General features: G+C 70.3%; 98 protein-coding genes. 53 read left to right on the top strand and 45 right to left on the bottom strand.

What is annotated here, in order from left to right:
* Window positions 1–408: 408 nt before the first annotated feature.
* From MD221_RS03615 to MD221_RS03600, 4 genes are all read right to left on the bottom strand, one after another.
* Window positions 409–1,542, bottom strand: a complete 1,134-nt coding sequence (locus tag MD221_RS03615) for a sterol desaturase family protein (RefSeq protein WP_242107881.1) — start codon at window positions 1,540–1,542, stop codon at window positions 409–411.
* A gap of 76 nt (window positions 1,543–1,618) precedes the next feature.
* Window positions 1,619–2,812 (bottom strand): phospholipase A, encoded by a 1,194-nt coding sequence (locus MD221_RS03610; protein ID WP_242107879.1) that lies wholly within the window; start codon window positions 2,810–2,812, stop codon window positions 1,619–1,621.
* Window positions 2,809–4,098, bottom strand: a complete 1,290-nt coding sequence (locus MD221_RS03605; protein WP_242107877.1) for a mechanosensitive ion channel family protein — start codon at window positions 4,096–4,098, stop codon at window positions 2,809–2,811. The genes MD221_RS03610 and MD221_RS03605 overlap by 4 nt, the downstream gene beginning before the upstream one ends.
* A 71-nt stretch (window positions 4,099–4,169) precedes the next feature.
* Window positions 4,170–4,670, bottom strand: coding sequence for a DUF456 domain-containing protein (locus MD221_RS03600; protein ID WP_242107875.1), 501 nt, complete (start codon window positions 4,668–4,670; stop codon window positions 4,170–4,172).
* Window positions 4,671–5,020: 350 nt separating this feature from the next.
* Here MD221_RS03600 and MD221_RS03595 point away from each other — a divergent pair, with 350 nt between their 5' ends.
* On the top strand, window positions 5,021–5,236 hold the full coding sequence (locus MD221_RS03595; RefSeq protein ID WP_242107873.1) for a cold-shock protein: 216 nt from the start codon (window positions 5,021–5,023) through the stop codon (window positions 5,234–5,236).
* A gap of 89 nt (window positions 5,237–5,325) precedes the next feature.
* Here MD221_RS03595 and MD221_RS03590 read toward each other — a convergent pair whose 3' ends face one another.
* The 3 genes from MD221_RS03590 to MD221_RS03580 form a co-directional block, all read right to left on the bottom strand.
* Window positions 5,326–6,432, bottom strand: coding sequence for a M35 family metalloendopeptidase (locus tag MD221_RS03590; protein ID WP_242107871.1), 1,107 nt, complete (start codon window positions 6,430–6,432; stop codon window positions 5,326–5,328).
* 191 nt (window positions 6,433–6,623) lie between these two features.
* Window positions 6,624–7,094: a glycine zipper 2TM domain-containing protein gene (locus MD221_RS03585; RefSeq protein WP_242107869.1), complete on the bottom strand. Its 471-nt coding sequence runs from the start codon at window positions 7,092–7,094 to the stop codon at window positions 6,624–6,626.
* A 138-nt stretch (window positions 7,095–7,232) separates the two neighbouring features.
* Complete coding sequence (locus tag MD221_RS03580; protein ID WP_242107867.1) at window positions 7,233–7,676, bottom strand: cytochrome c; 444 nt, start codon at window positions 7,674–7,676, stop codon at window positions 7,233–7,235.
* Window positions 7,677–7,734: 58 nt separating this feature from the next.
* Here MD221_RS03580 and MD221_RS03575 point away from each other — a divergent pair, with 58 nt between their 5' ends.
* Both MD221_RS03575 and MD221_RS17615 read left to right on the top strand, forming a co-directional pair.
* Window positions 7,735–8,640 (top strand): tRNA threonylcarbamoyladenosine dehydratase, encoded by a 906-nt coding sequence (locus MD221_RS03575; protein WP_242107865.1) that lies wholly within the window; start codon window positions 7,735–7,737, stop codon window positions 8,638–8,640.
* 56 nt (window positions 8,641–8,696) lie between these two features.
* Window positions 8,697–9,131, top strand: a complete 435-nt coding sequence (locus tag MD221_RS17615) for a TonB C-terminal domain-containing protein (RefSeq protein WP_425602193.1) — start codon at window positions 8,697–8,699, stop codon at window positions 9,129–9,131.
* Between the two features lie 24 nt (window positions 9,132–9,155).
* Here the strand turns inward: MD221_RS17615 and MD221_RS03565 are convergent, their stop codons facing one another.
* Window positions 9,156–9,938 carry a TatD family hydrolase gene (locus MD221_RS03565; protein WP_242108577.1) on the bottom strand — a complete coding sequence of 261 codons (783 nt, stop codon included), beginning with the start codon at window positions 9,936–9,938 and terminating at the stop codon, window positions 9,156–9,158.
* Between the two features lie 7 nt (window positions 9,939–9,945).
* Window positions 9,946–10,176: a DUF6116 family protein gene (locus MD221_RS03560; protein WP_242107864.1), complete on the bottom strand. Its 231-nt coding sequence runs from the start codon at window positions 10,174–10,176 to the stop codon at window positions 9,946–9,948.
* Between the two features lie 197 nt (window positions 10,177–10,373).
* Between MD221_RS03560 and MD221_RS03555 the strand changes: the two genes are divergently transcribed.
* The 7 genes from MD221_RS03555 (at window position 10,374) to MD221_RS03525 (ending at window position 17,409) form a co-directional block, all read left to right on the top strand.
* Entirely contained in the window at window positions 10,374–11,201 is an 828-nt protein-coding gene (locus tag MD221_RS03555; RefSeq protein WP_242107862.1) for a glycine zipper 2TM domain-containing protein, read from the top strand.
* Between the two features lie 167 nt (window positions 11,202–11,368).
* Window positions 11,369–12,532, top strand: a complete 1,164-nt coding sequence (locus MD221_RS03550) for an acyl-CoA dehydrogenase family protein (protein ID WP_242107861.1) — start codon at window positions 11,369–11,371, stop codon at window positions 12,530–12,532.
* A gap of 36 nt (window positions 12,533–12,568) precedes the next feature.
* A complete protein-coding gene (locus MD221_RS03545) occupies window positions 12,569–13,123 on the top strand; it encodes a GNAT family N-acetyltransferase (protein ID WP_242107859.1) in 555 nt (184 codons plus the stop codon).
* 35 nt (window positions 13,124–13,158) lie between these two features.
* Window positions 13,159–13,713 carry a GNAT family N-acetyltransferase gene (locus MD221_RS03540; protein ID WP_242107857.1) on the top strand — a complete coding sequence of 185 codons (555 nt, stop codon included), beginning with the start codon at window positions 13,159–13,161 and terminating at the stop codon, window positions 13,711–13,713.
* Window positions 13,710–14,381 (top strand): glutathione S-transferase family protein, encoded by a 672-nt coding sequence (locus tag MD221_RS03535; RefSeq protein WP_242107856.1) that lies wholly within the window; start codon window positions 13,710–13,712, stop codon window positions 14,379–14,381. Before MD221_RS03540 ends, MD221_RS03535 begins: the two co-directional genes overlap by 4 nt.
* A 55-nt stretch (window positions 14,382–14,436) precedes the next feature.
* Complete coding sequence (locus tag MD221_RS03530) at window positions 14,437–16,737, top strand: thiamine pyrophosphate-dependent enzyme (protein ID WP_242107854.1); 2,301 nt, start codon at window positions 14,437–14,439, stop codon at window positions 16,735–16,737.
* Between the two features lie 114 nt (window positions 16,738–16,851).
* Window positions 16,852–17,409, top strand: a complete 558-nt coding sequence (locus MD221_RS03525; RefSeq protein WP_242107853.1) for an NADPH-dependent FMN reductase — start codon at window positions 16,852–16,854, stop codon at window positions 17,407–17,409.
* 14 nt (window positions 17,410–17,423) lie between these two features.
* Here the strand turns inward: MD221_RS03525 and MD221_RS03520 are convergent, their stop codons facing one another.
* The 6 genes from MD221_RS03520 to MD221_RS03495 all read right to left on the bottom strand — a co-directional run bounded on the left by MD221_RS03520 (window position 17,424) and on the right by MD221_RS03495 (window position 25,336).
* Window positions 17,424–17,675 (bottom strand): formate dehydrogenase subunit delta, encoded by a 252-nt coding sequence (locus MD221_RS03520; protein WP_242107851.1) that lies wholly within the window; start codon window positions 17,673–17,675, stop codon window positions 17,424–17,426.
* 7 nt (window positions 17,676–17,682) lie between these two features.
* A complete protein-coding gene (gene fdhD / locus MD221_RS03515; RefSeq protein WP_242107849.1) occupies window positions 17,683–18,534 on the bottom strand; it encodes a formate dehydrogenase accessory sulfurtransferase FdhD in 852 nt (283 codons plus the stop codon).
* Complete coding sequence (fdhF, locus tag MD221_RS03510) at window positions 18,534–21,512, bottom strand: formate dehydrogenase subunit alpha (RefSeq protein ID WP_242107847.1); 2,979 nt, start codon at window positions 21,510–21,512, stop codon at window positions 18,534–18,536. Before fdhF ends, fdhD begins: the two co-directional genes overlap by 1 nt.
* Window positions 21,513–21,527: 15 nt before the next feature.
* Entirely contained in the window at window positions 21,528–23,081 is a 1,554-nt protein-coding gene (locus MD221_RS03505) for a formate dehydrogenase beta subunit (RefSeq protein WP_242107845.1), read from the bottom strand.
* Complete coding sequence (locus MD221_RS03500; RefSeq protein WP_242107844.1) at window positions 23,078–23,608, bottom strand: formate dehydrogenase subunit gamma; 531 nt, start codon at window positions 23,606–23,608, stop codon at window positions 23,078–23,080. The genes MD221_RS03505 and MD221_RS03500 overlap by 4 nt, the downstream gene beginning before the upstream one ends.
* Window positions 23,609–23,674: 66 nt before the next feature.
* A complete protein-coding gene (locus MD221_RS03495) occupies window positions 23,675–25,336 on the bottom strand; it encodes an OFA family MFS transporter (protein ID WP_242107843.1) in 1,662 nt (553 codons plus the stop codon).
* A 224-nt stretch (window positions 25,337–25,560) separates the two neighbouring features.
* Here MD221_RS03495 and MD221_RS03490 point away from each other — a divergent pair, with 224 nt between their 5' ends.
* Entirely contained in the window at window positions 25,561–26,640 is a 1,080-nt protein-coding gene (locus MD221_RS03490) for a substrate-binding domain-containing protein (protein ID WP_242107842.1), read from the top strand.
* Window positions 26,641–26,692: 52 nt separating this feature from the next.
* Here the strand turns inward: MD221_RS03490 and MD221_RS03485 are convergent, their stop codons facing one another.
* A complete protein-coding gene (locus MD221_RS03485; RefSeq protein ID WP_242107841.1) occupies window positions 26,693–27,211 on the bottom strand; it encodes an OmpA family protein in 519 nt (172 codons plus the stop codon).
* Window positions 27,212–27,421: 210 nt separating this feature from the next.
* A complete protein-coding gene (gene ygfZ, locus MD221_RS03480) occupies window positions 27,422–28,297 on the bottom strand; it encodes a CAF17-like 4Fe-4S cluster assembly/insertion protein YgfZ (RefSeq protein ID WP_242107840.1) in 876 nt (291 codons plus the stop codon).
* Between ygfZ and MD221_RS17490 the strand changes: the two genes are divergently transcribed.
* The 10 genes from MD221_RS17490 to MD221_RS03430 all read left to right on the top strand — a co-directional run bounded on the left by MD221_RS17490 (window position 28,215) and on the right by MD221_RS03430 (window position 35,709).
* Complete coding sequence (locus tag MD221_RS17490; RefSeq protein WP_339328407.1) at window positions 28,215–28,502, top strand: DUF1674 domain-containing protein; 288 nt, start codon at window positions 28,215–28,217, stop codon at window positions 28,500–28,502. The genes ygfZ and MD221_RS17490 overlap by 83 nt on opposite strands.
* 107 nt (window positions 28,503–28,609) lie before the next feature.
* Window positions 28,610–29,002: a succinate dehydrogenase, cytochrome b556 subunit gene (gene sdhC / locus MD221_RS03470; protein ID WP_242107838.1), complete on the top strand. Its 393-nt coding sequence runs from the start codon at window positions 28,610–28,612 to the stop codon at window positions 29,000–29,002.
* Window positions 28,999–29,421 carry a succinate dehydrogenase, hydrophobic membrane anchor protein gene (sdhD, locus tag MD221_RS03465; RefSeq protein WP_242107836.1) on the top strand — a complete coding sequence of 141 codons (423 nt, stop codon included), beginning with the start codon at window positions 28,999–29,001 and terminating at the stop codon, window positions 29,419–29,421. Before sdhC ends, sdhD begins: the two co-directional genes overlap by 4 nt.
* Before the next feature lie 107 nt (window positions 29,422–29,528).
* Complete coding sequence (gene sdhA, locus MD221_RS03460; RefSeq protein ID WP_242107835.1) at window positions 29,529–31,334, top strand: succinate dehydrogenase flavoprotein subunit; 1,806 nt, start codon at window positions 29,529–29,531, stop codon at window positions 31,332–31,334.
* Window positions 31,335–31,401: 67 nt separating this feature from the next.
* On the top strand, window positions 31,402–32,193 hold the full coding sequence (locus tag MD221_RS03455) for a succinate dehydrogenase iron-sulfur subunit (RefSeq protein WP_242107834.1): 792 nt from the start codon (window positions 31,402–31,404) through the stop codon (window positions 32,191–32,193).
* Between the two features lie 45 nt (window positions 32,194–32,238).
* Entirely contained in the window at window positions 32,239–32,490 is a 252-nt protein-coding gene (locus MD221_RS03450; RefSeq protein WP_242107833.1) for an FAD assembly factor SdhE, read from the top strand.
* Between the two features lie 40 nt (window positions 32,491–32,530).
* Window positions 32,531–32,887: a hypothetical protein gene (locus tag MD221_RS03445; protein ID WP_242107832.1), complete on the top strand. Its 357-nt coding sequence runs from the start codon at window positions 32,531–32,533 to the stop codon at window positions 32,885–32,887.
* 220 nt (window positions 32,888–33,107) lie between these two features.
* Complete coding sequence (locus tag MD221_RS03440; RefSeq protein ID WP_242107831.1) at window positions 33,108–34,361, top strand: lipoprotein-releasing ABC transporter permease subunit; 1,254 nt, start codon at window positions 33,108–33,110, stop codon at window positions 34,359–34,361.
* 117 nt (window positions 34,362–34,478) lie between these two features.
* Window positions 34,479–35,174, top strand: coding sequence for a lipoprotein-releasing ABC transporter ATP-binding protein LolD (gene lolD / locus MD221_RS03435; protein WP_425602192.1), 696 nt, complete (start codon window positions 34,479–34,481; stop codon window positions 35,172–35,174).
* A gap of 97 nt (window positions 35,175–35,271) precedes the next feature.
* Window positions 35,272–35,709: a VOC family protein gene (locus tag MD221_RS03430; protein ID WP_242107829.1), complete on the top strand. Its 438-nt coding sequence runs from the start codon at window positions 35,272–35,274 to the stop codon at window positions 35,707–35,709.
* A gap of 67 nt (window positions 35,710–35,776) precedes the next feature.
* Here the strand turns inward: MD221_RS03430 and MD221_RS03425 are convergent, their stop codons facing one another.
* The 11 genes from MD221_RS03425 to MD221_RS03375 all read right to left on the bottom strand — a co-directional run bounded on the left by MD221_RS03425 (window position 35,777) and on the right by MD221_RS03375 (window position 44,074).
* Entirely contained in the window at window positions 35,777–36,796 is a 1,020-nt protein-coding gene (locus tag MD221_RS03425) for a tetratricopeptide repeat protein (protein WP_425602212.1), read from the bottom strand.
* 5 nt (window positions 36,797–36,801) lie between these two features.
* The gene (locus tag MD221_RS03420) at window positions 36,802–37,254 is read right to left on the bottom strand and encodes a cytochrome c-type biogenesis protein (protein WP_425602211.1); all 453 of its coding nucleotides are present in this window, start codon (window positions 37,252–37,254) and stop codon (window positions 36,802–36,804) included.
* Window positions 37,255–37,286: 32 nt separating this feature from the next.
* Entirely contained in the window at window positions 37,287–37,859 is a 573-nt protein-coding gene (locus MD221_RS03415; RefSeq protein ID WP_242107825.1) for a DsbE family thiol:disulfide interchange protein, read from the bottom strand.
* Window positions 37,856–39,862 (bottom strand): heme lyase CcmF/NrfE family subunit, encoded by a 2,007-nt coding sequence (locus MD221_RS03410; RefSeq protein WP_242107823.1) that lies wholly within the window; start codon window positions 39,860–39,862, stop codon window positions 37,856–37,858. The genes MD221_RS03415 and MD221_RS03410 overlap by 4 nt, the downstream gene beginning before the upstream one ends.
* Complete coding sequence (ccmE, locus tag MD221_RS03405) at window positions 39,863–40,351, bottom strand: cytochrome c maturation protein CcmE (protein WP_242107821.1); 489 nt, start codon at window positions 40,349–40,351, stop codon at window positions 39,863–39,865.
* Window positions 40,348–40,524: a heme exporter protein CcmD gene (gene ccmD, locus MD221_RS03400; RefSeq protein ID WP_242107820.1), complete on the bottom strand. Its 177-nt coding sequence runs from the start codon at window positions 40,522–40,524 to the stop codon at window positions 40,348–40,350. Before ccmD ends, ccmE begins: the two co-directional genes overlap by 4 nt.
* Entirely contained in the window at window positions 40,521–41,279 is a 759-nt protein-coding gene (gene ccmC, locus MD221_RS03395) for a heme ABC transporter permease CcmC (protein ID WP_242107818.1), read from the bottom strand. Before ccmC ends, ccmD begins: the two co-directional genes overlap by 4 nt.
* 221 nt (window positions 41,280–41,500) lie before the next feature.
* Window positions 41,501–41,950 (bottom strand): azurin, encoded by a 450-nt coding sequence (gene azu / locus MD221_RS03390; protein WP_242107816.1) that lies wholly within the window; start codon window positions 41,948–41,950, stop codon window positions 41,501–41,503.
* 159 nt (window positions 41,951–42,109) lie between these two features.
* On the bottom strand, window positions 42,110–42,820 hold the full coding sequence (ccmB, locus tag MD221_RS03385) for a heme exporter protein CcmB (protein WP_242108575.1): 711 nt from the start codon (window positions 42,818–42,820) through the stop codon (window positions 42,110–42,112).
* Between the two features lie 11 nt (window positions 42,821–42,831).
* Window positions 42,832–43,551 carry a heme ABC exporter ATP-binding protein CcmA gene (gene ccmA / locus MD221_RS03380; protein WP_242107815.1) on the bottom strand — a complete coding sequence of 240 codons (720 nt, stop codon included), beginning with the start codon at window positions 43,549–43,551 and terminating at the stop codon, window positions 42,832–42,834.
* 37 nt (window positions 43,552–43,588) lie between these two features.
* A complete protein-coding gene (locus MD221_RS03375; protein ID WP_242107814.1) occupies window positions 43,589–44,074 on the bottom strand; it encodes a DUF3293 domain-containing protein in 486 nt (161 codons plus the stop codon).
* A gap of 73 nt (window positions 44,075–44,147) precedes the next feature.
* Between MD221_RS03375 and MD221_RS03370 the strand changes: the two genes are divergently transcribed.
* Window positions 44,148–45,293, top strand: coding sequence for a pyridoxal phosphate-dependent aminotransferase (locus MD221_RS03370; RefSeq protein ID WP_242107813.1), 1,146 nt, complete (start codon window positions 44,148–44,150; stop codon window positions 45,291–45,293).
* A gap of 49 nt (window positions 45,294–45,342) precedes the next feature.
* Window positions 45,343–46,155, top strand: coding sequence for an amidohydrolase (locus MD221_RS03365; RefSeq protein ID WP_242107812.1), 813 nt, complete (start codon window positions 45,343–45,345; stop codon window positions 46,153–46,155).
* A 40-nt stretch (window positions 46,156–46,195) separates the two neighbouring features.
* Here the strand turns inward: MD221_RS03365 and MD221_RS03360 are convergent, their stop codons facing one another.
* Complete coding sequence (locus tag MD221_RS03360) at window positions 46,196–47,314, bottom strand: NAD(P)/FAD-dependent oxidoreductase (RefSeq protein WP_242107811.1); 1,119 nt, start codon at window positions 47,312–47,314, stop codon at window positions 46,196–46,198.
* A 230-nt stretch (window positions 47,315–47,544) separates the two neighbouring features.
* Here MD221_RS03360 and MD221_RS03355 point away from each other — a divergent pair, with 230 nt between their 5' ends.
* Window positions 47,545–47,832: a DUF3247 family protein gene (locus MD221_RS03355; RefSeq protein ID WP_242107810.1), complete on the top strand. Its 288-nt coding sequence runs from the start codon at window positions 47,545–47,547 to the stop codon at window positions 47,830–47,832.
* A 27-nt stretch (window positions 47,833–47,859) separates the two neighbouring features.
* On the opposite strand, the gene MD221_RS03350 is transcribed toward MD221_RS03355, so the two are convergent.
* From MD221_RS03350 to MD221_RS03335, 4 genes are all read right to left on the bottom strand, one after another.
* Window positions 47,860–48,315, bottom strand: a complete 456-nt coding sequence (locus tag MD221_RS03350) for a PaaI family thioesterase (RefSeq protein ID WP_242107809.1) — start codon at window positions 48,313–48,315, stop codon at window positions 47,860–47,862.
* A gap of 52 nt (window positions 48,316–48,367) precedes the next feature.
* Window positions 48,368–49,918: a pseudouridine synthase gene (locus MD221_RS03345; protein ID WP_242107807.1), complete on the bottom strand. Its 1,551-nt coding sequence runs from the start codon at window positions 49,916–49,918 to the stop codon at window positions 48,368–48,370.
* Complete coding sequence (gene scpB, locus MD221_RS03340) at window positions 49,915–50,847, bottom strand: SMC-Scp complex subunit ScpB (RefSeq protein WP_425602191.1); 933 nt, start codon at window positions 50,845–50,847, stop codon at window positions 49,915–49,917. The genes MD221_RS03345 and scpB overlap by 4 nt, the downstream gene beginning before the upstream one ends.
* A 162-nt stretch (window positions 50,848–51,009) precedes the next feature.
* A complete protein-coding gene (locus MD221_RS03335) occupies window positions 51,010–52,008 on the bottom strand; it encodes a segregation and condensation protein A (RefSeq protein WP_242107805.1) in 999 nt (332 codons plus the stop codon).
* Window positions 52,009–52,406: 398 nt separating this feature from the next.
* Between MD221_RS03335 and MD221_RS03330 the strand changes: the two genes are divergently transcribed.
* The 9 genes from MD221_RS03330 (at window position 52,407) to MD221_RS03290 (ending at window position 65,456) form a co-directional block, all read left to right on the top strand.
* The gene (locus MD221_RS03330; RefSeq protein ID WP_242107804.1) at window positions 52,407–52,706 is read left to right on the top strand and encodes a YciI family protein; all 300 of its coding nucleotides are present in this window, start codon (window positions 52,407–52,409) and stop codon (window positions 52,704–52,706) included.
* Window positions 52,707–52,708: 2 nt separating this feature from the next.
* Window positions 52,709–52,972: a BolA family protein gene (locus MD221_RS03325; RefSeq protein ID WP_242108574.1), complete on the top strand. Its 264-nt coding sequence runs from the start codon at window positions 52,709–52,711 to the stop codon at window positions 52,970–52,972.
* A 166-nt stretch (window positions 52,973–53,138) separates the two neighbouring features.
* Complete coding sequence (locus MD221_RS03320; RefSeq protein ID WP_425602190.1) at window positions 53,139–54,176, top strand: LacI family DNA-binding transcriptional regulator; 1,038 nt, start codon at window positions 53,139–53,141, stop codon at window positions 54,174–54,176.
* 93 nt (window positions 54,177–54,269) lie between these two features.
* Entirely contained in the window at window positions 54,270–57,317 is a 3,048-nt protein-coding gene (locus MD221_RS03315) for a TonB-dependent receptor (protein ID WP_242107800.1), read from the top strand.
* 61 nt (window positions 57,318–57,378) lie between these two features.
* Window positions 57,379–59,070, top strand: a complete 1,692-nt coding sequence (locus MD221_RS03310; RefSeq protein ID WP_242107799.1) for a glucoamylase family protein — start codon at window positions 57,379–57,381, stop codon at window positions 59,068–59,070.
* 77 nt (window positions 59,071–59,147) lie between these two features.
* Window positions 59,148–60,407: a sugar ABC transporter substrate-binding protein gene (locus MD221_RS03305; protein ID WP_242107798.1), complete on the top strand. Its 1,260-nt coding sequence runs from the start codon at window positions 59,148–59,150 to the stop codon at window positions 60,405–60,407.
* Window positions 60,404–61,282, top strand: coding sequence for a carbohydrate ABC transporter permease (locus MD221_RS03300; protein WP_242107797.1), 879 nt, complete (start codon window positions 60,404–60,406; stop codon window positions 61,280–61,282). Before MD221_RS03305 ends, MD221_RS03300 begins: the two co-directional genes overlap by 4 nt.
* On the top strand, window positions 61,282–62,103 hold the full coding sequence (locus tag MD221_RS03295) for a carbohydrate ABC transporter permease (RefSeq protein ID WP_242108573.1): 822 nt from the start codon (window positions 61,282–61,284) through the stop codon (window positions 62,101–62,103). Before MD221_RS03300 ends, MD221_RS03295 begins: the two co-directional genes overlap by 1 nt.
* Window positions 62,104–62,324: 221 nt before the next feature.
* Entirely contained in the window at window positions 62,325–65,456 is a 3,132-nt protein-coding gene (locus MD221_RS03290; protein WP_425602189.1) for a discoidin domain-containing protein, read from the top strand.
* Window positions 65,457–65,509: 53 nt separating this feature from the next.
* On the opposite strand, the gene MD221_RS03285 is transcribed toward MD221_RS03290, so the two are convergent.
* The gene (locus MD221_RS03285) at window positions 65,510–66,382 is read right to left on the bottom strand and encodes a helix-turn-helix domain-containing protein (protein WP_242107796.1); all 873 of its coding nucleotides are present in this window, start codon (window positions 66,380–66,382) and stop codon (window positions 65,510–65,512) included.
* A gap of 133 nt (window positions 66,383–66,515) precedes the next feature.
* Between MD221_RS03285 and MD221_RS03280 the strand changes: the two genes are divergently transcribed.
* From MD221_RS03280 to MD221_RS03270, 3 genes are all read left to right on the top strand, one after another.
* Window positions 66,516–67,514 (top strand): alpha/beta fold hydrolase, encoded by a 999-nt coding sequence (locus tag MD221_RS03280; RefSeq protein ID WP_242107795.1) that lies wholly within the window; start codon window positions 66,516–66,518, stop codon window positions 67,512–67,514.
* 177 nt (window positions 67,515–67,691) lie between these two features.
* Window positions 67,692–68,396 (top strand): hypothetical protein, encoded by a 705-nt coding sequence (locus MD221_RS03275; protein WP_242107794.1) that lies wholly within the window; start codon window positions 67,692–67,694, stop codon window positions 68,394–68,396.
* Window positions 68,397–68,550: 154 nt separating this feature from the next.
* Window positions 68,551–68,829 carry a hypothetical protein gene (locus MD221_RS03270; protein ID WP_242107793.1) on the top strand — a complete coding sequence of 93 codons (279 nt, stop codon included), beginning with the start codon at window positions 68,551–68,553 and terminating at the stop codon, window positions 68,827–68,829.
* A 43-nt stretch (window positions 68,830–68,872) separates the two neighbouring features.
* On the opposite strand, the gene MD221_RS03265 is transcribed toward MD221_RS03270, so the two are convergent.
* From MD221_RS03265 to MD221_RS03240, 6 genes are all read right to left on the bottom strand, one after another.
* A complete protein-coding gene (locus MD221_RS03265) occupies window positions 68,873–69,541 on the bottom strand; it encodes a bifunctional 4-hydroxy-2-oxoglutarate aldolase/2-dehydro-3-deoxy-phosphogluconate aldolase (protein ID WP_242107790.1) in 669 nt (222 codons plus the stop codon).
* Between the two features lie 145 nt (window positions 69,542–69,686).
* A complete protein-coding gene (edd, locus tag MD221_RS03260) occupies window positions 69,687–71,603 on the bottom strand; it encodes a phosphogluconate dehydratase (RefSeq protein WP_242107788.1) in 1,917 nt (638 codons plus the stop codon).
* A 132-nt stretch (window positions 71,604–71,735) separates the two neighbouring features.
* Window positions 71,736–72,476, bottom strand: coding sequence for a 6-phosphogluconolactonase (gene pgl, locus MD221_RS03255; protein ID WP_242107786.1), 741 nt, complete (start codon window positions 72,474–72,476; stop codon window positions 71,736–71,738).
* A complete protein-coding gene (gene glk / locus MD221_RS03250) occupies window positions 72,473–73,501 on the bottom strand; it encodes a glucokinase (protein ID WP_242107785.1) in 1,029 nt (342 codons plus the stop codon). The genes pgl and glk overlap by 4 nt, the downstream gene beginning before the upstream one ends.
* On the bottom strand, window positions 73,498–74,928 hold the full coding sequence (gene zwf, locus MD221_RS03245) for a glucose-6-phosphate dehydrogenase (protein WP_242107784.1): 1,431 nt from the start codon (window positions 74,926–74,928) through the stop codon (window positions 73,498–73,500). Before zwf ends, glk begins: the two co-directional genes overlap by 4 nt.
* A gap of 45 nt (window positions 74,929–74,973) precedes the next feature.
* Window positions 74,974–76,395 (bottom strand): GH1 family beta-glucosidase, encoded by a 1,422-nt coding sequence (locus tag MD221_RS03240; protein ID WP_242107783.1) that lies wholly within the window; start codon window positions 76,393–76,395, stop codon window positions 74,974–74,976.
* A gap of 170 nt (window positions 76,396–76,565) precedes the next feature.
* On the opposite strand from MD221_RS03240, the gene MD221_RS03235 reads away from it, so the two are divergent.
* Window positions 76,566–77,672, top strand: a complete 1,107-nt coding sequence (locus MD221_RS03235) for an ABC transporter ATP-binding protein (protein ID WP_242107782.1) — start codon at window positions 76,566–76,568, stop codon at window positions 77,670–77,672.
* A 60-nt stretch (window positions 77,673–77,732) separates the two neighbouring features.
* Here the strand turns inward: MD221_RS03235 and MD221_RS03230 are convergent, their stop codons facing one another.
* From MD221_RS03230 to MD221_RS03215, 4 genes are all read right to left on the bottom strand, one after another.
* Window positions 77,733–80,153, bottom strand: a complete 2,421-nt coding sequence (locus tag MD221_RS03230; protein WP_242107781.1) for a TonB-dependent receptor — start codon at window positions 80,151–80,153, stop codon at window positions 77,733–77,735.
* A 61-nt stretch (window positions 80,154–80,214) separates the two neighbouring features.
* The gene (pgmB, locus tag MD221_RS03225) at window positions 80,215–80,883 is read right to left on the bottom strand and encodes a beta-phosphoglucomutase (protein WP_242107780.1); all 669 of its coding nucleotides are present in this window, start codon (window positions 80,881–80,883) and stop codon (window positions 80,215–80,217) included.
* Complete coding sequence (locus MD221_RS03220; RefSeq protein WP_242107778.1) at window positions 80,880–83,261, bottom strand: glycoside hydrolase family 65 protein; 2,382 nt, start codon at window positions 83,259–83,261, stop codon at window positions 80,880–80,882. The genes pgmB and MD221_RS03220 overlap by 4 nt, the downstream gene beginning before the upstream one ends.
* 133 nt (window positions 83,262–83,394) lie before the next feature.
* Complete coding sequence (locus tag MD221_RS03215) at window positions 83,395–84,354, bottom strand: LacI family DNA-binding transcriptional regulator (RefSeq protein WP_242107776.1); 960 nt, start codon at window positions 84,352–84,354, stop codon at window positions 83,395–83,397.
* Window positions 84,355–84,630: 276 nt separating this feature from the next.
* Between MD221_RS03215 and MD221_RS03210 the strand changes: the two genes are divergently transcribed.
* The 16 genes from MD221_RS03210 to pbpC all read left to right on the top strand — a co-directional run bounded on the left by MD221_RS03210 (window position 84,631) and on the right by pbpC (window position 114,567).
* A complete protein-coding gene (locus MD221_RS03210) occupies window positions 84,631–88,380 on the top strand; it encodes a PAS domain-containing protein (RefSeq protein WP_242107774.1) in 3,750 nt (1,249 codons plus the stop codon).
* A 551-nt stretch (window positions 88,381–88,931) separates the two neighbouring features.
* Window positions 88,932–89,837: a right-handed parallel beta-helix repeat-containing protein gene (locus tag MD221_RS03205; RefSeq protein WP_242107772.1), complete on the top strand. Its 906-nt coding sequence runs from the start codon at window positions 88,932–88,934 to the stop codon at window positions 89,835–89,837.
* 312 nt (window positions 89,838–90,149) lie between these two features.
* The gene (gene smc, locus MD221_RS03200) at window positions 90,150–93,665 is read left to right on the top strand and encodes a chromosome segregation protein SMC (RefSeq protein ID WP_242107771.1); all 3,516 of its coding nucleotides are present in this window, start codon (window positions 90,150–90,152) and stop codon (window positions 93,663–93,665) included.
* 104 nt (window positions 93,666–93,769) lie between these two features.
* Entirely contained in the window at window positions 93,770–94,528 is a 759-nt protein-coding gene (zipA, locus tag MD221_RS03195) for a cell division protein ZipA (protein ID WP_242107769.1), read from the top strand.
* A 322-nt stretch (window positions 94,529–94,850) separates the two neighbouring features.
* Window positions 94,851–95,600, top strand: coding sequence for an SDR family NAD(P)-dependent oxidoreductase (locus MD221_RS03190; protein WP_242107767.1), 750 nt, complete (start codon window positions 94,851–94,853; stop codon window positions 95,598–95,600).
* Window positions 95,601–95,654: 54 nt separating this feature from the next.
* Complete coding sequence (gene ligA, locus MD221_RS03185; protein WP_242107765.1) at window positions 95,655–97,751, top strand: NAD-dependent DNA ligase LigA; 2,097 nt, start codon at window positions 95,655–95,657, stop codon at window positions 97,749–97,751.
* A gap of 28 nt (window positions 97,752–97,779) precedes the next feature.
* Window positions 97,780–98,265: a GNAT family N-acetyltransferase gene (locus MD221_RS03180; protein ID WP_242107764.1), complete on the top strand. Its 486-nt coding sequence runs from the start codon at window positions 97,780–97,782 to the stop codon at window positions 98,263–98,265.
* A 40-nt stretch (window positions 98,266–98,305) separates the two neighbouring features.
* Window positions 98,306–99,295 (top strand): EF-P lysine aminoacylase EpmA, encoded by a 990-nt coding sequence (epmA, locus tag MD221_RS03175; RefSeq protein WP_242107763.1) that lies wholly within the window; start codon window positions 98,306–98,308, stop codon window positions 99,293–99,295.
* A 133-nt stretch (window positions 99,296–99,428) separates the two neighbouring features.
* Window positions 99,429–100,181, top strand: a complete 753-nt coding sequence (locus tag MD221_RS03170; RefSeq protein WP_242107762.1) for a DUF3011 domain-containing protein — start codon at window positions 99,429–99,431, stop codon at window positions 100,179–100,181.
* 75 nt (window positions 100,182–100,256) lie between these two features.
* The gene (gene mtnA, locus MD221_RS03165) at window positions 100,257–101,315 is read left to right on the top strand and encodes an S-methyl-5-thioribose-1-phosphate isomerase (RefSeq protein WP_242107761.1); all 1,059 of its coding nucleotides are present in this window, start codon (window positions 100,257–100,259) and stop codon (window positions 101,313–101,315) included.
* Window positions 101,316–101,692: 377 nt separating this feature from the next.
* Window positions 101,693–104,314, top strand: coding sequence for a DNA gyrase subunit A (gene gyrA / locus MD221_RS03160; protein WP_242107760.1), 2,622 nt, complete (start codon window positions 101,693–101,695; stop codon window positions 104,312–104,314).
* 129 nt (window positions 104,315–104,443) lie between these two features.
* Window positions 104,444–104,896: a hypothetical protein gene (locus tag MD221_RS03155; protein WP_242107759.1), complete on the top strand. Its 453-nt coding sequence runs from the start codon at window positions 104,444–104,446 to the stop codon at window positions 104,894–104,896.
* A 95-nt stretch (window positions 104,897–104,991) separates the two neighbouring features.
* Complete coding sequence (locus tag MD221_RS03150) at window positions 104,992–106,308, top strand: peptidoglycan-binding domain-containing protein (protein ID WP_242107758.1); 1,317 nt, start codon at window positions 104,992–104,994, stop codon at window positions 106,306–106,308.
* 184 nt (window positions 106,309–106,492) lie between these two features.
* Window positions 106,493–111,439, top strand: coding sequence for an alpha-2-macroglobulin family protein (locus MD221_RS03145; protein WP_242107756.1), 4,947 nt, complete (start codon window positions 106,493–106,495; stop codon window positions 111,437–111,439).
* Between the two features lie 12 nt (window positions 111,440–111,451).
* Window positions 111,452–112,159, top strand: coding sequence for an aspartate/glutamate racemase family protein (locus MD221_RS03140; protein ID WP_242107754.1), 708 nt, complete (start codon window positions 111,452–111,454; stop codon window positions 112,157–112,159).
* A gap of 8 nt (window positions 112,160–112,167) precedes the next feature.
* The gene (gene pbpC / locus MD221_RS03135; RefSeq protein WP_242107753.1) at window positions 112,168–114,567 is read left to right on the top strand and encodes a penicillin-binding protein 1C; all 2,400 of its coding nucleotides are present in this window, start codon (window positions 112,168–112,170) and stop codon (window positions 114,565–114,567) included.
* Between the two features lie 12 nt (window positions 114,568–114,579).
* On the opposite strand, the gene MD221_RS03130 is transcribed toward pbpC, so the two are convergent.
* Entirely contained in the window at window positions 114,580–115,296 is a 717-nt protein-coding gene (locus MD221_RS03130; RefSeq protein ID WP_242107752.1) for a DUF2306 domain-containing protein, read from the bottom strand.
* Between the last annotated feature and the right edge of the window lie 47 nt (window positions 115,297–115,343).

Below are 115,343 nucleotides of genomic sequence, written 5' to 3'. Positions count from 1 at the left end.
AGCCCGGTGTCCTGCCGGAACCTGGACGCCGCCGCGTCCAGCCGCATCCATTCCTCGCTCTCCGGCGCGGAGGTGTAGGTGTTCAGCCCGTACAGGAAGGTCCAGAACGGCCCGACGTCGAACACCTTCGGACGCCGCCAGATCGCCTCCTTCACCTCCAGGTGCAGGCCGGGGAATGTGCCGCACACGTGGGCGACGTACTCGGCCGGATAGCGCACGCCGTGGGCCTTGCCGATGGCCTCGAGCTGCGCGGGCGCGGTCGCCGTTTCGGCCAGCGGAAAGACCACGAAGTCGCCGTCCAGGTGTTCGCGCAGGATCGACTCGGTGCGGTCGGCGCCGGGTCCGGGGCCGCCGGCGCGGCCGAACAGCGATTTGAAGAAGGACACGGCGCGTCCCCCGGGCGTGGCGTCAGGCCACGTGGTCCTCGTAGGTCTTGCGTTTGCGGAAGGGCATCAGGTGCTGCTCGACGATGCCGCGCGGCACGGTCTCCAGCTTCATCACGCCGTATTCCTGCGGCCAGGCGCCCTGGTCGCGGGGCAGCTTGAAGGTGCCCATCAGCATGTCCACCAGCGGCAGGTGGATCGCGTAGTTGACGTCGATGTACTCGTACTGGCGGGCGTGGTGCCAGTGGTGGTAGCGCGGCAGCACCAGCAGGTACTCCAGCCAGCCGAACATCCTGCCGAAACGGATGCCGAGGTTGGCGTGCGCGAGCACCGCCTGCAGGCCCACCAGGATCACGTAGGCGTTCACCGCCGAGGTCGAGAAGCCCAGGATCAGCAGCGGCAGCAGTACCGCGCTGCGGGTGAGCACGATCTCCACGAAATGGATGCGCGAGCCGGCCAGCCAGTCCATTTCGCGGCTGGAGTGGTGCACGGCGTGGAAGCGCCAGAGCCAGGGGATGTTGTGGTACGCCCGATGCAGCAGCGCCTGCGCCATGTCGGCGACGAACACCGCGATCAGGAATTGCGCCCAGACCGGCAGCGACTGGATCGCCGCCTTCAGGCCGGGGAAGGCCGCCAGGCCGGCGATGGTCGAGGTGGAGGCGGTGACCAGGATCAGGATGAACTGCACCAGCACGTGGCTCATGAAGAAGTAGGCCACGTCGGTGCGCCAGCCCGGCCGCAGCGGCGAGATCTGCTTCTGGCCGAGATAGCGTTCCAGCGGCACGAACACCAGCGCCGAGAAGAACAGCGAGATCACGAACCAGTCCAGGCCGAGCGAGTAGGGCGTCTGGCCGATGGCGTCGAACTGCACGTTGGTGCCGCCCAGCAGCACCGCCAGCGTGGCGCCGCCGACGCCGATCAGCGCGATGCGCTTGTTGCGGTCGCGCAGGATGGCGAGCGTGCCCAGCACGAACGCCGCCACCAGCCCGACCAGCAGCAGGTGGCGGGCGAAGGTCTCGTTGTAGACGGCGCGGAACTCCTTGCTGGTCAGCAGTTCCGGGAAGTGGAAGCACAGCACCGCCAGCAGGCTGAGCGATCCCAGCATGGCGGAGGCGTAGGCGAAGAAGGAGCGGTGCTGCCGCGGCTGTGCGGAGGGCATGGGTCGATATCCGTTCGATGTTGCCGTTCGGCGACAGCATAGCCGATCGCGGCGGCCGGGCGCCGGGTCCGGGAGGTCAGTACCACTCCATGAGCGATACGCCCAGGCCGATGTAGGTCGCCCGGTGGTTGTAGTCGATCAGGCTCTCGCCGTAGCCGTCGAAGACCTGCAGGTGGCCGCGCAGCTGGTTGTGGATCGGGAAGCCCCAGTCGAACTGCAGCGCGCCATGCGAGCGGTCGCCGCCGCGCAGCGAATGGCGCGCCATCAGCGAGAACTGGTGCTGGCCCATGGTGTGGACGACGGTCATGTCGCCGCGTCCCATGTAGTCGGAGATGTCCGGGTTGTCGTCGTCCTTGCCGCTCTCCGAGACGCGGATCCACGGCCGCAGCATCACCGCCCAGTTCTCGCGGTCGAAGCCGAAGTTGAACATCACCCGGTTCCAGCTGCGCGAGAGAGGGTCGGCGCGGCCGTTGGACTGGTGGTTGATGCCGATCGCGCTCATTCGCCCCTTCCAGCCGCCGATGCTGTAGTTGTTGCGGAACACCAGCAGCACTTCCGGCTCGTAGTTGGTCTCGCGGAACGGCCGCGACGCCTCGGCGTTGTAGACCTGCCAGCGCGAGCTCTGCGTGTAGCCCATCCACAGGTCGCCGTTGTCGCCGAACAGGTTCTCCAGCGCCTTGGTCTTGAAGCTGATCTGGAACTTGGCCTCGAAATCGTCCAGGTCCTGCGGCGTGGTGACGGTGTTGAGCGGGTTGGGCGAGGTCGGCGTGGTGTTCTGCTTGCTGCTCCAGAACACCGGGAACAGGTAGACCGGCTTGTAGGCGCGGAAATTGAAGGTGCCGAGCTTGGAGTCCTTGGCCAGCTCCCAGCGGCTGTCGAGCAGCGAGCCCTTGCCGGCGTTGGCCAGGGCGTCCTCGCCGGGCTCGGAGCGGTACAGGTCGCTGAAGGCGCGCTTGGCGCGTTCCTTCTGCGACAGCGCGGTGCGCTCGGCGTCGCTCGCCGCCGCGCGCTCCTCCTTCGCGGTCTGCGCGGCGGCGTCGGCCTGCGCCGGGCTCAGGCTCTTGCGGCCGGCCGCGGCGTCGTAGCAGGCCAGGCGCGTGGCGTCGTTCTCCACCGCGGTGCAGGCCTCGATGCCGGCCGCCGGCGGGGATTGCGCGAACGCGCAGCCGCAGGCGAGGAACAGGCCGGACAGGGCCAGGCCGGAGAAGGCCAGGGCGGCGAGGTAAGGTCCGGTCGAGGGCGGGGCGGCGTTGCGCCGGGCGTGGGTCATGGCGGGGGAACTCCGGGCTCGAGCATGTTGCGGCCTTCGTCGGCGCGTTGCGCGGCGGCGAGCTGGTCGTCGATGTCGGTGTTGACCGAGGTGTCGATGTCCTTGTCGTGCAGCGGCTCGACCGGCGCGGACGCATCCTCGGCCTGACCGCGTTCGCGCGAGGTGACGACGTGATAGACCGTGCGCGGCGATTCGATGCCGGCGCGCGCGTAGGCGGCCTTCACCGCGCGGATCGCCTCGCTGCGCACCTTGCCGAGGTCGTTGACGCGCTGGTCGACCCAGCCGTAGTAGCGCAGGCCGGTGCCGTTGGGCGTGTAGTCGACCACCACCCAGGACGGCGCCGGGTCGACGAGCACGCCCTCGACCCTGGCCATCGCCGCGGTGCCGAGCGTCTGCGCCTCGCGAATCGACTGCGCGCCGTCGATGGTGATCACGAATTCGAAGCGTCGGTTCGGATTCTGCGAATAGTTCAGCAGCACCGACTTGAAGACCAGGGCGTTGGGCAGGCGCAGCTGGTTGCCGTCGAGCGTGAGCAGCAGCGTCGCGCGCGAGGTCAGCGCCACGATCTTGCCCTCGTAGGCGTCGATCTTGACGTGCTCGCCGGGCGAGAACGGCCGCTGCATGCTCAGCAGGATGCCGGCGATGTAGTTCTCGGCGATGTCCTTGAAGGCGAAGCCCAGCGCCAGTCCCACCAGGCCCGCCGAACCGAGCAGGGCGCCGACCAGCGAGGTGGCGCCGAGCAGGTCCAGGGCGAGCAGGATGCCGACCAGCACCGTCACCGTCTGGATGGTGCGGCGCACCAGATTGTTCATGTACGGGTTGTCGCTGCGCAGGCGCAGCCAATGCAGCCGGCGCGCCAGGAAGCGGCCCAGCCACACCGCGGCCAGCACGATCAGCGCCGCGAACACCAGCAGCGGCAGCGCGGCCAGCAGCTTGAGCAGCTTGCCGGTGACCTGTTCGTAGGCGGCCAGGAAGCGGTTGTGCAGGTTGCTGTCGAGCGTGATGGCGTTCTGCACCGAGGTCACGCCGGGGACGGCGGTGGCGATGTCGCCGGCCTGCTTGCGCTGCTCCAGCTCGAGCACCGTGCCGTCGAGCCTTGCCACGCCGGCCTCGACGGTCGCGGTGACGTTCTTCAGGCCCTCGGCGGCCGCCAGCTGGGTGCGCAGGACGGCGACCGCTTTCGCGTCGGCCGCCGCGACCGGATCGGCCGCGGCCAGGACGGGTGCCGCCAGCGACAGCAGGCAGAGCAGCAGCAGACGGATCAGGTGTTGGCGAAGCGGGTTCATGGGGCGGGCAAGGGCGCGATCGGCGACGGGCCAGTCTACCCGGCGCGCCCCGCCGCCGGTGCGCGGTGGCCTCAGCGCCACCACGCCAGGGCGAACAGCGCGAACATCGTGCAGGCGAGCGCGATTTTCAGCGCGACGCCCAGGGCGATTCCGAGCCAGGTGCCGAGCCCCACCTTGGCCGCCTGGCCGACGCGCTGCGAGTCGATGGCGCGCCCATGCCACAGCTCGCCCAGCGCCGCGCCGGCGAAGGGGCCGACGAACAGCCCGATCGGCCCGAAGAACAATCCGGCGAAGGTGCCGATCACCGCGCCGAGCAGCGCCTTGCGGCTGGCGCCGACGCGCTTGGCGCCGACGGCCGTGGCCCAGAAATCGACCGCGACCGAGACCAGCGTCAGCACGCCGAGGATCAGCAGCCACCACCATTGCACGCGCTCGAATCCGTCGGCGGCGGCGGCGACCAGCATGCCGGCGAAGATCAGCGGCACGCCGGGCAGCGCCGGCAGCACGATGCCGAGCAGGCCGACCAGCATCATCAGGGCGGCGATCAGGTACCAGACGACTTGCAGGTCCATGGGAGTCCTGTGGAGGGAAGGGAAGGCGCCGCCCGGCCGGGCCGAATATGAGACGCGCGTTGCGGATATTATCGGCAATACAACGGCTTGCGCGTCCGAAACGCCCGGAAAATCCGCCGCCGGGCGGGCGCCGGCGAGCAGATTGCATTTTCACAAGTGCCGGGTTAATTTGCTTGCGCTGCGTTTGTCAAGGCCCCAAGGTACTGGGGCCTGGATGCGTTCGATACGTGCTGCCGGCTCCACCGATCCGCGACACCGTTCCATTTCGCTTCCTGCTTGCGACCAGCCGCCGATACATCGCCAGAGATGGCCGGCGTTCCACACCAGACTGTTTACGGGGAGTGATACTGATGTCAGAGGGTGCTCGCGAAAACGGAACCGTGAAGTGGTTCAACGATGCAAAGGGCTTCGGCTTCATCAGCCGCGAGAACGGCGAGGACGTGTTCGTGCATTTCCGCGCGATCCAGTCCCAGGGCTTCAAGAGCCTGAAGGAAGGCCAGAAGGTCAGCTTCACCGTCGTGCAGGGCCAGAAGGGCCTGCAGGCGGACGCCGTACAGCCGCTGTAACCAGCCACCCGCCGCAACCGGCAGGTACCGGCCAAACGAAAACCCCCGGCAGCGATGCCGGGGGTTTTTTCGTTGCGGCCTGGTCCCGCTCAGTTCTGCGCCGGGTTGTTCTCGGCGAAGTACTCGTGGCTGTCGGCGTTGTTGAGCGCGCCGTTGGGATCGGTCAGCGCCAGGTTCTTGGCGCCGCTCTGGCCGTAGACCACGTCGTCGGTTCCGGCCACGACATTGAAGTGGCTCATCTCGTGGACCAGGGTGCCGGCCTTGGAATCGGTGCCGGTGACCGGCGCCGACCAGAAAGCCTTGCAGACGTAGATCTCGTAGGGCTGGTTCGGGTACACGTAGGCATAGGCGCTGCTGCTGCAGCCGCAGTTGACGGTGATCTGTCCGCCGTTCTGGTCCATGGCGCTGTCGATGGCCGTGAAGTGCTGCTTGGCGGTGTTGTAGCGCGAGCTGGTGTAGCTGCCGAACCAGGTGGTGTAGCGCGGGCCGGCGGTGCCGGCATTGAGGTAGTTCTTGCTGTTCTCGGTGTAGTTGCGCGCCGCGGTGATCGCCTGGTCGATGCTGTTCATGCGCGTGGTGGTGCAGCCCTTGTAGGTGATGCCGTTGACCAGGGTGCCGCCGCCGCCGGGCTTGCCCTTCTTCAGCACCGCGCCGAGCTGGTCGCTGCCGTCCACCCACAGCCGCAGGGGCGTGCTGCGCAGTTCCAGGGGTTGTCCGTTGAGGGCCTTCAGCATGCCGGTGCCGGCGCCCTGGCCGGCGACCGAGGCGTGCTGCAGCGGGGAGCGCAGCGTGACCGAGTAGTAGCCGCTCCGGCTCAGGTCGTATGCGCCGGAAAGGTCGACCTGGACGCGGTATTGCTGGCCGGGCTTGAGGACGGCGAAGTCCTCGGCCTGGGGCAGGCCGCGCTTGACCAGCTTGCCTTCGTAGGCGACCGGCTTGCCGTCGCGGCTGACCTGGAACAGGCTGGCCTCGAGGTCATCGGAGGGAAGGCGCTGCTTGGGGACGCGGACGGTGTTGCTGCTGGTATTGGTGATGACCACGTCCACCACGCCCAGCAGCGCTCCGGCCTTGGCGCCGGCCGCGCGCATTTCCACGCGCAGCGGATTGAAGCTGGTGGAGGGCTGGGCGGCGGTGCCGGTGATGCTGGCCCCGAGCAGGACGGTTCCTACGGCGACGCTCAAGACGGTGCTTTTCATCGATGTGTTTCCCCGCATGGTGGTGGTCGGTGGACGGATGAGGGCCTTCCCTGTCCGTCCACGTTAGCGCCTCGGCTCGCGGGCGATCACGCTGCAGATGCAGCAATATTCATGATCGTGACAAGCGCGTCATGAGAAAAAGAAAATGCCCGCCGGAGCGGGCATTTCCTTGGCTCGGAGCGCAGGTCGCCTCAGCGCAGATAGGCGGTGCCGCCGCGGACCTCGACATACGAGCCTTCGCGGATGCCGCCCAGGTCGCTTTGGGTGAAGGTGGTGGTGCGGCCGTCGTTGAAGCGCACGTAGACGCGGTAGGTGCTCGAGGCCTGCACGCGGTTCTGGATGGCGTTGCCGGCCAGGGCGCCGCCGACCGCGCCGGCCACGGTCGCCGTGTTCTTGCGGCCCTTGCTGTCGGTGTTGTGGTCGGCGATCTCGCGCGCCGCGGCCGCGCCGACGATGCCGCCGAGCACCGCGCCGGTGGCGTTGGGCACGTTCTCGCCGCGGGCGACGGTTTCGATGCGGGTCACTGTGCCGCAGTCGCTGCAGTTGCCGCTGCCGTAGGAGCCGCCGCCATAGCCGCCGCCGTAGCCGGGCGAGGTGGTGGCGCAGCCTGCGGCCGCGAGCATGGCGATGACGGCGCCGGCACCGAGCAGACGAATCTTCATGGCATCCTCCGAATCAGGTTCGCGGCGGGATTCCGCGTCGATTCGAACTTAGAGGCGGACGCGTGAACCCGCCTCCAACCGCGTGCCGGTGGGGGAGCGCCGCCTCAGCCTCGATTCATGCGCGGGCGCGCGATGGGATCAGCCGCGGAAATCCTGGTGGCAGGCCTTGCAGGCCTCGCCGATCTTGCCGGCGGCCGCGCCGGCGCCGGCGCAGTTGAGCGGCGGCGAGGCGAGGGCGCCGTCCAGGGTGGCGCGCAGCTGGCTGGCGTGCTTGGCGAAGCGCTCGTCCTCGCGCAGGTCGCCGAAGGCGGGTTCGATGTCGTTGGACATGGTGCGCAGGGCCTGCAGGTGCGGCAGGATGTCGGTGGCGCTGCAGCGGTTGGCTTCGGTGCTGGCCTTCAGCTGGCCCACGTGCGCCTGCATCACCGTCATCACCGCGTCCGGGTAATGGTCCTTGCGCGCCTCGATCGCGCGCAGCGCCATCACCGTGGCGATCGCGCCCACCACCAGCCCGATCAGGAACAGGAAGAAGTAGCGGCCAAAGGCGGACGATTTCGGGGCGGGGTTGGGCGTGGTCGACATGGCGTGCTCCTGGCTGGCTCCGGCCGACCATAGCATGCGCGGCAGTTAGACTATGCGCATGCACGCTTCCCGTCACCGGGCCGTCGCCGAGGCGGCCGCCACCCCCATCGACGTGACCGCCGCAACGGCGATCCCTGCCCAGGCCGCAGCGGCCTCGGCTTTCGCGCGCGACGAGGCACCCTGGCGAGAGCGCTTCGCCGGCATCGACCGCCTGTACGGGCGCGGCGCCCTGGCGCGCTTCGCGGCCTGCCACGTCGCGGTGGTGGGACTGGGCGGCGTCGGTTCCTGGCTGGTCGAGGCGCTGGCGCGCAGCGGCGTCGGCGCGATGACGCTGATCGACGCCGACGATCTGTGCGTGTCCAACACCAACCGCCAGTTGCCGGCGCTGGAAGGACAGTACGGACGCGGCAAGGCCGAGGCCATGGCCGAGCGCTGCCGCGCCGTCAATCCCGGCATCGAGGCGCGCCCGCTGGCGAGCTTCCTCACGCCCTCGAACATGGAGACGCTGCTCGGCCCGGGCTTCGACCTGGTCGTGGACGCCTGCGACAGTTTCCGCAGCAAGGTCGAGATGATCGCCTGGTGCCGGCGCCGCAAGCAGCCGATCGTGACCGTCGGCTCCGCCGGCGGCCGGGTCGATCCGACCCTGGTGCGGGTGCGCGATCTCTCGCGCACCGAGCACGATGCGATGCTGGCGCTGGTGCGCAAGAAGCTGCGCGGCGAGTTCAACTTCCCGAAGGGCGCCAAGCGCTATTTCGGCGTGCCGGCCGTGTACTCGCTGGAGAACGTGCGCTATCCCCAGGCCGACGGCAGCGTCTGCGGCCTGCGTCCGCAACTGGGCGCGGACGCCGCGCTCAAGCTCGACTGCGGGGCCGGGCTCGGCGCCGCCACCCACATCACCGGCGCGTTCGCGTTCGCGGCGGCCGGTAAGGCATTGGAGATGCTGTTGAAGACGAAAGCCTCCTGAGCGGCTTTCACGGTGGAAGATACTTGCGGAAAAATCCGGGGAAACGGAGAGAAAACGTGAAAATTCCCTCGTCCGCGCTGTTGGCGGCGTTGTTGTCATGGCCAATGACGGTCGGCGCGCAAGCGCGGGACGGCGGGCAGGCGGTCGCGGCGGATGTGGCGCCAAGATCTGCGATCGCGCATGGAGACAAGGGTGCGAAACCGTCGGCGCAGCTTGTGGCTGCTTACGCGACTGCCCTGCGGACGCGGATTCTGTCCAGCTGGACACGCCCTGCTTCGGTCCCGAGCGGGGTGCGCTGTCTGGTCCGGATCCGTCAATTGCCGGGGGGCGAGGTCGTGACGGTTGGAGTCGATCCGAGTTGCCCGTATGACGATGCGGCGAAAAGATCGGTCGAGGCGGCCGTCCTGAAGGCGCAGCCGCTTCCGTACCGCGGGTTCGAACAGGTTTTCACTGAGCAGTTGCTGCTGAGCTTCGTGGCCAGCGACGAGTGATCGCCATCTGCTCGTACGGCGCGCTCACGCCGCGGCGCGGGCGTCCAGCCGGAACAGCCGGTGCGCGTTCGCCCCGGTGATCCGCGCGATCTCGTCCACAGGCGCCTCACGCAGGGCGGCGATGGCTTCGCAAACGGCGGCCAGCCGCGCCGGCTCATTACGCTGGCCGCGGATGTTCGCATCCGGCTGGTCCGGCGCATCGGTTTCCAGCAGCAGAAACTCCAACGGCATGCTCGCGGCCAGCTTGCGCAGGCGGCGGGCGCGTTCGTAGGTGACCGGTCCGCCCAGGCCGAGCAGGAAGCTGAGGTCCCACAGTTGCCGCGCCTGCTCCGGACTGCCGGAAAAGCTGTGCACCACGCCGCGCAATCCGCCGACGCGGCGGATCGAGGCGATCACCGCATCGACGGCGCGGCGCGCGTGCACGATCACCGGCAGGTCGAATTCGCGCGCCAGGCGCAGCTGCCCGTCGAAATAACGCTGCTGGGCGGCGTGATCGAGGCCCTCGACGAAATAGTCCAGCCCGCACTCGCCGACGGCGACCGGGCGCTCGCGCTCGACCCAGTCGCGCAGCGCCGCCAGGTCCGCTTCGCGATGCTCGGACAGATACATCGGGTGCAGGCCGTAGGCGGGATGGAGGCCGTCGCCGGAGGCGCAGATCTCGCGCAGCGCCGGCCAGCCGGCGGCATGGATGGCCGGCACGATCTGCCGCGTCACGCCCGCCTCGCGCGCGCGCCGCAGCACCGCGTCGCGGTCGGCGTCGAACTCCGGGGCGTCCAGGTGGACGTGGCTGTCGACCAGCATCGCGATCGACCGCTCAGCGGCGCGTGGCTTCGCCGTCGATGGCTCCGCCCGGCGCGGGCTTCTTGTCCCGCTTCCAGTTCGCCAGCAGCAGGGTACCGAGGCCGAGCAGCAGCTCGTCGACGAACGGGATCGGGTCCAGCACCAGGGTGTCGAGGACGAACAGGGCGGCCGTGAACACCAGCAGCTTGGGATAGCTCAGGCGGCCGAACCAGCGCAGCACGGGAGCGAGCAGGGGGTTGGGCATGGAAGGGCCTCGGGCGGACGGAACGGATGCGGCAAAGATGGGGCTTTGACGGGCGCGAAACGCGGTGTGCCCTACCATCGAGTTTAGCCCGCCGTCAGCTTCGCGCGCCGTCAGCCGGGGCGCCGTTCAGCTGGCGAATGCTGCAATTCCTCCCGACAGTAGAGCGGGTCATCCGCCACCCCAACCGAGAGGCCACCATGAACAAGAACACGATCGCCATCGCCATTGCCGCACTGCTCGTCGGTGGCGTGTCCGTCGCCGCCTTCCAGAGCGCTCGCAAGCCCGATGCCCCGGCGACCGCCGCGCAGCTGGCCGGCGATCCCGCCCTGGCCCAGGATCCGGCCCTGCAGGGCGACGCCGCCCAGGGCAACGGCATCCCGGCCGGCGGTGGCGTCGAGTATGCGGACGTGACCAATGTCAAGCCGATCACCAACACCGAGAAGCTCTACGCCACCGTGATCGGCACCGAGCCGGTGCGCGAGACCACCACCCAGTCGACCCCGCGCGAGGTCTGCAACGACGTCGTGGTCCAGGAGCGCCTGCCCGAGCGCGACGGCAACGTCGGCGGCACCGTGGCCGGCGCCGTCATCGGCGGCCTGATCGGCAACCAGGTGGGCAAGGGCAACGGCCGCAAGCTGGCGACCGTCGCCGGCGCGGTGGGCGGCGGCTTCGCCGGCCGCGAGATCGACCGTCGCCACGTCGGCGGCAAGGTCGTGGACCGCACCGAGCGCCAGTGCCACACCGTCTCCGACACCTCGCAGTCCTCGCGCGTGGTGGCCTACAACGTGACCTACCGCAACCCGGACGGCACCACCGGCACCATGCGCACCGGCAGCAAGCCGGGCAGCCGCATCGCCCTGGGCGACGAGAAGCGCACCGTCGGCTACGACGTCACCTACCGCTACGACGGCCAGGAGCGCACCGTGCGCATGGACAGCGAGCCCGGCCAGCGCCTGCCGGTGATCGACGGCCAGGTCGTCACCCAGACCGCCTCGGTCGACAACGGCGGCGCCAGCCGCAACTGATCCGCCGCGACCAGCGGGCGTCCACCATACGGGGCCGGAGCGATCCGGCCCCGTTCGTTTTTTCGGAATTCGTCTGTTTTGCGCGGATTTTTTGCGCCTGCGGACGCGATGGCGCGCGCGGGGACGGTTAAAATGCCCGATTCCCCTTCCCGAGACCGTTCCCCGCCATGGCCCTGCATCCCTACGACCTCTACGACGTCCGCTCCCTGCTCAGCGAGGAGGAGCGCGCCGTGCAGGACACCGTGGCCCGGTTCACCGACGAACGGGTGCTGCCGATCATCGGCGAATGCTTCGACCAGGGGCGTTTCCCCAAGGAACTGATCCCGGAGATGGCCGAACTCGGCCTGCTCGGCTCCTCGCTGCCCGAGGAATACGGCTGCGCCGGCCTGAACGCCGTCAGCTACGGCCTGATCTGCCAGGAGCTGGAGCGCGGCGACTCGGGCATCCGCAGCTTCGCCAGCGTGCAGTCCTCGCTGTGCATGTACCCGATCTACGCCTATGGCAGCGAGGAGCAGCGCCGCCGCTGGCTGCCGGACATGGCCGCCGGCAAGGTGATCGGCTGCTTCGGCCTGACCGAGCCGCACGGCGGCTCCGACCCGGCCAACATGAAGACCAATGCCCGCAGGGACGGCGGCGACTGGGTGCTCAACGGCTCCAAGATGTGGATCACCAACGGCAACCTGGCCGACATCGCCATCGTCTGGGCGCAGACCGACGAGGGCATCCAGGGCTTCATCGTCGAGAAGGGCTTCGCCGGCTTCGCCGCGCAGGAGATCAAGCACAAGATGAGCCTGCGCGCCTCGGTGACCAGCGCGCTGTACTTCGACAACGTGCGCGTTCCCGACGCCAACCGCCTGCCCAACGTCAAGGGACTGAAGGGCCCGCTCGGCTGCCTGACCCAGGCGCGCTACGGCATCACCTGGGGCCCGATCGGCGCGGCCATCGCCTGCCTGGACGAGGCGCTGAACTATTCCAAGGAACGCATCCTGTTCAACCGCCCGGTGGCGGCCACGCAGAGCGCGCAGCTCAAGATGGCCGACTGGGCGCGCCGCATCACCGCCGCGCAGCTGCTGTCGCTGCAGCTCGGCCGCCTGAAGGACGCCGGCAACATGCAGCCCACCCAGGTGTCGCTGGCGAAGTGGAACAACTGCCGCATGGCCATCGACATCGCCCGCGAGGCGCGCGACCTGCTCGGCGGCGCCGGCATCACCACCGAGCATTGCCCGATCCGCCACGGCCTGAACCTGGAGTCGGTGATCACCTACGAGGGCACCGAGACCGTGCATCAGCTGGTGGTGGGGCGCGAGCTGACGGGCATCAACGCGTTCTGAGGTTCGCGCACTTCCGCAGGCGAGGGACGGTCGAGCATGGACATCATGCATCTGCAATTGAAGACGGAGCGCCTGATCCTGCGCGTGCCGCAGCAGCAGGACTTCGACGGCTTCGCCGAGCTGTTCGGCGACGAGGAGGCCGCGCGCTACGTCGGCGGGGCGCTCGAGCGCGCCGCGGCCTGGCGCAAGTTCCTGCAGATGCCGGGCGCCTGGCTGCTGCAGGGCTTCGGCATGTTCTCGGTGATCGACCGCAGGAGCGGGGAGTGGCTGGGGCAGGCCGGCCCGTGGCAGCCGGAAGGCTGGCCGGGCACGGAGGTGGGCTGGTCGTTCCGCCGCGCGGCCTGGGGCAAGGGCTATGCCACCGAGGCGGCGCGCGCGGCGATGGGCTTCGCCTTCGAGCATCTGCGCTGGAAGGAGGTCATCCATTCCATCGATCCGGACAACGTCGCCTCGCAGAAGCTGGCCGAGCGGCTGGGATCGCGCAATCGCGGCCCCGGCCGGCTGCCGGCGCCGTTCGAGGACCATCCGGTCGAGATCTGGGGCCAGACGCGCGACGAGTGGCGCGCGCGCGATGCGGCGCGTTCGTCCTGATCGCGCCATCTGATCGAACCACGTCTGATTCCGCCATGACCGCCTCCGGCCCGATCCTGGAAACCGAACGCCTGCTGCTGCGGCCGCCGCAATTGCAGGATTTCGATGCCTGGGCGGCATTCATGGGCGACGACGCACATGTCCGCCACCTCGGCGGCGGCCAGCCGCGACCGGTCGCCTGGCTCGGGATGATGGCGGTCATCGGCAGCTGGACCGCCTGCGGCTTCGCCTTCTTCTCGGTGATCGAGAAGGACAGCGGCCGCTGGATCGGCCGTGTCGGACCGTGGCGGCCCGAGGGCTGGCCGGGACCCGAGATCGGCTGGGGCATCGCCGCGGACGCCTGCGGCAAGGGCTACGCGACCGAGAGCGCGGCGGCGGCCATCGACTGGGCGTTCGACGCGCTGGGTTGGCAGGAGGTCATCCACACGATCACCGCCGACAACCTCGCCTCGAAGCGGGTCGCGGCGCGGCTGGATTCGCGCCTGCTGCGCCACGACCGGATGCCGGAGCGTTTCGGCGACGCCGATATCGAGGTCTGGGGCCAGAGCCGCGAGCAGTGGCGGCAGGCGCGCGCGCGAGGCGGCCGATGAGCACGCCCGGCATCACCGTCTACGGCTATTCGACCTCGGGCAACTGCCACAAGGTGCGATTGCTGCTGGAGCAGCTCGGCCGAGCCTACCGCTGGATCGAGGTCGACAGCAGCAAGGGCGAGACGCGCACGCCGGAATTCCTGGACAAGAACGGCAACGGTCGCGTGCCGATCGTCGAGCTCGACGACGGCCGCGTGCTCGCCGAATCGAACGCGATCCTGTGCTGGCTCGCCGACGGCGATCCGGCTGCGGGCTTCCTGCCCGTCGACGCCTGGCAGCGCGCGCAGGCGCTGAGCTGGATGTTCTTCGAACAGTACAGCCACGAGCCCTACATCGCCGTGGCGCGCTTCATCCGCGGCTGGACGCCGCTGGATTCGCCCCGCCGTGCCGCCGAGCTGCCGCGTTGCCTGGAGCGCGGGCATCAGGCGCTGGCGGTGATGGAACGGCACCTGCGCGGGCAGGCTTGGTTCACCGGCCCGGCCTACGGCATCGCCGACATCGCCTTGTTCGCCTATACCCACGTCGCCGACCACGGCGGTTTCGAGCTGGCGCGCTATCCGAACGTGCGCGACTGGTTGGCGCGCGTGCGCGCTACGCCCGGCTTCGTCGCCATGCCCGGACCCGCCGCGGACAACGCCGCCTTGCTGGCGGCATCGGTTCTTCCCTGACGCTTTCTTCCCCCATGCCTTCGCCTCCTGGGCGCGGGCGATTCCGAGCATCCGCATGAACGCCACCAAGCCACCGATTCCCGCCCGCATGAAAGGCCTCAACCGCGCCGAGATCTGCGACGTCAACTTCCAGGAGTTCGTGCGCGACTGGAACGGCTCGGAAAGCCCGCGCCGGGATGGGCGGGCGCTTGCGAGGGATTCGCATGACGCGATCCTCGACGGCAGCGCGCTCGACGCCCGGGGCTTCCGCGAGCTGTTCGAGTCCCAGCTGATCTCGCGCCATCTCGACCTGATGGCACGCGTGCTGCGCGTGCAGAACAAGGTCTTCTACACCATCGGCAGCTCCGGCCACGAGGGCAACGCGATGGTGGCGCGGCTCACGCGCCATACCGATCCGGCGTTCCTGCATTACCGCAGCGGCGGCTTCATGGCCGAGCGCTTCCGCAAGCTGCCGGGCACGGACGGCAAGAAGCTCGATCCGATCATGGATTCGGCACTGTCCTTCGCCGCCAGCAAGGACGACCCGGCCAGCGGCGGACGCCACAAGGTCTGGGGCAGCAAGCCGTTGTGGGTGCTGCCGCAGACCTCGACCATCGCCTCGCACCTGCCCAAGGCCTTCGGTACCGCGATCGCCATCGAGCAGGGGCGGCGCATCGGACACGCGCTGCCGATTCCCGAGGACAGCATCGCCATCTGTTCCTTCGGCGATGCCTCCAGCAACCACGCCACCGCGCAGACCGCGTTCAACGCCGCCGCCTGGACCGCCTACCAGAAGCTGCCGGCGCCGGTGCTGTTCGTGTGCGAGGACAACGGCATCGGCATCTCGGTGAAGACGCCCGACGGCTGGGTGGGGCGCAACTTCCGCGACCGCCCGGACCTGGACTATTTCGCCGCCGACGGCCTCGACCTGGCGGCCGGCTACGGCGACGTGCAGCGGGCGGTCGAGCATTGCCGGCGCACGCGCCGGCCGACCTTCCTGCACCTGCGCACCACGCGCATCATGGGACATGCGGGCACCGACTTCGAGATCGAGTGGCGCAGCATCGAGGAACTGGTCGCGGTCGAGGCCACCGATCCGCTGCTGCGCTCGGCGGCGATCGCGCTCGAGTCCGGGCTGATGTCGAAGGACGAGGTGCTGGCGCTGTACGAGGATACGCGCAGGAAGTGCTTCGCCGCGGCCGAGGACGCCGACCGGCGTCCGCGCCTGTCGAGCCTGCAGGAGGTGATGGCGCCGCTCGCGCCGTACACGCCGGCCAAGGTCAAGGCCGAAGCCGAGCGTTCCGATTTCGCCGAACGCCGCCTGGCCGCGTTCGGCGGCGAGGCCAGGCTGCCGGAGAAGCAGGCGCCCAGGCACCTGGCCATCCAGATCAACAACGCGCTGCACGACCTGTTCTGCAAGTACCCCGAGGCGCTGCTGTTCGGCGAGGACGTGGCGCAGAAGGGCGGCGTCTACACCGTGACCAAGGGCCTGCACAAGGCATTCGGCAACCGGCGCGTGTTCAACACGCTGCTCGACGAGACCGTGATCCTCGGCCTGGCGCAGGGCTACGCCAACATGGGCATGCTGCCGCTGCCGGAAATCCAGTACCTGGCCTATTTCCACAACGCCTGCGACCAGATCCGCGGCGAGGCGGCCAGCCTGCAGTTCTTCAGCAACGGCCAGTATCGCAATCCGATGGTGATGCGCATCGCCTCGCTCGGCTACCAGCGCGGCTTCGGCGGCCACTTCCACAACGACAACTCGATCACCGCGCTGCGCGACATCCCGGGTCTGGTGGTCGGCTGCCCGAGCCGCGGCGACGACGCGGCGACGATGCTGCGCACGCTGGCGGCGCTGGCGAAGGTGGACGGCCGCGTGTGCGCGCTGCTGGAGCCGATCGCGCTGTACATGACCAAGGACCTGTACGAGGCCGGCGACGGCGGCTGGATGACCGAATACCCGTCGCCGGAGCAGGCGATGACGCTCGGCGAGGGCCGCGTGTACGGGGAAGGCGACGACCTGGTGGTCTTTACCTTCGGCAACGGCGTGCCGATGAGCCTGCGTGCGGTGCGCACGCTGGAGAAGAAGCACGGCTGGAAGACCCGCGTGGTCGACCTGCGCTGGCTGGTGCCGCTCAACGAGGACTTCATCCGCGAGCAGGCCGCCGGCGCCAAGCGCATCCTGATCGTCGACGAGGGCCGCCGCAGCGCCGGCGTTGGCGAGGGCATCATCACCGCCGTGGTCGAGGGAGGTTTCGGCGCGCGGCCGTTCCGGCGCGTGGTCGGCGCCGACACGTTCACGCCGCTGGCCGGGGCGGCGTTCCTGGTGATCCCTTCGGAGGAAGAGATCGTTGCCGCAGCCGAAACACTGGTGTAGTAATTGAGTGGATTGATGCCGTGGGCGGAATGATCCCTTCCGCCCCTGGCGTCTCTTCGGCGATCCTGGCGGGGTAGGCTGGCGCCCTTCGTCATCCACACGGGAGAGATCGCCATGAGCAAGATCAAAGTCGCCGTCCTGGTCGGCAGCCTGCGCAAGGACTCGCACAACAAGAAGCTGGCCAAGGCGGTCGAGAAGCTGGCACCGGCCGACTTCGCCTTCGATCACGTACGCATCGACGACCTGCCGCTGTATACGCAGGACTTCGACGACGACTATCCGGCGCAGGGCAAGCGCCTGAAGCAGCAGGTCGAGCAGGCCGATGCGCTGCTGTTCGTGACGCCGGAATACAACCGCTCGATTCCGGGCGTGCTGAAGAACGCCCTGGACATCGGCTCGCGCCCCTGGGGCACCAATTCCTTCGCCGGGAAGCCCGCCGGCGTGCTCGGCACCTCGATCGGCGCCATGGGCACCGCGCTGGCGCAGCAGCATCTTCGCAACGTGCTGGCCTACCTGGACGTGCCGACGATGGCGCAGACCGAGGTGTTCCTGCAGTACAAGGACGGGCTGATCGACGCCGAGGGCAACATCGGCAACGACGACACGCGCAAGTTCCTGCAGGGCTGGGTGGACAAGTACGTCGACTGGGTGAAGCTGCACATCCGCGGCTGAGCGCCGCTTGGCGCTCAGCGGCGCGGCGTGCCCGCATCGGCGTGCCCGGCGCGCCGCGCCAGTTCCGAGACCGCCTCGCGCGCGAACGCCGACAGCTCCGCGCCGTGCTCCTCGCGCAGGTACTGCACGATCCGCAGCCGCATCCGCGGCTCCCAGAAGCGCTGCAGGTGCAGGACCATGCCGTCGAGCGCGGCGGCACGGTCGGGTTCGGCATCGAAATAGCGGGCGATGTCGTTGGCCATCGCGGCCAGGCGGGTCGGATTCATCGGTCTGTCACGCGCTCGGGCCGGCGGACACGCGGCGCGGATGCGCGTACAGCGCATAGCCGTCGTCGCGGGCGAAGCCGATCAGGGTGAGGTTGCAGCGTTCGGCGAGCGAGATCGCCAGTGCCGTCGGCGCCGAGACCGCCGCCAGCATCGGCAGCCCGGCGCTGGCGGCCTTCATCGCCATCTCGTAGCTGGCGCGGCTGGTGACGACCGCGAAGCCGGATTGCGGGTCGAGCCCGGCGCGGAGCAGGGCGCCGATCAGCTTGTCGAGCGCGTTGTGGCGGCCGACGTCCTCGCGCAGCGCGAGCATGCGCCCCTGGGCGTCGGCGAAGCCGGCGGCGTGGGTGGCGCCGGTGCGCGCGTTGAGGCGCTGGCCGGCGTGCAGTTCGCGCAGCGCGCGCTGCAGCGCGTCCGCCGTGGCATGGACGCCTTCGCCGACCGGCGCCGGTTGGCGCAATGCCGCCTCCAGCAGTTCGCTCCCGCACAGGCCGCAGCCGCTGCGCCCGCTCAGCGAGCGGCGCCGGTGTTCGAGCGCCTCCTGGCGCCGCTCCGGAATGCGCAGGCGGATCTCCACCCCTTCCAGCAGGTGCTCCACGCGCTCGACGGCGGCCTCGTCGATGGCCTCGACGAGGCCCTCGCTCAGCGCGAAGCCGAGCGCGAAGTCCTCGAAATCGTCTGGCGTGGCCATCATCACCGCGAACGGCCGGTCGTTGTAGACGAAGGCGACCGGCACCTCCTCGGCGATGTGGTCGTCGAAGCGGCGCCGCGCGTCGGCGCGGTGGCGCTCCACCGGGCGCAGCACGCTGCCGGCCGGCTGCGCGGGCTGGGGCGGCGCTGGGGGATGCGCGGCCGGCTTCATCAGGCCGTCGTTTCCGGCAGCAGCGACACCTGCATGTGCTCGAAGGCCTTGTGCCGCTTCTGCCATTCCGAGGGCTGGGTGACGCGCGTGACCTGCACGGCGGTCACCTTGTATTCCGGGCAGTTGGTCGCCCAGTCGGAGTTGTCGGTGGTGATGACGTTGGCCCCGGAGCCCGGGAAGTGGAAGGTGGTGTAGACCACCCCTGGCTGCACCCGATCGGTGATGCGCGCGCGCAGCACGGTGTCGCCGGCGCGGCTCTCCACGCCGACCCAGTCGCCCTCGCCGATGCCGCGCTCCTCGGCGTCGTGCGGATGCAGCTCCAGGCGGTCCTCGTCGTGCCAGACGGTGTTGGCGGTGCGCCGGGTCTGCGCGCCGACGTTGTACTGGCTGAGGATGCGGCCGGTGGTGAGCAGCAGCGGATAGCGCGGGGTGACCTTCTCGCTGGTGGCCACGTACGGGGTGAGCATGAACTTGCCCTTGCCGCGCACGAACGCGTCCACGTGCATGGTCGGCGTGCCCTCGGGCTGCTCGGCGTTGCAGGGCCACTGGATGCTGCCCATGCGGTCCAGCTTCTCGAAGCTCACGCCGGCGAAGGTGGGCGTCAGGCGCGCGATCTCGTCCATGACCTCGGACGGGTGCGCGTAGGCCATCGGGTAGCCCATCGCGTTGGAGAGCAGCTGGGTGATCTCCCAGTCGGCGTAGCCGCGCGTGCCGTCGGAGTTGCGCGGCGCCATGATCCTGCGCACGCGGGAGATGCGCCGCTCGGCGTTGGTGAAGGTGCCGTCCTTTTCCATGAACGAGCTGCCGGGCAGGAACACGTGGGCGAACTTGGCGGTCTCGTTGAGGAACAGGTCCTGCACCACCACGCATTCCATCGCCGACAGCGCCGCGGTGACGTGCTGGGTGTCGGGATCGGACTGGCCGATGTCCTCGCCCTGGATGTACAGGCCGCGGAAGGAGCCGTCGAGCGCGGCCTCGAACATGTTGGGAATGCGCAGGCCGGGCTCGTCGTGCAGGCTGACGTTCCATTCCCGCTCGAACAGGCCGCGCACCGCGCCGTCGGAGACGTGCCGGTAGCCCGGCAGCTCGTGCGGGAACGAGCCCATGTCGCAGGAGCCCTGCACGTTGTTCTGCCCGCGCAGCGGATTGACGCCGACGCCGCGCCGGCCGATGTTGCCGGTGGCCATCGCCAGGTTGGCGATGCCCATCACCGCGGTGGAGCCCTGGGAGTGCTCGGTGACGCCCAGGCCGTAGTAGATGGCGCCGTTGGCGCCGCTGGCGTACAGCCGCGCCGCGCCGCGCACCTGCTCGGCCGGCACGCCGAGCTCGGCTTCCAGCGCCTCCGGCGAGCGCGACGGGTCGGCGACGTAGCTGCGCCACTTGGCGAAGGCTTCGGCCTCGCAGCGCTCGGCGACGAAAGCCTCGTCCACCAGGCCTTCGGTGACGATCACGTGCGCCAGCGCGTTGAGCATGGCGACGTTGGTGCCGGGACGCAGCTTGAGGTGGTAGTCGGCCCTGACGCGGGGGGTATGCACCAGGTCGATGCGGCGCGGGTCGATCACGATCAGCCCGGCGTGCTTCCTGCCCGATCCCTGGTCGGGGTGGTCGCGGCGCAGGCGCTGCTTCAGTTGCGAGGCGAACACGGGATGCCCGTCGGTGGGGTTGGCGCCGATCACCATGACCACGTCGGCGTCGCGTACCGAATCGAAATCCTGGGTGCCGGCCGACTCGCCGAGCGTCTGCTTCAGGCCGTAGCCGGTGGGCGAGTGGCAGACGCGGGCGCAGGTGTCGACGTTGTTGTTGCCGAAGCCGGCGCGCACCAGCTTCTGCACCAGGTAGGTCTCCTCGTTGGTGCAGCGCGAGGAGGTGATGCCGCCGATGGCGAAGCGGCCGTGCTCGGCCTGGATGCGCTTGAACTCGCGCGCGGCGTGGGCGATGGCCTCTTCCCAGCTCACCACCCGCCACGGGTCGGTGATCTTCTCGCGGACCATCGGCCGGGTGATGCGGTCGGGATGGGTGGCGTAGCCCAGTGCGAAGCGTCCCTTCACGCAGGAGTGGCCGTGGTTGGCGTGGCCGTCGGCGTTGGGCACCATCCGCACCAGTTCCTCGCCCTGCATCTCGGCGCGGAACGAGCAGCCCACGCCGCAGTAGGCGCAGGTGGTGACCACGCTGCGCTCGGCCTGTCCCATGGCGATCAGCGATTTCTCCGACAGCGTGGCGGTCGGACAGGCCTGCACGCAGGCGCCGCAGCTCACGCATTCGGATTCGAGGAAGGACTGGTCCTGGCTGGCGGCCACCTTCGAGCCGAAGCCGCGGCCCTGGATGGTCAGCGCGAAGGTGCCCTGGACCTCGTCGCAGGCGCGCACGCAGCGCGAGCAGACGATGCACTTCGATGGGTCGAAGGTGAAGTAGGGGTTGGACTCGTCCTTCGGCGAATAGAGCGGGTTCGGCACTTTTTGGGAAGTGCGGACATGGATGGCCGCTGTTCGATCTTCGCGAGCAGGGACGCTCGCATCGACATGGTTGGCGCCGTCGTAGCCGTAGCGCACCTCGCGCAGGCCGACCGCGCCGGCCATGTCCTGCAGTTCGCAATGGCCGTTGGCCGGGCAGGTGAGGCAGTCGAGCGGATGGTCGGAGATGTACAGCTCCATCACGCCGCGGCGCAGCGCGGCCAGCTTCGGCGACTGCGTGCGCACCACCATGCCCTCGGCCACCGGCGTGGTGCAGGAGGCAGGATAGCCCTTGCGCCCCTCGATCTCGACCAGGCACAGGCGGCAGGAACCAAAGGCCTCGAGCGAATCGGTCGCGCACAGCTTCGGGATGCGCGTGCCGGCGACGGCGGCGGCACGCAGCACCGAGGTCCCGGCGGGCACTTCCACCCGCGCGCCGTCGATCTCCAGCCAGACCGTGCGCAGCGGCTCGAGCTGCACGAATTGCGGGGCGGGGGTGCCCAGATCCTGTTCGGCGATGGAACGCATACGCCCTCCTGTGTCCTAGCGCGCCGCCGCGGCGGCGCGGCGGCGGCTGACGAAATCTTCCGGAAAATGGTCCAGCGCGCTGAGCACCGGATAGGGCGTCATGCCGCCCAGCGCGCACAGCGATCCGTGCAGCATGGTCTCGCACAGGTCGCGCAGCAGCGCCTCCTGCGTCTCGTCGGCGGCCAGGCGATCGATCACCTCGACCCCGCGCGTGGAACCGATGCGGCAGGGCGTGCACTTGCCGCAGGACTCGATGGCGCAGAACGCCATCGCATAGCGCGCCTGTTCGCGCATGTCGACGCTGTCGTCGAACACCACGATGCCGCCGTGGCCGAGCATGCCGCCGACGGCGGCGAAGGCCTCGTAGTCCAGCGGCGTGTCGAACCGCGATTCGGGCAGGTAGGCGCCGAGCGGCCCGCCGACCTGCACGGCGCGGATCGGCCGTCCCGAGGCGCTGCCGCCGCCGTAGTCGTACAGCAGCTCGCGCAGCGTCAGGCCGAAGGCCTTCTCGACCAGTCCGCCCTGCTTGACGTTGCCGGCCAGCTGCAGCGGCAGCGTGCCGCGCGAGCGCCCGATGCCGTAGTCGCGATAGGCCGCCGCGCCCTCGGCCAGCACGAAGGGCACCGAGGCGAGCGTGATCACGTTGTTGATCACGGTGGGCTGGCCGAACAACCCGGACACCGCCGGCAGCGGCGGCTTGAAGCGCACCATGCCGCGCCTGCCTTCCAGGCTTTCCAGCAGCGAGGTTTCCTCGCCGCAGATGTAGGCGCCGGCGCCCAGGCGCACCTCCAGGTCGAAGCGATGCGCCGAGCCGCCGATGCCCGCGCCCAGCCAGCCGGCGTCGTAGGCGCGCGCGATGGCGGCGTTGAGCTTGCGCCAGGCGTGCGGGTATTCGCTGCGCAGGTAGATGTAGCCGCGGGTCGCGCCGGTGGCCAGGCCGGCGATGGCCATGCCCTCGATCAGGCAGAACGGATCGCCTTCCATCAGCATGCGGTCGGAGAACGTGCCCGAGTCGCCCTCGTCGGCGTTGCAGACCACGTATTTCCGCGCCGCCGGCGTTTCCAGCACCGTGCGCCACTTGATGCCGGCCGGGAAGGCGGCGCCGCCGCGGCCGCGCAGGCCGGAATCGGTCACGGCCTCGACGATCGCGGTCGGTGACATGTCCAGGGCGCGCCGCAGGCCGGCCCAGCCGCCGTGCGCGGCGTAGTCGTCGGAGTCGAGCGGATCGATCCGTCCGACGCGGGCGAAGGTCAGGCGCTCCTGCCGCGCGAAGTAGGGATGCACCTCGATGTCGCCCAGGCGCAGGCGGTGCGCGCCGCCCCGCAGCCAGTCCGCGTCGAACAGCGCGGCGACGTCGCCGGGCGCGACCGGCGCGTAGGCGACGCGTCCGGCGGCGGTGGCGACCTCCACCAGCGGCTCCAGCCAGAGCAGGCCGCGCGAGCCGTTGCGCACGAGATGCACCTCGATGCCGCGCGCCGAGGCTTCGCGGGCGATCGCCTCCGCGACCCGGTCCGCGCCCACCGAGGCGGCGGCGGCATCGTCGGGGACATAGATGCGCGTGGCGTTCAAGCGCGCTCTCCCTGCAGGCAGTGCGCGATCAGGGCATCGAAGCGCTCGGGCGTCACCCGTCCGTGCAGCGCGCCGTCCAGCAGCAGGGCCGGCGACAGGGCGCAATTGCCCAGGCAATAGATCGGTTCCAGGGTGAAGGCGCGGTCGCGCGTGTCGTGCTCGCCCGGCTTGAGTCCGAGATGGTCGCGCGCGTGCGCCTCCAGCGCGCGCGCGCCCATCGACTGGCAGGCCTCCGCCTGGCACAGCTTGACCACGTGGCGTCCGGCGGGCGCGCTGCGGAACTCGTGATAGAAGCTGATCACGCCGTGCACGTCGGCGCGGCTGAGGTTGAGCGCGTGCGCGATCGGCGCGGCCGCGCCCTCCGGCACGAAGCCGAGCGCTTCCTGCACGGCGTGCAGGATCGGCAGCAGCGCGCCGGGGCGCTCGCGATGCCGCGCGATGGCCTCGTCGACCGCCTGCCGCTGCGAATCGGCCAGTTGCGGCACGACCTGGGTGACCGAATCGATTTGCCTAGAGCGCTTGCCCATCGGTGGTTCCACTCATGATCCATGACACGATCCCTTCTCCCGCGCGGGGGAAGGGCGGCATCTGCGTCAATTGAACAACACGAAAGCTTTCCGAAGCGTGATCCACACGCCCCAGGCCAGCGGAATGCCCACCGCCAGCCAGCAGACGATCGCCAGCGCGCCCTGGCCGCCCGCAGCGGCGTGCGCCGAGTGCGCGCCGGCCGCGGCCGCGGCCGGCTTGGGCGGTTCGGTCTCGCGCAACTGCTGTTCGCTCATGTGGTACTTCGCGTCCACCGGCTTGATCAGCAGGTTGAAGACGAAGCCGAGCAGCAGCAGCCCCGCGAGAATGTACATGGTCTGGTCGTACACCCGCGCCGGGGGCAGTCCGCGCGCGAGCTGCCAGTCGCGCAGGTAGTTCACGATCAGCGGTCCGAAGATCCCGGCCGCCGCCCAGGCGGTGAGCAGGCGCCCATGGATGGCGCCGACCATGCGCGTGCCGAACATGTCCGCCAGGTAGGCGGGCGCGGTGGCGAAGCCGCCGCCGTACATCGACAGGATGATGCCGAAGCCGAGCACGAACAGCGCCACGCTGCCGGTGGCGCCCAGGTGCGGCGCGGACGCGTACAGCGCCATGCCGAGCAGGAAGAACACCGCGTAGGTGGTCTTGCGGCCGAGCTTGTCCGACAGCGAGGCCCAGAAGAAGCGGCCGGCGATGTTGAACAGGCTGATCAGGCCGGTGAAGGCGGCGGCGATCGTGGCCAGTTCCTTCAGCTGCGCCTCGTCGAGGGACTTGAAGCCCGCGTCCACGCCGATCAGGCGGCCGCCGAAGACTTCCTGCAGCATCGGCGAGGCCATGCCGATCACGCCGATGCCGGCGGTGACGTTCAGGCACAGCACCGCCCAGATCAGCCAGAACTGCGGCGTGCGCCAGGCCTGGTCGAGATGCACCTGCGCGCTGGTGATCATGGCGTTGCCGTTGTTCGCCGGCGGCGTCCAGCCGGCGGGCGCCCAGCCGGCCGGGGGCACGCGATAGCCGAGCGCGCCGCACATCATCGAGGCGAAGTAGAGCAGGCCCATCACCAGGAACGACTGCCACACGCCGACCGAGGCGTCGGTGGCGAAGTGCCGCATCAGCATGTCGGCCAGCGGCGAGCCGATCATGGCGCCGCCGCCGAAGCCCATGATCGCCATGCCGGTGGCCATGCCGCGGCGGTCGGGGAACCACTTGATCAGCGTCGACACCGGCGAGATGTAGCCCAGGCCGAGGCCGATGCCGCCGATCACGCCCGAGCCGAGCCACATCAGCCACAGCTGGTGCAGGTACACGCCCAGCGCCGAGATCAGCAGGCCGCCGCCCCAGCACACGGCCGCGACCACGCCGGCCTTGCGCGGGCCGACCCGCTCCAGCCAGCCGCCCCATAGCGCGGCCGAGCAGCCCAGCAGCACGAAGAACAGCGTGTACATCCAGCCCAGCATCTTCACCTGCCAGTCGCAGGTGGTGGTGAACAGCTGCGCCAGCGTGCCCATGTCCGCCGGGCAGGCGACCGGTTCGGTGATGCCGATCGCCTTGGACAGCGGCAGCCAGAACACGCTGAAGCCGTAGGCCATGCCGATGCACAGATGAATGGCCAACGCGGCCGGCGGTACCAGCCAGCGGTTGAAGCCGGGTTTGGCGACGATCCGTTCGCGCGATAGGAAACCGTGTCCTTGCTGCGGAAATTGCTCGTCCACCACGTCTGTGCTGGCCATGGACCCTCCCGAGGTTGCGGCTGGCTGAGACTGTCAGTCGGTAAATATGTTGTCGAGAACACAAGCGGTATGGGGGTTTCGTCGGATTATCCTGGTTTGACAAGACTTTTCACGGGTGCGATGGTCTAACAATAGGCTTTGAAAATCCTATTCAATCGGCGGACGCGCGGTGCTGCCGCGCAGCATCCGGCGGCAAGTCACCGGCATCGACGGAGCGCCAGGCCATGTACAAGGTCACCATCCAGCCGCAATGGGAGCTGCGCACCGCCGACGGCCGCGAGATGCCGCCCCGGCTGATCGAGCTGCTAGTGGCGGTCCACGCCGCCGGCTCGCTGGCCGCGGCCAGCCGCGCCTGCGGCCTGTCCTACCGCTATGCCTGGGGCCTGCTGCGCGAGGCGCGACGGCTGTTCGGCCTGCCGCTGCTGCGCTCCACGCGCGGACGCGGCGCGCGCCTGACCGCGCTGGGCGAGCGCCTGGTCTGGGCCGACAACCGCATCGCCGCGCGCCTGTCGCCGACGTTGGACAGCCTGGCCACGGAACTGGAGACGGAACTGGAGCGCAGCACCACCGCCGACGCCGCGCCGCTGCGCCTGCACGCCTCGCACGGTTTCGGCGTGGAAACGCTGCGCCGGGCGATGGCCGCGGCGGGGTTGGCGCTGGACCTGAAATACCGCAGCCCGGACGACGCGCTCAGCGCGCTGCGCGCGGGCAGCTGCGACCTGGCCGGCCTGCACCTGCCGATGGGCGAGCTCGAGGGCGAACTGCTGCGGCATTACCTGGACCGCCTCGACCTGGAAGGCGACCGCGTCGTGCACCTGGCGATGCGCCGACAGGGGCTGGTGGTGGCGCCGGGCAACCCCAAGCGCCTGCGCGTGATCAGCGACCTGCTGCGCGACGACGTGCGCTTCATCCACCGCCAGCCCGGTTCCGGCACGCGGCTGCTGCTGGAATGCCTGCTCGCCAGGCAGGGGCTGGCGCTGTCGGCCATCCACGGCTGCGACGTCGAGGAGTTCACCCATGCCGCGGTCGCGGCCTACGTCGCCAGCGGCCTGGCCGACGCCGGCCTCGGGCTGGAGCCGCCGGCGCGCCGCTACGGCCTGGATTTCGTGCCGGTGCTCACCGAGCACTACTTCTTCGTCTGCCGCGAGCGGGCATTGCGCTCGCCGCCCCTGATCGAACTGCTCGGCCTGCTGCGCGATCCCATGTTCCGCCACGAGCTGGGCATGCTGCCCGGCTACGACGCCTCGTACTGCGGCAGCGTGCAGACCCTGCGCGAGGCCTTCGCGAGCCTGCCGGCGGCATGAAAAAGGCCCCTCCTCGCGGAGGGGCCCCGATGGCCGGACGATGGCGCGGCGCTCAGCCGCCGCTGCCGCGCGGCACCACGCGGATTTCCACGCGACGGTTGGGCGCGAGGCAGTCGATCAGCGCCTGCGCCTTCTCGGTCTTGCACTCGACCACCGGCTCGACGCTGCCGCGGCCGACGGCGGTGATCTTCTCGGCCGGAATGCCGCGCTGGACCAGGTAGTCGCGCACCGCGTTGGCGCGGCGCGTGGACAGGGCCAGGTTGGATTTCTGGTTGCCGATGCGGTCGCTGTGGCCGATGACGTGGATCACGTCGAGGTTGTTGCTGGCGAGCGCGCGCGTGGCGAGCGCGTCGAGTTCGCCGCGGCCGCCCTCGCTCAGGTTGGAGAGGTCGGCCTTGCCGAAGGCGAACAGGCCGTCGGCGGACAGCTTCTGCACGTAGGGCAGGGCGAGGGTCTCCTGCTGGGAGGGAGACTTGTCGTTCTTGCGGGTGTTCTTCTGTTGGCTGGAGCAGGCGGACAGCGCGAGCACGAGCGCGCTTGCCGCGACGCAAACGTAGGTGGAGCGGTTCATGAGATTTCCCCCGGAGCGGTTGAGCAAAGACGTTTCTTATGTGGTGCCGATCTTATGTGGTCCGGACGCGTTCCACCGGTGCCGGCGGCCGGGCAGGGCCGTTCAGGCACGACGTCCGGCGGGCAGCTTAGCAAGTCCCCGTTGCGGAATATATCGATGCAATCGCGGTTCGCGTGTGCACGCCGTGTGCAGGCCGCGTGTAGGCACGCCTCAGCGCTGCAGGCCCGCGCGCAGGGACAGCGGCTCGACCGGCGCGCCCGCCACGCGCAGCGAGGTTCCGCGCTCGGCCGCCAGCACGGACAGGGCGTAATGGCGGGCGGGGCCCGCGGCGGCGGGCGCGGACGCGGTGGACAGCACGCTGCCGGCGGCGCGCCCGTCCTCGTCCACCTCGTCGCCGACCGCCGCCGGCGCCGGCGTCTCCAGCAGGGCCAGGTGCCGCTTGGCCTGGCCGAGGAAATGGGTGCGGGCGACGATCTCCTGGCCCGGATAGCAGCCCTTCTTCACGCTGTAGGCGCGCAGCCGGTCGAGCGAGAGCTGCTGCGGGGTCCAGTGCTCGCTCTGCGAGGGCGGCAGGCGCGGCAGGCCGTGGCGCAGGTCGAAGCTGCGCCAGCGCTCGAGGGCCGCCGCGTCGTCCCTGCCGGGTTCGCCGCCGATGCGCAGCGTGCGCGGCTCGTCGCCGGCGCCGAAATCGAGTTCGACGACGCCTCCGGCGACGTCGGCGATGGCATCGCGCGCCGTCGCGGGCGCGCGGAAGGCGCCCGCGACATGCAGGTCCTCGCGCACGGCCAGCACCGCCTTGCGGCGGAAGACGAAGCCGCGCAGCCGGTCGGCGATCGCTTCGGCGTCGGCGTCGGGGAGCAGCAGCCACAGGGTCTCGGCGTCCAGGCGCAACAGCGAGAACAGCGCGATGACCCGGCCCTTGGGCGTCAGCCAGCCGTTCCATTGCCATTGCCGGTCGGCCAGCGCGGCGACGTCGTTCATCGTCTGCGCCTGCGCGTAGGCGATGGCGTCGCGGCCGGTCAGGGCCACGATGTGGTGGTCGGGAAGGCGGAAGAACGCAGCGTCCGGGGCGGCCTGCTTGTCCATAACGGGGCTGGGAATTAAACTTTCGTTCGTGCGAGACCCAGCGATCATAGGCGAAAGCCCTTCCCAGCCGGAGCCGGCGCGGACGGAAAAGCCGAAACAGTCCGTCCCGATGCCGGTGGCGCAGAGGGAGATCGGCGGCCGCGACGGTCCGGATCCCACCCGCTACGGCGATTGGGAGAAGAACGGGCGCTGCATCGACTTCTGAAGCAAAGCCGCATCGAAAAGTCCGCACAGGACGTGCGGGCTCTTGCGGAGGGATCCGCATACAGCCAACGCGGCACGCAGCCGCCCAGCGAAGAGAACCGCGCCGCGATGTCCAACAAACGCCCCCTTTCGCCCTTCATGCTCGGGAGCCATTACCGGTTCCAGATCACGTCGATCATGTCGTTCCTGCACCGGATCACCGGGGTCGGGCTGTGGATCGGCGCGTTCGGCCTGGCCTGGTGGCTGCTGGCGGCGGCGGCGGGCGGCGAGGCCTATGCGCAGGCGGCCGCGTGCCTGGCCTCGCCGCTGGGCAAGTTCCTGCTCTTCGGCTTCTCGCTGTCGCTGGTCTACCACCTGCTCAACGGCATCCGGCACCTGCTCTGGGACATGGGGCTGGGCTTCGAGATTCCCGAGGTCTACCGCTCCGGCTACGCGGTGGCGGCGCTCACCGTGGTGTTCACGGCGCTGATCTGGTTCTTCGCGCTGCGGGGTGGGGCATGAGCGAGCCGACGTCCACTTCGAAACCGGCGCCCGCGCAGCAGGACTTCCGCACGCCGCTGGCGCGCGCGCGCGGGCTGGGCTCGGCCAAGTCCGGCGTGGGCCACTTCTGGTGGCAGCGCGTGACCGCCGTGGTGCTGGCGGTGCTGGTGCCGTGGCTGGTCGGCATCCTGGTCTCGTTCGTCGGCGCCGACCTGGCCAGCGTGCATGCGACCCTGGCCAAGCCCTACAACGCGGTGCTGCTGTCGATCTTCGTGCTGGCGCTGTTCTGGCACGGCAAGCTCGGCATGCAGGTGGTGATCGAGGACTACGTGCACATGCGCGCCTACGAGATCGCCCTGCAGCTGCTGGTCACCTTCCTCTGCGTCTTCGGCGCGCTGGCGTCGCTGTACGCGATCGGCCGCATCGCGCTGCTGGCCTGATTTCCGCCGGCCCGGCTGCGACGACATGCCTGCAACAGCACGATCGCAGCGGCCCGCCCCCCGACCGGCCAGATTCCCATTGGCTTGAACCCGACACGAAGCCGACGATGAGCAACGCCTACAAGCCCGCCACTTATAAAATCACCGAACACAAATACGACATGGTCGTCGTCGGCGCCGGCGGCGCCGGGCTGCGCGCCACCTTCGGCCTGGCGCAGAAGGGCCTGCAGACCGCCTGCATCACCAAGGTGTTCCCCACGCGCTCGCACACCGTGGCGGCGCAGGGCGGCATCTCCGCGGCGCTCGGCAACATGGGCCCGGACGACTGGCGCTACCACTTCTACGACACCATCAAGGGCTCGGACTGGCTGGGCGACCAGGACGCCATCGAGTACATGTGCCGCGAGGCGATCCCGGCGATCATCGAGCTCGAGCACCAGGGCGTGCCGTTCTCGCGCACCGAGGAGGGCAAGATCTACCAGCGCCCGTTCGGCGGCATGACCACCGAGTACGGCAAGGGCATCGCGCAGCGCACCTGCGCCGCCGCCGACCGCACCGGCCACGCCATCCTGCACACGCTCTACCAGCAGTCGCTCAAGCACGACGCGCGCTTCTTCATCGAGTACTTCGCGCTCGACCTGATCATGGACGCCGACGGCGCCTGCCGGGGCGTGCTGGCGCTGGACATGGCCGAGGGCACGCTGCACCTGTTCCGCGCCCACGGCGTGGTGCTGGCCACCGGCGGCTACGGCCGCGCCTACTTCTCGGCGACCTCCGCCCACACCTGCACCGGCGACGGCGGCGGCATGGCGCTGCGCGCCGGCCTGGGCATGCAGGACATGGAGTTCGTGCAGTTCCACCCGACCGGCATCTACGGCGCCGGCTGCCTGATCACCGAGGGCGTGCGCGGCGAGGGCGGCATCCTGCGCAACAGCCAGGGCGAGCGCTTCATGGAGCGCTACGCGCCCAACGCCAAGGACCTGGCCTCGCGCGACGTGGTCAGCCGCTCGATGACGCTGGAGATCCGCGAAGGCCGCGGCGTCGGCGAGCACAAGGACCACATCCATCTCGACCTGACCCACCTGGATCCGAAGGACATCCACGAGAAGCTGCCCGGCATCGCCGAGAGCGCGCGCATCTTCGCCGGCGTGGACGTCACCAAGCAGCCGATCCCGGTGATCCCGACCGTGCACTACAACATGGGCGGCATCCCGACCAACTACCACGGCGAGGTGGTGCAAAAGCGCGGCGACGATCCCGACGCCGTGGTGCCCGGCCTGTACGCCATCGGCGAGGCGGCCTGCGTGTCGGTGCACGGCGCCAACCGCCTGGGCTCGAACTCGCTGCTCGACCTGGTGGTGTTCGGTCGCGCCGTGGCCAACCGCTGCGCCGAGACGATCAAGCCCGACCAGCTGCACAAGTCGCTGCCGAAGGACGCCTGCGACAAGTCGCTGGCCAACCTCGACAGGCTGCGCAACGCCAACGGCGGCACGCCGACCGCGGTGATCCGCGACAGGATGCAGCGCACCATGCAGGCCGACGCCGCGGTGTTCCGCACCGGCGAGACGCTGGCCGACGGCGTGAGGAAGATCCGCGACATCCACGCGTCCTTCGCCGACGTGAAGGTCAGCGACCGCTCGCTGGTCTGGAACTCGGACCTGATCGAGACCTTCGAGCTGCAGAACCTGCTCGGTCAGGCGCTGGCGACGATCGTCTCGGCCGAGAACCGCACCGAGTCGCGCGGCGCGCACGCCCGCGAGGACTTCCCGGACCGCAACGACGTCGACTGGCAGAAGCACACGCTGTGTTGGGTGGGCGACGACGGCAAGACCACCATCGATTACCGCCCGGTGCACATGTACACCCTCGACGACGAGGTCGAGGTGGTTCCGCCGAAGGCGCGCGTCTACTGAATTGAGAAGCCCGCACGGGAATGTGCGGGATCTTGCGGAGGAATCCGCATCTGCCGGGACTGAAAACGTGGCCAAATTCACCCTTCCCAAGAACTCGACGGTCCACAAGGGTCGGCGTTTCTCCGCGCCGGCCGGCGCCAAGCGCATCCGCGAGTTCAAGGTCTACCGCTGGAATCCGGACGACGGCGAGAATCCGCGCACCGACACCTACGAGATCGATCTCGACAAGTGCGGGCCGATGGTCCTGGACGCGCTGATCAAGATCAAGAACGAGATCGATCCGACGCTGACCTTCCGCCGTTCCTGCCGCGAGGGCATCTGCGGCAGCTGCGCGATGAACATCGACGGCACCAACACGCTGGCCTGCACCAAGGCCATCGACGACTGCGGCAAGGGCAAGGGCGAGGTGCCCGTGTACCCGCTGCCGAGCATGAGCGTGGTCAAGGACCTGGTGCCGGACCTGACCCACTTCTACGCCCAGTACGCCTCGATCAAGCCGTGGATCCGCACCCAGAGCGCCCCGCCGCCGGACCGCGAGCGCCTGCAGTCCAAGGAAGACCGCGCCAAGCTCGACGGCCTGTACGAATGCATCCTGTGCGCCTGCTGCAGCACCTCGTGCCCGAGCTACTGGTGGAACGGCGACCGCTACCTCGGCCCGGCGATCCTGCTGCAGGCCTACCGCTGGATCATCGACAGCCGCGACGAGGACGCCGGCGCGCGCCTGGACGACCTGGAGGATCCGTTCAAGCTCTACCGCTGCCACACCATCCTCAACTGCGCCCGCACCTGCCCGAAGGGACTCAATCCCGCCAAGGCGATCGGCCAGATCAAGCAGCTGATGCTGGCGCGGCAGATCTGAGGGCGGCAGGGGCGGCGATCGCGGCCGCCCCGGGGAACGCGACCGATGAGCGACGAAGACGCCGAGCTCAGGCGCCTGCGCTGGCGCAGCCGCCGCGGCATGCGCGAGCTGGACCAACTGCTGAACCGCTGGCTCGACCGCCGCTACGCGCAGGCTTCCGACGCCGAGCGCGGGGTTTTCCTACGGTTGCTGGACTGCGAGGACGATAGGCTGTGGAAATGGTTCCTCGGCCACGAACGTCCCGCAGATGCCGCACTCGACGCGCTCGTCCAATCCATCCGCGCCTTGCCGGTTTGAGTGGCGGCCCTCGCGGGCGCTGGCCGGAGGCCTGTGCGCGTTGACGGCGCTCGCGCCGCTGGCGGTGCTGGCCTCGGAAATGCCGCGCGTCGCCGCCTGGCCGCTGGCGCTGGCGGCCTGCGCATGGGGCGCGTCGCGCGCGCTCGGCGAAATCCGCCGCGCGCCGCGCGAGATCGTGATCGCCCCCGGCGCCTGCACCGTCGACGGCGAGCCGGCGGCGCAGATGGCCGTGTCCTGGCGCGGGCCGCTGGCCTTCCTGCGCTGGCGGGCCGGCGACGGCCGCTGCCGCCGCCTCGCGTTCTGGCCGGATACGCTGCCGGCCGCGCGACGGCGTGAACTGCGGCTGGCCGCATCCGCGGCGGCGGCTGCGCGATCGGGGCCTTCGGTGGCACCATAGCCCCCGGAGCCGAGTTCGGGCCATGGCGCGAATCCGCTTCCTTTCCGTGATTTCCGCGCAGCCGCGACCATGCCGCGTGACGCCCGACCCGGGCCGAAACCGCCATGGCCGGTGAATTGCGCGGGGATGGCGGGAACGGACCGCGCCCTTCGCGGGCCTCTGAGTGACCGCAAGACCCCCAGCAAGATCCCAGCAAGCCCACCCCAGACCGCCGGACTGAATGTTCAAACCCATCCCCGTCGCCATCGGCCTGCGCTACCTGCGCGCCAAGCGCCGCAACGGCTTCATCTCCTTCATCTCGCTGGCCTCGATCCTGGGCATCGCCCTGGGCGTGGCGGCGCTGATCACCACGCTGGCGGTGATGACCGGCTTCCAGCGCGAGATCCGCGATCGCATGCTGCAGATGGTCGCGCACGCCACCATCACCGGCGAGGGCGACGTGATGGAGGACTGGCAGCGCGCCGTAGCCGAGGCCAACGCCGACAAGCGCGTGGCCGGCGCGGCCCCCTACATCGAATCGCAGGCCCTGCTGACCGGGGTGCGCAAGCAGCCGGCGATCATCCGCGGCGTCGACCCGGTGGCCGAGGGCAAGGTCTCGGTGATCGCCGACAAGATGGTGCAGGGCAAGCTGTCCGACCTCACGCCGGGCTCGTTCAACATCGTGCTCGGACGCGAGCTGGCGATGTGGCTGGGTGTGCGCGTCGGCGACAAGGTGGTGGTGCTGACCGACATCCGCGCCACGCCGATGGGCGCGGTGCATCAGCTCAAGCGCTACACCGTCAGCGGCATCTTCGAGGCCGGCTACCAGGACTTCGACAAGGGGCTGGCGGTGATCAACCTGTACGACGCGCAGCGCGTGCTGCGCATGGGCGACGGCGTCACCGGCGTGCGCCTGAAGCTGCACGACATGGACCAGGCCTGGAACGTGGCCGAGGACCTCGCGCAGAAGCTCGTCCACGACATGAAGCGGCCCTACCGGATCACCGACTGGAGCACCGACAACGCCAACATGTTCCGCGCGCTGAAGCTGGAGAAGACCATGATCGCGATCCTGCTGTCGCTGATCATCGCCATGGGCGCGTTCAACCTGGTGTCCTCGCAGGTGATGCTGGTCACCGACAAGCAGGCCGACATCGCCATCCTGCGCACCCTCGGCCTGACCCCGCGCGGGGTGATGCAGGTGTTCATGGTGCAGGGATCGCTGATCGGCGTGATGGGCACGGTGATGGGCGTGATCGGCGGCATCGTGCTGACCCTCAACCTGGAACACATCCTGCGCGGCATCGAGCGCGTGCTCGGCGTGCAGCTGATGCCGGAGGACGTGTACTACATCACCGGCCTGCCGACGCAGCTGGAGGCCAGCGACGTGACCACCATCGCCCTCGTGGCGCTGGCGATGGCCTTCCTGGCCACCATCTATCCGGCCTGGCGCGCGGCGCGCACGGCTCCCGCGGAGGCGCTGCGCTATGAGTGAGCGCATGCGCTTGCCAGACACCGCCTCGCGCATGCGCGAACGCCCGGCCATGGATGGCGGGGCGAGACGACCCGAAGCCGAGTCGTCTCGCCAGGGACGGCAACAAGGAGCATGTCGATGAACGATGAAGTGTTGCGCGCCGAGCAGCTCGGCAAGACCTATGCCGAGGGCAAGCTGCGCACGCCGGTGTTCGACGGTCTCGACTTCCATGTCGGCGCCGGCGAGACCGTGGCCATCCTGGGCGCATCCGGCGCCGGCAAGAGCACGTTGCTGCATCTGCTCGGCGGGCTCGACACGCCGACCGCCGGCGAGGTGTTCGTCGCCGGCCAGCGCATGAACGCACTGTCGGATGCCGCGCGCGGCCAGCTGCGCAACAAGGCGCTCGGCTTCGTCTACCAGTTCCATCACCTGCTGCCGGAGTTCACCGCGCTGGAGAACGCGATGCTGCCTGTGCTGCTGGGCGGCGCCGGCGTCGGCGACGCCTCGCAGCGCGCCCGCGCGCTGCTGGAGGCGGTGGGCCTGGGCCACCGTCTCGAGCACAAGCCCGGCGAGCTGTCCGGCGGCGAGCGCCAGCGCGCCGCGGTGGCGCGTGCCCTGGTCAACAAGCCGGCCTGCGTGCTGGGCGACGAGCCCACCGGCAACCTCGACGAGAAGACCGCCGCGACCGTGTTCGAGCTGATGCTGGAATTGAACCGCGCCCAGCGCACCAGCCTGGTGATGGTCACGCACGACCGGCGCCTGGCGCGGCGCCTGGATCGGGTGCTGGAACTGCACGAGGGCCGATTGCGGGAAGTGGCGCCGGCGCAGGTGTGAGGGCGGCAGGCCGGCGCGCGGACGACGCCGGCGCCGCCGCAGTCGTTTCAGGCATGCCTTGTCGAACCAGGCGATGCCTTGCCGGGAGGTGGGAAACGTGGCGCTCAAGCGGATGGACAACGTGGGAATCGTCGTCGAGGACCTCGACGCGGCGATCGATTTCTTTCGCGAACTCGGCCTCGAGCTCGAAGGGCGGGGCAACGTCGAGGGGGAATGGGCCGGGCGCGTCACCGGACTGGGCGACCAGCATGTCGAGATCGCCATGATGCGCACGCCGGACGGCCACGGCCGGCTCGAGCTCTCCCGCTTCCTCGCGCCGCCCGTCGTCGCCGATCACCGCAACGCCCCGGTCAACGCCCTGGGCTATCTGCGCGTGATGTTCGCCGTGGACGACATCGACGACACGCTGGAAAGGCTCCGCGCGCGCGGCGCGCGACTCGTGGGCGAAGTGGTCGAGTACCGGGACGTGTACCGGCTGTGCTACCTCCGGGGGCCGGAAGGGCTGCTCGTCGGGCTGGCCCAGGAACTGGGCTGAGCGCAAGACTGCGGGCATTCGCTCCGCCGGATCCGCCAGATCCACCGCTGGCGCTACGTCTCCGCGCTCACTCCGGTCTTCCCAGCACCACATCCACCGGCGCCTTCGCCGGCAGCGCGACGCGCACCGGCTCCGAGTCGACATCGCCGGGCTGGCGCATGGCCTGGCCGCTCTCGGACAGGCGCGCGAAGACCTCCACTTCCTTCAGCGCGGACAGCTTCTGCGTCGGCATCGGGCTGTCGCCGTCGTCCAGGACCACGGTCAGCGGCAGGTCCTGGAGGCGATGCTTCTCCACCGCCACCGGCATCGGCGGTCCGCCGGGCACGCGCGCGATCACGAACACGCTGGTGTCGCCGCGCAGGCGCACGCGCGCGGCGAAGTCCGCATCGAGCGCGACCTTCACGGTGAGGCCGGCCGGGGCGGCATCGGCCGCGGCCGCCGGCAACGGCGACAGTCCGGCCTCCTTGCGCGCGGCGTCGATCTGCACGCGCAGCGTGGCCACGGCGGCCTGGTCGGTGACCTGGGTGAGCAGCGGTTCCCAGGTCGTGGCGGCCTCGGCGGCGCGTCCGTTCTGGCGGTGCCAGGTGCCGAGGAACCAGCGCGCGTGCTGGTTGGCCGGCTGCAGCTCCAGCGCGCGCTTGAGCATCGCCACCGTCTCGGCGTCGAAGGATTTGCGCGGGTCGGCCATCAGCCGCGACTGCGCGGCTTCCACCAGCAGGTCGGGTTCGTCGGGCATCAGCTTCAGCGCGCGCGCGTAGGCGCGGCGGGCGTCGGCGGGACGCTCGAGCATGGCGTAGCTGCGCGCCAGCAGCACCCAGCCGTCGGCGCGCTCGGGATTGCGGGCGAGGGCGGCTTCCAGCTGCGCCACCGCTTCCTGCGGCGTCTGCGGCGCCGCCGTGGGCACCTCGAGCGCCGCGGGCATGCCGACCAGGCGGTAGAGCGCGAAGGTCGTCAGTCCGAGCGCGAGCACGATGCCGAGCAACAGCGCGCGCTGCCGCCTTCCGGCCGCGCCGCGCCACAGCGGCCACAGCACGGCGCCCAGCACCAGCAGAGCGAGCCCGGCGGCGATGGCGGCGAACAGCGGCATCGAGGTCACCATTCCTGTTCGTCCTCGGCGGCGTGGGCGCCGGCGGCCGCGGCCCCACCGTGCGCGCGGCGCCGCACGATGCGGTACACCACCGCCGCTCCGGCCAGCAACAGCAGGCCGGGCCCGAACCACAGCAGCCAGGTGGCCGGCTCGACATCGGGCTTGTAGAGCACGAATTCGCCGTAGCGCTCGACCAGGTAATCCTTGATCTGCGCGTCGCTCCGGCCCTCGCGCATCAGCTTGAGCACTTCGCGGCGCAGGTCGTGGGCGATCGGCGCGTTGGAATCGGCCAGCGACTGGTTCTGGCACATCACGCAGCGCAGCTCCAGCGCGAGCGCGTGCAGGCGCTGCTCCTCGGCGGCGTCGCGGAACTGCAGCGGCGTCGGATCGCCGGCCGATTGCGCCCAGGCGGGCGCCGCGCACAGCGCCGCCAGGGCGAGCAGCAGCGCCATCGCCATGCGCGCCAGGCCCTGCGTGCGCCGGCGCATGCTCAACGCTCGGCCTTCTCGAGCGCGGGGATCAGCTGCTCGCGGATGATCCGCTCGTCCAGCGCGCCGACGTGCTTCCAGCGCACGATGCCCTTGCCGTCCACCAGGAAGGTTTCCGGCGCGCCGTAGATGCCCCAGTCCAGCGCGGCGCGGCCGTCGTAGTCGGTGAGCACCAGCATGAAGGGGTTGCCGAACTGCTCCAGCCATTTCAGCGCATCGGCGTGCTCGTCCTTGAGGTTGTAGCCGATCACGCGCACGCGCTTGGTCAGCGCGAAATCGCTGAGCACCGGATGCTCCACGCGGCACTCCGGGCACCAGCTGCCCCAGACGTTGAGCACGTAGGGCGCGCCGAGCAGCTCGCGCTTGCTCACCAGGCGCCCGGGTTCGTGCAGCACCGGCAGGGCGAAATCCGGCGCGGGCTTGCCGATCAGCGGCGAGGGCAGGGCGTCGCGGTCGGCGCGCCCGGATTCGCGCACGCCGTACAGCAGCAGGCCGACCAGGGCGGCGAAGCACAGCACGCCGATCGCCAGCGCGGCGGCGGACGGTCCCTTGCGGGGCGGGGCGGTCTGGTTCATGCGTGCTCCTGTCGTGCACGTTCCTGCGCCGGGGTTCCGGGCGCTTTTGCGGGACGGAAGCGCCGGTCGGCGGCGACCACGAAGGCGCCCAGCGCCATCAGCGCGGCGCCGATCCAGATCCAGCGCACGAAGGGCTTGATGTGCACGCGCACCGCCCAGGGGCCGGCGGCGCCCCGGACCTTGTCGAGCGGCTCGCCCAGGGCCACGTACACGTCGGCGAACACGCCGGGCCGGATGCCGGCCTCGGTCATCACCTGGCCGCCGCTGGCATAGGCGCGCTTCTCCGGCTCCAGCGTGGCCAGCGGACGGCCGTTGCGCGAGATCTGCACGCGTCCGCGATCGGCGACATAGTTCGGTCCCTGGGTTTCCTCCACGCCTTCGAAGCGGAAGGTGTAGCGCCCCAGTTCCACCGATTGTCCGGGCTCGAGCGCGAGCTCGCGCTGCAGGTTCTGCGCTTCCACCAGCAGCGCGCCGACCAGGAACACCGCGATGCCGCCGTGGGCGAGGACCATGCCGAGCATTTCCGGCGTGAAGCGGCGTCCCCTGGAGGGCGAGCGTGCCGGCGCGAGGCGCGTCCAGACGAAGCGCGCGGTGCCCAGCAGCACCCAGGCGGAGCCGGCGATGCCGGCCGCGGTCTTCCACGGTCCCTGCGGCGCGAGGAAGAAGGCGACGGCGCCGAGCACGAGCGCCAGGATCGCCCACGGCGCCAGCAGCGCCAGCGGCCGCGAGGGCTGCTCGCGCTGCCAGCGCGTGATCGGGCCGAACGGCAGCAGCAGCACCAGCGGCGTCATCAGCAGCAGGAACAGCAGGCCGAAGTAGGGCGGGCCCACCGAGATCTTGCCCAGCTCCAGCGCGTCGGCCAGCAGCGGATAGAGCGTGCCGAGCAGGACCATGCCGCAGGCCGAGGTGAGCAGGGCGTTGTTGGCCAGCAGCAGCGTCTCGCGCGAGCTGGCGGCGAAATAGCGGGCCGGGTCATTGGCCGCCGCCCCGTCCTCGAAGCGCGGGGCGCGCAGCGCGTACAGCAGCAGCGAGCCGCCGATCACGATGGCCAGGAAGATCAGGATGAACAGCCCGCGCGAGGGATCGGCGGCGAAGGCGTGCACGCTGGTGAGCACGCCCGAGCGCACCAGGAAGGTGCCCAGCAGCGACAGCGAGAACGCGGCGATCGCCAGCAGCACGGTCCAGCCGCGGAAGCTGCCGCGCTTCTCGGTGGCCGCCTGCGAATGCAGCAGTGCCGCGCCGGCCAGCCAGGGCATGAAGCTGGCGTTCTCCACCGGATCCCAGAACCACCAGCCGCCCCAGCCCAGCTCGTAGTAGGCCCACCACGAGCCCAGCGCGATGCCGCAGGTGAGGAAGCCCCAGGCGACGTTGGTCCACGGCCGCGTCCAGCGCAGCCAGCGCGCGTCCAGTCGGCCGTCGAGCAGCGCCGCCACGGCGAAGGCGAACGGCACCACGAAGCCGACGTAGCCCAGGTACAGCATCGGCGGATGGATGATCATCCCCGGGTCCTGCAGCAGCGGATTGAGGTCGCGGCCTTCCCCGGCCGCCGGCAGCAGCCGTTCGAAGGGATTGGAGGTGAAGATCAGGAAGGACAGGAAGCCGATGCTGATCAGCCCCATCACGCCGATCACGCGCGCGACCACGGCCTGCGGCAGCTGCCGCGAGAACTCGGCCACGGCGGCGGTCCACAGCGCCAGGATCAGCGCCCACAGCAGCTGCGAGCCCTCGTGCGCGCCCCACACCGCGGTGTAGCGGTAGACCAGCGGCAGCAGCGAATTCGAATTCTCGGCGACGTAGCGCACCGAGAAGTCCTGCATCACGAAGGACACGGTGAGGATCGCGAACGCCGCCAGCACCAGCGCCAGCTGCGCGTACGCGGCCGGACGCGCCACCGCCATCCACGCCGCGTTGCCGCGCTGCGCGCCGGCCAGCGGGAACAGCGCCTGCAGCAGCGCGACCAGCAGCGCCAGGATCAGCGCGATCTGTCCGAGCTCGGGCAGCACCTACTGCGCTTCCGGCGGCGTGGGCACGCCATGCTTCTGGTGCGCCAGGCCCATCTTGTCGGCGACTTCCTTCGGCACGTAGGTCTCGTCGTGCTTGGCCAGCACCTGCTCGGCGACGAACACGCCGCCCTGCATGCGCCCGGTGGCGACCACCGCCTGCTTCTCGGCGAACAGGTCGGGGAGGATGCCGGTGTAGACGACCGGCAGCTGCGCGTCGCCGTCGGTGACGAGGAAATGCGCCTCCATCGAGCCTTCGGCGCGCCGGAAGGAATCGGCCGCGACCATGCCGCCGAGGCGGAACTTGGCCGCGCCCGAGGACACGCTTTCGCCGGCCTTGCCGCCGAGCACTTCGGCCGGGGTGTAGAGATAGGCGACGTTGCGCTGCAGCGCGAACACCACCAGCGTGGTGGCGAGCGCGGCGGCGGCGACCGCGCCCAGGATCAGCCACAGGCGGCGGCGACGGGTCGGGCTGTTGGTCAGTGTTTTCATCGGGTCAGCTCCCCGTTGTCGGACGGCGCGGCCCTGGCGGCGTCGCGGCGCGCGGCCAGCAGGCGCGCGGCGCGCAGCTGCCGGCGGATCTGCAGGCGCGGCGCCAGCCAGTCCCAGGCCATGACCGCGACGAAGACCAGATAGGCGGCGACCACGTAGTGGAGGTAGCTCATTGCCTCGCTCCGCGCGCGGCCGCCTGCCTGGCCACCCAGTCCTTGCCGGCCTCGCGCCGCAGGTTGTCCGCGCGCGCGCGCGCCAGCAGCGAGCCGACGAACCAGATGTGCGTGCCGACGACCATCGCCACCAAGGGCGGCAGCATGCTCGCGTCCATCTTCGAGCCGCCGGTGAGGCTGATCGTCTGCCCCTGGTGCAGCGAATTCCACCACACCACCGAGTAGCGGATGATCGGCAGCAGCACCACGCCGACGATCGCCAGCAGGCCGGCGGCGCGCGCGGCGGCGCGGCGGTCGTCGATGGCGTGGTAGAGGCCGATGATGCCGAGGTAGAGGAAGAGCAGGATCAGCTCGGAGGTCAGGCGCGGGTCCCAATCCCACCAGGTGCCCCACATCGGCCGGCCCCAGATCGAGCCGGTGGCCAGCGTGATCAGGGTGAAGCCGGCGCCGATCGGCGCGCAGGCCATCGCCAGGATCTCGCACAGCTTGATCCGCCAGATCAGCGCGATCGCGGCGTACAGCGCCATCAGGCCGTACACGGCCAGGCTCATCCACGCGCTCGGCACGTGGATGTAGAGGATGCGGAAGCTGTCGCCCTGGCGGTAGTCGGTGGGCACCACGAACAGGCCCTGCCAGATGCCCCACAGCATCACGGCCAGCCCCAGCCCGTAGCCCCAGGGCGCCCAGCGCGCTGCGAAGCGGTCGAAATAGGGCGGGGAGCCGAGTTGGTGGAACCAACGTACGACGGGAGTCATGCTTGATAGAGGACGGCGGCTGCGGGCGTTCGGTTCGGGCGACTGGCGGGGACGGCCGCTTCCGGGCAGGGATCAGGAGCCGATCGGCGCGATCGAGTCGAAACACCTGTACGTACCGCGACAATGCGTGGCGCAGGATACCAGCCCGGCGGATGGCCGAGAATCGCCGGGGCCGCCGGGGCGGGCCGGCGGCCGCTCGCGCGGCGCTCCCGTCGCCGGCCTCAGGGCTTGAGCGTGAGCGTGCCCTTCATCAGCGCCGAGTGGCCCGGGAAGCTGCAGAAGAACGAATACGGTCCGGCGCCGAGCTTGGAGACCGGGAAGCTGACGGTGGTGCTTTCGCCGCCGCCGACCACCTTGCTGTGGGCGATCACGCGCATGTCGTCGGCCTTGATGTAGTCGCTGGGCAGGCCGGCCTTGATGCCGTCGGTGTCGATGCCGGCGATGTCGGAGGTCAGCGCGACCACGACGTTGTGGCCCATCACCGTCTTGGCCAGCTTGCCGGTGTGCTTGAGGTTGATGGTGAAGGTCTTGCAGCTCTTGCTGACGTCGATGTTGGTCAGGTTGTACTTCATCGCGTCGGTGCCCTCCAGATCCACCGAGCAGCTGGCGGCGGCGAAGGCGGAAGGGGCCAGCGCGGACAGCGCTGCGGCGAGGAGGAGTTTGCGGATCATGCTGGGTAGCCTCGTGAGTGGACGGGACCGGCACCTGGCTCGGCGTCGTGCGCGAAAGGTAATATCAATTACGCTTTGTGTCGACCGGGCCAGGCAATCGCAACGCACCATATCAGCCGGCCGCGGGTTCGGCCGGGATGGCGGGGACGGCAGTCACGCTCAACTCAGCGCGATCCGGATCGCCGCGGCCGCGGCCAGCGGGGCCAGCACCAGTGCCGCCGCCAGCCCGGCGCCGAGCAGCAGCAGGGCCCCGGTCACGTCCAGGCCCTGGGCGCTGGCGGCCACGCTGCCGGCGCCGAACACCAGCACCGGCACGTACAGCGGCAGGGCCAGCAGGGCGACCAGGATCCCCGAGCGGCGCATGCCCACGGTCAGCGCCGCCACCACCGCGCCGAGCAGGCTCAGCACCGGCGTGCCCAGGGCCAGCGAGGCCATCAGCACCGGCAACTGCGCGTGCGGCAGATGCAGCAGCTCGGCCAGCAGCGGCGCGGCGACCAGCAGCGGCAGCGCGGTGGTCGCCCAGTGGATCAGGGTGCGCACCAGCACCAGCCAGCCCAGCGGCACCGGCGCCAGCATCCACTGTTCCAGCGAGCCGTCCTCGGCGTCGCCGCGGAACAGCGTGTCCAGCGCCAGCAGTCCGGAGAGCAGCGCCGCCACCCAGAGCACGCCGGGCGCGGCCGTCGCGAGCAGCCGCGTCTCGCCGCCGAGGCCGAGCGCGAACAGCACGATCACCAGCAGGGCGAACAGCGCCGGCTGCAGGGCGTCGCCGCGCCGGCGCCAGAGCAGGCGCAGGTCGCGCACGATCAGGGCCCGGGCCGAGGCGAGCAGGCCGGGGGAGGCGAAGGACGCATCGATCTCGTGCGCGCTCATCCCGGGCGTGCTCATCGAGGATGTCCGATGCCGTCCATGGCGCGGGATGGGCTGGCCTGCGGAGGGTCGGCTGCGCGAGTGCTCTCGCTCTCACCCTCGCCCAGCACCAGCATCCGCGTCCTCACCGGCGGCGCGGCATACGCGCCGTGCGTGGTCACCAGCGCCGCGCCGCCCTCGCGCAGGTGCGCCTGCACCATGCGGTTGACCAGCTCGATGCCGTCCAGGTCGAGGTTGGCGTAGGGCTCGTCGAGCAGCCACAGCGGCGCCGGCGCCAGCCACAGCCGCGCCAGCGACAGGCGTTTCTTCTGGCCGGCGGAGAGCTGCCGCGCCAGCGCATCCTCGTAGCCGGCCAGGCCGACCGTCGCCATCGCGCGCTCCAGCGACATGCCCGAGCGCCGCCCGTGCAGTCCGCACAGGAACTGCAGGTTCTCCAGCGCGCTGAGGTCGGCCTTCAGCGCCGGCAGGTGTCCCAGGTAGGCGACGGTGGCCGCGCGCACGGCCGCCGTCGCCGGCTGCCCGCGCAGGGCGATCTCCCCGGCATCGCCGCGCAGCAGGCCGGCGAGCACGCGCAGCAGGGTGGTCTTGCCGGCGCCGTTGTCGCCGCGCACCAGCAGCGCCTCGCCGGCCTCGACCGAGAAGCTCAGCGGCCCGAACACCGGCAGTTCGTTGCGCGCGAAGCGCAGCCCGCGCACGGCAAGCAGCGGCGGCGGTGGGGAAACGGTGGCGGACATCAGAGCTCGGGCATCGGGCGGGCGGTCGGCGGACGCGTCATCTTAGCCAGTCGACCCAGGCCTCGCTTTCCAGTCCCGGCGCAGGCGCCGCGTCCACGCGCAGCCGCGCCAGGGCGCCGCGCGTCCACCAGACGCCGGCCAGCTGGCCGAAGCGCCGCAGCAGGGCGTCGAACTCGGCCACCGGCCAGTCCATCGCGATCCAGCCCGGTTCGCGCCAGGTGCGGTTGCCGGCCGAGGCGTAGGAGGGGCAGAACGGCGTGCCGTTGCCGAGCAGCCGTGCCTGCAGGGCTTCGTCGGCGGCGCGGTTGGCCGCTTCGGCGCGCTGCACCGAATGCGGGTTCCACGCCGAGATCGCGCCGAACCGTTCCGATCGCGGGTAGCAGCGTTCCAGTTCCGGCACGGCTTGGCCGACCGCGAAGGCATGCCATCGCCCGTCGTGGCGCCAGTAATACCTGGCGGCGGCATAGGCGCGCACCAGGGCGGGAACGGGAGGCGTCGCCGATGGCGTGGAAGGCGTCGTCATCGGCAAGGTTTAACCGATCATCCCGCATCCGTAAACTGCCGGTTCCCCACCGCGATGCCCATCGGACCGCCCCATGCCTGAGACGAAACTGCCCAAGGTCGGCACCACGATCTTCACCGTGATGTCGCAGTTGGCTGCCGAACACGGCGCCGTCAACCTGGGGCAGGGGTTCCCGGACTTTTCGGTGCCGCCGCGCCTGGTGGAAGAGCTCGACCGCGCCATGCGCGCCGGCCACAACCAGTACGCGCCGATGACCGGCATCCCGGCGCTGCGCCAGGCGATCGCCGCCAAGACCGAACGCGTCTACGGCCACCGTCCGGACGCGGACGCCGAGATCACCGTCACCAGCGGCGCCACCGAGGCCATCTTCAACGCCGTGCATGCCGTGGTGCGCGCCGGGGAGGACGTGATCGTGCTCGATCCGGCCTACGACAGCTACGAGCCGGCCATCGACCTGGCCGGCGCGCGCGCGGTGCACGTGCCGCTGGATCCGCGCAGCTTCGCTCCCGACTGGCAGCGCGTGCGCGAGGCGATCACGCCGAAGACACGGCTGCTGATCATCAACAGCCCGCACAACCCCTCGGGGGCGATGCTCACCGCCGAGGACATGGCCGCCGTGGCCGAAATGCTGCGCGGCACCGGCATCTTCCTGCTCTCCGACGAGGTGTACGAGCACATCGTCTTCGACGGCGCGCGCCACGAGTCCGCGCTGCGCTACCCGGAGCTGCGCGAGCGCGCCTTCGTCGTCTCCAGTTTCGGCAAGACCTACCACTGCACCGGCTGGAAGCTCGGCTACTGCATCGCGCCGCCGGCGCTGTCGGCGGAGTTCCGCAAGGTGCACCAGTACAACGTGTTCTGCACCTTCGCCCCGGCGCAGCACGCCTTCGCCGCGATGCTGGAGGCCGAGCCCGAGCACTACGAGCGACTCGGCGCCTTCTACCAGGCCAAGCGCGACCGCTTCCGCGAGCAGCTGCTCACCACGCGGCTGCAGCCGCTGCCGGTGCCGGGCGGCTATTTCCAGCTGGTCGACTACTCGGCGGTGAGCGACCTCGACGACCTGGCCTTCTGCCGCTGGCTGACCACCGAAAAGGGCGTCGCCGCGATCCCGCTGTCGCCGTTCTACGAGGCTCCCCCGGCCGGCCAGCGCCTGGCGCGGCTGTGCTTCGCCAAGAACGAGGCCACGCTGGACGCGGCCATCGAGCGGCTGCAGAAGCTGTAGTCCGCATTTCCTCCATGAGGCCCGCATGACGCCCGATCCCGGAACCCCCATGAACGATCTCCGCGTGTCCCTGGTGCAGGGCGCGACCCGCTGGCACGATCCGGCCGGCAACCGCGACTACTACGGCGAGCTGATCGCGCCCCTGCGCGGCACCACCGACCTGGTGCTGCTGCCGGAAACCTTCACCAGCGGCTTCTCCAACGAGGCCATCGACAAGGCCGAGACCATGGACGGCCCGACGGTGGCCTGGATCATGGAGCAGGCCCGGCGGCTCGACGCCGCGGTCGCCGGCAGCGTGCAGTTGCGCGCCGAGGACGGCGCCGGCGCTTCGAAGGTCTTCAACCGCCTGCTCTGGGCCACGCCGGACGGCGGCCTGCGGCATTACGACAAGCGGCACCTGTTCCGCTACGCGAAGGAGCACGAGCGCTACGCCGCCGGCCGCGAGCGCCTGGTGGTGGAGTGGAAGGGCTGGCGCATCAATCCGCTGGTCTGCTACGACCTGCGCTTCCCGGTGTTCGCGCGCAACCGTTTCGACGTCGAGCGCGAGGGCGGCATGGATTTCGACCTGCAGTTCTACGTCGCCAACTGGCCCTCGGCCCGCGCCTATCCCTGGAAGACCCTGCTGCGCGCCCGCGCCATCGAGAACCTGTGCTACGTGGCGGGCCTGAACCGCGTCGGCACCGACGGCAACGGACTGCACTACTCGGGCGACAGCGCGGTGATCGATTTCCTCGGCCATCCGGTGAGCGAGTGCACGGACGAGGAAGTGGTGACCACCACGACCTTGCAGGCCGCCGAACTCGCCGCGCACCGCGCGCGCTTTCCCGCCATGCTGGACGGCGACCGCTTCCGGATCGACTGACCGGCGCGGCGCGCAGGACGGACGCGGCGCGTCCGGGCCTTCAGCCGGGGCGGTTGCCCCGGCGGTGGAAATACACCTGCTCGGCGGCCCAGCGCAGCGGCGCCGAATGCAGCAGCAGGTCGAAGGGCCAGTCCATCTGGAAGCGATCAAAGGCCCAGCGCAGCAGGCGCTTGCTGCGGAAATGCGGCGCGGCCTGGATCGCCGCGCGTTCGGGCGGCGGGCCACGGCCCCCGACGTGCGCGGCCACCGCCTCGCCCACCGCCCAGCCGTGGCGCCAGGCGGAATGGATGCCGCCGGCGGTGACCGGCGAGACGATGCCGGCGGCGTCGCCGGTGAGGATCACGCCGGGCGCGGACAGCGGCGCCACCGCGCCGCCGCAGGGGATCAGGCCCGCGCGCGTCGCGCTCGGCCGCAGTCCGCCGTGCAGGCCGAGGCCTTCGCCCACCTCGGCGAGCAGTCCGTCGATGTCGGGCAGGCCGGTGCGCATGGGGCGGTGGCGGAACGCCAGGCCGAACTGCACGCCGGTCGGATTCTGCGCCGCCCAGCCGATGTAGCCGGGCGCGTAGCGCTTGCTGATGAAGCAGTGCAGCGCGTCGGGCTCGCGCAGCCGCGCGCCGGCGAATTCGTATTCGATGCCGTAGAGGAAATCGCGCACGTGGCCGAGTCCGGCGCGCATGGCCACGCGCGACTTCGCGCCGTCGGCGCCGACCAGCCAGCGCGTGCGTCCCAGGCCGTCGACCCGCCAGCCGGCGCCGGACGCGGAGGACACCGGCGCCGCGTCGGTGAAGGACTGCATCAGCCGCACCTCGACGCCGGCCTGGCGCATCCGCTCCGTCAACCAGCGCATGACGTTGGGCGTGTCGGTGGTCAGGAAATAATAATCGGGCGCCTGCAGCGACAGGCGGCGCAGGCTGGGCGCGTACAGCTGCACGCGCTCGACGCGATGCACCAGCACGGCGGGAATCTCCGAAAGCAGCGTCCGCTCGGCGGCTTCCTTCACCAGGATGCCGGTGGTGTGCAGTTTCAGGCCGGGATCGCGCTTGCGCTCGATCACGCACACGCGCAGGCCGCCGCGCCGCGCCGCGAGCGCGCAGGCCGCGCCCGCGAAACTGGCGCCGACCACGACCAGATCCCATTGCCAGGCATCGCTGGAAGACATGCGTTCATGCTCGGTTCGCCGATCCATGCGCGCATGCTCGCGCGCCGCCGCGTGGCGGGGATGGCGCTTGTGTGAAGCGAGGGCGAAGTCCGCGCCCGGGCGCGGTTAACCGGCCTGTCACCGCGGATTAAGTCCGCGCGCGTAGCATCGGGAGCGTCGCCGGATCATTGCCGGATCGAGATTGCCGGCACGGTCATCGGCGCAGTCCCCATCCCCGCCGGGAGAATGCGATGAGCCAGATCGCCGAACGCGTGCATACCGATCCGCGCATGGTCGCGCTGCTGGAGGAGCGCGCCTTCTCGCTGAAGGACGAGGCCTTGGTCGAGATGGTCCTCGAGGACGGCCGCTGCATTCGCGGCGTCGTGGTGGCGCTGCCCACGATCCAGGTCTTCCACGATGCGCAGGGCAACGAAGGCCACAACGCCCTGGTGCGCCTGGACGATGCCAACGATCCGCGCCGGGAGCATTACGTGTGGCTGGACAGCGTGGTGTCGATCACCCAGGTCGGCACCGCCTGATGCGGCCGCCGCGGTCGGCGCGACCGGTCAGGCCTTGGCCGGCGCCGGCAGGATCTGGTTGGTCGACTGGCAGATCGCCACCACCTTGCCGTCGGCCAGGCGCGCTTCCGCGGCGAGATGAAGCGTGTTTCGCGTGCGTTCGACCACGCGCGCGGTGCACACCAGGACGGCTTGCGCGGCGCCGACCGGGCGCAGGTATTGCGTGTTGAGCGCGCTGGTCGCGCTGGGCGGGGCGACCAGGAACGACAGCGGGCCCAGCGTGTTGTCCAGCGCGGCGACGATGAAGCCGCCCTGCATGTTGCCGAGCGGATTGCGGTAGCGGGGCAGGACCGGGAAGCGCACGGTCAGGCTGGCGTTCTCGACGTATTCGAGCAGCTCGCCCTGCATGTCGAGAATGCAGGGCGGGGGAATCATGTCGCGCACGCCTTCCGGCGCCAGCGCCTGCAGGCGCGCGGTGATCGCGGCGTCGCCCGCGAGCGTCACGGCGTGCGGGCCGGGCCGTTGCGCCGATCGGCGATGCGCCGATCAGCGGACATCAGCGGTTGCCGCCGTGATGGCCGCCGCCGCCGCCGCGCGGACCGCGATTGCCGCCGCCGCCCGGGCGCGGGCCCCGGCCCTGCGGACGGTTGCCGCCGGCCGGACGCGGGCCGCCGCCGGGACGATTGCCGCCCGGGCGTGCGCCGCCGGGCTTCGGGCCGCGCGGACGATCGTAGGGATTGAAGCCGCCGGGCGTGGCGTGATCGGACGGGAAGACCGGCGCGTTGCCCGGGTGCCCGTAGGGCCGCGCGGCGCGCGCGGGCTTGCCGGCCGCCTGGCCGCCGAAGCCGCCGGGCTGGTTGCCGCCCGGGCGCGGCCCGCCCGGCTTTTTGCCGAACGGCTTCTTCTGGCCGCGCGGGCCGGCGTTGCGGTGTCCGGTGGGGCCGGTGTCCACGCCCTCGGGCACGTACCAGGTGCGGAACGCGGCCGGATTGCCGTCCGGCAGCGGCTGCGGACCTTTCTGCTTGCGCTGCTTGAACGGCTTCTGCGACTGCTTGGCGGCGGCTTCGCCGCTCACCGTGAGCCCGCCGTGCGGCTTCTTGTTGCCGCGGCGGCCGCGATCCTCGCGCACGTGGTCGAAGCGGCGCAGCTCGCGGCCCTCGTCGGCGGTGTTGTGGCCGTTGACGTAGGCCTTGCCGCGGCTTTCGCCGGAGACGTGCACGGTCGACTTGGCGGCCTTGCGCTGGCCGATCACCGGCTGCAGCGTCAGCGCCGGCGGCGGGCCTTCCTCGAGTTTCAGCTCGCGGCGCAGCGCCTCGACCTGCGCGTCGGGCAGTTCCTGCGACTGGCCGCGCAGCAGCGGCTGCGGCAGCGACACCGAGCCGTAGCGGATGCGCTTGAGCCGGCTGACCTGGCAGCCCTGCGATTCCCACAGGCGGCGCACCTCGCGGTTGCGGCCTTCCTTGAGCAGCACGCGGAACCAGTCGTGCGAGTCGGTGCCGCCGATGCGTTCGATCTCGTCGAACTTGGCCGGGCCGTCCTCGAGCGCGACGCCGCGGGCCAGGCGGTCGACGATCTTGTCCGACACGTTCTCCTCGCCCTCGGGGGCGCGCACGCGGCACACGTACTCGCGCTCGACCTCGAAGGAGGGATGCATCATCGCGTTGGCCAGCTCGCCGTCGGTGGTGAGCAGCAGCAGGCCGGTGGTGTTGATGTCGAGGCGACCGATGGCGATCCAGCGGGCGCCCTTGAGCGCGGGCAGCGACTCGAAGATGGTCGGGCGGCCTTCCGGGTCCTCGCGCGTGGTGACTTCGCCTTCCGGCTTGTTGTAGATCAGCACGCGCGCCGGGTCGGTGAGGGCGCTGGCGACGAAGACCTTGCCGTCGAGCTCGACGCGGTCGCCGCCGCGGATGCTCATGCCGGTCTGCGCGACCTCCCCGTTGACCTTGACCAGGCCGTCGGCGATGCGCTGCTCGAGCGCGCGCCGCGAGCCGAGTCCGGCTTGCGCGAGCACCTTGTGCAGGCGCTCTTCCAGGCGCGGCGCTTCGACCGCAGGGGTGGTTTCGGTGCCGCGCTTGAGCGAAAGCTTGCGGCTGGGGGTGTCACTCATGTCGTACTCCGGGAGCTGTCGCCGTCGTCGGCGAGGGCGTGTTCGTCTGTTTCATGTTCGTTGGGTTCGGAATCCTCGGCGAGGGCGTCTTCGTCCTCGGTCGAGGGATCGGTGTGCTGGTGGCCGTCGTCGTCGCCGGCGGGATTGTCGCCATCGGCCGCCGTCTCGTCGGCATCGTCGTGATCGGCAGGTTCGGATTCGTGCGCGTCTTCGGATGCGAGGCCATCCTCGTCGCGAATCCACGTGTCGGTGTCGGTATCGGCTTCGGGATCAGTTTCGGCGTCGGCCTGCACGTCGGCACCCTCGTCGAGCGCGACATCCCCGACCGGCATCGCCTCGCCCGGGGCGGCGCCCTTGCCGTCGAAGGAGAACTGCGGATCGAGTTCGCCGAAATCCTTCAGCTCCGACAGCGGCGGCAGCTCGTCCAGGCGCTTGAGGCCGAAGTAGTCGAGGAAGGTCTTGGTGGTGCCGAGCAGTTCGGGGCGGCCCGGGATGTCGCGGTGTCCGACCACGCGGATCCACTCGCGCTCCTCCAGCGCCTTGATGATGTTGCTGTTGGTGGCCACGCCGCGCACCTGCTCGATCTCGCCGCGGGTGATCGGCTGGCGGTAGGCGATCAGCGCCAGCGTTTCCAGCGTGGCGCGCGTGTACTTGGTCTGGCGCTCGTTCCACAGCCGCGCCACCCAGGCGTGCACGTCGGCCTTGACCTGGAAGCGCCAGCCGGAGGCCAGCTCGACCAGTTCCACGCCGCGGCCGGCGCATTCGGCCTGCAGGGCTTCCAGCGCCTGCGCCACGGCGCCGTCGGGCGCCTGTTCGTCGAGCGGAAGCTCGCCCTGGGTGAGCAGTGCCTGCAGCTGCGCCAGCGTCAACGGCTGGTTGGCCGCGAGCAGGGCGGCTTCGACGATGCGTTTGATGAGGTCTTGATCCATGGATATGTTCGTAACAGTTCCTGTACTAGCTCTATTGCCCGCCGGGGCGGGAATCCACTGCCATTTCTTCTGCTGCCTGCCACGGCGCGCCATCATTGGCTTCCGGAAGGCCTGCCCGGCCCTCAGGGGCGTCGACGACGCCCCTTCGACCTTGTGCGTCCGCTAGGCATGCGCACCCTCACCGTCGTTGGCGGCGCCGACGTCGTCGTCGTCGTCGTCGAATTCGCTGGACAGCTCCAGCGAACCGCCGTCTTCGTCCTTGGTCGCCAGCGACTTGATGTAGATCGGCGCCAGCGCGCGGGGTTCGCCCTGGCGGATGACGTCGACGTACTCCTGCACGACATCGAGCAGGCGCTCCTTGGCCAGCTCCAGGATCGACAGGAACGTGACCACCACGCCCAGCTTGCCCTCGCGCGGCTCGAACAGCGACTCGAAGCGGTGGAATTTGCCGTCGCCCAGCCGCGAGAGCACCTCGCCCATGCGCTGGCGCACGCTGAGCGCGTCGCGCTTGATGGCGTGGCCGGTGAACAGCTCGGCGCGCCGCAGCACGTCGTGCAGGGCCAGCAGCATCTCGCGCAGCTCCACCGGCGGCGGCAGCTTGACCGAGGCGCGGTCGGGCACGAACACCTGGGCCGGGGTGGTGTCGCGATCCTGGCGGGGCAGGGCGTCGAGGTCCTCGGCGGCCTGCTTGAAACGTTCGTATTCCTGCAGGCGGCGCACCAGGTCGGCGCGCGGGTCCTCCTCCAGGCCTTCCTCGGTGGGCGGGCGGGGCAGCAGCAGCCGCGACTTGATCTCGGCCAGGATCGCGGCCATCACCAGGTACTCGGCGGCCAGCTCGAAGCGCATCTCCTGCATCACCTCGATGTACTGGATGTACTGGCGGGTGATTTCCGCGACCGGGATGTCGAGGATGTCGAGGTTCTGGCGGCGGATCAGGTACAGCAGCAGGTCGAGCGGGCCCTCGAACGCATCGAGGATGACTTCGAGCGCGTCCGGCGGGATGTACAGGTCCTGCGGGATCTGCAGCACGGCCTGCCCGTGCACCACGGCCAGCGGAATCTCCTGTTGCCTGGGAGCTGCCTGCTGGTGCGGGGCGTGCTGCTGCGGAGCAGGGGCGGCCGGGTTGTGCGGGGGCGCGTCGGGCGCGGTGTCTTCGGTCATGCGTTTCGCGGCCCCCTCCGGGCCACACAGGCATTTGCCTTTTCGTTGGCGATGGCGCACGGCGGACCGTGGCCGGTTTGCAGCATTAGCATTGAAGCGACGGATCGCCCGGACGGAGCAGGCGAGGTCGGAACAGGTGTTTGCCGTACGCCGCATGCGCGACGCCGCCTCGAGGACTGCGGCGAAGGAGCAAGCGGAAGGTCGTGTCGGCGGGCCGGGCGGGGGCAGCGAGCACGCAGGTCTCAGAAGACTGTCGGCGTCTGCGGCGACGGGCCGCTGCGTTCCGGCCACGGAACTGGGCTTTAGGTTACGGGCTGGCCGCAGACGTGTCCAGCCCGGGGCTGAACCGCGGCGCGGGTACAATCGCGGCTCCATCGCCATCGGATGATCTAACGCGCATGTGGTACGCGATCGAGGGTTACGACGGTTCCGGCGTGCTCGAGCGGCGCATGCAGGCGCGCCCGCAACACCTGGCCCGCCTGCATGCCCTGCGCGATGCGGGCAAGCTGCTGCTGGCCGGGCCGTGCCCGGCCATCGATGCCGAGGATCCGGGCCCGGCGGGCTTCAGCGGCAGCATCGTGATCGCCGAGTTCGCCTCGCTGGAGGAAGCCAGGGCCTGGGCCGAGGCCGATCCCTACGTGGCGGCGGGGGTGTACGCCCGCGTCGAGGTCCGTCCGTTCCGCGCGGTGCTGCCGTGAGCCTGCCCAGGGAAGCCAGGGTCGAGGCGATCCGGCAGGCCCTGGAAGCCGCGTTCGCCCCCAGCGTGCTGGAGGTGCGCGACGACAGCGCCCGCCATGCCGGCCACGCCGGCGCCCGCGACGGGCGGGGGCACTTCGACGTGCGCATCGTCAGCGCGCGCTTCGCCGGCATGGCGCCGCTGGCCCGCCACCGCGCCGTCTACGCCGCCCTCGGCGGCCTGATGGCGACCGATATCCATGCCCTGTCGATCCGCGCGGAAAGCTGAATGCGGTGTTTTCGGGCGGGAAGCGTGACGCCGCGCGCAGATTTCTGCCGCATCGCAGCAATCCCGGGGGTGATCGGCAGGCCAGGGCTCGTCCTGTTCAGTCTGGTCCGGGATCAGGGACGGCCGGCTTTACATCACGCTTTGTAAACGTTTACAGTCCCTGCGGTTGGGAAGGCGCAACGGCTCGGGAGGATGCGTGGCGGTCACCATCAAAGATGTTGCAAGACAGGCCAATGTGTCCGTCGCCACGGTTTCCCGGGCGCTGAATGGGCACGAGAACGTCGCCAAGGCCGTGCGTGAGCGTGTCCTTCACGTCGCCAACCAGCTCCGCTACAGCCCCCATCACGCCGCGCGCAGCCTGAGCAGCCGCCGCACCCATACCATCGGCGTGGTGCTGCCGGACCTGTACGGCGAGTTCTTCTCGGAACTGATGCGCGGCATCGACCAGGTGGCCCGCGAGCGCCGCCTGCACCTGCTGGTGTCCAGCTACCACGGCAACCCCGAGGAGCAGGGCGAGGCGCTGCGGGCGATGCGCGGCCGGGTCGACGGCCTGCTGCTGATGTCCCCGTTCGTGGGCGCCAGCGCCTCCCTGGAGCAGAACCTGAGTCCGGCCATGCCGGTCGTGCTGATGAACAGCGACGTCCCCGGGGACGGCAAACCGTCGCTGCGCGTGGACAACTACGGCGGGGCGCGCGCCATGATGGACCACCTGCTCGGCGCCGGGCACCGCCGCATCGCCTTCGTCGCCGGTCCGGAGGACAACTTCGACGCCCGCGAACGCCTGCGCGGCTATCGCGACGCCCTGGCCGAGCGCCTGCCGGGCGCCGAGCCCTGGATCCTGCCGGGCGATTTCGACGAAGCCTCGGGCCATCGCGCCGGCGGCGCGCTGTTCGCCGCGCCGTCCCGCCCGGACGCCGTGTTCGCCGCCAACGACATGATGGCGCTGGGCTGCCTGTTCGCGCTCAGCCAGGCCGGGCTGCGCGTGCCGCAGGACATCCGCATCGCCGGCTTCGACGACATTCCGCTCGCGCGCTACGTGCACCCATCGCTGACCACGATGCGGGTGGACATCGCCGAGCTCGGCGGCCGCGCTCTGCGGCTGCTGCTGGACGCCGCCGCCGATCCGGCCGCCGGCGAGGCCGGGCCGCGCGAGGACGTCGCGCCGCTGGTGCCGCAACTGATGGTGCGGGCTTCCACCGCCTGAGTTCGACGCAACACCGAAAACCAGAAAGGAAACTAGAAAAACAGGGGGACGCCGTCATCGGGTTCCATTCGATTGCCCTGGGAGGGGAGAGAGATGAAGTTCAAGCGACTAACGCAAGATCGGCCGAACCGGAGCCTGCTCGCCTGCGCTCTGGCCAGCTGCATGATGATTGCCGCGCCGCAAGCGCTCGCCCAATCCACGGGCGCCACCATCCGCGGCCAGGTCTCGGCCGATTCGGCGCCCGCCGCCGGCGCCACCGTGACCGCCACCAACACCGCCACCGGCCTGACGCGCAAGGTGCAGTCGGCCGCGAACGGCGGCTATTCGCTCGGCGGCCTGCCGCCGGGCACCTACCGGATCGACGTCGCCGCCAACGGCAAGACCAACACGCAGAACATCACGGTGCAGGTCGGCCAGACCGCGACGGTGAATCTGGGCGTCGGCGGCGTGGCCGAGGCCGCGCCGACGGGCGAGGCGACCAACCTGGAAACGGTCAGCGTCACCGCGACCTCGGCGGTGGAGACCAAGACCTCGGAAGTGGCAACCTACGTGACGCAGCGGCAGATCCAGGCGTTGCCGCAGTCTTCGCGCAATTTCCTCGCCTTCGCCGACACCGTGCCCGGCATGGTGTTCGAGACGCGCGGCAACAACACGACGCAGCTAAAAAGCGGCGCGCAGAGCGCCAACGGCGTCAATGTCTTCATCGACGGCGTCGGGCAGAAGAGCTATACCCTCGCGGGCGGTATCGGTGGGCAGACGCAGAGCCAGGGCAACCCCTTTCCGCAGCTGGCGATCGGCGAATACAAGGTCATCACTTCCAACTACAAGGCCGAATACGACCAGATCAGCAGCGCGGCCGTGACCGCGGTGACGAAGTCCGGCACCAATGAGTTCCACGGCGATGTCTTCATGGACATCAATGGGGTTCGGGATTGGCGCGAGTCGACGCCCATCGAGGAAAAGCAGGGCTTCAAGAACAAATCCATCGAAAAGCAATATGGTGCGGCGCTGGGCGGTCCGATCGTGCAGGACAAGCTGTTCTTCTTCGTCACGTACGAAGGAAAGGATTTCAGCCGGCCCAAGACCGTGAGAACCGGTGCGAACGTCAATCCCGCGGACCTGACGCCGGAACTCGCCAGTTATCTGACCACGACATCGGCGCCGTTCAATGAGGATCTCTGGTTCGGAAAGCTGACCTGGCAGCCCGGAGATGCGCACCTGATCGAGCTGTCGGCCAAGGTTCGTGACGAGACCGACGTGGCCGACATCGGTAGCGGCCCCAACACGCCTTCCTACGGCAAGGTCACCAACAACAAGAGCAAGCGCTACGACCTGCGCTACCAGTTCAGCGGGGAGAACTGGCTCAACGATGCGCACATCACCTTCGAGGACGATACCTATAACCCGCGTGCAATCAATCTGATCAATGGGGCGGAGATCGTCGGCTTCGAGCAGGATGGCGCGATCGGGCAATCGCCCACGAGGCTGGACACCTTCCTGAAGCTGGGTGGCGGCTCCGATTTCCAGAACAAGGGGCAGAAGGGGTTTGGCCTGCAGGACGACCTGACCTTCACCGGTTGGGAAAGGCATACCATCAAGATGGGATTCAAATACAAGGACGTCAAACTCAGGGCTTTCGAGCAGCAGCCCTACAACCCGCAATTCCGCTACGACTATTACGCCAATCTGGCTGCGGGAAATACCTCGGTCGACCAATTCATCCCGTACGAGGTGCAGTTCGCGCCGGACTACTCCGGAAATCGCAATATCGAATCCAGAAACAAGCAGTATGGGATTTATATTCAGGACGACTGGGAGGTCACCGACAAGCTGCTGCTCAACATCGGCCTTCGCTACGACTACGAAACGACGCCGAGTTACGAGAACTACGTGACGCCGCCGGAGATCGTCGCGGCGCTGAGGGCATGGCCGAACATCAACAATCCCAATGTCGACTACGACTACAACGACTACATCAGTACGGGCAAGAACCGCAAGGCGTTCAAGGATGCCTGGCAGCCTCGTCTTGGCTTCTCATACGACCTGTTCGGTGACCAGAGGCACGTGATTTTCGGCGGCGCGGGCCGCTCCTTCGACCGCAACGTGTTCGATTACCTGGCGCTGGAAAGATCGAAGTACGCATTCAAGAACTACACGTTCCAGTTCAACGTGCCCAACCATCCCTGTTTGCCGAATCCGGCCAACAATTGCTACAACTTCGACCCATCCTTCTTCAATCGGGATTTCCTCTACGGCCTGGTCGGCCAGGGCGGGCGGGGTGCCGAAGTTGACTTGGTCAACAACGACCTAAAGGTGCCGTATTCGGACCAGTTCAGCCTGGGTATGCGGAATTCGTTCACTCTGCTCGGGAATGATTGGAATTCGTCCGCGGCGGTGGCCTATATCGAGAGCCACGACGGCATCCTCTTCACGCTGGGTAACCGTCGCGAGGACGGTTCGTACTACCCGCCGGGCGCCAGCTTCGGAAACTCGCCTGGCGGCTTCCCGCTTCCCGGGTTTGGCAGCATCATCCTGGCCGACAACGCGATCGAAACCCGCATCACCCAGGTTCTGCTCTCTCTCGACAAGCCGTTCACCAAGGAATCCCCCTGGGGCGTCACGCTTGCCTATACCTATAGCGATGCCAAGGAGAACCGCGGCAACTCCGCCAGCTTCGACGAGCACTATTCGTTTGACTATCCGAACCTCGACGATGTCGCATTCGTGCCGTCGGTCGGCATCTCGAAGCATCGCTTCGTCGCGACCGGCATTGCCGAGTACTGGGGCCTACAATTCTCGGCGAAGCTGACGTTGGCCAGCCCGCCTGGCAAGGATGGCCTGAATTGCACGCGGACTCCGGTCGGAGCGCCAGGCTGCGGTGCGGGCTTCTTCGACACCTACTATTTCGATGATGCCCGCCAGCGCCAGTTGGACATCGCCGTGCAGAAGGAATGGAAGATGAGCGACAGCATGAAGCTGCGCGTGCGCGGCGACGTCTTCAACGTCACCAATGATCACAGCTACGTGAACTTCCAGGCGGGCAACAAGGGCCAGAACCCGGATTTCGGCAGGCGGAGCAACGACGAGATCCTTGCGAACCTGCCACGAACCTTCAAGCTCTCGTTCGGTCTGAGCTGGTAAGTCCTTCGGGCCGCCCGCGCGCGGGCGGCCCGGTTTTGCATATCAAGAGGGTCTTTTCACGATGCACTCCGGCAGCTTCCGCAATCTCCTGATCCTGTGCGCGTTGACGGCGCTGTTCCTGGCCGGATGCGGCAAGCGGGAGGAGGCGACGCCGAAGCCGCCATCGTCCTCCGCCTCGGCGCCGCCGCCGGCGGCGCCCGCCGAGGCGGGGAAGGCGGACGCGCAAGGCGCGCAGCAGGCCGCGCCCGCCGACGACAAGCCGCAGGGGCCGCCGCCGCTGCCGCCGCTGTTCAGGGACATCGAGCGGCGCACCTTCCAGTTCTTCTGGGACACCACCAACGAAGTCAACGGCATGACGCCGGACCGCTTCCCCTCGCGCCCGTTCGCCAGCATCGCCTCGATCGGGTTCGCGCTGACCGCCTATCCGATCGGCGTGGAGAACGGCTGGATCAGCCGCCGGCAGGCGGTGGAGCGCACGGCGGTGACGCTGCGCTTCCTGCGCGACGCCAGGATGGGGCCGCAGAAGGAAGGGCGCACCGGATACAAGGGCTTCTACTACCACTTCCTCGACATGCAGGACGGCACGCGGCGCGCGCCCTGGGTGGAGCTGTCGAGCGTGGACACCGGCCTGCTGATGATGGGCGTGCTGTTCACGCAGCAGTACTACGACCGCGACGACGCGGGCGAGAAGGAAATCCGCGAGCTGGCCGACACGCTGTACAAGCGCGTGGAATGGCCCTGGCTGCAGCAGCGCCCGCCGCTGATCTCGATGGGCTGGTATCCGGAAAGCGGCTTCATCAACCACGACTGGGCCGGATACAACGAGGCGATGCTGGTCTACATCCTGGCGCTCGGATCGCCCACGCATCCGATCGAGCCGGACGCCTGGAGGGCCTGGACCGCCAGCTACGACCACAGCTGGGGCCAGTACGAGGGCGAGGTGTACCTGAGCTTCGCGCCGCTGTTCGGCCACCAGTACAGCCACGTCTGGATCGACTTCCGCGGCATCCGCGACGAATACATGCGCGGCCGCGACATGGACTACTTCGACAACAGCCGCCGCGCCACCTATGCCCAGCGCACCTACGCCATCGAGAACCCGATGAAGTGGAAGGACTACGGCGAGGACGTCTGGGGGCTGACGGCCAGCGACGGGCCGCAGCGCACGATGCAGGAGTACAACGGCGAGCAGCGCGAGTTCCGCCACTACAGCGCCCGCGGCGCCGGCCTGCGCGACGCCTTCGACGACGGCACGATCGCGCCGACCGCCGCGCTCGGCTCGCTGGTGTTCGCGCCGGAGATCGTGATCCCGGCGGCGCAGGCGATGCACGATCGCTACGGCGACTTCCTGTATTCCAGCTACGGTTTCCTGGACGCCTTCAATCCCAGCTTCAACTACGACATCCCGCTGAAGACCGGACGCCAGGTGCCGGACAAGGGCTGGGTCGCGAGCGACTACATCGGCATCGACCAAGGGCCGATCCTGACGATGATCGCCAACTACCGCAGCGGCTTCGTCTGGAACCTGATGAAGCGCAGCCCGTACATCCGCGAAGGCCTCAAGCGGGCCGGGTTCACCGGCGGCTGGCTCGACGAAGCCGACAAGCAGGAGGCGGCGAAGGCAGCCGCGGACAAGCCGGCGCAGGCCAAGCCGGCCGATGCGAAGACGGCGGGCAAGGCCGCCGCGAAGCCCGCCGCGAAGCCCGCCAAGGCACAGGACGGCCGCGGCAAGCCCGCGACGGAAAAGCGGTAGCCCCGATGCAGGCCTCGCGCGGACGACGGTCCCCGCCGCTCGCGCGACAGGCGGGCCGCTGGCTGTCGCGCGCCTGCATGGGCGGCCTGCTGCTGATGACGGCCGCCTGCGCCCAGCAGGGGCAGGGGCGCGAGCCGGTGAAGTTCTGGGTGATGGGCTACGAGGGCGAGGCGATCGTTCCGATCGTCCAGGACTTCGAGCGGCTGCATCCGGAGATCGACGTGCAGCTGCAGCAGATGCCGGTGCTGTCCGCGCACGAGAAGCTGCTGACCGCCTTCGCCGGCGATTCGCTGCCGGACGTGACGCCGATCGGCAACACCTGGATTCCCGAGTTCGCCGAACTCGACGCGCTGGAGCCGCTGGACGAGGAAATCGGCGCCACCGCCGGCTTCGACCAGGGCGATTACTACCCCAGCGCCTGGGACAGCGGCGTGATCGGCGGCAAGACCTATGCCGTGCCGTGGTACGTGGAGACGCGGCTGCCGTTCTACCGGACCGATCTGCTGCGCGAGGCCGGCATCGGCAAGCCGCCGGCGAACTGGGACGAATGGCGCACGGCGCTGGCGGCGATCAAGCGCATGGTCGGCCCCAAGCGCTACGCGATCCTGCTGCCGCTCAACGAGTTCGAGCCGCTGCTGAACCTGGCGATCCAGCAGCCCGAGCCGCTGCTGCGCGAGGACGGCCGCTACGGCAATTTCCGCAGCCCGGGATTCAAGCGCACGCTGGCGTTCTACAAGGAGATCTTCGACAACGACTGGGCGCCGAAGGTGGCCAATACCGCGATCTCCAACGTCTGGGACGAGTTCGGCAAGGGCTACTACACCTTCTACGTCAACGGGCCGTGGAACATCGCCGAATTCAAGAAGCGGCTTCCGCCCGAATTGGCCGGCGCGTGGATGACGATGCCGCTGCCCGGGCCCGACGGCCCGGGCGCCTCGGTGGCGGGCGGGACCAGTTTCGTGGTGTTCCGCAGCTCCCGCCACAAGGCGGCGTCCTGGAAACTGATCGCCTACCTGTCGCGTCCGGAGGTGCAGGTGCGCTTCCACGGCCTCACCGGCAACCTGCCGTCGCGGCGCTCGCCCTGGCAGGCGGCCTCGCTGTCGGGCGACCCCTACGCCCGGGCCTACCGCGTCCAGCTCGAACGCGCGAAACCGACGCCGAAGGTGCCGGAGTGGGAGCGCATCGCCACCGAGCTGCGGCTGGTGGGCGAACAGCTGGCCAACGATCGCATGAGCGTGGACGAGGCGGCGGCCGAACTCGACCGGCGCGCGGACCGTATCCTGGAAAAGCGCCGCTGGATGCTGGACCACCGCGCGCCCGAGGCCGCGCGGCCATGAGGGGCGGCGTCGCGGGCTGGGTGTTCGTCGCGCCGGCGCTGATCGTGATCGGCGTGTTCTTCTTCGTGCCGGTGCTGGCCGCGCTCGGCTTGAGCCTGACCGATTTCGACATCTACGCGCTGGCCGATCCGGACAACCTGCGCTTCGTCGCCTTCGACAACTACCTCGGCCTGCTGCACAACCCGCTGTTCTGGAAGACGCTCGGCAACACCCTGTACTTCGTGGTCGTGGGCGTGCCGCTGTCGATCGCGGTCTCGCTGGGGGCGGCCCTGCTGCTGCATTCCAGGCTTGGGCGTTTCAAGGGCTTCTTCCGCACCGCCTATTTCGCGCCGGTGGTGACCACGGTGGTCGCGGTGGCGGTGATCTGGCGCTATCTGTTCCATACCCGCTACGGGCTGATCAACTACGGGCTGTCGCTGCTCGGCGTCGATCCGATCGACTGGCTCGGCGATCCGCGCTGGTCGATGCCGGCGATCATCGTGTTCGCCGTGTGGAAGAACTTCGGCTACAACATGATCATTTTCCTGGCCGGGCTGCAGGCGATCCCGGAGGACCTGTACGAGGCGGCGCGCATCGACGGCGCCTCGGCGCCGCAGCAGTTCCGCCACGTCACCCTGCCCATGCTCGGGCCGATCCTGCTGCTGGTCGGCATCCTCACCATGGCCGGCTACTTCCAGCTGTTCGCCGAGCCCTACGTGATGACGCAGGGCGGACCGCTGGAAAGCACCAAGAGCGTGCTGTACCTGATGTACGAGGAAGGCTTCAAGTGGTGGAATCTGGGCAACGCCTCGGCGGTAGCCTTCCTGCTGTTCGCGCTGATGACGGCGGTGTCCAGCGCGCTGTTCTGGTTCGCGCGGCGCAAGGGGGTGGAATGATGCGCCACCGTTTGGCCGCCGCCGCCGTCAACGGGCTGCTGATCGCGCTGGCGGTGTTCAGCCTGGCGCCGCTGCTGTGGATGCTGTCGGTCTCGTTCATGCAGACCGGCGAGGCCGGGCACTTCCCGCCGCCGCTGCTGCCGGCCCAGGCCACGCTGCACAACTATCGCGAACTGTTCGAGAAGGCCGGCATGGGGCGCTACCTGGCCAACAGCTTCCTGGTCTCGACCTGCGTGACGCTGCTGTCGCTGCTGTTCAACACCATGGCCGGATACGCCTTCGCGAAGCTGAAGTTCGCCGGGCGCGAGCGCACGTTCCGCGCGCTGATGGCGGCGCTGGTGATCCCGGCGCAGGTGGCGATGATGCCGCTGTTCCTGCTGCTCAAGACGATGGGGCTGGTGAATTCCTATGCCGGCGCGATCGTGCCGGGCATGGCGGCGATCTTCGGCATCTTCCTGGTGCGCCAGTACGCGCGCTCGATTCCGGACGAGCTGCTGGAGGCTGCGCGCATCGACGGGGCGGGGGAGTTCCGCATCTTCTTCCAGATCGTGTTGCCGGTGCTCAAGCCGATCCTGGTGACGCTGGCGATCTTCAGCTTCCTCGGCGCCTGGAACGACTTCATGTGGCCGCTGATCGTGCTCAGCAACCAGGAGCTGCAGACGCTGCCGGTGGCCCTGGCCTCGCTCTCGCGCGAGCACGTGCAGGACAACGAATTGATGATGGCCGGATCGGTGGTGACCATCGTGCCGGTGCTGCTGCTGTTCCTCGTGTTGCAGCGGCACTACATCCAGGGCCTCCTCCTGGGAAGCGTGAAGGGGTGAGGGGCCGCGCGCCAGCGGGCGCCCACAAGGCGCCCGCTGCGGCCCCGAACGCCCGGCCATGGATGGCCGGGCCGGACGTTCCGAAGTCGACATGCGTCGCCATGGATGGCCGCAGGAAACGATTCGGAGTAGCGGGCGACCACAAGGCGCCCGCTGCGGCCCCAAATGCCCGGCCAACACCCGACGACAACAACCAGCCTCCGCAACGACACCCCGGACCCATGCCCAACGCCCGCCTCGTCCTTCTTGCCGCCTTCCTCGCCACGGCTTCCTGCGCCCAGCCGCCCGCGGCGCCGCGGATGCTCGACGGCTTCGACGATGCCACGGCCTGGCGCGTGGTCACCTCCAACCAGGTCAGCGGCGCGCTGCGCCGCGTCGACGGGCCCGACGGCGCGGCGCTGTGCCTGGACTACGATTTCAACGGCGTCTCCGGCTATGCCGGCATCCAGCGCGATCTGGCGATCGACTATCCGGACAACTACGCGTTTGCGTTCCGCCTGCGCGGCGATTCGCCGGCCAACGACCTGCAGATGAAATTCGTCGACGCCAGCGGCGACAACGTCTGGTGGGTCAACCGGCCGAAATATGCGTTTCCCGAGCAGTGGACGCAGGTCCGCTACAAGAAACGCCATATCGACAAGGCCTGGGGGCCGGATCCCGACCGGACCCTGCGGCGCAGCGCGAAGCTGGAGTTCACCCTCTACAACAGCGTGGGCGGGAAGGGCTCGGTCTGCTTCGACAGCCTGACGTTCGAGGCGCTGCCGAAACAGGACGATTCGCCCCTGCGCGCGACGGCCACCGCCACGGCGTCGCAGGACGAGGCGGCCAATGCGGTCGATGGAAAGGCCGCGACGGCCTGGAATCCCGTGCTGGAGGGCGAGCCTTCGCTCACGCTCGATCTCGGCAGCGTGCGCGAATTCGGCGGCGTGGTGCTGGAGTGGGCGTCCGGAACCTTCGTTCCCGGCTACCGAATCGCCATCTCGGACGACGGCATGCATTGGAGCGAGGTGCGCAAGGTGCGCTTCAGCGACGGCGGCCGCGACGATATCGCGCTGCCGGAATCCGAGGCGCGCTACCTGCGCCTCACGCTGGAGGCGGCGGGCGGGCAGCGCGCCGCGTTGGCGGACATCGCGCTGCAGCCGCTCGCCTACGCGGCCACGCCCAACGATTTCGTCAAGTCGGTCGCCGCCCACGTGCCGCGCGGCCGCTATCCGCGCGGATTCAGCGGCGAGCAGCCGTACTGGACCATCGTCGGCCTCGACGGCGGCACCGAACAGGGGCTGGTCGGCGAGGACGGCGCGATCGAACTGGGCAAGGGCGGCCTCAGCATCGAGCCGTTCGTGCTCGACGGCGGCAAGCTGGTGACCTGGAACGACGTGCAGGTGACGCAGTCCCTGCGCGACGGCTATCTGCCCATCCCGCGCGTGACCTGGAAGCACGCCGGCTTCACCCTGGAGACGACCGCCTTCGCGCAGGGCGACCCGGCGCGATCGCAACTGGTCGGACGCTATGCGATCGCCAACACGTCCCCGAAACCGCGCAAGCTGGCGCTGGCGCTGGTCGCGCGGCCGCTGCAGGTCAATCCGCCCACCCAGTTCCTCAGCACCACCGGCGGCGTCAGCGCGATCTCGACGCTGCATGCCGGGGAGCGGACGATGGAGATCGACGGCAAGATCCGCGCGAGCGCGCTGCAGCCGGCCGATGCGCACTTCTCGCAGGCCTTCGACGAGGGCAGCGCCGTGGAACGGCTGGCCGGCGAATACCCGCGCGCGTCCTCGGCGGTGCGCGATCCCACCGGCCTGGCGTCGGGCGCCTGGGTCTACGAAATGGAGCTGGCGCCGGGCGAGCGCCGCGAATTCGCCTGGGTGGCGCCGATGACGGGCGCGCTGCCGGACCTGGCCGGGTTCGACCCGGCGCGCGCCGAGGCGGCCGTGGCCGCGCAATGGCGCGACAAGCTCGACCGCGTGCGCATCGCCGTCCCGGCGCAGGGCCAGGCGCTGGCCGATACCTTGCGCACCGCCACCGCGCACATGCTGATCTCGCGCATCGGCCCGCGCCTGCAGCCGGGCACGCGCTCCTACGCGCGCAGCTGGATCCGCGACGGCGCGATGATCTCCGAAGGCCTGCTGCGCATGGGGCGAGAGGAGGTGGTGCGCGAGTACGTCGACTGGTACGCGCCCTACCAGTTCAAGGACGGCATGGTGCCGTGCTGCGTCGACGCCCGCGGCAGCGATCCGGTGCCGGAGAACGACAGCCACGGCGAGCTGATCTTCAACATCGCCGAGCTGTACCGCTACGACGGCGACAAGGCGTTCCTGCGCAGGATGTGGCCGCACGTCACCGGCGCCTTCGCGTACATGGAGAAGCTGCGCCTGAGCGAGCGCACCGAGGAGAACCGCGCGCGCGATCCGGCCTTCTACGGCATGATGCCGGCCTCGATCAGCCACGAGGGCTATTCGGCCAAGCCGATGCACTCGTACTGGGACAACTTCTGGGCGCTGCGCGGCTACAAGGACGCGGTGCAGATCGCGCAGTGGCTGGGCGAGGACGCGGCCGCCAGGCGGTTCGCCGCTTCGCGCGACCAGTTCCGCGACGACCTGTACGCCTCGCTGCGCGCGGCCACGCGGCGGCACGGCATCGACTACCTGCCGGGGGCCGCCGAACTGGGCGACTTCGATCCCACCTCCACCACCATCGCCCTGGCGCCCGGCGGCGAGCAGGGGCGGCTGCCGGCCGAGCTGCTGCACAACGGCTTCGAGCGCTATTGGCGCGAGTTCGTGCAGCGGCGCGAAGGCAAGCGGGAATGGAAGGACTACACGCCCTACGAATGGCGCAACGTCGCCGCTTTCGTGCGCCTGGGCTGGCGCGAGCGCGCCTGGGAGGCGACCGAGTTCTTCTTCGGCGACCGCGCGCCGCAGCCGTGGAACCAGTGGGCGGAAGTGGTCTCGCGCACGCCGCGCAAGCCGTTCTTCGTCGGCGACCTGCCGCACGCCTGGGTGGCCTCGGACTTCGTGCGCTCGGCGCTGGACATGTTCGCCTACTCGCGCGAGATCGACGACAGCATCGTCCTGGCGGCCGGCCTGCCGGCGGGCTGGTTCGAGGGCGAGGGGGTGTCGATCCGCGGCCTGCGCACGCCCCAGGGTGCGCTGGGCTACACGCTGCGTGCGGATGCCCGCGCCTTGACCCTGCAGGTTCCCGCCGGACTGCGCCTGCCCGCCGGCGGCCTGGTGCTGCCGTGGCCGTACGCGGGCGAGCCGGGCCAGGCGAGGATCAACGGCAAGCCGGCGTCCTGGCGGGCCGGCGAGCTGCGCATCCAGGCGCTGCCGGCGACGGTCGAGATCGCCCGCGAGTGAGTTCGCGAAGCCGGTCGGGTCCACGGCGCGTCGGCGGAGGCCGACGCCAAGCCTCAGCGGCGGGCGTTGGCGATTTGCGACGGGCTCAGCCCGAGCACGCGGCGCATGCAGCGGGCCATGTGGCTGGCATGCGCGAAGCCGGTTTCCTGCGCGATGTCGGCCAGGCTGGCCCGGCCGTCGAGCAGGCGTTCCCGCGCGCGCGCCACGCGCCGCTCGAGCACGAAGCGATGCGCGGACATGCCGACCGCCTGCTTGAACAGCGGCTTGAAATGCGAAGGGCTGAACCCGGCCACGCCGGCAAGTTCGGCCAGGCACAGATTCCGCTCCAGATGCGCCTCGATGTAGTCGACGACCTTGCGCAGGCGCCAGGCCGGCAGCGCGCGCGCGTTCCGGGGCGAGGACGGCTCGCGACCGGATTGCAGCGTCAGCAGCCTCGCCGCCAGCGCGGTGGCCAGGCCATCGGAGAACAGGCGGCCGTTCGGGCATCCGTCCAGGTGTTCGGCCTGCAGCAGCCAGCCGATCCGCTCGATCTGCGTATCGCGCATCCGCACCGTGGGGACCAGCTCGGCGCACCGCGCGCCCAGGCCCATCGCCTCGGCGCTCTCGCGCAGCAGCGCCGGGGTGAGCCGCAGCAATAGCGCTTCGGCATCGGCCTCGAAGAACCAGCGGTGCGCCGCGCCGGCGGGCACGATGGAGCAATGTCCCTGCACCTGCAGGCCGCGCTGCTGGCGCTCGTCCATCCGCGTGGTCACCAGGACCGGCTGGCCGAGATGCAGGTCGAGCGTGTGGCAGGCTTCGTCGACCGGCGGTTCGATGTGCCCGGCGGGGGCAGGGACCGTCAGCATGCCGAGCAGCGCGCCAGCGGCGAGGCCGCGATCGCCGGGGTTCGCCGGTGGCGGGGGAGAGTGCAGGGGCGCTTCGCTCATCGGACGGATTCCTGGTGACGGACTCTCTGACGCGGGAAAAACATCCATTCGTGCCCCGCATCGTCCTTGCGTGCGCGCGGCGGCGTGGCCGGGACTGCCAGCATGCGGGCCTCAACCCTGCATGGAGACCGGAATGAGGCGCAGACAGTTCCTGATGTGGAGCGGCATCGCGGCCGCGGGCAGTGTCGTCGGCGCCTGCGCGCCACGAGCGGACCTGCGTCACGGAACCGGGGGATCGAAAGCGGAGCAGGGGAACGCCGGGCGCGCACTGACCGCCGCGGACTTCCATGCCACGCGGCGCCTGGCCGAGACCCGCTTCGGCAGGATCGCCTACGTCGAGCGCGGCAGCGGAGAGGCGGCCCTGTTCGTGCACGCCTACCTGCTCAGCGGGTTCCAGTGGCGCGGCGTGCTGGGGCCGTTGTCGGCGCATCGCCGCTGCATCGCGCTGGACCTGATGGGGCTGGGCTACACCGAGGTGGCGGAGGGGCAGAGCGTGGCGCCGGATGCGCAGGTCGAGATGATGGCGGCGTTCCTGGACGCCCTGTCGATCGATCGCGTCGACCTGGTGGCGAGCGACAGCGGCGGGCAGGCCGCGCAGCTGTTCCTGGTGCGCCATCCCGACCGCGTGCGCAGCCTGCTGCTGACCAACTGCGACACCGAGCCCGACAGCCCGCCGGCGGCGCTGAAGGAAACCCTGGAACGCGCGCACGCCGGCACGCTCGCCGACCTGCAGCTCCTGCCGCAGCTGCGCGACAAGGCACAGGCGCGCCTGGACAGCCGCATCGTATATGCCGACCCGCGCCATCCCACCGACGAGGCGATCGACTACAACTTCGCGCCGCTGGTGAGTTCGCCGCGCCGCAAGGCGCTGCTCGACGCCTATACGATCGGGCTGGAGCGCAATCCCATGATCGGCATCGCCGCCGATCTGCGGCGCAGCCGGGTGCCGGCGCGCATCGTCTGGGGTCTCGACGACACCATTTTTTCTTCGGCCAGCCCGGACTACCTGGACCGCACCCTCGGCGGCTCGCGCGGCGTGCGCCGCCTGGCCGGCGAGAAGCTGCTGTTTCCGGAGGAACGTCCGGACGTCATCGTCGAGGAGGCGGCGAAACTGTGGGGCGCCGCGGGGTGAGCGGTTGCGGCGTGAGCAGCATCTTTGGATGAGCGCAAGCAGCCGTGGCGCGCGCATCCTGCCGGCGGCCTGGATTTTCGCGACGGTGTGCCGACCGCCGCGTGCGAGTCTGCGCGCCGGCTGATAGATTCGCCGCGAAGGCGCCATTCCCAGCGTCGGCCCCATGCCGCGCCCGCCATGCCCGAGTCGCAGCGAGCCTCCAGCGTTCCCCTTTGGCCATTGCCGCTGGCGATCGCGTTGCTGTTCCTGGGCGGGGTGCACCTGGCCTGGTGGCTGTCGATCCGCGACGGCCTGATCCCCGCCTGCGTGCCGGTGTGGGACGGCTGCGTCTCGATCAGCCGGGCGGCGCGGCATGGCCTGGGCAATCACCTGTTCCGCCTGGCGATGCTGCCTTGCGCGGCGCTGCATCTGCTGAACTGGTGGCTGATGCGCGAATGGGTACGCGATGCGGACAGTGCGTGCGCCGCGACGCTATGCATGGGGCTTGGATTGGGCTCGGGCCTGGCGCTTGCCGTCTACGCCACCTTCCTGGGCACGGACGGGGAGACCTACCGCTTCCTGCGGCGTTACGGCGTCATCGTCTACTTCGGTTTCGGCTTCCTGGCGCAACTGGGCTTCATGCGCCTGTCGATGCGGAGCGCACGCCTGCAGCCGCGGATCGCGCGCGCGATGGTCGGGCTGTGCGCGGCGATGCTGCTGCTGGGCGTGGCGAGCGTCGCGGCCACCTCGACGCTGCCCGACGATTCCGCGCTGCGCGAGCGCGTCGAGAACGCGCTGGAATGGCAGCTCGGCTGGCTGCTGCTGGGCTGGTTCGCGCTGCAGGCCTGGGCCTGGCGCGCCGACGGCTACGGATTGCGCCTGACCCGGCGCGGAACGCAGTAGGGCGATGCCCGGCAACGTCCCGCGCAGCACCCGGCGCGGCCGTGATGCCGGCGTGAAATCCAGCCGCGTGCGCGTGTCCTAGGATGGCCGCGCAGCCCGCCGCGCGCTTGCCGGCCGGCTGCCGTGATGCCAACAACATCTCAGGAGAGAAGGCATGAAACAGAGGACCGTGTTGTCGTTCCGTCCGCGCCGCTGGGCGCTGGCGGGCGTGCTTGCCGTTGCATCGCTGTCGGGGGGAAGTTACGCCTATCCCTTGCCGCCGGCCGGACATGCCGGGGTCGTCGAGTACTACGGCTCGGTGATCGAATCGGCATTCACCGGAGAGGAGACCGTGACGGGCTGGTATGTGTACTACAGCTGCCCGAATGGCGGTCCGATCACCTGGGGCTCGCGATCCGGCCCCTCGCGCATCGTGTTCGTTCCCTGTCCCTGACCGAACGCCCTCCCGGGCGATCGTGGGGACATCGCGCGGGCGCCTATCCGCCCGCGCGTTCGCGCGCCGCCGCCACCAGTACCGCCGCGCGCGCCGCGCTCTCACGCACCTTGTCCCATGCGCCGGCATCGAGCCAGGCCCTGGGCACCATCCACGAACCGCCGATGCACACCACGTTCGGCTGTGCCAGGAACTCGGCGGCGTTGTCCTCGGCGATGCCGCCGGTGGGGCACAGCCTGAGTCCCGACAGCGGTCCGGCCAGGCCCTTGAGCATGGCCAGCCCACCCACGGCGCTGGCCGGGAACAGCTTGCAGACGCGGAAGCCGCGCGCCATCAGCGCCAGAAACTCGCTGGGCGTGGCACCGCCCGGCACGGCCGGGATCGGTGCCTGCGCCAGGGCGTCGGCCAACGCCGGCGGTGTGCCGGGCGTGACAAGGAAGTCGGCGCCGGCGTCGGTCGAGGCGCGGATCTGCTCGGGCGTGAGCACGGTGCCTGCGCCGATCACGATGTCCGGAAGCGCGCGCTTCAGCGCCGCCAGCGCCTCGATCGCGACCGGCGTGCGCAGCGTGAGCTCGAGGGCGGTGAGCCCGCCGCCGAGCAGCGCGTCCGCCAGGCGCTTGGCCTGATCGACGCTGTCGACGGTGACCACCGGCAGGATGCCGGCGGCGCGGAGCAGGGATTCGGCTTGCTGCTGGGAGTCTTCGAGAGTCATCGCGGATCGTCAGGGTCGAAGGGGCCGCCCGCAGGCGCGGGCGCTCGCGGGAAACCCCGCATTGGATTGTCCGCACAAGGACGTGCGGGCTCTTGCGGAAGGACCCGCATTGAAGGACGTGCGGGCTCTTGCGGAGGGATCCGCATCACGCATCCTTGGCCTCGTGCGGCGCTTCGGCCGCGGCCGCGTCGTGGCCGAGGTCGTATTCGGCGTCGTATTCCCAGAGGCTGCCGTCGGCCGAGGGCGGACCGCAGGAGATCGACAGCGCGCCGCGATCGGCCGGTCCCACCATGGCACGGTTGTAGGCGAACAGGTTGCGACCCAGGTCGTGCGCGTGCGGCGCGGTGTTGGGCGCGATCGCGCGCGCGTTCCATTCCTCGGCGTCGACCAGCGCCTCCAGCACGCCGGCCTCGCCGTCCAGGCGGATGATGTCGCCCTCGCGCAGCTTGCCGATCGGGCCTTCGCGCGCGGCCTCCGGGGTGATGTGGATGGCGGCCGGGATCTTGCCCGAGGCGCCGGACAGGCGGCCGTCGGTGACCAGCGCCACGCGTCGCCCCTGGTTCTGCAGCATGCCCAGCAGCGGCGCCAGCGAATGCAGCTCGGGCATGCCGTTGGCGCGCGGGCCCTGGTAGCGCACCACGGCGACGAAGTCCTGCGGCAGGCCGCCGGCCGCGTGCAGCTTGTTCAGCGCCTGCGGGGTGTCGACGACCACCGCGGGCGCCTCGATGCGGCGGAATTCCGGCTTCACCGCCGAGAGCTTGATCAGCGAGCGGCCGAGATTGCCGCGCAGCAGCCGCAGTCCGCCCTGTGCCTCGAACGCGTCGGAGACCGGGCGCACCACCGCGCTGTCGGCGCTGGCCTCCACGGCGGGCGAGTAGGCCAGTGCGCCGTCCTGCAGGCGCGGCTCGTCGCAGTAGGCGCGCATGCCGCCGGCGACGACGGTGGGAATATCCTCGTGCATCAGGCCGGCGTCGAGCAGCTCGCGGAACACGAAGGCGATGCCGCCGGCGGCGGCGAAGCGGTTCACGTCGGCCTCGCCGTTGGGGTACACGCGCGCCAGCAGCGGCACCGCCTGCGAGATGACGTCGATGTCGTCCCAGGTCAGCACGATGCCGGCCGCGCGCGCCACCGCGACCCAGTGGATGGTGTGGTTGGTGGAGCCGCCGGTGGCCATCAGCGCGGCCAGCGCGTTGACGATGGCGCGCTCGTCGATCAGGCGCCCGAACGGCCGGTAGTCGGCGCCGAGCGCGCTGATGCGCAGCGCACGCTCGGTGGCCGCGCGCGTGAGCGCCTCGCGCAGCGGCGTGTCCGGATTGACGAAGGAGGCGCCGGGCAGCTGCACGCCCATCGCCTCGAGCAGCACCTGGTTGGAATTGGCGGTGCCGTAGAAGGTGCAGGTGCCGGGCGCGTGGTAGGACGCGGCCTCGGCCTCGAGCAGTTCCTCGCGGGTCGCCTCGCCGGCGGCGTAGCGCTCGCGCACCTCCGCCTTCTTCTTGTTGGGAATGCCGGGCGTCATCGGTCCGGCGGGCACGAACACGGCCGGCAGATGGCCGAAGGCGAGGGCGCCGATCAGCAGCCCCGGCACGATCTTGTCGCAGACGCCGAGGTAGAGCGTGCTGTCGAACATGTCGTGCGACAGCCCGATCGCGGCGGCCTGGGCGATCGCGTCGCGCGAGAACAGCGACAGTTCCATGCCGGCGCGGCCCTGGGTGACGCCGTCGCACATCGCCGGCACGCCGCCGGCGACCTGGGCGGTGGCGCCGAGATCGCGCGCGATCCTGCGGATCGTCTCGGGATAGCGCTCGAACGGCTGGTGCGCCGAGAGCATGTCGTTGTAGGCGCTGACGATGCCGAGGTTGGGCGCGGCATCGGCGCGCAGGCGGCCCTTGTCGGTGGGGCCGCAGGCGGCGAAGCCGTGCGCGAGGTTGCCGCAGGACAGGCGCGTGCGCATCGGCCCGTCGCGATGCGCGGCCTCGATGCCGGCCAGGTAGGCGGCGCGCGATGGCGCGCTGCGCTTGCGGATGCGGTCGGTGACGGCGGCGATGCGGGGATGCAGGCTCATTGGCGGAAAGGGCTGGAGCGGGTGGGGGAGCGGAGCGGGGGCCGATGCCCGTTGGACATCATGCGCCCCATCGTTGCCGGTCTCGTCCGCGTTTGCGTTTCGCGTCGTCGGAGCGGAGGAGCGCGCGCGGCATCACGGACACCAGTGCACCAGCAGCGAGGCGCCCGGCACGGTGAACGCGAGCCGGATCGGCAGTTCCATGAGGTCGTCGCCGGCCAGCGCGCGCTCGAGCAGCCTGCGCTTGGAGTCGCCGCGGATCAGCAGCAGGCGCATGCCGGCCGGGCGCAGTCCGGCGGGCGTCAGGCTGATGCGGCGGTTCCAGGCGCCCGCGCCCGCGCAGCCGCTGGCGTCGACGGCGACATAGGGCTGCGGCGCGGCCAGCGCCGCGGCCAGGCCGTGCATGCGCGGGAACAGCGAGGCGGTATGGCCGTCCTCGCCCATGCCCAGCGTCACCACGTCGGCCGGCTGGCGGGCGTGCAGGTTGGCGGCGGCGACCACGTCCTCGATGCTGCGTCCGGCGCGGGTCATGGTTTCGAAGCGGGCGGCGGCGGCGTGGTCGCGCAGCAGGCTTTCGCGCACCAGGCGCGCGTTGCTGTCGGGATCGTCGGGCTGCAGCCAGCGCTCGTCGACCAGGCCGACGTCCACGCGCTGCCATTCCAGCGGCGCGCGCGCCAGCGCCTCGTACACCGGCGCCGGGGTCTTGCCGCCGGACAGCAGCAGGCGCGCGCGCGGCTGCTGTTCGAGCTTGCGGCGCAACTCGCCGGCCAAGGCCACGGCGCTGGCCCAGGCCCATTGCTCGACGCTGTCGTAGGCGAGGAAGCGCAGGCGCGGATCGTCGCCGAGGGAGCCGGTGCTGGCGTCGCGCGCGTTCACCGCGGCCCGGCGGGGAGGTCTTCGGCGGCCACGCGCCGCGCGATCGCGGCGGTGCCGAGCAGGCCGGCGTTGGGGTGCAGCACCGCCAGCGAAGGGATGCGGGCCATGTTCGAGGAGAAGCGGCCCTTGTGCTCGAAGCGCTGGCGGAAGCCGGAATGGCGCAGCGCGTCGAGCATCTTCGGCACCAGGCCGCCGGTGAGGAACACGCCGTCCCAGGCGCCGGTGGTCAGCACCAGGTCGCCGGCGATGGCGCCGAACACGGCGCAGAACACGTCGATGCTGCGCATGCAGCGCAGGTCGCCCTGGGCCGCGCGCGCGGTGATGTCCTCGGGCGTCATCGGCCCGGGATCGGCGCCGGCGATCTCCGAGAGCGCGCGATGGATGTTCACCAGGCCCGGGCCGCAGATCAGCCGCTCGTTCGAGACGCGCCCGAACTGCGCGGAAAGGCGTTCTAGGATGGCGATCTCTTCCGGCGTGCCGGGCGGGAAGCTGACATGGCCGCCCTCGGTCTCGATCGCCCAGTGCTGCCCGCCGCGCACCACCAGCACGCCGACGCCCAGGCCGGTGCCGGGGCCGATGACGGCATAGACGCGATCGCGCGGCTCGGGGTCCGGACGCCAGGCGACGCCGCCGACCGGCGTGACGTCGTCGGCCTGCAGCAGCACCACCGACATCGATTGCGCGGCGAAGTCGTTGACCAGCTCCAGGCGGTCGAGGCCGAGCGCCTGGCAGGTGCGCGACTTGGAGATGACCCAGGGATGGTTGGTGATGCGGCCGATGTCGCCCTCGACGCGGCCGGCGATGGCGAACACGCCCTGCCGGATCTCCGCGCCCTGCAGGGCGGCGGCGCCGGTCTGTTCCAGGTAGTGGCGCGCGGCATCGCCCAACGAGGGGAAATCGGCCACCGCGTATTTCTGCACGCTCTCGCTCAGCAACGGCATCGGCGCGCCCGGGTCGGCCAGCGCGAAGCGGGCATTGGTGCCGCCGATGTCGGCCAGCAGAGTGCGGCGCCCGGCGAGGCTCACGCCGGCTTCTTCCTGTGCCCGTTGCCGAACAGCGTGGTCGGCAGGAAATCCGCCGCCGCCGCCGGGCCCCAGGAGCCGGCCGGGTATTCCTGCGCCGGGATCGCGGCGCCGGCCCAGGCATCGCTGATGCTGTCGATCCAGCGCCAGGCCGCTTCCACCTCGTCGTCGCGCACGAACAGCGTCTGGTCGCCCTTGAGCGCGTCCACCATCAGCCGCTCGTAGGCGATGCGCCGGTGTGGGGTGGGCGACATGCTCAGGTCCAGCGACATCGGCTGCAGCTCGGTCGCGCCCCATTCGGGCGCGGCGAGGCTGCCCATCAAGCCGAGCTCGATGGTTTCTTCCGGCTGCAGGCGCATGCGCAGACGATTGGGGCGGGCGCGCTGCCTGCTGGGGCGTTCGAACACCCAGTGCGAGGTCGGCTTGAACGAGACCACCACCTCGGTGGTGCGCGAGGGCAGGCGCTTGCCGGTGACCAGGCGGAAGGGCACGCCGGCCCAGCGCCAGTTGTCGATCCAGGCGCGCAGGGCGACGAAGGTCTCCACGTCGCTGTCGTGGGTGAAGCCCTTGACCGCCTCGCCGTCGACCACGCCCGGGCCGTAGCGGCCGCGCACGCTGTCGGCGGCGGCGTCGGCCGCGCTCATCGGGCGCAGCGCGCGCAGCACCTTGGTCTTCTCGTTGCGCACGCTGTCGGCGTCGAGCGAGGCCGGCGGCTCCATGGCGATCAGCGCCAGCAGCTGCAGCATGTGGTTCTGCACCATGTCGCGCAGCGCGCCGTAGTTGGCGTAGTAGCCCTCGCGCCCGTCGACGCCGGCGGTCTCGGCGACCAGGATGTCGACCGACTCGATCCAGCGGTGCTGCCAGACCGCCTCCATCAGCGTGTTGCCGAAGCGCAGCGCCAGCAGGTTCTGCACCGGCGCCTTGCCCAGGTAGTGGTCGATGCGGAAGATGCGCGACTCGTCGAGCGCGGCCTTGAGCGTGGCGTTGATCTCGCGCGCGGAGGCCAGGTCGCGGCCGATCGGCTTCTCCAGCACCAGGCGCGACTCGCCCTCGAGCAGGCCGGCCGCCTTCAGGCCGCGGCAGGCCGGCGCGAACAGGTCGGGCGGCGTGGAGAGATAGCTGACGCTGGGGCGGTCGGCGTATCGCGACAGCGTCGCGGCCATCGCCTCGGGGTCGTTGAGGTCGAGCGCGTGGTAGGTGATGCGTCCCAGCAGGTCCTCCAGCGCGCGCGCATCGCGGTCGTCCTCGTTCTGCATGCGCTCGCGCAGCCAGGCACGGAATCCCTCGTCGTCGTATTCGCTGCGGCCCACCGCGATCACGCGGAACGCGGGGGGCAGCAGCCGGTCGCGCAGCAGGTGCAGCAGCGACGGGAACAGGTAGCGCTGCGCAAGATCGCCGGTGGCGCCGAAAAGCAGCAGGGAGTCGTGCATGTGGCGCGTGGTTCCTGGTCGGCGCGTAGCCGGTTGTGGGGGCGGTCAGTACGGCAGCGGATCGCCCAGCTTGGTGCCGTGCGTGGCGATCACCTCAGAATACCAGCGCGCGCTGTCCTTCGGGGTGCGTTCCTGCGTGCCGTAATTGACGTGCACCATGCCGAAGCGCTTGGAGTAGCCCAGCGACCATTCCATGTTGTCCAGCAGCGACCACAGCATGTAGCCGCGGATGTCCACGCCGGCGTCGATGGCGTCGCGGACGGCGCCGATGTGCTTGCGCAGGTAGTCGATGCGCAGCGGGTCGCGCACGCGGCGGGCTCCCGAAACGGCATCGACATCGGCCACGGGCGGGTCAAAAAATGACGCGCCGTTCTCGGTGATGTACACCGGCAGGTCGCCGTAGGTCTTCTTGAACCACAGCAGCAGGTCGGTCAGGCCCTGCGGGAAGACTTCCCAGCCGGTCTCGGTGTAGGTGCCCAGCGGCTGGCGCACCACGCCGGTGTTGAGCGGATAGCTTTCGGCGGCGCGGGTGACGCTGCGGGTGTAGTAGTTGATGCCGACGAAATCCAGCGGCTGGCGGATCAGCGCGAAGTCCTCGGCCGGCCATTCCGGCCAGGCGTCGCCGAAGATCTCCTTCAGTTCCGGCGGGTAGTGGCCGAGCAGGGCCGGGTGCAGGTACTGCTCGTTCATGTAGGCGTGGGCGCGCCGCACGGCCGCGGCGTCCTCGGCCGAGTCGCTGGCCGGATACTTCGGCTCGATGTTCACCACCAGCCCGATCTCGTGCTTGCCTTCGGCGCGGTAGGCCTGCACGGCGGCGCCGTGCGCGCGCATCAGGTTGTGGGTGGCGATGGGCGCCTCGTAGCGGCTGCGGTGGCCGGGGGCGAGCGCGCCGTGCAGGTAGCCGCCGTCGGTGATGACCCAGGGCTCGTTGAGCGTCACCCACTTCTTCACCCGGCCGTCGAGCGCGCGGTACAGCACGGATCCGTATTCGGCGAACCAGTCGGCGCTGTCGCGGTTGAGCCAGCCGCCGCGGTCGTCGAGCGCGGCCGGCATGTCCCAGTGGTAGAGGGTGAGCAGCGGCTCGATGCCGTTGGCCAGCAGTTCGTCGACCAGCCGGGAATAGAAGTCCACGCCCGCCTGGTTCACCCGCCCCGTGCCCTCGGGCAGGATGCGCGACCAGGACACGCTGAAGCGATAGGCCTGCAGGCCCAGCTCGCGCATCAGCTTCACATCGTCCTTCCAGCGCCGGTAGTGGTCGCAGGCGACATCGCCGGTATCCCCGTTGAGGGTCATGCCGGGGGTGTGCGCGAAGCGCGTCCAGATGCTGGGGCCGGCGCCGTCGGCCAGCGGCGAGCCTTCGATCTGGTGGGCCGCGGTGGCGGCGCCCCACAAAAAGCCCTTCGGGAACGGATGATTCGACGGGAGCTTGATCGGCGTCGAAACTGCTGCTACTTGCGCTTGGCTCATCAGCCGGAATCCTCTTTCTGTCGGCACGGTGGCATGAAAACGATTACATGCCAGAATACCGCAATGTTCCGGCCCAATGTAAGGGCGAACGGCGGCAGTTTCGCGGTCCGAGGCCGCCGCCACGGGCGCCAGGACGCGGCCGGAGCATCCATCGAATCAGCGGAGAACGCATGGCCAGTGTCCAGCTCGAGCAAGTGCGCAAGGTCTATCCCAACGGCTTCGTCGGCGTGGCCGGCGCCACCTTCGAGATCGGCGACGGCGAGCTGCTGGTGCTGGTGGGCCCTTCGGGCTGCGGCAAGTCGACCCTGCTGCGGATGATCGCCGGGCTGGAGACGATCAGCGCCGGCACGCTGCGCATCGGCGGGCGCGTGGTCAACGAGGTCGCGCCGAAGGACCGCGACATCGCCATGGTGTTCCAGAGCTACGCCCTGTACCCGCACATGTCGGTGGCCGAGAACCTGGCCTTCGGGCTGAAGCTGCGCAGCCACGACAAGGCGGCGATCGCCGCGCGGGTGGCCGAGGCGGCCAAAACGCTCGAACTGGACGCGCTGCTGGACCGCAAGCCGGCCGCGCTGTCCGGCGGCCAGCGCCAGCGCGTGGCGCTCGGGCGCGCCCTGGTGCGCCAGCCGCAGGTGTTCCTGCTGGACGAGCCGCTGTCCAATCTCGACGCCAAGCTGCGCGCCAGCACCCGCGTGGAGATCTCGCGCCTGCATCGCAAGCTCGGCACGACCATGGTGTACGTCACCCACGACCAGGTGGAGGCGATGACCCTGGGGCAGCGCATCGTGGTGCTGGACAAGGGCGAGATCCAGCAGATCGACACGCCGATGGCGCTGTACGAGCAGCCCGCCAACCTGTTCGTGGCGACGTTCCTCGGCAGCCCCAAGATGAACCTGCTGTTCGGTCCCCTGCGAGAAGACGGCGACGGCGGGCTGCGCCTGCGCATCGCCGAGGGCGTCGAACTGCCGCTGCGGCCGGACGCGGCGATGCGCGCGGCGCTGCAGCCGTACGTGGGCAGGGAGCTGACCGTCGGGCTGCGCCCGGAGGACATGCACCTCAGCCACGAGGGCGACGTCGGCCGGCTGCCGGCGAAAGTGGAAACCGTGGAGCCGGTGGGCAGCGAGGCCTACATCAACCTCGGCTGCGGCGGCTGCGACCTGGTCGTGCGCCTGCCGCCCTACAACCTGCCCCAGGTCGGGCAGACCGTGCACCTGGGCTACGAGGCCGAGCGCATGCACTTCTTCGACAGCGCCAGCGGCAAGCGTCTGCTGCCCTGACGGCGGACTCCGGCCGGCGCGGCCCCCCGCCCGCGAGGCGGGAGAGGGGCGCGACGTCGCTTACCAGCGGTAGGCCGCCGACATCTGATACGAGCGCCCGGCGATCGGCCGGCCGAGGAACACGCCGCCGGTGCCGCCGCCTTCCACGCGCACGTTGCCCTCGGTCAGGCCGAGCTCGTCGGTGACGTTGCTGCCGCTGGCGGTGAATTCCCAGTGGTCGCCGTAATGCAGGCTGGCGCCCAGGTCCACCGTCTCGTAGGAGGGCAGCAGCTGCGCATTGGCCAGGTCGGCGTAGCGGTCGCCGATGCGCGAGTAGGTGGCGAACACCTTCAGGTCGCCGAACGGCAGCGACCAGTAGTAGCTCGGCGTGAAACGGAACTGCTGGCGCGGCTGGCGCATCACGCGGTTGCCGGTGAAGTCCTCGTAGTTGCGGTATTTCGCGTCCAGCCAGACGCCGGTGAGCGCCAGTTCCAGGCCGCCGACCGGGCGGATCGCGCCCTCGACCTCCACGCCGTAGGCGCGCGAATCGCCCATGCGCAGCACGTTGCTGCCGCCGACGAAGGCCTGGAACGGCGAGTTCTTGAACTTGTTGTAGAACGCGGTCAGGTACAGGTCGTAGAGCGGGGAACCGGATTTCAGCCCCAGCTCGTACTGGTCGACCTCCTGGGTCTTGGTCTGGCCGTCGCGCAGGTTGTCGAAGCCGGGGAACTTGAAGCCGGAGTTCACGCGCGCGAACAGGCTGTTGTTGTCGTCGAGCTTGAAGTTCAGGCCCGCCGTCCAGGAGACGTGGTCGTCGTCCTGATCGATGCGGTTGAAGTCGGCGACGGAGACCGAGACGTTGTTGTCGTAGAGCGTGCTCGGATCGCCGTCCAGGTCCCGCGATTCGGTCTTGTGCACGATGCCGTCGACCTCCTGCCGCTCGTAGCGCAGGCCCAGATCCAGGCGCAGCCGGTCGCTGAGCTGCCACTCGTCGGCGACGAAGAACGCGGTGTTCTCGCCGTCGTAGTTGGCGCGCAGCGCGAAGAACGGGCCGCCGACGAAGCCGTCTTTGCTCACGCGGCGGCCGTCGTCGAGCACCACGTCGATGCGGCGGGCATGGTTCTGCGCGGTGAGCAGCATGTCGTTGCCCAGGTACCAGGTGTCCTTGGAGGAGTACTTGGCGTAGTACACGCCGAAGGTGAGCGTGTTGCCCTCGAACAGGCCGCGGCTGAAGCGCAGGTCGTTGGTGAAGGAGTTCAGCTTCTTGTCCACCACCCACCAGCCGGCGGTGAGCACCTGCTGGTTCGGGTCGACCGCGCCGCCGCCGTTGGTGTAGGTCGCGGTGCCGGTGCTGCCGAAGGAGGCGATGTAGTCGGAGATCGACATCGGGCTCGGGCCGGTGAACAGGGCATTGGTCGGCGCGTCGCCGCCCATCAGGTTGAAGTGGTCGCTGATGGTCCAGTCGCCCACCGTCCAGTCCAGCGAGCCGCCGAAGACGTCGATGTTGATGCCGCGCCCGTCGGCCAGGTCGCGCTTGACGACCTCGCCGTCGGGCCCGACCGGCAGGCTGACGTGGCGGAAGTCCCGGCTCAGCAGCGTGCCCGACTGCGCGTCCAGCCCGGGGAAGCTGGACAGGCTCTTGCCGTTGTTGCGCGAGAGCAGCGGGATCGCGGTGTAGAAGGCGTTGTTGTCGTCGGTGTGGCGCGCGTAGAAGTTCAGCTCGCCGCCGTCCCAGCGCCGGCTCAGCGTGGCGCTGAACTGGCCGCCGTTGTCGGCCGGGAACTGCGGGTCGCGCACGCCGTCGGTGATGCGGTAGAAGCCGCCGAAGCTGGCGTACCAGCCTTCGCCGAGCTTGCCGCCGGTGAAGACGTCGAGCCGGCGCAGGTTGTCGCTGCCCAGGGTCACGCGCACGCTGCCCTCGGGGTCGTCCTGGCCGCGCTTCTGGATGAAGTTGACGGTGGCGCCGGGCTGGCCGTTGGAGAAGATCGGGCTGGAGCCGCCGCGCAGCACTTCCAGGCGCTCGACGGTGTCGTCGGTGCGGAACAGCGTGGAGTTCTCCAGGAACGACAGCGTCGGCGGCGGGAACAGCGGCGAGCCGTCCAGCTGCACCGTCACGAACGGCGCGTCGCCCTCGGAGGGCATGCCGCGCACGAAGATGTTGGCGCCGGTGCCGCCGCCGGTCGACTCGGCCCACACGCCGGGCACGATCTTGAGCAGGTCGGCGGTGCTCTGCGGCACCGCCTCGCGGATCTGTTCGGGGGTGGCGGTGGTGATGGAGAAGCTGGTGTCGCGCTTGCGCAGTCCCTTGAACTGCGCGGTGCCGCTGACCACGATGGTGTCGAGGGTGGTGGCCTGGTCCTGCGCCTGCGCCTGCGTGGCGGGCTGCTGCGCAGGCGGCGCGTCTGCCGGTTCGGGCGCCGATTGCGCGGCCGCCGCCGTCGGCAGCAGCGCGGCGGCGATGGCGACGGACAACGCGTAGCGAACGGTGTTGACGTGTCTCATGTTGCTCCCTCCACGGAGTTGACGATGTTGTGGTGATGGCTTCGCGGTCTTGTCCGCCGCGTCATGTCTTGGAAACGAAATCCTCCAGGCGCAGCGCGCCGATCGCCGGCAGCACGGCGTCCGCCTCGGCGAGGTCGGCCGGATCGCCGATGCCGATCGCGGCCATGCCGGCGGCCTTGATGGCATGGATGCCGGCGGCCGCGTCCTCGATGCCGATGCAGTCGCCGGGCGCGACGCCAAGCGCCGCCGCGGCCGCCAGGAACAGGCCGGGATCGGGTTTGGGGCGTGCCTTGGCCGGGTCGGCGACGGCGTCGAAATCGCCGGCGATGCCCAGGCGCTGGAGCAGGGCGGGAGCGTTGCGGCTGGCCGAGGCCAGGGCGGTGCGCAGTCCGGCTTCGCGCGCCGCATGCAGCAGGGCCGGCACGCCCGGGAACAGGTCGTCCCTGCCGAAGCCGGCGATCGCGTCGCGGTAGTAGCCGTTCTTGCGCTCGGCCAGCGCATGCTTCTCCGCGTCGCCGTAGCCGCGCGTGGCGCGCTCGAGGATGATCTCCAGCGAGGTGGCGCGGTCCACGCCCTTCAGCCGCAGGTTGACGCGCTCGTCGAACGGCACGCCGATCTCGTCGGCCAGGCGCTTCCAGGCGCGGTAGTGCAGGTGCGCGGTGTCGGTGAGCACGCCGTCGAGATCGAAGATCAGCGCGCGGCAGGGGCGCGGGAAGACGGGGCCGCTCATGCGCCGCCCGTTCCGGGGACGTGCAGCGCGGCGGAAACGTCGGTGTCGGGCCGCAGCACGAGCTCGCCGTCGCCGTGGCCGATGCGCAGCGCTTCGCCGCCGCTCAGCCGATAGCGCACGCCCTCGCGCGACACGTGCACGCGCAGGCGCCGTCCGCGCCAGTGCAGGCCGAAGCGGTAGCCCTGCCAGCCCTGCGGCAGCGTCGGGGCGAAGCGAAGCCCGCCCTCGACCACGCGCAGTCCGGCGAAGCCCCAGGCCACGCCGAGCCAGCTGCCGGCCATCGCCGCCATGTGCACGCCGTGGTCGGTGTTGCCGTGCAGGTCGTCGAGGTCCACGCGCAGCGCCTCGGTGAAGTAGTGCAGGGCCTTCTCGCGCAGCCCGAGTTCGCTGGCGACGATGCCGTGGATGGCCGGCGACAGGGTCGAGTCGTGCGTGGTGATCGCTTCGTAGTAGTCGAAGCTGCGGCGCTTGCGCGCGGCGTCGAAGCCGTCGCCGGCCAGGCATAGCGCCATCACCACGTCGGCCTGCTTGCAGACCTGGTGGCGGTAGAGGGTGAGGGGATGGAAGTCGAGCAGCAGCGGCCGGTCGTGGCTGTGGTCGGTGAGGTCCCAGCGCGGCTTGTGCAGGAAGGTGTCGTCCTGGGCGAAGATGCCGAGCCGCTCGTCGGCCGGCAGCTGCATCGCCTCGGCGGCGCGGCGCCAGAGTTCGATCTCGTCGCGCGTCAGCGACAGCCGTTCGGCCAGCTCGCGCAGCGCCTCGGGGTGCGCGGCGGACAGCGCCTCCCACACCGCCACCGCGCGCAGCAGGTGCCGCTGCGCCATACGATTGGTGTAGAAGTTGTTGTCGACCAGGGCGGTGTATTCGTCCGGCCCGGTGACGTCGTGGATGCCGAACGCGCCGCCGCGCAGCGGATCGAAATGCCCGGCCTGCGGCCAGATGCGCGCGGTCTCGAACAGCATCTCGGCGCCGCCCTCGAGGAGGAAGCCGGTATCGCCGGTGGCGTCCAGGTACAGGCCGATCGCGTAGGCGATGTCGGCGTTGATGTGGTAGGCGGCCGAACCGCTGGGATAGTGCGCGGAGCATTCGGCGCCGGCGATGGTGCGCCAGGGATAGAGCGCGCCGCGCGGGTGGTTCATCTCGCGGGCGTTGGCGCGCGCGGCGTCAAGCCTGCGGTAGCGGTAGCCGAGCATGGCGCGCGCGATCTCCGGCGCGGTGTACAGCATCACCGGCAGCACGAACACCTCGGTGTCCCAGAAGCAGTGGCCCTCGTAGCCCTCGCCGGTCAGCCCCTTGGCGGCGGTGCCGTTGCGCGCGTCGCGGCCGGCCGACTGCAGCAGGTGGAACAGGTTGAAGCGCAGCGACAGTTCGGTGCGCGGATCGGCGGCCACCTCGATGTCGGCGTCGCGCCAGAACGCCGACAACCGCGCCGACTGCGCCGCGGAGAGCGCGGCGTAGCCGTCCTCGGCGGCGCGCAGCGCCAGGGCGATGGCCTCGGCGGCCGGCGCCATGGCATCGCCTGCGCCTTCCTCGCCGTGGGCGTAGGCGACGAACTTCTCCAGCGTCACTCCCTGGCCGGGACGCAGCTCGGCGCGGAAGCGCTGCACGACGCGGTGCTCCTCGGCCTCGGCCTCGAGGAAGCGCAGGCCGTCGTCGCCTGCGCGATGCGCCTGCGCGCAGCACAGCGAGATGCAGCTGCGACGGGTGCGCTGCGCCAGGCTGGCGACGCGGGCGTCGGCGGCCACCGCCAGCGTGTCGAGACGGTGGCTGCCGACCACGCCGATGCGCGGATCGTCGCCCTGGCGCGCCGGGCGCTGGCCGGTGCGGATGGTGGAGGCGAGCGTGAGCGTGCCGGTGTAGTCGATCGAACTGACGCGGTAGCGGATGCCGAGCACGTCGGCGTCGAGCGCGACCAGGCGTTCGCTGTCGATCTGCAGCGTCGCACCCTGCGGCGTGCGCAGGCGCGTGCGGCGGCGCAGGCGGCCCTCGCGCAGGTCGAGCGTGCGCTCGAACTCGAGCCATTCGCATGCGGCCGTGTCCAGGGGCTCGCCGTCGAGCAGCAGGGCGATGTGCTTGCCGTCGGCGACGGGGACGCGGGTGTCGGTGTTGCGGGCGAAGCCGGGCAGGCGCTCGTGGAACTCGATGGGATGGCGCTCGTAGACGCCGGCCAGGAAGCAGCCGTCGCTGGGGCTGACCGACTCCTCGAAATTGCCGCGCACGCCGAGCGAGCCGTTGGCCAGGGCGAAGAGCGATTCGTCGCGGGCGCGCCCGCCGGGGTCGAAACGGGTCTGGCGCAGGGACCAGGCGGCCTCGGCCGCGAACCGGTCCTGGTCCTCCTGGCGCTGCCGGCCGTGCGCCGGGTCTGCTGGTCTTGCGTTCACCCAATCCCCGTCGTCATGGCGTTGGCTTGCTGCGGTCGGCGAAGCGCCGACCGCCTGGCGCGCACGCTAGAGGGGCATTGTTATCGATGTCAAGGTACCGCGGCCGAACGGGCGGAGCCGTGCAAGGCCCGGCTCAGGTGGCGCGGACCACTAGGTTGGTCGGCAGGGTCTCGGACGCGACTTCGCGGCCCTCGACCAGGGCCAGCGCCTTGCGCGCCAGCAGCACGCCGCCCTCGTGCAGGTTCTGGTGCACCGAGGACAGGGCCGGGACGTAGGTCGCGGCCAGCGGAGTGTCGTCGTAGCCGATCACCGAGACGTCCTCGGGGACGCGGCGGCCGCGCTCGGTCAGGGCACGCACGGCGCCGATGGCCAGCAGGTCGCTGGCCGCGAACAGGGCGTCGGCCTGCGGATGGCGCTCGAGCAGGGCATGGCTGGCCTTGGCGCCGGCGGCGACGGTGAACGCCGCCGGCTTGGCGTGCGCCGCCTTGAGTCCGTGGGCGGACAGCACCGCCTCGAAGCCGGCCAGGCGTGCGGCCACCTCGGCGTGGGCGGTATCGCCCAGGAAGCCGATGCGATGCCGTCCCAGCGCCAGGAAGCGCTCGGCCGCCAGCGCGCCGCCGCGGCGGTTGTCGCTGCCGACGGTGACCTGGGCGGCGCCCGGCAGCGGCGCGCCCCATACCACCATCGGCAGGCGCCAGCGCGCCACCGCCGCCACGGCGTCCTCGTGCGCGCCCTGGCCGAGCAGGATCACCGCGTCGGCGCCGCGCACGGCAGCGACATCGCCGCCGGCGCGGGTGGACAGCAGCACGCAGTAGCCGGCCGAGGCGAGTTCCTGCGAGATGCCGCCCAGCAGGTCCAGCGGGTAGGGGTCGGACATGCGCCGGTCGGGCGAGGGTTTCATCTCGACGATGACCGCTACCGTGCGGTTGCTGCGCAGGCGCAGGTTGCGGGCGCTGACGTTGAAGGTATAGCCCTGCGCCTCGGCGATGGCCTTGATGCGGGTCGCGGTCTCCGGGTTCACCAGCGGGCTGCCGGCCAGGGCGCGGGACACGGTGATCGCCGAGACGCCGGCCAGGCGCGCGAGGTCGGCCATGGTCGGGCCGGCGGCGGGCTGGGCATGTCGCGGGGATTTGCGCGTCGGTGTCATCGATACCAGCCTTGGAGATCCGTCTGTCCTCTCCGCTGCGGCGCGGAGCCCGTGCGCCGATGCTACCCAAACGGATGCCGGCCAGGGATGAATCGGGCACTGCGTCACATCGCGGCGGCGGATCGGCGCATACGCGCAAATGCGCGGCGAAAGCGTATATTCGCCCGGTGGTTCGGGTGCGTCGTCAAGAAACGGCCGCGATTGTCGTCACGCTGGAGCTGGATGAACGTCAAGGCGAATCCGCAACACATTGCCCACGGCGTCGATCTGGCCGCTGCGCCGGATTTCGCCCGGATCGTCGAGGAGTCGGCGGTCGGCACCATCGTGGTCGATCTCGACGGACGCGGCCTGTACGCCAACGCTGCATTCCGCGAACTGTTCGGCTATAGCGCCGAGGAGTGCATCGGCCTCGGCCTGCACGATGTCGTCCATCCCGACCAGGCCATCGACCTCGATGCCGTGCTGGCGCGGCTGCGCGCCGGCGGCGAGGATCGCTATCGGGTCGCGCGCAAGTACATCCGCAAGGACGGCAGCGCGCTGTGGGGCTACGGCAGCGTCGCGGTACTGCGCGAGCGCAGGAGCGGACATCCCGAGTGCTACGTCGTGCAGGTGGTGGACATCGGCGCCAAGCAGGAGGCCGAGGCGGCGCTGGCGGCGAAGGAGCAGTACCTGAGCCTGGCGGTGGAGGCGGGGGAGCTCAATGCCTGGGACTGGAATCCGCTCAGCAACCAGGTCTGGAACTATCCAGAGCGGCGCACGCTGCTCGGCTACGACGCCTGCGACGTGGGCGAGGGCCTGCAGGACTGGACGCAACTGCTGCATCCCGACGATCGCGCGGAGGCCGACGAGATCGCGCGGCGGATCCGCTGCGGCGAGATCGCCGACTACGAGCACACCGCCCGCTGGCAGCACAAGGACGGCGACTGGCGCTGGCTGCATACGCGCGGCAAGGTCATCCGGCGCGCGGCCGACGGCACGCCGATGCACGTGGCCGGCATCACCGCCGACGTCACCGCGCTGAAGCAGGCGCAGATCGACCTGTCGTCGGCCAACCAGCGCCTGAAGCTGGCCGCCGACGCCGGGCGGATCGGCATCTTCGACGTGCAGCTGCCCAGCGCCGGCGCGCCGGGCTACACGCTGGCCTCGCCGAAGGTCTTCGAGATCTTCGCGCTGGCGCCGCTGGAGGCGCGGGAAGCCGGCGTTCCGGGGATCGGCGAGGACTGGGGCCTGTTCCAGTATTCCGACGCGCGCTGGCTGGCGGCCGTGCACCCGGAGGACTACGCGCGCATGCACGCGAGCTGGCGCGCCTCGGTCACCACCGGCTGTCCGCGCAACATCGAGTACCGCATCCGCCAGCCGGATGGCGAGGTGCGCCACGTCCACGAGCTGGCGACCGTCCATCTCGACGCCGAGGGCCGGCCGTCGCGCTATGTCGGCGTGCTGATCGACGTGAGCGGGGAGAAGCGGACCGAGGCGGAACTGGCGGCCGCCTCCGAGCGGCTGACGCTGGCCACCGAGGCGGCGCGGATCGGCACCTACGACATGGTGCTGCCGGGCGGCCGCACCCTGGCCACGCGCAAGGTCTTCGAGATCTTCGGGCGGGAAGCGGAGCTGGCGGCCGTCCAGGCCGGCGGCGCCGACAACGACTGGGCGCTGTTCCAGGACAGCGTGGGACTGTGGCAGTCCACCATCCATCCGGACGATCGCGCGCGCATGGACGAGGTCTGGTCGCGCGCGGCGACGCAGGGATGTCCCGCCGACGCGGTCTACCGCATCCGCCGCGCCGACGGCCAAATCCGCCACGTGCACAGCCTGGCGCAGGTCTTCCGCAACGAGGCGGGAGAGCCGGCGCGCTGCATCGGCGTCATCGTCGACGTCACCGACCAGAAGCACAACGAAACCGGGCTCGCGCTCGCCAACGAGCGCCTGCAGCTGGCGGTCGCCGCCGGCGGCATCGGCATCTTCGAGCAGGATTTCGCGACCGGCGCATGCGCCTGGAATGAGCGCATCTACGAGATCTACGGCCGCGACCCGGGCGAGTACGACGGCACGCTGGAGGCCTGGATCGGCTACATCCACGCCGACGACCGCGAGCGCGTGGCGGCCTCGATCCGGGCCGCGATCGAGCGCACCTCGACCTTCAGCGAGGACTACCGCATCGTCGAGGGGCGCCACGGCGCCGTCCGCCACGTGCGTTCGCTGGCGCGGGTGATACGCGACGAGGCGGGCGCGCCGGTCCGGGCGATCGGGCTGCAGTGGGACATCAGCGACCAGAAGCACCTGGAAGGCGCGCTCTACGAGGAAAAGGAGCGCCTGCGCATCACGCTGGACTCGATCGGCGACGCGGTGGTCTGCACCGATCCGCAGGGCGCGATCACCTTCATGAACCCGATCGCGGAGGCGCTGACGGGCTGGGGCTTCGCCGACGCCATCGGCCGCCCGGTGCGCGAGGTGTTCATCACCATCGACGACAGCCAGGGCTGCGCGCTTCCCGACCCGGTGGGCGAATGCCTGCGGCTGATGCAGCCGCGCTACCAGCAGGGCGACGCGGTGCTGCTCGCGCGCGACGGCAACTGCATCGACGTGCAGTCCTCGGCGGCGCCGGTGAAGACCACGACCGGCGAGACCATCGGCGCCGTGCTGATCTTCAAGGACGCCAGCCAGGCGCGCGCGCTTCGCCGCACGCTGGAGCACCATGCCAACCACGACAGCCTGACCGCTCTGCCCAACCGCCGCGCCTTCGAGCAGGAGCTGCGCGAGGCCATCGCCGAGGCCGACGAGCAGGGACGCCGGCATGCGGTCTGCTTCCTGGACCTGGACCGCTTCAAGATCGTCAACGACAGCGCCGGCCATACCGCCGGCGATGCGCTGCTGCGCGAGGTCGGCGACCTGCTGCGCTACCGTACCCGCAGCCAGGACATGGTGGCGCGGCTGGGCGGCGACGAGTTCGCGCTGCTGCTGCGCGACTGCAACCTCGCCGAGAGCGAGGCCATCGCCAGGCAGCTGACCGAGGCCATCTCCACCTTGCGCTTCCGCTGGGACGGCCGGCGCTACGAGGTGGGCGCCAGCATCGGCCTGACGGCGGTCTACGGCGACATCCTCGCGCCCGACGACCTGCTCAGCCAGGCCGATGCCGCCTGCTACGTCGCCAAGGCCCGCGGCCGCAGCCACGTGGTCGTCTACGAGGAGGAGCCGCACGGGCCCGCGCAGCGCTACCGCCGCGACATCAAGGTGGCGGCCAACATCCGCGACGCCATCGATACCGGGCGCTTCTGCCTGTACGCGCAGGAGATCCGCAGCCTGCAGGCCGACCGGCCGATGGCGCGCTCCTACGAGATCCTACTGCGCATGCGCGACGAGAAGGGCCGTATCGTGCCGCCGGGCGAGTTCATTCCCGCCGCCGAACGCTTCGGCCTGATGGACCGGCTCGACCGCTGGGTGGTGCGCAACGCCCTGCACGGCGAGGGCGCGCGCCTGCGCGCGGCCGACGACATCACCATCGCCATCAACCTCTCGGCGAACTCGCTCGACGACCCGACCCTGTGGGATTTCCTCAAGGCCGAGCTCGACGCCTCGCAGCTGCCGCCGCAGCGCCTGCACCTGGAGATCACCGAGACCGCGCTGATCGAGAACTTCTCCTCGGCGGTGGCCTTCATCGAACGCGCGCGCGCGGCCGGCTGCGGCATCACCCTGGACGACTTCGGCACCGGGCTGAGCTCGTTCGCCTACCTGCGCCAGTTTCCGGTGGACACGATCAAGATTGACGGCAGCTTCGTGCGCCAGCTCGTCGGCAATCCGGTGGACCGCGCCATCGTCGAATCGATCAACAGCATCGCCCGGCGCCTGGGCGCGCGCACGGTGGCCGAGCAGGTCGAGGACGAGGCGACGCTGCAGCTGGTCCGCGAGATCGGCATCGACCAGGCCCAGGGCTACGTCATCGGGCGGCCGCTGCCGCTGCTGGCGGTACTCTGAGCACGCCGCCGCCGCGGGATCGCGGCATGCGCCCGTCTCCGGAGGCCGGCCGCGCCGCCCGAACGGAGCGGCGGTAAGGCGGGCTAAACGCCGTTTTCGGCAGTCGCGCCGATCCGCGCGCGCGGCCTCGCCCGCACGCACGATGGCCGGGCGCGGTCGCCGGAAAGAGTTCAGAGCCGAAAACAAGAAGCGCTAGCGCGTCACGGAAAATCTCGACGCCCGTCGAGAGGCGCGCGGACATCGGCAATGCCGGTCTCCGGAGGGTGGGATAGCGATTCTTAGCCGTACCTACCGTACGTCGGCTGGCGGCGTCGGCACCTCGACAGGCAGCCGATTGGTCCTATCATTTTTGCCGAGGGGCGAACTCGGCGACAAGCCGCGCCCCGGGGGCTTCGGGGGCAATGACCAGACGGAAGGAGGCGGCGATCTCTGCAGAGGTCCGGTCGTCCCGGAGGTTGTGTGCGAGACGGAAATTCGACATCCATCATCGTTATCTTGGGGGATCTATGAACAGCAAAATGTTGCGAGCCATGGGGAGCATCGCACTGTCGATGCTGCTGCTTCTGGGAAGTACCGGCGCCTTCGCGCAGGCGACGCGGACCTGGGTATCGGGCGTAGGGGACGACGTCAATCCCTGCAGCCGTACCGCGCCTTGCAAGACCTTCGCCGGCGCGATCTCCAAGACCGCGGCCAAGGGCGTGATCAGCGTGCTCGACCCGGGCGGCTTCGGCACGGTCACCATCACCAAGGCCATCACCATCGACGGCGGCGGCATCCACGGCAGCATCCTCGCCTCCGCGACCACGGGCGTGGTGGTCAATGCCGGCGTGAACGACGTGGTCAAGCTGACCAACATCAGCATCGACGGCTCGGGCACCGGGCTCAACGGCGTGCGTTTCCTCGCCGGCGCGGCGTTGATCATCGACAACGTGAAGATCCACGACTTCAGCGGCGCCGGCGGCAACGGCGTGCTGTTCATTCCCGGCGGCACGAGCCGGCTGGTGGTCGTCGACAGCCTGATCACCAACAACATCAACGGCGGCGGAATCCTGGTGCAGCCGGGCGCTTCCGGCGCGGCGCGGGTGTCGCTGAGCAACGTGACCCTGAGCAACAACAAGTTCGGCCTGCGCGCCGACGACAGGAGCGACGTGTCCGTGCGCGACAGCCTGGTCACGAACAACGCCGGCGTCGGCCTGCTGGCGCTGAGCGGTTCCCAGGCATCGGAGATGAGCATCGACAGCTCGCAGATCACCCTCAACGGCATCGGCAACGCCAGCGCCGCGGGCGTGAAGTCCGAAGGCGGGCTGGCCAGCGTGGTGATCTCGCAGAACCTGATCACCGGCAACCAGAACGGCCTGCTCTCGGCCAGCGGCGGCGACCTGCTGTCCTTCGGCAGCAACCGCGTCACCGGCAACACGGTCGACGGCAATCCGACCGGCACCCTGACCACGCGTTGAGCGGGCGGCCGGCGGGACATCCGGACGATCCGCCGACCCCGGTCCGCCAGGGACCGGGGCTCGGTCCGGCCGGCGCCGCGACGGCGGCGGCCGGGCCAGGGCGGGCGCGGCATTGCCGGGGCATGCGGCGGATTTGAGGCGGGGTCCACGGATTCCCCGGAACGCCGGCATGGCCGGTATACTCGTCCGCGATTACGGCTCTTTTGCCCCATATCGCCAGCCAAATCAATAAGTTGGCTGCATCCATAAAACCAAGAATTCAATTGTGCGGCGCAATCCCTTGGGGCGCTGCAGAGGCTATCCGTCCGTCGCATGCGCCTGTCCACCATCAAGCTGTCCGGCTTCAAATCCTTCGTCGATCCCACCACGCTGCACCTGCCGGCCAACATGACCGGCATCGTGGGGCCGAACGGCTGCGGCAAGTCCAACATCATCGATGCCGTGCGCTGGGTGATGGGCGAGAGCTCGGCCAGCCGCCTGCGCGGCGATTCGCTCACCGACGTGATCTTCTCCGGCTCCTCGGCGCGCAAGCCGGTGTCGCAGGCGACCGTCGAGCTGATCTTCGACAACTCCGACCACACGATCGCCGGCGAGTACGCCGCCTTCAACGAGATCTCGGTCAAGCGCCAGGTCAGCCGCGACGGGCAGAGCAACTACTACCTCAACGGCGCCAAGTGCCGCCGCCGCGACATCACCGACCTGTTCCTGGGCACCGGCCTGGGCCCGCGCAGCTACTCGATCATCGAGCAGGGCATGATCAGCCAGATCATCGAAGCCCGGCCCGAGGACCTGCGCGTGTACCTGGAGGAGGCCGCCGGCATCTCCAAGTACAAGGAGCGCCGCAAGGAGACCGAGACCCGCATCCGCCACACCCGCGAGAACCTCGACCGCCTCAACGACCTGCGCGAGGAGGTCGGCAAGCAGCTCGAGCACCTCAAGCGCCAGGCGCGCCAGGCCGAGCAGTACACGGCGATCCAGGCCGAGCGCAAGATCAAGGACGCGGAGTGGAAGGCCCTGGAATTCCGCGGCCTCGACGCCCAGCTGCAGGGACTGCGCGAGGGCCTGTCGCAGGAAGAGACGCGCCTGCAGCAGCTGATCGCCGAGCAGCGCGAGGCCGAGCGCGAGATCGAGACCGGCCGCGTCCGCCGCGAGGAAGCGGTGGAGGCCTTGAACAAGGCGCAGGCCGAGAGCTACGAGGTCGGCGGCACCCTGGCGCGCGTGGAGCAGCAGATCGCCCACCAGCGCGAGATGACCGAGCGCCTGCAGCGCGCCCGCGACGAGGCCGAGGCGGCGCTGGCCGAACTGGGCGAGCACATCCTGGGCGACGACACGCGCTTGCAGAGCCTGCATGCGGCCATCGCCGAGGCCGAGCCGCAACTGGCGGAGCTGCAGGCCAACGACGAGGTGCACCAGGACGCGCTGCGCGACGCCGAGGCGGCGCTGGCCGACTGGCAGCAGCGTTGGGACGGACACGCGCGCGAGGCGGCCGAGGCCGCTCGCGCGGGCGACGTCGAGCGCACCCGCGTCGGCTATCTCGACCGCCAGGCCTTCGAGGCCGACCGCCGCCGCGAGCAGCTGGCCGGCGAGCGCGCCGCCTATGACCTGGACACGCTGGCGCAGGCCTTCGAGACCCTGCAGTCGCAGCACGACGAGCAGAAGGGATCGCTCGACACCCTCGCCGAGGACCTGGAAGCGCGCAAGCACGCCGTGGTCGAGCTGCAGGACCAGCAGCGCGCGGCGCAGGACGAGCTGGCGAGTGTGCGCCGGCAGGCGCAGGAGAAGCGCGGCCGGCTGGCCTCGCTGGAGACCCTGCAGCATGCGGCCCTGGGCCAGGAGCAGGGCGCGGCGGTGGAATGGCTGCGCCAGCGCGGACTGGACGATGCCGCCCGCGTCGGCGAACGCCTGCAAGTCGAATCCGGCTGGGAGAACGCCGTCGAGGGCGCGCTCGGCCAGTTGATCGAGGGCGTGCTGGTGGACAGCCCGGAGACGTTGGTGGACGCGCTCGGCGACCTGGGCGAGGGACGCCTGGCCCTGGTCTCCCCGCAGGGCGGGGACGGCGATTTCGCGCCTACCTCGCTGGCGGCGAAGGTGCAGGGGCCGCTGGCGATCCGTCGCCTGCTGGCCAAGCTGCACGTCGCCGAGACCCTGGCCGAGGCCCGCGCGCTGCAGGCCGAGCTGGGCGACGGCGGGCACGCCGATCATTCGGTGATCACCCGCCACGGCGAACGCCTGGGCGCCGGCTGGGTGCGCGTACTGCGCTCTGGCGCGGCCAAGCAGGGCGCGCTGCTGCGCGAGCGCGAGATCCAGGCGCTGCGCACCGAGATCGAGACGCTGTCGCAGCGCGAACACGAGCTGGAGCGCGGCATCAGCGCCTGGCGAGACCGCCTGCTCGCCGCCGAGCAGCAGCGCGAGGACGCGCAGCGCGCCGTCTACCTCGGGCATCGCGGCGTGTCCGAACTCGCCGGGCAATTGCAGAGCCAGCAGGGGCGCCTGGATTCGGCGCGCGGCCGCATCGAGAAGATCGATGCCGAGACCGCGCAATTGCTGGAGACCCTGGACAGCAGCCGCGACCAGCTGCGCGAGGCCCGCGCGAAACTCGAGGACGCCGTCTCGCGCATGGGCGAGCTGGAAGGCACGCGCCAGGCGCTGGAAGGCGAGCGCAAGGTCCTGGCCGAGACCCGCGACGCGGCGCGCACCAAGGCGCGCGAATCGCGCGATACCGCGCACGCGCTGGCGTTGACGCTGGAATCCCAGCGCACCCAGGTGGCGGCGCTGATGCAGGCGCTGCAGCGCATGGGCGGCCAGCGCGGCCAGCTCGATTCGCGCCTGAGCGAGCTTTCGGCCCAGCTCTCCGAGGGCGACAGCCCGGTGGCGGCGCTCGAACAGCAGCGCCAGGCGGCGCTCGAACAGCGCGTGCTGGCGGAAAAGGCGCTGGGCACCGCCCGCGCCGCACTGGAGGGCGTCGACAACGAGCTGCGCAGCTTCGAGCAGATCCGCCACCAGCGCGACGAACAGGCGCTGGCGCAGCGCGAGGCGATCTCGCAGCGCAAGCTCGACCAGCAGGCGCTGGCGATCAAGGCCGAGCAGCTGACCGCGGCCGTGGTCGAGGCCGGCTTCGTGCTCGAGGACGTGATCGCCGGCCTGACGGCCGACGCCGACGTGGCGGTTTGGGAGAAGACCGTCACCGATTTCGACGCCAAGCTGCGGCGCCTGGAGCCGGTCAACCTGGCCGCGATCCAGGAACACGCCGAGGCCGCGCAGCGCAAGGACTACCTCGACGCCCAGGACGCCGACCTCACCACCGCCCTGGAGACGCTGGAGGACGCGATCCGCAAGATCGACCGCGAGACCCGCGGCCGCTTCAAGGACACCTTCGACCGCGTCAATTCCGGCGTGCAGGAGCTTTATCCGCGCCTGTTCGGCGGCGGGCACGCCTACCTGGAGCTGACCGGCGAGGACCTGCTCGACACCGGCGTGGCGATCATGGCGCGGCCGCCCGGCAAGCGCGTGTCCAACATCTCGCTGCTCTCCGGCGGCGAGAAGGCGATGACGGCCGTGGCGCTGGTGTTCGCGATCTTCCGCCTCAACCCGGCGCCGTTCTGCCTGCTGGACGAGGTCGACGCGCCGCTGGATGAGGCCAACGTGGGCCGCTTCACGGCCATGGTCTCGGAAATGAGCGAGCACGTGCAGTTCCTGTTCGTGAGCCACAACAAGGCCACGATGGAGGCCGCGCACCAGCTCAGCGGCGTGACCATGCGCGAGCCCGGCGTGAGCCGCCTGGTGTCCGTGGACCTGGCCGAGGCCGCGCGCCTGGCGGGAGCGGCTTGATGGCGGGGCGCTTTGCCTGCAGGGCCGGGAAGCTCCCGGCGCGATGCGGTATCGTTCGTGTTTGTCCCCCGTGTCCGGCTCCTAGCGCCGTAAGGAGATAAGCGATGTCCGACGCCTGGCTGCTTCGTCTCGGAATCCTCGTCGTCGGCATCGTGCTGATCGCCGCGATCTATTTCTTCGGCCGGCCGCGCAAGCCGGGGCAAGGGCGTCGCCTGAAGGCCGAGGAGCGCGACAGCGCGGCGCGCATGGAGCCCACCCTGGGCGCGCAGCTGGAGAACGAGCTGGAGCAGCAGGCGCCCGACTACAGCAGCGAGGCGGTCGTGCAGTCGGAGATGGAGCTGCTCGACCGCACCGTCGGCGGCGGCATCCGGGCGGCGGCGGCCAGCGAGCTGGGCAAGCGCGAGAGCGAGGATTTCGACAAGATCGTCACCCTCTACGTCGCCGCGCGCGCGGGGCAGCAGCTGCGCGGGCCGGACATCGTGGTGGCTGCCGAGAAGGCGGGGCTGACCTACGGCCACATGAACGTCTTCCATCGCCTGATCGACGGCCATCCCGAGCGCGGCCCGATCTTCAGCGTGGCCAACATCAAGAAGCCGGGCAGCTTCGAGATGAGCGAGATCCAGGCGCTGGAAACGCCGGCGATCGCCTTCTTCCTGACCCTGCCGGCGCCGATCCCGGCGCTCGACGCCTGGGAGAAGATGGAGCCGACGGCGCAGCGCATGGCCGAACTGCTGGACGGTGTGCTGCTCGACGAGCAGCGCAACGCGCTCGGTCGCCAGCGCATCGCGCACCTGCGCGAGGAACTGCGCACCTACGACCGCCAGCACGAGTCGCCGCCGATCACGCGCAGCCCGCGCTGGTAATCGCCAGGCCCGGCGCCGGCCGGCCGATCCCGCCTGCCGATCCTGCCGACGAGACGGCTGAAACCCCGCCGGAAAAATCCATTCCTGCAGGATCGTTATCCGATCCTGCAGTCCCCGCCGGCCCGCGATCCGGGCGGGCGCATCCCGCGGGTATAGTCGTCGCGACGGCGGCGTCGGCGTTTCGCCCGAGCGCTCGCCCCGGAGCATCCGCCAGTCACCGCCGGCCCGCCGAAACGCGGCCGCCGGTGCCATTTCCGCGCATGTCGCCGCCGGATGCCGCGGCAGGCATCGAGCATTCCCCACGATCGCGAGGAGAAACCGCATGTCCATTCGTCTCGAAGGCCGCGTGGCCCTGGTCACCGGCGCATCCTCCGGCATCGGCGAGGCCACCGCGCTGGCCCTGGCCGACGCCGGCGCCAAGGTCGCCATCGCCGCGCGACGCCGCGACCGGCTCGACGCCCTGGCCGCCCGGCTCGTCCAGGCCGGCGCCGAACCGCTGGTGCTGGAAGCCGACCTGCTGGACGAGCGCCAGGCGCAGCGCATCGTCGCCGACACCGAGGCCCATTACGGGCGCCTGGACATCCTGGTCAACAATGCCGGCGTGATGTACCTGGAGCCGGTGGCCGAAGCCGACCTCGGCCGCTGGCGGCGCATGCTGGAGTTGAACGTGCTGAGCCTGATCGCCTCCACCCAGGCCGCGCTGGCCGGCATGCGCGCGCGACGCGACGGCCACATCGTCAACATCGCCTCCACCGCCGGCCGCATCGCCAATCCGATGGCGGCGGCCTACTCGGCGACCAAGTTCGGCGTGGTGGCGTTCTCCGAGGCGCTGCGGCGCGAGGTCTACCGCGACAACATCCGCGTCAGCGTCATCGAGCCGGGACTGGTGGCGACCGAACTGCGCGAGCACATCGGCCACGCCGAGACCAAGGACACGATCAACGCCTGGGCAGACGGCCTGCGGCAACTGCAGCCGGGCGACATCGCCGACACCATCGTGTTCTGCGTCAGCCGGCCCGCGCACGTGAACGTCAACGAGGTGCTGATCCGGCCGACCGACCAGGAGCGCTGACCGGGAGCGCCGAGCGGCGGACCGCTGGGCGCGCGGACGGAATAGAATCCGTCCATGAGCAAAGCCTCCGCGCCCGCCGCCCGTATCGCCGAACTGCGTCGCCTGGTCGAGGACGCCAACCACCGCTACCACGTGCTCGACGATCCCAGCATCCCGGACGCGGAGTACGACCGGCTGATGCGCGAGCTGGAGGCGCTGGAGGCGGCGCACCCGGACCTGGTCGATCCGGATTCGCCCACCCAGCGCGTGGGCAACAGCCCCTCGGCCAAGTTCGCCGAGGTTCGCCACGCGGTGCCGATGCTGTCGCTGGCCAACGCCTTCAGCGACGAGGAGGTGGGCGAGTTCGTCGCCCGCATCGGCAAGGAAACCGGCGACGAGAACCCGGCGTTCTCGGTGGAGCCCAAGCTCGACGGCCTGGCCATCAGCCTGCGCTACGAGAACGGCGCCTTCGTGCGCGGCGCCACCCGCGGCGACGGCGCCACCGGCGAGGAGGTGACCGTCAACCTGCGCACGGTCAAGGCCATTCCGCTGAGATTGCGCGGCAAATCCCTGCCCGAGGTCCTGGAGGTGCGCGGCGAAGTGTTCATGCCGCGCGCCGACTTCGAGCGCTACAACGCCTGGGCGCTCGAGCACGGCGAGAAGACCCTGGCCAATCCGCGCAACGGCGCCGCGGGGTCGCTGCGCCAGCTCGATCCGCGCGTGACCGCCAGGCGGCCGCTGCGCTTCTACGCCTATGCCCTGGGCGAGGTCGTGTTCGGCAAGGGCGGCAGTCTGCCGGCAACGCATTCGCGGACGCTGGCCTGGCTGCGCGAGCTCGGCCTGCCGGTCTGTCCGCAGGTGGAAGTCGCCAGCGGCGTAGGGGGCGTGCTCGACTACTACGCGCGCATCGGCGCGCAGCGCGACACGCTGCCGTACGACATCGACGGCGTGGTCTACAAGCTCGACCGCTACGACCAGCAGCGCGCCATGGGCTTCGTCTCGCGCGCGCCGCGCTGGGCGCTGGCACACAAGTATCCGGCGCAGGAGGAGATGACCACGGTCGAATCGATCGAGGTCAATGTCGGGCGCACCGGCGCGGTGACGCCTTGGGTGCTGCTCAAGCCGGTGCACGTGGGCGGCGTGACCGTCAGCCGCGCCACCCTGCACAACGCCGACCAGATCGCGCGGCTGGACGTGCGCGTGGGCGACACGGTGATCGTGCGCCGCGCCGGCGACGTGATACCGGAAGTGGTGCGCGTGGTCGAGGAGCGGCGTCCGCTGGACAAGCGCGGCAACCCGCAGCACGCCCCGTACCGGCTGCCCGGCGCCTGCCCGGTCTGCGGTTCGGCGGTCGAGCGCGAGGAGGGCGAGGTGGTGGCGCGCTGCACCGGCGGGCTGTTCTGCCCGGCGCAGCGGATCCAGGCGCTGTTCCATTTCGCCTCGCGCCGCGCCATGGACATCGAGGGTCTGGGCGAGCGCTTCATCACCGCGCTGGTCGAATTCGACTACGTGCACACCGTCGCCGATCTCTACCGGATGCGGCTCGACGACCTGCTGGAGATGAAGCGCCGCGCCGACGAACGCGACGGCACCACGCCCGAGACGGTGAAAGCCGGCAAAGTCGCCAGCAAGTGGGCCGAGAACCTGATCGCCGCGATCGACGCCAGCCGCAACACCACGCTGGAGCGCCTGCTGTACGCGCTGGGCATCCGCGACGTCGGCGAAAGCACGGCCAAGACCCTGGCGCGGCATTTCGGCTCGCTCGACCCGCTCGTCGCCGCCGGCGAGGAGGAACTGGTGGCGGTGCCCGACGTCGGCCCGATCGTGGCCGCGCGCATCGCCCATTTCTTCGCCGAGCCGCACAACCGCGAGGTGATCGCCGCGCTGCGCGCGGCCGGCGTGCACTGGACGGAGAGCGCGCCGCGCCGGGCCAGCGAAGGCCCGCTGGCGGGCACGACCGTGGTGCTCACCGGCGGCCTGGCGTCGATGAGCCGCGACGAGGCCGGCGCGAAACTCGAGGCCCTGGGCGCAAAGGTCTCCGGCAGCGTCTCCAAGAAGACCGGGATCGTGATCGCCGGCGAGGCGGCCGGCTCGAAGCTGGCCAAGGCGCAGGAGCTCGAGCTGGAGATTTGGGACGAGGCCAGGCTGCTGGCGTTCCTGGCCGAGCATTGAGCCGCCGCGCGGCGATGGAGAACCGAGCATGCCCGACACGCCACTGGATTTTCGCCCGGCCACCGCGGCGGACGCCGCGCTGCTGATCGCGCTGATGCGCGCGTTCTACGCCGAGGACCGGATCGAGTTCGACGAGGCCCGGGTGCGCCGCGGCATCGACGCGCTGCTGGCCGACCCGGCCAATGGGGAGGCCTTGCTGTGGCTCGACGAGGACGGGAACGTGGCGGGGTACGCCATCGTCACGGCCTGTTTCAGCATCGAGCAGGGAGGCCGCTACGCGCTGCTCGACGAGCTGTACCTGGCGCCGTCCGCGCGCGGGCGTGGCTGGGGCAGGCAGTCGCTGTCGCTGCTCGAGCGGCGTGCCGCCGACCGCGGCGCGCGGCGCATGCGCCTGGAGGTGAACCGGCACAACGCGGCCGCGCGCGGGCTCTACCTGCGGCTCGGCTATCGCGACGAGGCCCGCGACCTGCTGACCCTGGCGCTGCCGGCCGCTCGGCAGGGCGTGGCGGCATGATCGCCTCGGCTGCCGGCAACCTCCGGTCGAGCGGCCACTGATGGCCGGAATCGAGCCCGTTGAGGATTGGCGGCCGAGCGCCTCGCCGGAGGCCCTGCGCCTGCGCGCGCGATCCAACGCCGAAATCCGCGCCTTCTTCGCCGAGCGCGGCGTGCTGGAAGTGGAAACGCCGATCCTCTCGCGCGCCGGCAATACCGATCCGAACATCGCCTCGTTCTCGCTGCGCTTCTCCGGCCGCGTCGACGGCGCGCCGCGCACGCGCTGGCTGCGCACCTCGCCCGAGTTCGCGATGAAGCGGCTGCTGGCCGCCGGCATCGGCGACTGCTACGAACTCGGGCGGGTGTTCCGCGACGGCGAGGCCGGAGCGCGCCACAACCCGGAATTCACCATGCTGGAGTGGTACCGGCTGGGCTGGGACCACCTGCGCCTGATCGAGGAAACCGCGGCGCTGGTGCAGCGGCTGCTGGGACTGGTCGGCAGGACGGCTTGCGTGGAGAAGATCGCCTATCGCGATCTCTATCGCGAGCGCCTTGGGGTGGACCCGCTGCGCGATGGCGAGCGCGCGCTGCGCGCGGCGCTGGGCGAGGTCGAGATCGATCCGCGCGGCCTGCGCCGCGACGACTGGCTCGACCTGCTCATGACCCATCGCCTGCAGCCGTCCTTTCCGCGCGACCGGCTGCTGGCCGTGTACGACTATCCGCCGACGCAGTGCGCGCTGGCGCGCGTGCGCGAGGGCGAGGCGCCGGCGGCGGAGCGTTTCGAGCTCTACCTCGGCCCGCTGGAACTGGCCAACGGCTATCACGAACTGCTCGATGCCGGCGAGCAGCGGCGGCGCTTCGAACGCGACCACGCGCTGCGCGCCGAGCGCGGCGATCCCTTGCCGCCGCTGGACGAAGCCCTGCTGGCGGCATTGCGGTCGGGGATGCCGGCCTGCGCCGGGGTCGCCCTGGGCACCGACCGCCTGCTGATGGCGATGCTCGGCACGGAGCGGATCGGCGATGTGATCGCGTTCGATTTCCCGGCATCCTGAAAACGCTTACGCCTGAATGGAGGCTTCACGTCACAGGGAAGCAATGAAAAATTGAGCACGTATTCATGCTGGACGCGCGAGAGTGTCCGGCATCAAACCGGACGAGGTGGGGACCATGCGTAAAGTCTTCGGAATGTTGGCGGTTCTCGGTGCCGGCCTGCTGGCCTCGGCCTGCGCGTCCGCGCAATCGGGCTACAGAGACGACGCCCGCTGGGGCAATGGCGGCAACCGCACGGTGCGCTGCGAGTCCTACGACCGGCAGCGGCAGGAGTGCCGCGTCAATACCCGCGGCGGCGTGCGCCTGGTGCGCCAGCTCTCCGACCGCGAGTGCCGGGAGGGCCGCGACTGGGGCTACGGCCGCAACAGCATCTGGGTGTCCGGCGGTTGCCGCGCCGAATTCGAAGTCGGACGCGGCAACGGCGGCGGCTGGGGCGGCGGCGGTGGCGGTGGCTGGGGCAACGGCGGCGTCCGCACGGTGCGCTGCGAGTCCTACGACCGGCAACTGCAGCATTGCCGCGCCGACACGCGCGGCGGCGTGCGCCTGGTGCGCCAGCTGTCCGACCGCGAATGCCGCGAGGGCCGCGACTGGGGCACCGGCCGCGACGTGATCTGGGTATCGGGTGGCTGCCGCGCCGAATTCGAAGTCGGACGCGGCAGCGGGGGCGGCGGCGGTTGGGGCGGCGGCACCCGCACGGTGCGCTGCGAGTCCTACGACCGGCAACTGCAGCATTGCCGCGCCGATACGCGCGGCGGGGTGCGCCTGGTGCGCAAGCTGTCCGACCGCGAGTGCCGCGAAGGCCGCGACTGGGGCACGGGCCGTGACGTGATCTGGGTGTCGGGCGGCTGCCGCGCCGAGTTCGAGGTGGGCGACGGCCGCTGGCGCTGAGCGCCGTCGGCCGTAGCAGGCCTGCGGCAACAGGCATGCCGCCGGAGCCCCGACGCTCCCGGCTACAATGGCGGCATGCCTGAGCACAGTTTCGATTTCGACCGCTACGACCGCATCCGTCCGATCCGCTGGACCGGCGATGCGCTCGAACTCCTGGATCAGCGCAAGCTGCCGTTCGCGGTGGAGTACCTGCGTTGCGCCGACAGCGATGCCGTCGCCGCGGCGATTCGCGACCTGGCCGTGCGCGGCGCGCCCGCCATCGGCATCGCCGCCGCCTGGGGCGTGGTGCTGGCCGCGCGCACGGCCGCCGCCGCAAGCGGCCAGCAGGCCCTGGCCGCCGTCGAGCCGGCCCTGCAGCGGCTCAACGCCGCGCGTCCCACCGCCGTGAACCTGGCCTGGGCGCTGGCACGCATGCGCCGCGCGCTGGCGGCCGCGGGCGTGGACTGGCGGCAAGCGGTCGAGCGCGAGGCGCAGGCGATCGCCGACGAGGACCTGGCCGCCAACCGCCGCATGGGCGAACTCGGCGCCGGCTTGATCGCGCCCGGCAGCGGCGTGCTCACGCACTGCAATACCGGCTCGCTGGCCACCGCGGGCTTCGGCACCGCGCTCGGCGTGATCCGCGCCGGCGTCGCGCAGGGGCGGATCGGCAAGGTGTTCGCCGACGAGACCCGGCCCTGGATGCAGGGATCGCGGCTGACGGTCTGGGAACTGCAGCAGGACGGCATCGACGCCACGCTGATCGCCGACGCCGCCGCCTCGCACCTGATGAAGCACGGCGACATCGACTGGGTGGTGGTCGGCGCCGACCGCATCTGCGCCAACGGCGACGTCGCCAACAAGATCGGCACCTACCAGCTGGCCATCGCCGCGCGCTACCATGGCCGCAAGTTCATGGTCGCCGCGCCCTCGTCGACGGTGGACATGGACACCGCCTCGGGCGATCTGATCGAGATCGAGGAGCGCGATCCGGGCGAGCTGCTAGGCGTGTCCGGCACCCGCACCGTGGCCGAGGGCATCCGCGCCTGGAACCCGGTGTTCGACGTCACCCCGGCCGAGCTGATCGACGCCATCGTCACCGAGAAGGGCGTGGTGGAGCGCCCGGCCCCCGCTTCGATGCGGGCGATGTTCGGCTGAGGAAGCTGGCCCGGAGCCGGCATGCAGACGCCGGACGTTGTCGCGTTCGCGCGATGGAAGCCTCCGCGCAAGCCCGAACCCGCCGCCGGAATCGCGGCTTCGCCCGAAGCCCGCGCGTCGTGACTGGCCCAACGGAGAGTTCCCGCGGCGGCAGGCCGGCGGGCCATGTGCCGGCATCGCGGCGCGCTCCCGCGGCAGGCCGAAAAGCATCTCGAAAAACACCCGCAAGTGCTTGTTTCCTGCGGGGAATCGGTATCCGTTCGGATGCCGTTTCGTGGTAGAATTCCAGGGTTCTGCGAACCGCTTGGAAAGCGCTCTCCGGCCCGCCCGCCGCGCCTTCCGCGAACCACCCGAATGAACCACTGCAAAGGCTCGTAATGGCCGAACTCGCCAAGGAAATCATCCCCGTCAATCTCGAGGACGAGATGCGCCGCAGCTACCTGGATTACGCCATGAGCGTGATCGTTGGGCGCGCGCTTCCCGACGTCCGCGACGGCCTCAAGCCGGTGCATCGCCGCGTCCTGTATGCGATGAACGAGTTGGGCGCGCACAGCAACAAGCCCTACTACAAGTCGGCGCGCATCGTCGGCGACGTGATCGGCAAGTACCACCCGCATGGCGACCAGTCGGTGTACGACACCCTGGTGCGCATGGCCCAGCCCTTCTCGCTGCGCTATCTGCTGGTGGACGGGCAGGGCAACTTCGGTTCGGTCGACGGCGACAGCGCGGCGGCGATGCGCTACACCGAGGCGCGCATGTCGCGCCTGACCCACGAGCTGATGGCCGACATCGACAAGGAGACCGTCGATTTCCAGCCCAACTACGACGAGAAGGAGCTCGAACCGACGGTCATGCCGACGCGGTTCCCGAACCTGCTGGTCAACGGTTCGGCCGGCATCGCGGTCGGCATGGCGACCAACATCCCGCCGCACAACCTCTCGGAAGTGATCGACGCGCTGATCGCGCTGATCGACGATCCTGCGATCGACATCGACGGCCTGATGCAGTACATCCCGGGCCCGGATTTCCCCACCGCCGGCATCATCAACGGCGTCGGCGGCATCCACCTGGCCTATCGCACCGGCCGCGGCCGCGTGCGCATGCGCGCGCGCGCCGAGGTCGAGCTGACCGACAGCGGCCGCGAGGCGATCGTCGTCACCGAGATCCCGTACCAGGTCAACAAGGCCCGGCTCATCGAGAAGATCGCCGAGCTGGTCAAGGAGAAGAAGCTCGAGGGCATCAGCGAGCTGCGCGACGAGTCCGACAAGGACGGCATGCGCATCTACATCGAGGTCAAGCGCGGCGACTCGGCCGAGGTGGTGCTCAACAACCTCTATCAGCAGACGCAGATGGAGTCGGTGTTCGGCATCAACATGGTGGCGCTGGTCGACGGCCGCCCGCAGTTGCTCAACCTCAAGCAGATCCTCGAGGCCTTCGTCCGCCACCGCCGCGAGGTGGTCACGCGCAGGACCATCTTCGACCTGCGCAAGGCGCGCGCGCGCGCCCACGTGCTCGAAGGCCTGACCGTCGCGCTGGCCAACATCGACGAGATGATCGAGCTGATCAAGACCTCGGCCAACCCCAACGAGGCGCGCGAGCGCATGCTGGCGCGCACCTGGGAGCCGGGCCTGGTGGCCACGCTGCTGGCCGCCTCCGGCAGCGACGCCTCGCGGCCGGAGGACCTGCCGGCCGGCGTCGGCCTGGTGGATGGAAACTACCAGCTCACCGAGACCCAGGCGCAGCAGATCCTGGAGATGCGCCTGCACCGCCTGACCGGCCTGGAGCAGGACAAGCTCACCGACGAATACCGCCAGCTGCTGGAGACGATCCGCGGCCTGATCGAGATCCTGGAAAACCCCGACGTGCTGCTCGAGGTGATCCGCACCGAGCTGCGCAACCTCAAGGAAGAGTTCGGCGACGCCCGCCGCAGCGAGATCCGCGCCAGCGAGGAAGACCTCGACATCCTCGACCTGATCGCGCCCGAGGACGTGGTGGTGACGCTCTCGCACGCCGGCTACGCCAAGCGCCAGCCGGCCACCGCCTACCGCGCCCAGCGGCGCGGCGGCCGCGGCCGCAACGCCGCCGCGACCAAGGACGAGGATTTCATCGACCAGCTGTGGCTGGTCAACACCCACGACACGCTGCTCACCTTCACCAGCTCCGGCCGCGTGTTCTGGCTGCCGGTGCACCAGCTGCCGGACGCCGGGCCGAACGCGCGCGGCCGTCCGATCGTCAACTGGATCTCGCTGGAGGAGGGCGAGAAGGTGCAGGCGGTGCTGCCGGTGCGCGAGTACGACGACCGCCATTACGTGCTGTTCGCCACCCGCAACGGCACGGTCAAGAAGACCGCGCTCACCGAGTTCGCCTATCGCCTGCAGCGCGGCAAGATCGCCATCAACCTCGACGAGGGCGACGCCCTGGTCGGCGTCGCGCTGACCGACGGCTCCCGCGACGTGATGCTGTTCGCCAGCAACGGCAAGGCGGTGCGCTTCGCCGAGCAGGAGGTGCGCGCGATGGGCCGTACCGCCACCGGCGTGCGCGGCATCCGCCTGGCGGCCGGCGAAACGGTGGTGAGCCTGATCGTGGTCGACGGCGAGGGCGACATCCTCACCGCCAGCGAACGCGGCTACGGCAAGCGCACGCCGCTGGAGGAATACCCGCGCAAGGGCCGCGGCACGCAGGGCGTGATCGCGATCCAGACCAGCGCCCGCAACGGCAAGCTGATCGGCGCCATCCAGCTCAGCGACCACCACGAGGTGCTGCTGATCTCCGACGGCGGCACCCTGGTGCGTACCCGTGCCGCGGAAATCTCCCAGGTCGGCCGCAACACCCAGGGCGTGACCCTGATGCGCCTGGCCGAGAACGAGAGCCTGCAGGCCCTGGAGCGCGTGGACGCCTCGCTGGACGAGGACGCGGCGGCCGGCGGGGAGCCGGCGCGCGAGGGGCAGGCGCAGGATGGGCAGGCGCCCGGGGAAGAGCGACCGCAGACGCAGAACTGACACGCGGGCGTACCGCCTCGGCGGGCGCCGGCGTTACGATGCGCACGGGGAATCATGGCCGGGCTCCGTCCCGGCCATGATTTTGCAGGGAGGTTTCATCACATTGGACCGAAACGGAAGGGGGACGCAATGAAGTACTTGATGGGGATGCTGTTGGGACTGGCGTGCTGGATGGCGGTGGCGCCGGCGCAGGCCTTCGAGCAGGGCGACGACTGGATCGCGATCGATCTCACCGATGCGCGCACGCTGTACATGCGCGATCTCACGCCCGGCCTGATGCTGGCGATCCGCAAGGAGCGGCGCGCAGGCCAGGCGGACGCGGGCTGGAGCCTGGAAGTGGTGCGCCGTCCGCTGACCGCGGCCGCGCCGAACCTGGTCGGCGGCGGGCGCGACGGGGATGCTTCGCGGATCCTCGCCTCGCAGGCGGGTGCGCGCGGTTTCTCCAATTCGCGCGAATTGCCGGTGCAGGGGACGCCTTACACGCTGCGCGTGGAGCTGAAGGGCGCGAAGGTGAACGGCAAGGGCGAGTCGGCGTCCTTCGCCGGCGGCAAGCTGCGGGTGAGCTGGAAGGCCGGCAAGTAAGGGCCGATCTAAGGGCCGATCGGCCCGCCCGGACTTGATCGGGCGCGCGGGGGGCGGCAGCATGCTGTCGCCACCCGTGCAGCGATGCCCAGCGAATGAGCAAGTACAGGATCCTGGAGTCCCTCCAGGCGCAACAGGACGAGACGGACGCAACGGACGAGGCCGCGGGCGCGCCCGCGGACGGGACCTGGACCCGCAAGAGCTTCGTGCTCGCCAAGGACGCCCCCGGGGCCGTCTACGTGCCTTCTCCGGTCGCCGGCCACGTCCACCACGTCGGCGACTACGGCGCCGTCGAACTCTACGATTCGCCCGGCACCGACGGGCGCCTGCTGGGCCGGGTCCTGCACATGGACCCGCGCAGCTTCGCCGTGTCCGAGGGCGAGGCCGTCGATTACGGCGAGCCGCTCGGCAGGCAATGGGGCGCCGGCGCCGGCAACGCCAAGACCTCGCCCGACCATGTCGAGATGGAGCTGGACGCCGGCCAGCTGCAGCGCTACCTGGAGGACATCGAGGCCGGCGTGATCTCGCCGGACGTGTACCCGGGCATGACCAAGCGCCTGCGCCGCGCCGGCCTGGCGCCGCTGATCAAGGCCAAGCCGTCGGGGCTGCCGATCGCGGTGGCGATCGCCGCCCTGCAGGCGCAGCGCATCGTCGAGGCCGGCGACCGCGGCCCGGGGGTGATCGAAATCCAGACCGCGCTGCACGGGCTGGGCTATCTCGACGCGCGCGGCGCGCCGCTGCGGGTCGACGGCGTGTTCGGCGAGCGCACCCGCGAGGCCCTGGAATCGTTCCAGCGCGAGCACGGCCTGCGCGCCGACGGCATCGCCGAGGCGCAGACCCTGTCCGCGCTGCACAAGGCCGAGCGGCAGCCGCTGGTGTCCAACCCGGACCATCCGGACCACGCCCTGTACCGGCAGGCACTGGCCGGGCTGGAGAAACTCGATGCCGGCACCTTCGCCAGCGCCGAGGAGCGTCGCAACGCCGCGGCGGCCTTGGTTGCGGAGGCGAAGCTGCGCGGCATGCGCCAGATCGACCACGTCTCGCTGGACGCAGGCGGCGGCAGCGCCGTCGCCATCCAGGGCAAGCCGCAGGAGGAGGAGGCCCAGCGCATCCGCATGGACCTCAAGCCCGCCGGCGCGCAGCCGCTGGAGAGGAGCAGCCTGCAGCTGGAGCAGCACAAGCTCTCGGAGGAGCAGCGCCACCTGCAGGAACAGACCCAGAAGCAGATCCAGACCCAGGAACTGGAGCGGCGCCAGGACATGCAGCAGCAACAGCGGCGCGACCAGGAACGGCGCGACGACGCCAGGGAGCAGGCGCGCCAGGATGCCCGCGACCGGGAGCGCGACCGGGATCAGCGGGAGCGCGACCAGGAACGCGACCAGCGCAGCCATCGTAAGGGCCTGTTCCGCTAGGCCGCGCTCGGCCAAGTCCCGTTCCACGGGAGCAGGCGAGCGGGGGCGGGCAAGCCGGGCGCCCCGGGACGGGCTCGCGCCGCCGAATCTCGCGCGGCTGGATCTTCGCCCGCCGATGCGCTCGCCGTGCGCGGAGCGTCGCGGCATCGCGGTCTATACTCGTGCGCAACATCAGGAGATGCGCATGAGGATGAGGACGCGGAAGGGCGCCGCTGCGCGCGGGGTCGCTGCGGCATTGCTGTCGCTGGCCCTGCTGTGGCTGCCGGCCTGCAAGCGCAGCGAGCAAGGGCAACTGCCGGCGGTCAGCGGCGAGGTCGTCAAGGCCGAGCGGGCCGAGGTCAAGGGCTTCGCGCTGGTGCGCGCCTATCCGGACCAGGCCAACGATGCGCTGGCCATCGCGCTGGAATTCTCGCGGCCGCTGGTCGGCACCCAGGATTTCGACAAGCTGATCAGCTTCGCCGAGCCGGTGGGCGAGAAGAGCAGCTGGTCGCTGGACAAGGACGGCAAGGTGCTGCGCTTCCCGTTCGTGGAAGCCAACAAGACCTACACCCTGCGCATCTCCGGCGATCTCACCGCCGCCGACGGCAGCAAGCTCGGCAGGCAGGTCGAGGAGAAGGTGTTCACCGGCGAGCTCGATCCCGCGGTCGGCTTCGCCTCGCAGGGCAGCGTGCTGCCGGCCAAGGAGTCGCGCGGCCTGCCGGTGGTGGCGGTGAACGTCGACGAGGTCGACGTCGAGTTCCTGCGCCTGGACGAGAAGTCGCTGCCGCAGTTCTTCAGCCAGTACCAGCGCGGCGGGCGCCGCGACGGCTGGGACCTGGAGCGCGACTACGACGACGGCGAAGGCAAGCAGTACAAGCCGCTGTCGAAGCTGGCCAAGTCGGTGTACAGCAACCGCTTCGTGCTCGACGGCAAGCGCAACGAGCGCGTGCTGACCTACCTGCCGGTGCAGGATATCGCCGAGCTGCAGGAACCCGGCCTGTACTTCGCCGTGATGCGCCGGCCCGGGCAGTTCAAGAACGAATACGACACCGCCTTCTTCACCGTCAGCGACATCGGCCTGCACGCGCGCGCCTACAAGGACAAATTGTTCGTGCACACCGCCTCGCTGCAGGGCGGCGCGGCGATCGGCAACGCCGAGCTGCGCGTGCTCGACGCCAAGGGCGAGACCTTCCTCAAGGGCCAGACCGACGGCAACGGCAACGCGCTGCTCGAGTACACGCTGCAGTCCGGGCACGTGCTCATCGCCACCCGCGGCAAGGATGTCACCTTCCTGCCGTTCAACCAGCCGGCGCTGGACCTGTCCGAGTTCTCGGTGGCCGGGCGCGAATCGGCCTGGTTCGACGTGTTCGCCTGGTCGGGGCGCGACCTGTACCGGCCCGGCGAAACGGTGCGCGTCTCGGCGCTGTTCCGCGACAACGACGGCAAGCCCGTGGCCGCGAAGGGCAAGCGTGCCCAGCCCTTGTTCGTGCGCCTGAAGCAGCCGGACGGCAAGACCTTCCTGGACAGCCGCGTCGATCCCGGCGCGCTGGGCTATTTCAAGTTCGAGAAGACCATTCCCGTCGACGCGCCCACCGGGCGCTGGCAGATCGAGTTCCGCACCGATCCGGCCAGCAAGGAGGCGGTGCAGGGCATGACCCTGCGCATCGAGGAGTTCCTGCCCGAGCGCATGAAGCTGGACCTGGACGCGGCCGACGCCGTGCTCGCGCCGGGCGAACCGCTGCGCCTGCGCGCCATCGGCGCCTACCTGTACGGCGCGCCGGCGGCGCAGAACCGCTTCACCGCCAAGCTGGCGGTGGCGGTGGAGCAGCATCCGCTGGAGAAGCTGCCCGGCTATTTCTTCGGCGACCCCACCGTGGAGCTGCCGAAGGAGGCCAAGGACGTCGTCGACGAGAAGCTCGACGCGCAGGGCAAGCTGTCGCAGGACATTGCCCTGCCCGAGGAGGTCAAACCGGTGACGCCGGTGGCCGCGATCGTGTCGGGCAGCCTGTTCGAGACCGGCGGACGCAGCGTCAACCGCTCGCTCAAGCGCGTGCTGTGGCCGGCCGACGCCCTGGTCGGCGTGCGCCCGCTGTTCAACGACAAGGATGGCAGCGACGCCAACGCCACCGCGCGTTTCGAGCTGATGCGCGTGGGCAGCGACGGCAAGCCGCGGCCGGCGCAGGGCCTGAAGGTGACCCTGGTGCGCGAGCACCGCGACTACCACTGGAACTACGAGGACGGCGACGGCTGGAAATACGATTTCACCCGCCGCTTCGAGAACGTCGAGACCCGCAGCGTCGACGCCGGCGCTACCGCGGCGCGCTTCGACTTCCCGGTGGAATGGGGCGAGTACCGCGTCGAGGTGTTCGATCCGGCCACCAAGCTGACCATGCGCTATCCCTTCCGCGCCGGCTGGAGCTGGGACGACGACAACCGCGGCCTCGACGCGCGCCCGGACAAGGTCAAGCTGTCGCTCGACAAGACCGGCTACAAGGCCGGCGACGTCCTCAAGGCGACGGTGACCCCGCCGCACGCCGGCCGCGGCGTGCTGCTGGTGGAGAGCGACAAGCTGCTGTACGTGCAGGACATCGACGTCGGCGCGAAGGGATCGACGTTCGAGATCCCGGTGACGCAGGACTGGGAGCGCCACGACGTCTACGTCACCGCGCTGGTGTTCCGCGGCGGCAGCGTGCCGAGCAAGATCACCCCGGCGCGCGCGGTGGGCGTGGCCTGGGTGCCGATGGACCGGCGCGCGCGCCGGGTCGCCGTCGGCCTGGTCGCGCCCGAGCAGATGCGTCCCGAGCAGCCGATGGCGGTGACCATCAGCGCGCCGGCGCTGGCCGGCAAGGAGGCCTATGCCACCGTTTCGGCGGTCGACGTCGGCATCCTCAACATCACCCGCTTCCCGGTGCCCGACGCCAACGCGCACTTCTTCGCCCAGCGCCGCCTGGGAGTGGACGCGTACGACATCTACGGGCGCGTGATCGAGAGTTTCGAAGGCAGCATCGCCAAGCTGCGCTTCGGCGGCGACATGGCGCTCGACGCGCTGCCGCAGGCCAAGCGCCCGACCGCGCGGGTGCAGACCGTGGACCTGTTCTCCGGCCCGGTGCGCCTGGACGCCAAGGGCAATGCCCGCGTGCAGCTGCCGGTGCCCGACTTCAACGGCACCCTGCGCGTGTCGGCGCTGGTGTTCTCCGGCGAGCAGTACGGCAACCGCGACGCGGAGACCGTGGTGCGCGCGCCGATCGTGGCCGAGGCCAGCATGCCGCGCATCCTGGCGCCGGGCGACCGCAGCATGGTCACGCTCGACCTGACCAACTTCACCGGCAAGCCGGGCGAGTTCAAGGTGCAGCTGGACGCCCTCGGCCCGGTGGCGATTGGTGATTCCGGGGCGCGCAGCGCCAGCATCGCCAAGGAAGCCAAGACCACGCTCAGCTTCCCGGTGACGGCCAGGGAGGGCTACAGCACCGCCAACGTGCGCGTGCGCGTGGAGGGCAACGGCTTCAAGGTCGATCGCCGCTACGACCTGCCGGTGCGTCCGGCCTGGCCGGGCGTGCTGCGCGCGCGCACCCAGGTGCTCGACGCGCTGGCCGCGGTCTCGCTCGACGCCGGCTTCGCGGACGGATTGATGCCCGGCTCGGTCAACGCGCGCATGACGGTGAGCGCGCTGCCGCCGATCCCGTTCGCCAGTGCGCTGCAGGGCGCGCTGGACTATCCCTACGGCTGCGCCGAGCAGACCACCAGCAAGGGCTACGCCGCGCTCGAGCTCGATCCGGCCACCGCGAAGATGCTCGGCGTGACCGGGCTCGACGCCGCCAAGCGCCGCGCGCGCATGGAGGGCGCGCTCGGCCGGCTGGCGTCGATGCAGGTCAGTTCCGGGCACTTCTCGATGTGGGGCGATGACGGCTACGTCAATCCCGCGCTGACCCCGTACATCGTCGAGTTCCTGCTCGATGCGCGAGAGGGCGGCTTCCAGGTGCCCGACAGCGTGCTGCAGAAGGCGTTGCAGCGCCTGAGCGAGGACCTGCTGGCCGGCGGCAACGAGTTCTACGGCCAGGACCACCGCGAACACCTGAAGTTCGCCTACCAGGCCCACGCCGGCTACGCGCTGGCCCGGGTCAACCGCGCGCCGCTCGGCACGCTGCGTTCGCTCTACGACAACGAGCGCAAGCGCGCGCTCACCGGCCTGCCGCTGGTGCACCTGGGCCTGGCGCTGGCGCTGCAAGGCGACAAGGCGCGCGGGCAGAAGGCGATCGACGAGGGGTTCGCGTTCAAGGGCGACCGGCCGGGCTATCTCGGCGACTACGGCAGCCCGCTGCGCGACGGCGCGCTGATGATCGCGCTCACCCACGAGCGCGGCTATGCCAAGCCGGCATACGACGCGCGCGTGATCGATCTCGGCCGCGAGCTCGACGTGCGCCGCAAGAGCGGCTGGCTGTACCTGAGCACGCAGGAACAGGTGGCGCTGGCGCGCCTGGGCAAGGGGCTGATGGCCGCCCAGGACAAGCAGGTGGAAGGCAGCTGGCAGGTCGGCGGCAATCAGGAGAACGCCGCCGCGGCGAAGGCCGTCGGCCGCATGTTCGACTACGACACGCTGGCGCAGGGCGTGCGCTTCGATCCCAAGGGCACGCCGCCGCTGTACGCCAGCCTGGAGATCGCCGGCGTGCCGCGCAGCGCCCCCGAGCCCGACTTCAGCCAGATCAAGGTCGAGCGCAAGCTGTACGGCGTCGACGGCAAGGAGTGGACGCCGCGGCCGCTGAAGGAAGGCGAGGCGCTGATCGTCGGCCTCACGATCACCGCCGACGGCGACATGCCGGACGCGCTGCTCACCGACCTGCTGCCCGCGGGCATGGAGATCGAGAACTTCAATCTGGGCGACGAGAAGCAATGGGCGGGCGTGGTGGTCAACGGCATCGAGATCACCGACCGCGCCGGCGCGGCCGAGGTGCGGCACGAGGAGTACCGCGACGACCGCTACGTGGCCGCGCTGAAGCTCTCGGCCGGCGACAAGGCGCGCGTGTTCTACCTGGCGCGCGCCGTCACCCCGGGCACCTACACCGTGCCGCCGCCGCTGGTGGAGGACATGTACCGGCCGCAACTGCGCGGCGTGGGCAGGTCCGCGCCGGCCACGCTCACGGTAGTGCAGCCCTAGGCCGCCAAACGCATGCCTTCGCATATCGGCATCGTCGCCTGCTCGGCGGAGGGCGCCGCGCTCTGCTACCGCACGATCTGCGCGGAGGGCGCGGCGCTGCTCGGCCCGCATGCGCATCCGGAAGTGTCGATGCACACGCCCTCGCTGGCCGACTACGTGGCCTGCCTGGAGCGGGGCGACTGGGACGGCGTGGGCGATCTGATGCTGGATTCGGCGGCGCGGCTGGCGCGCGCCGGCGCCGATTTCCTGATCTGCCCGGACAACACCATCCACGCCGCCTTGCCGGCGATCCTGGCGCGCTCGCCCTTGCCCTGGCTGCACATCGCCGAGGTGGTCGCCGAGACGGCGCAGTCGCGCGGCTTCCGGCGCCTGGGGCTGACCGGGACGCGCTGGCTGGTCGACAGCGAGGTCTATCCGGAGCAGTTGGCCGCGCGCGGGCTGGCGTATCTGCGTCCGCAGGCCGACGAGCGGGATGAAATCGGCCGCATCATCATGGACGAGCTGGTGTACGGCGTGTTCAAGCCGGAATCGGTCGCCTATTTCCAGGCGGTCGTCGCGCGCATGCGCGAGGCGGGCTGCGACGCGGTGGTGCTCGGCTGCACCGAAATCCCGCTGATCCTGGACGACACGAATTCGCCGCTGCCCACGCTCGATTCGACGCGCCTGCTGGCGCGGGCCGCGCTGCGGCGCGCCACGCGCGAGCGCGGCGCGTCCGCCTAGCGCCTGCGATGCGGGCGCAGGCTTCCGTCGCGACGGCGATCGGCCGGCTCCGCCGCGCCGTACGCGGCCGCTCGCCGCTGTGGTGGCTGCGCTGGACCGCGGCCGCGGCCTTGCTGGCGCTGCTGCTGCTCGATCTCGCCTTCCCGCCGCCGTTGCCGAAGAAGCGCGACACCAGCGTGCTGGTGGTGGCCCGCGACGGCACGCCGCTGCGCGCCTTCGCCGATGCCGACGGCGTCTGGCGCTATCCCACCGACGCGCGGCGCATCTCGCCGCTGTACCTGCAGGTGCTGCTCAACTACGAGGACCGCTGGTTCTGGCGCCATCCCGGGATCAACCCGGTGGCCTTGCTCCGCGCGGGCGGGCAATGGCTGCGCAGTGGCCGGATCGTGTCCGGCGGCTCGACGCTGACCATGCAGGTGGCGCGCATCCTCGACGGTCCGGGCGGCACCCGCTCGCCGTGGCGCAAGCTGCGGCAGATGCTGCGCGCGCTGCAGCTGGAGGCGCACCTGTCCAAGCGCGAGATCCTCGACCTGTACCTGGAGCGCGCGCCTTTCGGCGGCACCATCGAAGGCGTGGAGGCGGCCAGCTGGGCGTATCTGGGCAAGCCGGCCGCGAAGCTCTCGCACGCCGAGGCCGCGCTGCTGGTGGTGCTGCCGCAGGCGCCCAGCCGCCGCCGTCCCGACCGCGAACCCGAGGCCGCGCGCGCCGCGCGCGACAAGGTGCTCGAGCGCATGGCCGAGCTCGGGCTGTGGAGCAGGGCGCAGGTCGAGGACGCCAGGATCGAGCCGGTGGTGTCGCGGCAGCTGCGCGCGCCCTTGTCGGCGGCGCTGCTGGCGCAAAGGCTGCGCACCGCGCATCGCGGCGCCGACCGCATCGTCTCCACCATCGACGCCTCGCTGCAGCGTACGCTCGAGGAGCGCGTCACCAGCTACTTCTCCAACCTGCCGCCGCGCACCTCGGCGGCGCTGCTGGTGGTGGACAACGCCAGCATGGAGGCGCGCGCCTACGTCGGCTCGGTGACCTTCGGCGACAAGGCGCGGCTCGGCCACGTCGACATGGTGCAGGCCTGGCGCTCGCCCGGCTCCACGCTCAAGCCCTTCCTCTACGGGCTGGCGATCGACGACGGACTGATCCATTCCGAAAGCCTGCTGGTGGACGCGCCGCAGTCCTTCGGCGGCTATCGTCCGGGCAACTTCGACACCGCCTTCAACGGCCCGTTGGGCGCGGCGCAGGCGCTGCGGCTGTCGCTCAACATCCCGGCGGTGGACCTGCTCGACCGCGTCGGTCCCGCGCGCTTCTCCGCGCGCCTGGACAACGCCGGCATCGCCTTGAAGTATCCGCGCGGCGCGCAGCCGAACCTGTCGCTGATCCTCGGCGGCACCGGCGCGCGCCTCGAGGACCTGGTCGGCGCCTACGCCGCGTTCAACCGCGACGGCGCCGCCGGGCGCGTGCGCTACACGCCGCAGGACCCGAACATCGACCGGCGCCTGTTGTCGCCCGGCGCGGCCTGGATCGTGCGCACGATGCTGGAAGCCAATCCGCGGCCCGGCGAACGCGAGGACACCTTCGATCGCGGCAACCGCCCGCGCGTGGCCTGGAAGACCGGCACCAGCTACGGCTTCCGCGACGCCTGGGCCATCGGCGGCACGCGCCGCTACACGGTCGGCGTCTGGGTCGGCCGCCCGGACGGCACGCCGCTGCCGGGCCAGTACGGCGCGGTCACGGCCTTGCCGCTGCTGTTCGAAACGGTCGACAGCCTGCCGCGAACCCGCGGCGACAACGCGCCGCGCCCGCCGCCCGCGGGCGTGGCCGAGGCGGAGATCTGCTGGCCGCTCGGCACTGCCGCCGATGCGCAGTCCTCGGCGCTGTGCCAGCGCCGGATGCGGGCCTGGACCCTCAACGGCACGGTGCCGCCCACCTTCGCCGAACGCGGTGCCCGCCTGTGGAGCGCGGGCGTGGAACGCTTCGAGGCCGACCCGGCCAGCGGCGAGCGCCTGTCGGCGGCCTGTTCGCTGCCGCATGCCCGCGTTGCGCGCGAGATCGCCCGCTGGCCCGCGCTGGCCTCGCCCTGGCTGCCGGCCGCGACGCGGCAGGCCTCGCGCCTGCCGCTGCTGGCCGTCGATTGCATGGACGATGGCCGCGGCGCGGCGGAGGAACTGCGCATCGACGGCGTCAACGACAACGCGACGCTGGTCCGCGCTCCCGGCAGCGCGCGGGCGGTGCGCCTGGCGCTGCGCGCGCTCGGCACCGGCGCGCGCGTGCAATGGCTGCTGGACGGGCGCTGGATCGGCGAGACCGAGGGCGCGCGGCCGCTGGTCCGGGAGTTTCCGGAAACCGGCACGCATACGTTGACGGCGCTGGCCGATAGCGGGGCGTGGAGCAGCGTGAGGTTCCGCGTGCTGGAATGACCGGCGCCAGCCTCAGGCGGCCCCTGCGTCAAGACGCGGTGCGGCGTGCGTGGCGATGCGGGTTCGACGCGCGGACGCCGCGCGCCTCAGGCCGGCGACGCGATGGCCCGCTTCGTAGATCAGCAGCGGAAGCAGCCAGCTCATCCACAGCAGCAGCGCCACCATGGCCGGCGAGGGCGGTGATCCCGTCGCCAGATGGGCCTGCAGGAAAATACGGAAGGTGATCGGCGAGAGCGTGACCAGATAGTTGCGGATCATCCAGCGCCGGTGCGCGGACACCCGGCCTTGGCGGATCGCGATCAGGGCGGCCAGCGCCGTCGTCAGCCATGCCAGCGCGGTGGAGGCGAAGGCGGCGCGGATGCCCAGAGGCGCCTGCGAGGTGGCGATCAGTCCGGTGGCGCCCGTGCAGGCGATCAGGATGCCGACCATGTAGACGCGCCCCATCCAGCGATGCAGGCGCGGATAGGTCTTCTGCTTGCGCGTCAGGAACTGCAGCGGGCCCAGGACGATGGCCAGCACGCCGCCGGCAAGGTGGGTCCACAGCCAGCCTCGCCGCGACCAGAACATGGCGTAGGCGCCGCCGGGGGCCGGATCGTGGTACTTGCCGTACACGGTCAGCAGGAATTCGATGCTGATCGCGGCGATCAGGAGCGAGACGACGATCCAGCCGATGCGTCGGGCGATGCGTCCGCGGCCGGTGAGGGCGGCATTCCGGGTTGCGTGATCCATGAGCGCCTCGGGCTCCTGCCTGGCCGGAGGATACACCGGGAGGATCG

The organism is Luteimonas aquatica (assembly GCF_022662575.1).
Lineage (GTDB): Bacteria > Pseudomonadota > Gammaproteobacteria > Xanthomonadales > Xanthomonadaceae > Luteimonas > Luteimonas aquatica.
This window is presented reverse-complemented; position numbering and strand designations above follow the sequence as displayed.

Bases quoted from the DNA above. Each gene is read 5' to 3' on its own strand.
- mtnA (WP_242107761.1), top strand. From the start codon at position 100,257: ATGCCTGAGCACAGTTTCGATTTCGACCGCTACGACCGCATCCGTCCG.
- MD221_RS03295 (WP_242108573.1), top strand. From the start codon at position 61,282: ATGCGCCACCGTTTGGCCGCCGCCGCCGTCAACGGGCTGCTGATCGCG.
- MD221_RS03415 (WP_242107825.1), bottom strand. From the start codon at position 37,859: ATGAACCAGACCGCCCCGCCCCGCAAGGGACCGTCCGCCGCCGCGCTG.
- MD221_RS03155 (WP_242107759.1), top strand. From the start codon at position 104,444: ATGAAGTACTTGATGGGGATGCTGTTGGGACTGGCGTGCTGGATGGCG.
- edd (WP_242107788.1), bottom strand. From the start codon at position 71,603: ATGAGCCTGCATCCCCGCATCGCCGCCGTCACCGACCGCATCCGCAAG.
- MD221_RS03305 (WP_242107798.1), top strand. From the start codon at position 59,148: ATGGGCGGCCTGCTGCTGATGACGGCCGCCTGCGCCCAGCAGGGGCAG.
- MD221_RS03365 (WP_242107812.1), top strand. From the start codon at position 45,343: ATGAACGATCTCCGCGTGTCCCTGGTGCAGGGCGCGACCCGCTGGCAC.
- MD221_RS03560 (WP_242107864.1), bottom strand. From the start codon at position 10,176: ATGCCCAACCCCCTGCTCGCTCCCGTGCTGCGCTGGTTCGGCCGCCTG.
- pbpC (WP_242107753.1), top strand. From the start codon at position 112,168: ATGCGGGCGCAGGCTTCCGTCGCGACGGCGATCGGCCGGCTCCGCCGC.
- MD221_RS03280 (WP_242107795.1), top strand. From the start codon at position 66,516: ATGAGGCGCAGACAGTTCCTGATGTGGAGCGGCATCGCGGCCGCGGGC.
- MD221_RS03580 (WP_242107867.1), bottom strand. From the start codon at position 7,676: ATGTCGACCACGCCCAACCCCGCCCCGAAATCGTCCGCCTTTGGCCGC.
- MD221_RS03535 (WP_242107856.1), top strand. From the start codon at position 13,710: ATGAGCACGCCCGGCATCACCGTCTACGGCTATTCGACCTCGGGCAAC.
- MD221_RS03600 (WP_242107875.1), bottom strand. From the start codon at position 4,670: ATGGACCTGCAAGTCGTCTGGTACCTGATCGCCGCCCTGATGATGCTG.
- azu (WP_242107816.1), bottom strand. From the start codon at position 41,950: ATGATCCGCAAACTCCTCCTCGCCGCAGCGCTGTCCGCGCTGGCCCCT.
- ligA (WP_242107765.1), top strand. From the start codon at position 95,655: ATGAGCAAAGCCTCCGCGCCCGCCGCCCGTATCGCCGAACTGCGTCGC.
- MD221_RS03265 (WP_242107790.1), bottom strand. From the start codon at position 69,541: ATGACTCTCGAAGACTCCCAGCAGCAAGCCGAATCCCTGCTCCGCGCC.
- MD221_RS03170 (WP_242107762.1), top strand. From the start codon at position 99,429: ATGTTGGCGGTTCTCGGTGCCGGCCTGCTGGCCTCGGCCTGCGCGTCC.
- fdhF (WP_242107847.1), bottom strand. From the start codon at position 21,512: ATGCGTTCCATCGCCGAACAGGATCTGGGCACCCCCGCCCCGCAATTC.
- MD221_RS03615 (WP_242107881.1), bottom strand. From the start codon at position 1,542: ATGCCCTCCGCACAGCCGCGGCAGCACCGCTCCTTCTTCGCCTACGCC.
- smc (WP_242107771.1), top strand. From the start codon at position 90,150: ATGCGCCTGTCCACCATCAAGCTGTCCGGCTTCAAATCCTTCGTCGAT.
- MD221_RS03590 (WP_242107871.1), bottom strand. From the start codon at position 6,432: ATGAAAAGCACCGTCTTGAGCGTCGCCGTAGGAACCGTCCTGCTCGGG.
- MD221_RS03425 (WP_425602212.1), bottom strand. From the start codon at position 36,796: ATGCCGCTGTTCGCCGCCATCGCCGCCGGGCTCGCTCTGCTGGTGCTG.
- MD221_RS03370 (WP_242107813.1), top strand. From the start codon at position 44,148: ATGCCTGAGACGAAACTGCCCAAGGTCGGCACCACGATCTTCACCGTG.
- MD221_RS03555 (WP_242107862.1), top strand. From the start codon at position 10,374: ATGAACAAGAACACGATCGCCATCGCCATTGCCGCACTGCTCGTCGGT.
- ccmA (WP_242107815.1), bottom strand. From the start codon at position 43,551: ATGTCCGCCACCGTTTCCCCACCGCCGCCGCTGCTTGCCGTGCGCGGG.
- sdhC (WP_242107838.1), top strand. From the start codon at position 28,610: ATGTCCAACAAACGCCCCCTTTCGCCCTTCATGCTCGGGAGCCATTAC.
- MD221_RS03190 (WP_242107767.1), top strand. From the start codon at position 94,851: ATGTCCATTCGTCTCGAAGGCCGCGTGGCCCTGGTCACCGGCGCATCC.
- MD221_RS03330 (WP_242107804.1), top strand. From the start codon at position 52,407: ATGTGGTACGCGATCGAGGGTTACGACGGTTCCGGCGTGCTCGAGCGG.
- MD221_RS03605 (WP_242107877.1), bottom strand. From the start codon at position 4,098: ATGAACCCGCTTCGCCAACACCTGATCCGTCTGCTGCTGCTCTGCCTG.
- MD221_RS03440 (WP_242107831.1), top strand. From the start codon at position 33,108: ATGTTCAAACCCATCCCCGTCGCCATCGGCCTGCGCTACCTGCGCGCC.
- MD221_RS03575 (WP_242107865.1), top strand. From the start codon at position 7,735: ATGCACGCTTCCCGTCACCGGGCCGTCGCCGAGGCGGCCGCCACCCCC.
- MD221_RS03485 (WP_242107841.1), bottom strand. From the start codon at position 27,211: ATGAACCGCTCCACCTACGTTTGCGTCGCGGCAAGCGCGCTCGTGCTC.
- MD221_RS03275 (WP_242107794.1), top strand. From the start codon at position 67,692: ATGCCCGAGTCGCAGCGAGCCTCCAGCGTTCCCCTTTGGCCATTGCCG.
- ccmB (WP_242108575.1), bottom strand. From the start codon at position 42,820: ATGAGCGCGCACGAGATCGATGCGTCCTTCGCCTCCCCCGGCCTGCTC.
- MD221_RS03130 (WP_242107752.1), bottom strand. From the start codon at position 115,296: ATGGATCACGCAACCCGGAATGCCGCCCTCACCGGCCGCGGACGCATC.
- MD221_RS03150 (WP_242107758.1), top strand. From the start codon at position 104,992: ATGAGCAAGTACAGGATCCTGGAGTCCCTCCAGGCGCAACAGGACGAG.
- MD221_RS03210 (WP_242107774.1), top strand. From the start codon at position 84,631: ATGAACGTCAAGGCGAATCCGCAACACATTGCCCACGGCGTCGATCTG.
- MD221_RS03290 (WP_425602189.1), top strand. From the start codon at position 62,325: ATGCCCAACGCCCGCCTCGTCCTTCTTGCCGCCTTCCTCGCCACGGCT.
- ccmE (WP_242107821.1), bottom strand. From the start codon at position 40,351: ATGAAAACACTGACCAACAGCCCGACCCGTCGCCGCCGCCTGTGGCTG.
- MD221_RS03610 (WP_242107879.1), bottom strand. From the start codon at position 2,812: ATGACCCACGCCCGGCGCAACGCCGCCCCGCCCTCGACCGGACCTTAC.
- MD221_RS03520 (WP_242107851.1), bottom strand. From the start codon at position 17,675: ATGAATCCGACCCGCCTGGCCGCGATGGCCAACGACATCGCCCGCTAT.
- zipA (WP_242107769.1), top strand. From the start codon at position 93,770: ATGTCCGACGCCTGGCTGCTTCGTCTCGGAATCCTCGTCGTCGGCATC.
- MD221_RS03550 (WP_242107861.1), top strand. From the start codon at position 11,369: ATGGCCCTGCATCCCTACGACCTCTACGACGTCCGCTCCCTGCTCAGC.
- MD221_RS03420 (WP_425602211.1), bottom strand. From the start codon at position 37,254: ATGGCGATGGCGCTGCTGCTCGCCCTGGCGGCGCTGTGCGCGGCGCCC.
- ccmD (WP_242107820.1), bottom strand. From the start codon at position 40,524: ATGAGCTACCTCCACTACGTGGTCGCCGCCTATCTGGTCTTCGTCGCG.
- ccmC (WP_242107818.1), bottom strand. From the start codon at position 41,279: ATGACTCCCGTCGTACGTTGGTTCCACCAACTCGGCTCCCCGCCCTAT.
- MD221_RS03525 (WP_242107853.1), top strand. From the start codon at position 16,852: ATGAGCAAGATCAAAGTCGCCGTCCTGGTCGGCAGCCTGCGCAAGGAC.
- MD221_RS03530 (WP_242107854.1), top strand. From the start codon at position 14,437: ATGAACGCCACCAAGCCACCGATTCCCGCCCGCATGAAAGGCCTCAAC.
- ygfZ (WP_242107840.1), bottom strand. From the start codon at position 28,297: ATGGACAAGCAGGCCGCCCCGGACGCTGCGTTCTTCCGCCTTCCCGAC.
- MD221_RS03335 (WP_242107805.1), bottom strand. From the start codon at position 52,008: ATGACCGAAGACACCGCGCCCGACGCGCCCCCGCACAACCCGGCCGCC.
- scpB (WP_425602191.1), bottom strand. From the start codon at position 50,847: ATGGATCAAGACCTCATCAAACGCATCGTCGAAGCCGCCCTGCTCGCG.
- MD221_RS03495 (WP_242107843.1), bottom strand. From the start codon at position 25,336: ATGGCCAGCACAGACGTGGTGGACGAGCAATTTCCGCAGCAAGGACAC.
- sdhA (WP_242107835.1), top strand. From the start codon at position 29,529: ATGAGCAACGCCTACAAGCCCGCCACTTATAAAATCACCGAACACAAA.
- MD221_RS03540 (WP_242107857.1), top strand. From the start codon at position 13,159: ATGACCGCCTCCGGCCCGATCCTGGAAACCGAACGCCTGCTGCTGCGG.
- MD221_RS03230 (WP_242107781.1), bottom strand. From the start codon at position 80,153: ATGAGACACGTCAACACCGTTCGCTACGCGTTGTCCGTCGCCATCGCC.
- MD221_RS03345 (WP_242107807.1), bottom strand. From the start codon at position 49,918: ATGAGTGACACCCCCAGCCGCAAGCTTTCGCTCAAGCGCGGCACCGAA.
- MD221_RS03360 (WP_242107811.1), bottom strand. From the start codon at position 47,314: ATGTCTTCCAGCGATGCCTGGCAATGGGATCTGGTCGTGGTCGGCGCC.
- zwf (WP_242107784.1), bottom strand. From the start codon at position 74,928: ATGCACGACTCCCTGCTGCTTTTCGGCGCCACCGGCGATCTTGCGCAG.
- MD221_RS03375 (WP_242107814.1), bottom strand. From the start codon at position 44,074: ATGACGACGCCTTCCACGCCATCGGCGACGCCTCCCGTTCCCGCCCTG.
- MD221_RS03595 (WP_242107873.1), top strand. From the start codon at position 5,021: ATGTCAGAGGGTGCTCGCGAAAACGGAACCGTGAAGTGGTTCAACGAT.
- MD221_RS03355 (WP_242107810.1), top strand. From the start codon at position 47,545: ATGAGCCAGATCGCCGAACGCGTGCATACCGATCCGCGCATGGTCGCG.
- MD221_RS03490 (WP_242107842.1), top strand. From the start codon at position 25,561: ATGTACAAGGTCACCATCCAGCCGCAATGGGAGCTGCGCACCGCCGAC.
- pgmB (WP_242107780.1), bottom strand. From the start codon at position 80,883: ATGAGCGGCCCCGTCTTCCCGCGCCCCTGCCGCGCGCTGATCTTCGAT.
- MD221_RS03450 (WP_242107833.1), top strand. From the start codon at position 32,239: ATGAGCGACGAAGACGCCGAGCTCAGGCGCCTGCGCTGGCGCAGCCGC.
- MD221_RS03315 (WP_242107800.1), top strand. From the start codon at position 54,270: ATGAAGTTCAAGCGACTAACGCAAGATCGGCCGAACCGGAGCCTGCTC.
- MD221_RS03215 (WP_242107776.1), bottom strand. From the start codon at position 84,354: ATGGCCGACCTCGCGCGCCTGGCCGGCGTCTCGGCGATCACCGTGTCC.
- MD221_RS03500 (WP_242107844.1), bottom strand. From the start codon at position 23,608: ATGGGCAAGCGCTCTAGGCAAATCGATTCGGTCACCCAGGTCGTGCCG.
- MD221_RS03235 (WP_242107782.1), top strand. From the start codon at position 76,566: ATGGCCAGTGTCCAGCTCGAGCAAGTGCGCAAGGTCTATCCCAACGGC.
- fdhD (WP_242107849.1), bottom strand. From the start codon at position 18,534: ATGAAGCCGGCCGCGCATCCCCCAGCGCCGCCCCAGCCCGCGCAGCCG.
- MD221_RS03545 (WP_242107859.1), top strand. From the start codon at position 12,569: ATGGACATCATGCATCTGCAATTGAAGACGGAGCGCCTGATCCTGCGC.
- MD221_RS03205 (WP_242107772.1), top strand. From the start codon at position 88,932: ATGCTGCTGCTTCTGGGAAGTACCGGCGCCTTCGCGCAGGCGACGCGG.
- MD221_RS03310 (WP_242107799.1), top strand. From the start codon at position 57,379: ATGCACTCCGGCAGCTTCCGCAATCTCCTGATCCTGTGCGCGTTGACG.
- gyrA (WP_242107760.1), top strand. From the start codon at position 101,693: ATGGCCGAACTCGCCAAGGAAATCATCCCCGTCAATCTCGAGGACGAG.
- MD221_RS03140 (WP_242107754.1), top strand. From the start codon at position 111,452: ATGCCTTCGCATATCGGCATCGTCGCCTGCTCGGCGGAGGGCGCCGCG.
- MD221_RS03270 (WP_242107793.1), top strand. From the start codon at position 68,551: ATGAAACAGAGGACCGTGTTGTCGTTCCGTCCGCGCCGCTGGGCGCTG.
- lolD (WP_425602192.1), top strand. From the start codon at position 34,479: ATGAACGATGAAGTGTTGCGCGCCGAGCAGCTCGGCAAGACCTATGCC.
- MD221_RS03300 (WP_242107797.1), top strand. From the start codon at position 60,404: ATGAGGGGCGGCGTCGCGGGCTGGGTGTTCGTCGCGCCGGCGCTGATC.
- sdhD (WP_242107836.1), top strand. From the start codon at position 28,999: ATGAGCGAGCCGACGTCCACTTCGAAACCGGCGCCCGCGCAGCAGGAC.
- MD221_RS17490 (WP_339328407.1), top strand. From the start codon at position 28,215: ATGGCGTCGCGGCCGGTCAGGGCCACGATGTGGTGGTCGGGAAGGCGG.
- MD221_RS03180 (WP_242107764.1), top strand. From the start codon at position 97,780: ATGCCCGACACGCCACTGGATTTTCGCCCGGCCACCGCGGCGGACGCC.
- MD221_RS03585 (WP_242107869.1), bottom strand. From the start codon at position 7,094: ATGAAGATTCGTCTGCTCGGTGCCGGCGCCGTCATCGCCATGCTCGCG.
- MD221_RS03145 (WP_242107756.1), top strand. From the start codon at position 106,493: ATGAGGATGAGGACGCGGAAGGGCGCCGCTGCGCGCGGGGTCGCTGCG.
- MD221_RS03240 (WP_242107783.1), bottom strand. From the start codon at position 76,395: ATGAGCCAAGCGCAAGTAGCAGCAGTTTCGACGCCGATCAAGCTCCCG.
- MD221_RS03285 (WP_242107796.1), bottom strand. From the start codon at position 66,382: ATGAGCGAAGCGCCCCTGCACTCTCCCCCGCCACCGGCGAACCCCGGC.
- epmA (WP_242107763.1), top strand. From the start codon at position 98,306: ATGGCCGGAATCGAGCCCGTTGAGGATTGGCGGCCGAGCGCCTCGCCG.